Consider the following 115,343-nt stretch of genomic DNA (forward strand, 5'->3'; position numbering starts at 1 on the left):
ATTTGCTATCTTGCCACTTCTGTTTTTGCCGTGTATAATAGTATGGAAAACACAAAATACGAGGAAGTGATCAGATGGCAGAAGCATTTACCGCAGGTGTAAAGCCCGGTGGCCTTACAGATGATACCCAGATTCGCATTTTACTTTGCTATCTTATCAAAACAGCCGGTCCCCTGACGCGGGATACCCTGCAGGGCGCGCTTTTGCAGGAGCAGCTGGTCAATTACTTTGAATTTGCCGACGCTTTGGCCGAGGTGCAGAAGCAGGGCCTTGTCACCTGTACCGACGAGCAGTACAGCATCACTGACAAGGGTGCTTCGGTGGCCAGCACACTGGCCCATGATTTGCCCCGCACTGTGCGGGAGAGCGCCATCCGCGCCGTAATGCAGATCCAGAGCTGGCGGCACAAGGCAGCCTCCAACCGCGCCCATGTGGAAGAAAAAAACGGCAAGTATGTGGTGTGGTGCAATATCGGCGACCTGGGCAGCGATGTGTTTCAGCTGCAGCTGACCATGCCCGACAAGCTGACCGCCGAGATGACGAAGAACATGTTTATTGCACACGGCAGCGATATTTACTCGAAACTCATGGATATGCTGACCCAGCCGGGGACGGATGATGATCGGCCGCCGGAGGCGCTGTTGTGACATGGCGGGCCGATGCAGGCATCGGCCCCTGCAGAGCATTTGCAGCATTACAGGGCTGCGGCATAATAAGCAGCATACAAAAACGGCCTGTCCGCAGGGACAGGTCGTTTTGTTTTGCTTATTCGCAGCCGAGGTAGGCTTTGCGGACCTCGATGTTGTTGGCAAGCTCGTGGGCTTCGCCTTCCATCTTGATCTTGCCGGTCTCCAGCACGTAGGCACGGTTGGCGATCTCCAGGGCCATTTTGGCGTTCTGCTCCACCAGTAGCACGGTCACACCGTTGCGGTTGACCTGGCGGATGATCTTGAAGATTTCCTTGACCAGCAGCGGAGACAGACCCATGGACGGCTCGTCCAGCAGCAGCATCTTGGGCTTGCACATCAGGGCACGGCCCATGGCCAGCATCTGCTGCTCGCCGCCGGAAAGTGTACCGGCGGGCTGGTTACGGCGCTCTTTCAAGCGCGGCAGCAGATCAAAGACCATATCGTAGTCGTTCTGGATGGCCTCTTTGCCGTCGCGGCGGGTGTAGGCACCCATCTGCAGGTTCTGCATAACGGTCAGCCCGCTGAAGACACGGCGGCCTTCCGGCACCTGGGCCAGGCCCAGACGGATGATCTTGTGGGCTTCCATCTTACTGATGTTCTGGCCGCAGTAGTCGATCTCGCCGCTCTGCACTTTCAGCAGGCCGGAGATGGCGTGCATGGTAGTCGTTTTACCGGCACCGTTGGCACCGATCAGCGTGACGATCTCGCCCTCATTGACGTGGAACGAAATGTCACGCAGGGCCTGGATGGACCCGTAAAAAACGTTGATATTTTTAACAGAAAGCATCTCACCCATGATCAGTCACCTCCCAGATAGGCCGCAATGACCTTGGGGTTATTGCGGATTGCTTTGCCGTCGCCGCGGGCGATGACACGGCCGTAGTCCAGCACGGTGATCTCCTCGCAGATGCCCATGACAAAGTTCATATCGTGCTCGATGAGCAGGATGGCGATGCCGAACTGGTCGCGCACACTGCGTACGGTCTGCATCAACTCGTCGGTTTCGTTGGGGTTCATACCGGCGGCAGGCTCGTCCAGCAGCAGCAGTTTCGGGTTGGTGGCCAGGGCACGGGCGATCTCCAGCTTGCGCTGTTCGCCGTAGGGCAGCTGGCTGGCCTTGAGGTCTGCCTTATCTTCCAGTCCAAAGATCTTGAGCAGCTTCTTCGCCTCGCGATTCATCTCGTGCTCTTTCTCTTTGTAGGCGGGCAGGCGCAGGATGCCGGTCCACATGCCGTACTGGATCTGGTTGTGCAGGCCGACCTTGACATTATCCAGCACGCTCATCTCGTTGAACAGGCGGATATTCTGGAAGGTACGGGCCACACCGGCCTTGCTGATCAGTTCGGGGGTCTTGCCGGTGATATCCTTGCCGTCGAGGACGATGTTGCCCTCGGTAGGCTTGTAGACGCCGGTGAGCATGTTAAACACGGTGGTCTTGCCGGCGCCGTTGGGGCCGATCAGACCATAGAGGTGGCCTTTCTCGATGGAAAGGTCCAGCTGAGCAACGGCCTGCAGGCCGCCGAAAGCAATACCCAGGTTGCTTACTTCCAACAGTGCCATGTTAAGCCGCCTCCTTCTTGTTCTTCTTGGGTGCCCTGTCGGCCGCGTCCTTGCGGAAACGGGCAGTCAGGCGCTTGCGCATTGCAATCATCTGCGGGCTCTGGTTGAAGATCATCACAACGATCAGCACGATGGCGTAGATCAGCATGCGGTAATCGTTCATGCTGCGCAGCAACTCGGGCAGGACGGTCAGCACGGTGGCAGCAATGACCGAGCCGCGCAGGTTGCCGATGCCGCCCAGAACAACGAACACCAGGATCAGGATGGAGGTGTTGTAGTCAAACTTCTTAGCGACCAGAGAGGAGTAGTTCAGCGAGTAAAGCACACCGGCCATACCGGCAAACACAGCGGAGGTCACAAAAGCCATCAGCTTGTACTTGGTGATGGGGATACCGACCGAACGAGCGGCGATCTCGTTATCACGGATGGAGGTGATGGCGCGGCCTGCGCGGGAGTTGACCAGGTTAAGGATGACAGCCAGCGTGATGATAACCAGCACGATGCCGATGGTGAAGGTGGAAGCCTTCTTGATTCCGGTGATGCCCATGGCGCCATTGATCAGCACTTTGCCGTCGGCGTCTAGATTCAGGGAGGCAGTGTCCTTCAGGGAGAAGTGCAGGCCCTTGGAATCCACGCCCAGGTTGCAGGCGTTCATGAAGTTCTTGACGATCTCACCGAAAGCCAGTGTGACGATGGCCAGATAATCGCCGGACAGACGCAGAACAGGGATGCCGACCAGGAAGCCGAAGATACCAGCCACAACGCCACCCACCACAAAGGCCAGCAGCAGCGCTGCAGGCTTGGGGAAGGTGGTGTCATACAGGCTGACCCACACCAGCGTACCGGCAAAAGCGCCCACGCTCATAAACCCGGCGTGGCCCAGGCTCAGCTCGCCCAGCATGCCAACGGTCAAGTTCAGGGAGACAGCCATGACAACGTATGCGCAGATAGGCACCAGCTGACCTGCGAAGGAGTTGGTGACCATGCCTGCGGCGGACAAGATCTGGATCAGCAGATAGAAGCCGATGACGATGCCAAAGGTGATGATGTTGCTCTTGGTGGAGCGGTTCAAATTTTTCAAGTTCATCGCGGCCACCTCACACTTTCACGTTGACTTTCTTGCCCAGCAGACCGGTCGGTTTGACGATCAGCACGACGACCAGCACCAGGAAGACGATGGCGTCAGACAGCTGGGTAGAAATGTAAGCTTTGCTGAGGTTCTCGATGATGCCCAGCAGGATGCCGCCGACGAATGCGCCGGGGATCGAGCCGATACCGCCGAAAACAGCCGCCACGAAAGCCTTGATACCAGGCATAGCGCCGGTGGTGGGCTGCAGCGTGGGGTAAGAGGAGCAGAGCAGCGCACCGGCGATAGCCGCCAGGGCGGAGCCGATAGCGAAGGTCAGCGAGATGGTGCCGTTGACGTTGACACCCATCAGCTGGGCAGCGCCGCGGTCCTCAGACACAGCCAGCATGGCGTGACCGGCGGGCGTGTAGTTGACGAACCACATCAGCACCACCATGATGACCACGCAGGCCAAAATGGTAACGATAGTCTCGGCGGAGATGGTCAGCTGACCGCCAAAGAGAGAAACAGGCTTCATGCCGGAAACGACAGAAGTAAAGCTCTTGGGGTTGGAGGACCAGGACAACTGGGCCACCTGTTGCAAGAGATAGCTGACACCGATGGCGGTGATCAGAACCGCCAGGGATGGTGCCTCACGCAGGGGGCGGTAGGCCAGCCGTTCGATCACCACGCCCAAAATCGTGCATACGATCATGGACAGGACGATGGACAGCACCGGGTTAAGCCCCGAAGCGCCAAAGGCGAAGTAAACGACATAACTGCCGATCATGATGACATCGCCGTGGGCGAAGTTCAACATCTTGGCAATGCCGTAGACCATGGTGTAGCCCAGGGCAATCAGTGCATAAACACTGCCCAGGCTGATACCGTTGATCAGGTAAGAAAAGAATTGCATTGCGTACACCTCACTCTATTTTGCCGCTTTGTCCCCTGCCAACAGAGTTTGCCGCAGCTGGCCGTTTGGGGAACATAAAATCATAGTACCACAAACAAAACGGCAAAACAATGGGTTTTGCGTGTATTTGTACGAAAAACTTCTGTTTTTTTCAACAATACAGAAAAACCATAAGAAAAAAGGAGCTGCCTGGACATACTTGTCCGGCAGCCCCCATTGGCAACGGAATCTACCTAGAGATTACATGGCAGCGTAAGCGCCGTCCTTGATGACAACAGCCTTAGGAGCCTTGGAAACAGCGCCGGAAGCATCCCAGGTCATGCCATCGCCGGTCAGGCCGTCGAAAGTCATGGAGCTGAACTGGGTCTTCAGAGCCTCGCAGATGTCGCTGGCATCCATGTCGCCGTTGATGTTGCCAGCCAGGGCAGCCTGGTAGATGGCGTAGACGACATCGTAAGCATCAGCAGCGAACTGGTTCGGGGTGTCGCCGTAAGCCTCCTCGTAAGCGGTAACGAAAGCCTGGGTCTTCTCGTCCTTTGCGTCAGCAGCGAACGGAGTCAGGAGCATCAGGCCCTCAGCCAGAGAGGTGTCGAAGCCTTCGATGGCCAGGATACCGTCCATGCCGTCGCAGCCGAAGAAGGTGGGCTCATAGCCGGTCTTGTTGGCGACGATCAGGATCTGGGAAGCCTCCTGATAGTAGATAGGCAGGAAGACCAGATCAGCACCGGCCTCCTGGCACTTGGCAACCTGGGTGGACAGGTCAGACTTGTTGTCAGAGGTGAAAGCCTCGTCAGCAACGATCTCCAGACCCTTCTCGGCAGCCTCAGCCTGGAACTTGTCGTGGATACCGCGGCTGTAAGCGTCGGAAGAATCATAGATGATGCCGACCTTGGTGCCCAGCTGGTTGTCTGCGATGTAATCAGCAGAAGCAACGCCCTGGTTGGGGTCGGTGAAGCAGATCTGGAAGACATTGTCGCCAGTGGCGATGACGTCAACAGCAGAAGCAGACGGGGTCATCATGAAGATGTTGTCGTTGGCAGTCTCAGCTGCAACGGCCAGGGACGGGGTGGTGGTAACTGGACCAGCCAGGACCTGCAGGCCCCAGTCCTTCAGGGTGTTATAAGCGTTCACGCTCTTCTCAGCGTCATGCTCGTCATCCTCGAACTTCCACTCAAAGACATCGCTGCCGTTGGCGGCGTTGATCTCCTTGACAGCCAGCTCTTCAGCGTTCTTAACAGCCTGGCCATACACAGCGGCAGCGCCGGTGATGGGGCCGATGCCGCCGATCTTGATGGGGGTGCCGGTGTAAGCGCCGGAGCCCTCGCCTGCCTCAGCAGTAGCGGCGGTGGAAGCTGCATCAGAGGATGCAGCGGTGCTCTCAGCAGCAGAAGAAGCCGAGGAGCCGCAGGCAGCCAGGCTCAGCACCATAGAAGCTGCCAGAACAGAACTAACGAGTTTTTTCATTGTGATTTCCCTCCCAAGAAATTTTCGCAGCACCGGCATTTCGCCGCCGGGGTCGCACAACCCCGGATAGGATGCTGGAATATACTAGCCATTATAGACTTTTATCCCCTAAAGTGCAATGGCCCGATTTTACAGAGTTGACAATCAATTTTTCAGGTTTTATGTAGTTTTTACACAAAATTTAGTTACAAAAAAGTTATCAAAACGCCAATACCGCAAAAAGTTCAAGTATTTTTTTGTAAAGTTCTTGCAAACTGCGCCGAAATTTGCCATAATGAGAAGAGTATTACACTTTACCACAAAAACGAACTGTGAAAGGGGCACATTCGCAGATGAAACTTTTGGAAGATCGCATTTTGCAGGATGGGCAGGTCCGTCCCGGCAATGTACTGAAAGTAGACTGTTTTCTGAACCACCAGCTGGACGTGGACCTGCTGGACAAGATCGGCGGGGAGTTCTACCGCATTTTTAAAAATGACGGCGTGAACAAGATCCTGACCATCGAGGCTTCCGGCATTGCCATCGCCTGCATGACCGCCCGGTATTTCAACGTGCCGGTCGTGTTTGCCAAAAAGGCCAAGAGCAAGAACATTGACGGCGAGGTCTATACCTCCAAGGTGCAGTCCTTTACCTATGGCCGCGAGTATGATATCACCCTGGCCAAAAAGTTTCTGAACTCCGGCGACCGTGTGCTGATTTTGGACGACTTTTTGGCAAACGGCAAGGCCATGAAGGGCCTGCTGGATGTCTGCAACCAGGCGGGCTGCTCGGTGGCCGGTATCGGCATCTGCATCGAGAAGGGCTTCCAGCCGGGCGGTGCGGAGCTGCGCGCTGCTGGTTACAAGCTGGCCAGCCTTGCCATCGTCAACGAGATGAGTGATGACCATCTGACTTTCCGCGAGCAGTAAAAAACAGATTTTCGCCTGCCAGGGCCATACCCGGCAGGCTTTTTTTGTTGTCCCGCAGCGGATTTTGTGGTATACTTGCCTGTAGCCTTATTATAAAGGAAAGGGGGCCTTGTTTTGGCGGATCTTGCCAAAGGGCGGCACACGGCGACACGGTTTGCTTTGGGGGCGGCGCTGGGCGTGCTGGTGTTTCTGGCCGTGTACGGCGTTTCGCCGCTGGATGTGGCGAACGATGCCTTTTGCCGCGGCGGCTATATTGAAAAGGACATCCAACAGCACTACGCCGGGTGGCTGTTCTACCGCGAAAACGCAATTGGGTTTCCCTTCTGCGTGACGAAAGCGGTCAACGCACCTGCGGGCGTCAGCGTGGCGTATACCGATTCCATCCCACTGCTGGCGGCGCTGCTGCGGCCTGTGGCCAATGCGCTGGGCGGAACGTTCCAGTATTTTGGTTGGTTTACCCTTACCTCCTTTGCACTGCAGGGCGGGTTCGGTGCGCTGCTATGCGGGCTGTTCTGCGAGAGCGTGCCTGCCTGTGCGGCCGGGAGTTTGCTGTTCAGTGCCAGCCCGATTCTGATCGAGCGGGCATTCCGGCATACCTCGCTGGGGGCACAATGGCTGGTGCTGGCGGCGTTGTACTGCTATTTTTGCGGGCGGCGGCAGGGGCGGTATCGTCTTCCCCTGCTGTTTGCCGTCAACGTGCTGGCGGTGGGCATCCACCCGTATTTTCTGCCCATGACTTACGCGGTCACGCTGGCGCTGCTGCTGGAATATGCGGTGACGCACAAACGCTGGGCCGGGCCTGCGGTGTTTTTGGGCTGTGATTTGGCCTGCACGGCGGTGCTGGGCTGGGCGCTGGGGCTTTTGTACGGCACGGCCACCAGCGGCGGGCAGGCGCTGTACGGGTATTTCTCGATGAATCTGAACGCGCTGTGGAACCCTGCCGGGGTAAACGGCGTGCTCTACAGTCGGTTTTTGCCTGCGCAGAACCAGGTGGGCGGCAACTATGATGCGTTCGCCTACCTGGGATTGGGCATGCTGATCGCCCTGCCCATCGCCGTGGTTGCGGCGCGAAAACGCCTAGCTGCGCTGCTGCGGCGGCACTGGGCGCTGTGCGCGGTGTTTGTGGTGCTGACGGCGTTTGCGGTAAGCCATGTGGTTACGGCCGACGGCGTGACGCTGGTCACGCTGCCGCTGCCGGCGTCGCTGATCAAGCTGTTCTCGGTTTTCCGCTCCGGCGGGCGGCTGTTCTGGCCGGTGTACTACGTGCTGGTGCTGGCGGCCTTTGCCGGACTGGCGAAACTGCCCCGCGGGACCGTGTGGGTCATGGCGGCAGTGGTGGTGCAGCTTTGGGACATCAGCCCGGCACTTATCCAGCGGCATGAGGCCATGGTGCAGGCGCAGCAGAGTGAGGCCTTTCCTACTACACTGGAAAGTAATTTCTGGCAGGCGGTGAGTGGATACGAGAAGCTTTATTCGGTACAGGGGTTGCAGGACGATGCACTGCACCTGGCACTGTTTGCCGCTGACAACGGTATGACCACCAACGACCCCTTTGCCGCACGGTACGATGATGCCGCTTTGGAAAACCAGCGGGCCGCCCTGCTGGCGGCGCTGGCGGAGGGTCAGGCAGAGCCAAACGCGCTGTATTTGTTTGAGGACGAGGGCGAATTTTTGCAGGCGGTGGAGCCGGTGCGAAACGCCGCCTGGTGCGGCAAGGTGACAAGCCGGGACGGCAGCTGCAATTGGTATGTGATTGCCCCCGGCTTGCAGGGGCAGACGTTTGATGCGCTGTGTACGCTCTACGATGACAGCTATCCCCTGCGGCTGGCGGATTATACCGATGCGCTGTGGAACCGCGGCGTGTTGGATTCCACCCGCAAGACCGTCTGCTTTAAGGATTCTCCGTTTACACGGCGGAAATTGGAAAATGCGCAGTATCTATGCGCGGACGGCCAAGCCTACCGCATTACGGAGCTTGATGACCACGACGCCGGTTGGCTGATGGTCACTTTGGATATAAACGACGCCACGATTTTGTGGGATCAGGAGTTGACGACCCAATGAAAGAATTGCATGTAAAAAACCTGCTGCCTGTGCGGCTGGACAAGTATCTGATGGACCAGTACCCCGCCTTAGGCCTGGGTCGGCTGAACAAGGCCCTGCGGGAGAATAAGATCAAGCTGAACGGCAAAAAGCAGCCGCTTTCCACCCGGGTGCAGAACGGCGATACCATCCGCCTGTTTTTGAGTGACGACCAGTTGGAAAGCCGCCCCACCCCCGCCGCCGTGTTTGTGTATGAGGATGACGACATCATCATTGCCAACAAGCCCGCCGGCCTGACGGTGGACGGCGGCGACGCCGACACGCTGGTAAAACGGGTGCAAGCCAAACTGGCCGCCGAGGGCAAGCCCACCCACGCCGTGCTGTGCCACCGGCTGGACACCGGCACCAGCGGCCTGGTACTGCTGGCCAAAAATAACGCCGCTGAGGCATTTTTGACCGAGGCCATCAAGAAGCGGGAGATCGAAAAGCGGTATCTCTGCGTGACCTTTGGCCGCCCCAATCCCCCCGCCGCTCTGCTGCGGGATTACCTGCTGAAGGACGCCGAGCGCGGCATCGTGCGCATTACCGACACGACGGCGGGCGGCGCGAAGGAAGTCATCACCGGCTACGAGACACTAGCCGTCAGCGGACGGCTGGCCCTGCTGGAAGTGGAGCTGGTCACTGGCCGCACCCACCAGATCCGTGCGCATTTGGCGCATATCGGCTGCCCCATTTTGGGCGACAGCAAGTACGGCAACAACGCCGCCAACCGCGAACTGCGGCTGAAGTACCAGGCACTGTGCGCATGGGAATTGAAGTTCCCCGCCAAAATCAGCAACGAGCGTTTTGCCCACCTGACCGGGCGGGTATTCCATGCCGAGAAACCGTGGTATTGCCAGCAGGTTGAGGATGGGATGCTGAAATAAACACGTTCATTACAGAACAAATCCGTCATGCACACGCATGGCGGATTTGTTTTTATTCCATCATTTTAATTTGCGCGTCCAGACTTTCCCATGTGTACAGGGTGTTCAGGACTTGCAGCAGTTCCTTTTTGCTCAGGCGCGGAGGCAGACCCAAGCGGGCCAGCAGGGCGCGGCGGCGGTCGGCGCTGTTGGCCGTGCCGGAGATGCCCCACTCGTATAGATCGGTGTAGGTAATGGCGGTGCGGTCGGTGTCCTGCGCTGTAGTTTGGGGCGCAGGGGCGCTGTCCAGCGCAGTCTGCAGGCCCTGCAAAATCAAGTCATCAGCGATGCCCTCGACGCCCAGCAGACCCTCCTTGCCGGGGGCCTGTTTGCGGGCCTCCTTGCCGTGGACCGCCGGGACGTAGGCCTGCAGGACATGCTCGGCCCCGACTAAGCCGGTGACAAAGTGGCGGATGCGGAAACCCGCATCGTCGGAATCGGTCAAAATGATAAGTCCTTGGGCGGCGGCAATGCGCTTGAGCATGTTTTGCAGCTCTTTATCCCGGAAGACTCGGGAGCCGTCGGTCGTCAAAATCGTCGCATCGACGATGTTTGTCAGCCGCGCGGCGTCGTATTTTCCCTCCACCAGGACGGCTTGTTCCAGTTTCAGCATCAGGACCTCCCTGCCAGTGCCAGTTCGCACAGAGCTTTCTGCATCAGCAGGTCGGCGTCCAACTTGCTGCTTTTTAAATCGGTGTCCAGCTTTTGCAGCACTTCCAGGCATTTTTCCAATTGGCGGCGCTTGAAGCGGGAGGCCGTGCGTTCGGTCTCGCCCAGGCGGTAGCTCCACTTGCCACCGTAGCCAAAATCCTTGGCCACATCGGCCAGGCTGCGGCGGCTGCGCTTGGCCTGCAGGACGCGGTACATATCGATGTAGTTGCCGATGAGGGCGCCGGTGATCATGATCGGCTCGTTTTGCAGGGCCAGCAGCGTTTTCAGCTTTTGCTGGGCCTGGTCGGTGCGGCCGGCGGCCACCAGCTTGACCATATCAAAGGTGTCAGCATCCAGCGTGACAGTGCCCAGCTGGGCCACCATCTCGGCGGTGATGGTACCATAGCCGGAGAGGGCCGCCAGTTTGTCGATCTCATTTTTCAGCAAAAACTGGTCCTCGCCGCAGCGGTCCAGCAGGGCGGCTTCCGCGCCCTTAGCAAACAGAGCGCCGCATTCGTTTGCCCAACTGCGTGCCATCTCCTGCAAGGCGGCGCGGCCGGGTTTATTGAGCTGCACGCAGTAGCCCAGCTTCTCACAGGCCGTGATCAGCTTTTGCTCCCGCTTGCCGGGGCGCAGCTTGCCGAACTTTTCCTCGATGACGCTGGTCATGACGAAGATGGCGTTTTCGGTGTCGGCCAGCGTATCGCAGAGGTCCTGCAGGTCCTTGTCCGAGTAGGTGGACGGGCGGATGAGGGGCATCAGCACCAGCCGCCGCCCACCGAAGAAGGAGATGGTGCCCGCTGCCAGCACGATCTCCTCCACCCGGGGCGCGGGGCCGTCCAGCACGGTGGTCTCGGGGTCATCCTCGTTCAGCACCTTCAGCGCCTTTTGGGCGGCGGTGTGGACGAGGGCCTCGTCGGCAGCGTAAAAGTAGTACAGCCCGCAGCCGGAGCGGAGCCGTTTATTCAGTTCGTTTTCACTGTAAAGCAACGCGTTCTGCCTCCTTGATCTGGAGCGAGCGGCCGGGCCGCAGTTGGATAAAGGGAATGTCCTGCCCATAGTATACCTGCTGGACGCCCGGCTGGTCAAGCCAGCGGGGCGAAGATGCGGTGGTCAGGATGGCGGCAGGCTGTACCGAATCCGACAGCGCCCCCGCCGCGCAGAGGACGTCCACCGCCACCGGCGCAGACAGGGCGGTGCTGCCTGCCATGACGGCAATGTGACTGCGGCCATCCCCTACCACGGCCAGATTGCCGCCGGAGGTGTGGTAGATGTCCAGCGTCAGGCCGTTTAAAATAGGCCGGGTGGTGTAGGCGCCCGTAGTTTGGGCAGTGCATATTTCCTCGGTGTCAAAGGTGATTTCTGTGCCGCTGCGGCGCAGATCCACCGTAAGCACCTGCTCGGCGGCGCCGTGGTCGGCCAGGTAGCTGCGCACGGCGCGCAGGTTGGTTTCCCCGCCACGGAACAGCACCACCGCCTGGCCATCCTGCGCACAGACGACCGCCGGGTTGCCTGCGGTGCCTACAAGTGCCATGGTAACAACGCCTTTCTGCATCTGCACACCCAGCACAATGGCCACTGCCGCGCAAACCACCCCCGCCGGCAGGAACCAGCGGAACCTGCCCGCCGCATAATATACCAGCGCCAGTATGCCCAGCAGGACCAGCACCAGCAGCGTGTACTCCCGCGGGAGGTACAGCCGGGCCAACGGCAGGGCAGCGCACCAGGAGGCCAGCGCGTAAAAAATCCGCAGCCAGACCGCCAGCAGGAAACTAGCCATATGGGCCAGCGGGGCCGCAATGGCAAGCGGGATGGCGACAATTTGCAAAGCCAGCACGACAAGGCCCAGTACCAGCGCGGGCTGGAGCATCCAGACTGTGAGCAAGTTGGCAAGGACACCCACGCCGCTGGTTGTCAGGCCCTGGGCGACCAGCACCGGCAGGGTCGCCAGCGATGCCAGCGCCGCCGTCTGCACAGTGGAAAGCACAGTCAGCCCGGCGCGGCGCAGTTGGGCCTGCCAGCCCTCGGCATCCTGGCCGGGGATATGCGCTTCTTCCCAACGGGTAAGCGCCACGGATGCCTGCACGCCCAGCACGGCGCAGAAGGAAAGCTGAAAGCCGATGTCGCAGGGCGCGTAAGGGTTTTGCAGGCCCAGCAAAACGGCCGCCGCACCCGTGAGGGTGAGCAGGTCGATGGGCTGGTAGAACCAATCTCCCAGCAGCACCAGCAGAAAGACGATGCCAGCCCGCAAAACCGAGATCGGCAGGCCGGTAAGCAGCATGTAAAACACGGCTACCACCGCCCGCACAAGGATCAGCGGCCGATAAAACCGACGGCGACGGCCAAAAGAGAACAGCCCGCACAGCAGCGCCAGATGCAGGCCCGATACGGCCAGCAGGTGCGAGATGCCCGCCGCGCGGAAGGTATCCTGCACGGTGTCCGGCAGGGCGGCTTTATCCCCTAACAGCATGGCAGCTTCGAGGCCGCCTAAATCCCGCGGCAGCCAGCGGCGCAGCAGCGCTGAGGCATTTTTCCGCAGTCGGTAGAGCGCAAAGCGCGGGGCGCAGCTGTCGGCACCCGTTTTATAGCCGCCGGTGTACTCACCTTGCAGCAGGATGCCGCGGCTTAATCGGGATGCCCGGTAGGCATCTTTGGGCAGGTCGGTCATGGTAAAATCGGCGGTGAAGGTCTCCCCTGGCTCCTGGGCGGGGAATCCGTTGCTGCGCATTTTAAAATGGCAGCTTTTGCCGTTGATGCCAGTAACCGTTAATGTGCCCCGCAGCTGGCCGTTCTGGTAGGCGGCTGTGGCATCCGTTTCAACAGTAACCATACAGGTCACCGTCTGGCCTGCCAGCGCCCGCACAGGGCGGAACACCGCAAAGCTGAACGCGCAAAACCAGCAAAGCCCCGCTACGGCACCAAGTACCAGCGGAAGAGCTCTGCTGCGGCGGACTATACTTAAAAATAAAAGCAATAGCAAAAGTGCCGCCGCAGGCACCAGGACCAGCGGCGGCATGTTTGCCGCAAACAGCTCGGCCCCTGCAAAGCAAAGGCCAAAAATGGCAAGTTTGCGTTTCATCTTACTTAATGGGCAAAGAGCGGCAGCGGCTCGAGGAAGAAGATGTCGGTGCGCTTGGCGGCATCCCCCTCGGCCAGGGCGGCACAGCAACCAACAACGGTGCCGGTGCTCTTGGCGGCCAGGGTCTCCAGGGCGTGCAGAGAGCCGCCGGTGGAGATGACGTCATCCACGATCAGGATGCGCTTGCCGTTCATATAATCGATGTCCTTCTTGTCGATGACAAGGGTCTGCTTGCCGGCGGTGGTGATGGACTGGTCCTCGATGATGACAGGCTCTTTCATGTAGAGCTTGGCACCCTTGCGGGCGGGGATCCAGTACTTGCCGCTCTGGCGGGCCATCTCGTAAGCCAGGGGGATGCCCTTGGCCTCAGCGGTCAGGATCACGTCAAACTCGGGGGCTTTCTTCAGCAGCGCAGCGGCGCAGGCCTCGGTCAGCTCCACATCACTGAACATGATGAAGGCGGCAATGTCCAGATGGTCATTGACCTTGCAGATGGGAAGTTCACGGGTCAGACCCGCGATATGCAAAGTATAGGTATCAGCCATGATAGCTACCTCATTTCGTTTTAAAAAGTGATGCTGCGGCTGGCATCAGCCCGGAGGCCATGCCAGGCTGCGGCCTGCCAGCACATGGAAGTGCAGATGCTTGACGCTCTGGCCGCCGTCGGCGCCCACGTTGGTGACAACGCGGTAACCGTTCTCGGCCACGCCCAGCTGGCGGCACAGATCCGCAATAACGGCATAGATGTGGCCCAGCAGGGCGGCGTCGCTCTCGGTCAGGGCGGCAGCAGAGTCAATGTGCTGCTTGGGGATGACCAGGAAGTGGGTCGGGGCCTGGGGGTCAATGTCGTAGAAAGCCAGCAGCTGATCGTCCTCGTACAGTTTGTTTGAGGGGATCTGCCCTGCAGCGATCTTACAGAACAGGCAATCGTCCATCGGATTTTCCCTCCTTTATTCTGGAATCCGAAACAGCTTGCGCTGTGGATTTACTGCATTTCAGCCTTGACGATCTCGGGCACGGCGTTCAGGGCGTCGTCGATCTTGGAGGTATCGCGGATACCGGCCATGGCGAAATCGGGCTTGCCGCCGCCGTTGCCGCCTGCGATGGCAGCGATCTTCTTGACCAGAGCGCCAGCCTTCAGGCCGCGGGCCTGGGCGTTCTTGGAGACGCCAACGGCCATCATAGTCTTGCTGCCGTCGCTGCCGATCAGCACGGTGACAGCGTTGGGGGCCTTATCGCGGACCTTATCGACCATGTCGCGCAGGGTGTCAGCGCCGGTGCCGGTCAGGTAGGCGGAGACGATGCGCACGCCGTCGATGTCGGCAGCATTCTCGAACAGGCCGTCGATCTTGGCGGAGGCCATCTCGGCTTTCAGGATGTCCAGCTGCTTGTTGGTCTCTTTCAGTTCAGCGGTCAAGGCTTCGGCACGGGCCGGGGCATCCTTCAGGTTGTTGGCCTTCAGGGCAACGGCGGTCTTGGCCAGCTGCTCGGTGCGCTCATCCAGCAGGTTCAGCACGCCGTAGGCGGTGGTGGCCTCGATACGGCGGATGCCGGCAGCCACGCTGGACTCGTTGAGGATCTTAAAGCAGCCAATCTGTGCGGTGTTGGTCACATGGGTGCCGCCGCAGAACTCGGTGCTCCAGCCGCCAGCATCGACGACACGGACAACGCTGCCATACTTCTCGCCGAACAGAGCCATGGCCCCCATCTTCTTAGCTTCCTCGATGGGCAGGTTCTGGATGGCGACAGGCAGAGCCTCGAAAATCTTCTCGTTGACGCGGTCCTCGACCTTGCGCAGTTCCTCAGGGGTAACAGCGCTGAAATGGGTGAAGTCGAAGTGGGTCAGCTTATCATCCTGATAGCTGCCGGCCTGATGGACATGCTCACCAAGGACCTCGCGCAGAGCCTTCTGCAGCAGGTGGGTGGCGGTGTGGTTGCGGCAGATGGCCATACGGCGCTGGGTATCAACAGAAGCGGTGACCTCATCGCCCACATGGATGGTGCCGTCCAGCAGCTCGCAGGTATGGACAAAGTAGCCCTTGGGGGTCTTCTTGACCTGGGTGACTTTCAGCTTGGCGTCGCCGTTGGTGATATAGCCGTGGTCAGCGACCTGGCCGCCCATCTCGGCGTAGAACGGGGTGCGGTCCAGCACGACCAGCACGCCGTCCTTGCTCTCGCCTGCCTCGTCGGTGGCGATGGCATCGGCCAACTCTTCGCCGTCAGACAGGGCGATGACCTTGGCGGATTCGCTCAGGGTGTCGTAGCCGTCAAACTGGGTAGCCTCGGCGGTCAGCTCACCGAACAGGTCGGCGCTCCAGCCGGAGATGTCCTTGGCCAGGCGCTCGGCGCGAGCGCGCTCACGCTGCTTGGTCATCTCGACATGGAAAGCGGCCTCGTCGACAGCCAGACCAGCCTCGGCGGCGATCTCACGGGTCAGGTCAAGGGGGAAGCCGAAAGTGTCATTCAGCTTAAAGACTTCCGCGCCGGACAGGACCTTCTCATGGACTTCCTTCAGGTGGCTCATCATGCCGTTCAGGATATTCAGGCCAGCGTCGATGGTGCGGCCGAAGCGCAGCTCCTCGGTGCCGATGACCTTCTTGATATAGGCTTCGTGCTCACGCAGCTCGGGGTAGCCGGCCTCGCTGGACTCGATGACAGTGTCGACCAGCTCGGTCAGGAACGGGCGGTTGATGCCCAGCATGCGACCATGGCGGGCAGCGCGGCGCAGCAGACGGCGCATAACGTAGCCGCGGCCCTCGTTGGAGGGCAGGATGCCGTCGGATGCCATAAAGACGGTGGCACGGATATGGTCGGTGATGACGCGGATGGAGATGTCGTCCTTTTCATTCTCTTCATACTTCTTGCCGGCGATGCGCTCCACATGGTGCAGCACGGCGGCAACGGTGTCGACCTCGAACAGGTTGTTGACATCCTGCATAACGACGGCCAGACGCTCCAGGCCCATGCCGGTATCGATGTTGGGCTTGGCCAGCAGTTCATAGTTGCCCTTGCCGTCAGCATCGTACTGGCTGAAGACCAGGTTCCAGATCTCCATGAAGCGGTCGCAATCACAGCCGACGCCACAGGTGGGTTTGCCGCAGCCGTACTTCAGGCCGCGGTCATAGTAGATCTCAGAGCAGGGGCCGCAGGGACCAGAGCCATGCTCCCAGAAGTTATCCTCTTTGCCCAGGCGGACCATGTGGTCTTCGGGGATGCCGACGGACTTGGTCCAGATGTCGTAGGCCTCATCGTCGTCCTGATAGACGGAGATGTACAGCTTATCGGCGGGGATCTCCAGCTCTTTGGTCAGGAATTCCCAGGCCCAGGGAATGACTTCCTTCTTAAAGTAATCCTGGAAGCTGAAGTTGCCCAGCATCTCAAAGAAGCAGCCATGGCGGGCGGTGATGCCGACGCGCTCAATATCCGGTGTACGGATGCACTTCTGGCAGGTGGTCACGCGATGGCGCGGCGGCTCTTCCTGGCCGAGGAACCATTTCTTCATGGGGGCCATGCCGCTGTTGATCAGCAGCAGGCTGGGGTCGTCTTTCGGCACCAGCGGGAAACTGCCCAGGCGCAGATGGCCTTTGGTCTCAAAATAATGCAGATACTTTTCGCGCAGTTCGTTAAGTCCTGTCCATTGCATGTGTGTGTTCTCCTATCCATTGATTTACGGTGAAAGGCCACAAAAAAGAATACAGCCTTCGCCCCTGTACAGGGACGAAGGCTGTGTAAGCTTCCGTGGTACCACCCGGTTTGCAATGTGCCGCATGGACACACTGCCACTTTACCTGCGTTAACGCCGCAGTTACGCTCGGCTTAAATACCGAAAGCTCCGGGGTGGCTTTGCCGGGGTACAGCCGGATACCTTTCACCTAGTGGTATCCTCTCTATGGACTGGCCTGATCGGCATTGGCCCTTTCATCGCCATTTTCCTTTTAACAAAGCTATTATATGCCCCTTTTTACGGCTTGTCAACTGGTTTTTCCGGGTGTTTAGCGCAATGGGGTCATTCTTATTCAATCGGATGCTGGCTGTTCAATCACTTGCAAGCCTTCGGCAATTTTGGCAAAGAGGGCGGCGCTGGAAGTTTCGGGTTCCAGTACGCCGTCCTGCAAGACCGTGATGGTATATTTCGGCGTTTGCGCCGGGGTGAAGCCGCTGAACCAGTAATTGAGCAGCTCGTCCCCTGCTGCATCAAACTGGCCTGTCTGGGCGGTGCCGGTCTTGCCTGCGGCGGTGCCGCCGGCGGGTTTGGCGGCGTGGCCGATGCCATCCTCGACCACGCTTTGCAGCATGCTGCGCAAGGTTTTGGCGGTGGCGGCATCACAGACGATGCGGGGCGCAGGGAGTTGAAATGGGTCGGTGAGGGTGCCGTCTGCATCGGTGACGCCGTAGCAGAAGCGTGGCGTGTGGTAGGTGCCACCGCCGGCGATGGTGTTCATCATGGCGGTGATTTGCAGGGGCGTGGCGGTGAAGCTGCCCTGCCCGAAGCTGAACACCGCCAGCTGGCCGGTGCTTTGCAGTTCTTTGGCGGTGGGCAGCACCCCGGCGCTGGCGGTCAGGTCCGGAGCGATGGGCACAGCGGTGCCAAAGCCTAATTCGGCAGCCGCCGTGCCCAGGGCCTGCCCGCCCAAGATCTGGCCCAGGGCGACGAAGTAGGTGTTGCAGCTTTGCTCCAGCGCACCGCGCAGGTTGACCGTGTCGTGGGCTTTGCCCAGGGCGCAGCGGTAGGTCTGGCCGTCCACCTCGATGCTGCCGGTGCAATCATGGGTGAACCAATCGAGCCCATTCTCGTAGGCGGCCAGCGCCGCCGCCACCTTGAACACAGAACCCACGCTGAAAGTGGAGAACGCCCGGTTGACCAGTGAAGTATCATCGGCGCGGATGCTGCGGGCCACGTCGTCGGGGTCGTATTCCGGCATGCTGACGCTGGCTAACACCTCGCCGGTGGCGGTGTCCATGACGAGGATGCAGCCGCGGGGCATATACAGCTGGGCCAGGCCTTCGCACAAGCGCTGGATGTCGGCGTCGAGGGTCAGCTGCACCTGGGCGCCTGTGCCCTGCTGCTCGGTGATGATTTCCGGCGTGCCGGTGCCCAGCAGCCGCCCGCGGGCGGTTGTCCGGCAGACGGCTGCGGTCTGGTCGCAGGAGTTTGCCAGCACAGCGTCCCAGGCGCGTTCCAGCCCTGTGACGCCGCGGCCTTCCTGGTCGAGGTAGCCCAGCAGGTGCACAGCAATGGGGCTGGGCAGCGTACGGCGGGGCTGGTCCAGCAGCAGTACATTGGCCGGGGCACCGGTTTGGCCGATTTCGACCAAAAAGGGGCTGGTGGAATTGCGGCGCTCGTACAGCAGGGTCTGCGCCTGGTAGGACACGTAGGGCAGCAGCGCGGAGTAGCTGTTGTCGCCGGGGACGCAGAGGGCGTAGCGGGCGGTATCGGTGCCGGTGAGCGGACGGTCGGTGCGGTCCAGGAAGTTGCCGCGGGCGCGGGGTAATTCTGTGGTTTGGGTGGCCTGCCGCCCGGCGCTGGCCGCGTAGGTGGTATCGGTGCCTACCCAGTACACCCGCGCCAGAATGACCGCCGTCAGCACCATCAGCACACAGCACAATCCCGTAAGCCGCCGCAATGACACAAAATCGCCCCCTTTCCCCGGTTAGTATGGCCGGGTGGAGGGAGCGGCAAACAATTATTGTTTTGCTTTTCTGCGCTGCAGCAGCCAGATAATGATGCAAGTCACCGCGATGCAGGGCAGGAAGCCGAAGGCATCGATGCCTACATCGGTCAGCAGCATGGCGCGGGCGGGGACGAAATATTGGTGAATTTCATCCGACATGGCGTACAGCGTGCAGAGCGCTGCCGCCAGCAGGCCTTGCTGCCATAGGGCGATGCGCCGTGTCCAGAGGTGCACCGTGACCGCCATGCTGACGCCCAGCGCGCAGTAGATATACACGTGCGCCCATTTGCGGATGTTGGCGTTGAAGTTCTGCGCGCTGAACCAGGACGGCGTGATGGCCGAAACTTTGCTGTGCTGCACAGTATCCGCCACTGCCCCGCTGAGCTGGTAGGATGTCTCCCCCGGCTGGGACGAGAAGAAGAAGATCAGCGCCATGATACCCAGCGTAACGGCCAGGACCAGATATTTGGCGTGTTTCTTCATGGCGCTGTCCCCCTTTGCACAAAAATGTAAGATTTATTTAGTATAGCACAGAGCGGGGCAAAATACAAACACAAGCCCGGCATCCGTTTGCGGCGGATGCCGGGCTTATTCGTTATTTATGGGGTCTGTACCGCTTAGTACATACCGCCCATGTCGGGGTTAGGGGCGGCGGGGGCCGGCGGCTCGGGCAGATCTGCGACCAGGCTCTCGGTGGTCAGGACCATGGCTGCAACGCTGGCAGCATTCTCCAGAGCGGAGCGGGTGACCTTGGTCGGATCGACGATGCCGGCCTCAATCATATCTTCAACATACTCTTCCTTCTGGGCATCGAAGCCGTAGTTGGCCTTGTTAGCCTTCAGGATGTTGTCGATGATGACGCTGCCTTCCAGGCCAGCGTTCTTGGCGATCTGGCGCAGAGGAGCCTCCAGAGCCTTGCGGACGATCTTAGCGCCGGTGCGCTCGTCGCCTTCCAGCTCGTTAACGACCTTGTCAACAGCGGGGATAGCGTTGATGGTAGCCGTGCCGCCGCCAGCAACGATGCCCTCTTCAACGGCAGCCTTGGTGGCGTTCAGGGCGTCCTCGATGCGGAGCTTCTTGTCCTTCATCTCAACTTCGGTAGCAGCACCGACCTTGATGACGGCAACACCGCCGGCCATCTTAGCCAGGCGCTCCTGCAGCTTCTCACGGTCGAAGTCAGAGGTAGCGGAAACAATCTGGCTGCGGATCTGAGCCACGCGGTCAGCAATGGCCTGCTTGTCACCGGCACCGCCAACGATGGTGGTGTTCTCCTTGGTGACCTTGACCTGGCGGGCCGTGCCCAGCAGCTGCATGGTTGCATCCTTCAGCTCATAGCCCAGGTCGCTGCTGATGACGGTACCGCCGGTCAGGATAGCGATATCCTGCAGCATCTCCTTACGGCGATCGCCGAAGCCGGGAGCCTTGACGGCAACGACATTCAGGCCGCCGCGCAGACGGTTGATGATCAGGTTGGACAGGGCATCGCCCTCTACATCTTCAGCAATGATCAGCAGCTTACGGCCGGACTGGATGACCTGCTCCAGCAGAGGAACGACGTCCTGGAAGACGCTGATCTTCTTGTCGGTAATCAGGACGGAGCAATCGTCGTAGACGGTCTCCATCTTCTCGGTGTCGGTGACCATGTAGGGGGTCACGTAGCCGCGGTCGAACTGCATACCTTCGACGACCTCGGTGTAGGTCTCGGCAGTGGTCTTGTTCTCCTCGATGGTGATAACGCCATCGGCAGTGACCTTTTCCATTGCGTCAGCGATCAGCTGGCCGATCTCAGCGTCGCCGGCAGAGACAGTGCCAACACGGGCGATGTCCTTGCTGCCGTTGACCTTCTGGCTGTGCTCCTTAACGGAGGCAACAGCGGCGGCGACAGCCTTCTGCATGCCGCGCTTGATGTCCATGGGGTTGGCACCGGCGGTAACGTTCTTCATGCCCTCGGTGACAAGAGCCTGGGCCAGAACGGTGGCGGTGGTGGTGCCGTCACCAGCTGCATCGTTGGTCTTGGTGGCGACTTCGCGAACGAGCTGTGCGCCCATGTTCTCGAACTCATCCTTCAGTTCGATCTCCTTGGCGATGGTAACGCCATCGTTGGTGATGAGCGGGCTGCCGAACTTCTTGCTCAGCACCACGTTGCGGCCCTTGGGACCCAGGGTGACCTTAACGGTATCGGCCAGCTGGTCGATGCCTGCGCAAAGTGCTTTACGGGCGTCCTCGCCCTGTTTGATCTGTTTAGCCATAAAGAATCGCTCCTTTTATATCAAAATGGAAAAGTCTGAAAATTACTCAACCACAGCGAGGATGTCGCTCTGGCGGACGATGGTGCACTCTTCACCGTCGACCTTGACCTCAGTGCCGGAGTACTTGCTGGTCAGGACCTTATCGCCGACCTTGACGATCATCTCGACTTCCTTGCCGTCGACGTTGCCGCCGGGGCCGACTGCGATGACCTCAGCAACCTGGGGCTTCTCTTTGGCGGAGCCGGACAGGATCAAGCCGCCCTTGGTGGTCTCTTCTTCTTCAACCAGTTTGATGACAACACGGTCTGCAAGAGGTTTGATTTTCATAGTGAAATTTCCTCCTAATAAAGATTTCTCTTTGAAGATTTTAGTTTAGCACTCATTCTCTCTGAGTGCTAAATATATAATAACCACTTCGCATACAAAAATCAAGAGGTTTCACTATAAAATTTTTGTGAACAAAAAATACGGTAGGGATGTTTTACCATTCCTACCGTAATTGGGCAACACCGCACAATTCTAAGTGCCGATACGGCGAGCGAGGTATGCCAGCTGCTAAGCAAAAAGCGCAGGTAATACTTTGTGTATTACCGAGCATTTTTGCAACACAGATAGCATGCCGCAGCCGCCGGAGCGGTGCTTTGGAATTGTGTGGTGTTACCCCTTATTGTTTCATTGCGATATTTTTGTACCGCGGGCGCATAATGCCGTGCTCGACATGCGGCTCTCCCCCGTTGACGGTATCCTCGTCGATGGTCACCTTGGTGATGGTGGCATCAGAGGGGATGTCGTACATGATGGGAATAAGCAGATCTTCGACCACGCTGCGCAGACCGCGCGCACCGCTCTTGCGCTCCACCGTCTTGCGGGCGATGGCATGCAGGGCTGCATCGGTAAAGACCAGCTCGGCGTTATCCAGATGCAGCAGTTCTTTGTACTGGCGCACCAGGCTGTTTTTCGGCTCGGTCAGCACGCGGACCAGGGCATCCTCGTCCAGCGGGTCCAGCACGGTGACGACCGGCAGACGGCCGATCAGCTCGGGGATCAGGCCAAACTTGACCAAATCGTCGGGCTCGACCTTCTTCAGCAGCTTCTGGCGGGTCTCATCTTTATCCAACGTTGTACGCAGCTGGCTGCCAAAGCCCAGGGAGGCGTTATCGGTACGCTTCTGGATGAGCTTCTCCAGACCATCGAAGGCGCCACCGCAAATGAAGAGGATGTTCTTGGTGTTGATCTGGATGAACTCCTGCTGCGGGTGCTTACGGCCGCCGTTGGGCGGCACGTTGCTGACAGTCCCCTCAACGATTTTCAGCAATGCCTGCTGAACGCCCTCGCCGCCGACATCGCGGGTGATGGAGGGGTTCTCGCTCTTGCGGGTGATCTTGTCGATCTCGTCCACATAGATGATGCCGATCTCGGCCTTGGGGATGTCGAAATCTGCCGCCTGGATCAGCTTGAGCAGGATATTCTCCACGTCCTCGCCCACGTAGCCAGCCTCAGTCAGGGTGGTGGCGTCGGCAATAGCAAACGGCACGTTGAGCATCTTGGCCAAAGTCTGGGCCAGCAGGGTCTTGCCGGTACCGGAGGGGCCCAGCATCAGCACGTTGGATTTTTGCAGCTCCACGCCAGTCTGCTGGCCGGAGAGGATGCGCTTGTAGTGGTTGTACACGGAGACTGCCAGCACACGCTTGGCATCGTCCTGCCCGATGACGTACTGATCCAGCCCAGCCTTGATCTCAGCGGGAGTAAGGATATTGACGCTTGCGAGCGGGTCGGTATCATAGCGTGACTGGGCTGCACCGGGCTGTGCCTGCTGGCGGCGGGAGGCCCCGGCGCGCGGAGGCGGCGGGTTCTCGCCATCTTTGTACAGCATGTTATGGCACATGTCGATGCACTCGTTGCAGATATTGACGCCGGGGCCGATCAGCAGCTGTTCGACCTCATTTTGGGAGCGGCCGCAGAAACTGCAGCGCATCTCGCGTCCTTTTCCGTCCTTGCCGGACGTTTGATTTGCCATGTTCTTCCCCCGAATCAGTGTTTATAGAGGATCTCGTCGATCAGGCCATAGGCCTTTGCCTGCTCGGGCGTCATATAGTTATCACGCTCGGTGTCCTTCTGGATAGTCTCCAGCGGCTGGCCGGTATACTGGCTGAGCAGGGTGTTCATCTTGTTGCGGATGTGCACCATGTGGTTGGCGTGGATCTGAATGTCCGTGGTCTGGCCGGAGATGCCCTGGCCGCCGATGAGCGGCTGGTGGATCAGGATCTCGGAGTTAGGCAGGGCGAAACGCTTGCCCTTGGTGCCGCTTGCCAGCAGGAAAGCGCCCATCGAGGCAGCCATGCCCACGCAGATGGTGGAGACATCGCACTTGATATAGTTCATGGTATCGTGGATTGCCATACCGTCCGAGATGGAGCCGCCGGGGCTGTTGATGTAGAAGTAAATGTCCTTCTCCGGGTCCTGGCCTTCCAGATACAGCAGCTGGGCAACGATCACACTGGCAGAGGAGGAGTTGACATCCTCGCTCAGCACGATAATACGGTCATTGAGCAGTCGCGAAAAAATATCGTAGCTGCGCTCACCGCGAGCAGTTTGTTCGACAACATAGGGTACAAGGCTCATGGGGTTTTCCCTCCTTAACAGGTAAAATAGGGGTTACCAAAGAACCGATACGGCGGCAGATGCGCACCGTATCGGCCCTTTTACATCTTTAGTTCAGAAAACGCGGGAGATCACTCGCCCTTGTTTTCCTCTTCCTTCGGCTCCTCGTCCTTCTTGGCGGCAGCCTTCTTGGTGGTCTTGCGGGTGGTCTTCTTGGCGGGCTTCTTCTCCTCGGCAGCACCGGCAACGATGTTAGCCTTGGACTTCACGAAGTCGATAGCCTTGTTGACAGCCAGATCCTTCTTGACGGCAGCAGCGTCGACCAGGCTCTTGACCTTGTCAGCCTCCATCTGGTAAGCATCGGCAATGCGCTTGATCTCGGCCTCGAACTCTTCCTCGGTAGCCTCGATGCTCTCCTTGGCAACGACAGCCTCCATGGCGAGACGCATCTTGACCTGCTTGTCGGCCTGCTCACGGAACTGCTCCTTGAACTGTTCCATGGTCATGCCCATGTACTGCAGGTACTGCTCGAGCTTGAGGCCCTGCTGGGAGATGCGGTACTGGAAGTCCTGAACCAGCTCCTCGATGCGGGAGTCGATCATGGCATCGGGGATGTCGGCCTTCATGTTGTTGACGACCTGGTCAATCAGATCGTTCTCGACCTTCTGGTCAGCCTGCTTCTCGTGGTTAGCCTGGATACCCTTGCGGATAGAGTCCTTCAGCTCGTCCAGAGTGTCGTACTCGCTGACGTCCTTGGCGAAATCGTCATCCAGTTCGGGCAGCTCCTTGTACTGGACCTCGTGCAGCTTGATCTTGAAGGTGGCGTCCTTGCCAGCCAGCTCCTCAGCCTGATACTCCTCGGGGAACTTGACGTTGACGTCAAACTCCTCACCGGCCTTGTGGCCAACGACCTGCTCCTCGAATCCGGGGATGAAGGAACCGCTGCCCAGCACCAGAGAATAGTGCTCAGCCTTGCCGCCGTCGAAAGCAACGCCATCGACAAAGCCCTCGAAGTCGATATCCACAGTGTCACCGTTCTCGGCAGCTCCCTCACGGGTCAGCAGACGGCCGTTGCGGTCCTGCATGCGCTTGATCTCAGCGTCAACATCGGCCTCGTCAACAGTCTTGACATCTTTGTTGACAGTTAAACCGGCATACTCGCCCAGCTCAACCTCGGGCTTGACGGCAACCTTGACCTTCAGGGTAGCGCCCTCGTCCTCAGACATGGAAACGACCTCGGCATCGGGACGGCCAACAACTTCGATGTTGGCTTCCTTAACGGCAGCCTCGTAGTTCTCGGGGAACAGGTCGTTGATGGCGTCGTACTGGAACAGGTCCTTGCCGTACATCTTCTCGATCATAGCCTTGGGAGCCTTGCCCTTGCGGAAGCCGGGGATGGCGTACTTCTTGCCCTCGCGCTTGAAAGCGGCGTTGACGGCGGATTTGAAGGTCTCCGCGTCAATAGAGAACTGCAGTTCGACCATGCTCTTTTCGAGCTTTTCACAGGAAATCAGTTTCATTTATAAATTCCTCCAAAAATAAATGTACATAAAAATACAAGTTATTATAGCATGTTCCCGCCAAGAATACCAGCCCTGTTTTGAAAATTTTAACAAATCAGAGCTCATTTTCCGAAGAAAATGACGGTTTTGCCGGGTTTCAGCCGATTTTATAGGGGCAGAACGCCAGACCATCCGCCGAAATCAGGCGGTAGGCGATACCGTCCACCGTTCCCTGCACAGCGTAACGAATCGATTTTCCGTGCAGATGACCATAATAACATTCAGTCACACCGAACTCCTGCAGCACCTCCACCAGTTCCTTCGCGCTGGCACCGGGGTAAACCGGCGGGTAATGCAGAAAGGCGATTTTGCGGGGTGTGTCCCCCGCTGCCTGCAGGCTCATCCGCAGACGGCCGGCCTCCCGCGCCATCAGCTTTTCCCCTTGGGCAGCTGCATCGTCAAAAGGCCAGCCGCGGGTGCCGCAGAGGGCCGTATCGCCTATGATGCAGGCATTGTTATGCAGGATATGCAGCGTATCGAAGCCGGAATCCACCAGAAATTTGTCCATCTTACGGGTGGTGGTCCACCAGTAGTCGTGGTTGCCCTTCAGCAGCCATTTCTGGCCCGGCAGGTTCTGGATAAAGGCAAAGTCGGCTTTGGTATCGTTCAGGTTCATGGCCCAGCTGGTATCCCCCGCCAGCACCACGGTATCCCCGGGGCTGATGAGTTTGCGCCAGTTGGCTTCGAGTCTGGGCAGATACCCCTCCCAGCCGGGAAAGATATCCATGGGTTTATCTGCCCCTAAGGAGAGGTGCAGGTCTCCGATCACAAACAGGGCCATACACGCCCCCCTTTCATAAAATTGCGGTAGCTCAGCGCAGGGCTGCGGCGCGGATCTCTGCAGGCTCGATGACGGTGTTGAAGCGTACCGGCAGTTTATCCAGTTCACGCAGGCTGGCCGGGGCCGCGGCGCCGGTCTTGGCGGTCAGCGCGGCCATAGCGGCAAAGTCACTTTCCCGGGCGGTCTCGCCCAGAGCGGCCAGTACATCACGCGGGAACTTGAACGGGCTGGCGGTGGAGAGCACCACCATCGGCGCGTCGCTGCGGTTGGCTTCGGCCACATGGAACGCCACGGCTGTGTGGGTGTCGCAGAGGTAGCCGTCGCGCTCAAAGCGTGCGCGGATCTCGGCGGCACCGGCAGCGTCATCGGCGTAACCGGCGGCGAAGCTGGCCTGAATTTTCGCCAGCGTCTCGGCATCCACGGTGTACTTGCCGGTGGCGGCCAGTTCCTGCATCCAGCCCTCGACCTTTTCGGCACTGCCGCTGGTGTGCAGCAGCAGGCGCTCGAGGTTGGAGGAGATCAGGATGTCCATGGACGGCGAGGTAGTCTTGTAGAAGGTGCGGCGGGCATCATAGGTGCCGGTCTTGATAAAGTCCGTCAGGACGTTATTCTTGTTGGAGGCACAGATCAGCTTACCCACGGGCAGACCCATCTGTTTGGCGTAGTAACCGGCCAGAATGTCGCCAAAATTGCCAGTGGGCACGCAGAAATCAACAGGCTTGCCCCATGCGACAGCGCCCTGCTCCGCCAGGCGGAAGTAGGCGTAGAAGTAGTAGACGATCTGCGGCACCAGGCGGCCCCAGTTGATGGAGTTGGCGCTGGACAGGCGGATGTGGCGGGCTTCCAGCTCGGCGGCAACGGACTCATCGGCAAAGACGCGCTTTACGCCGGTCTGAGCGTCGTCGAAGTTACCCTCGACGGCGTAGACCTGGACGTTATCGCCCTTCTGGGTAGCCATCTGCAAATGCTGGATCTCGCTAGTGCCGGCGTTGGGATAAAAGACCTCGATCTCAATGCCGTCCAGATCCGCATAACCGGCCAAGGCAGCCTTGCCGGTATCGCCGGAAGTTGCCACCAAAATGCGGGTGGTCTCGGTGCGGCCCAGGTTCTTTTTGGCTTCGACCAGCAGTTTGGGCATCAGCTGCAGGGCGTAATCCTTGAACGCGCAGGTGGGGCCATGCCACAGTTCCAGCGCGTAGACGCCGTCGCCGACCTTGACGGTCTCGCCTGCCTTGCCGCCGAACGCCTCACCGTAGGTGGCTGCAGTGGCACTGTGCAGGAAGTCGGCGCTGTAATCGGTCAGGAAACCTTTGAGTACCTGTTCGGCCAGGGCCGGGTACGGCAGGGACTTCCAGTTTTCCAAATCTGCTTTGGGGAAGGATTCCGGCACAAACAGGCCGCTTTTGGGTGCCAAACCGCGCACGATCGCCTCGGACGAAGAAACACGGAGTGCGGAATCTCTGGTACTCTGAAACTGCATATCGAAAACCCTCCTATTTTTTAGACCTTTATAAAACCTCTATATTCCAGCTTTGGGGCATTGCCGCCTTAGCATTGGAACGCATCCGGGATACAATGGATCTGCCAGGCATCGCCTGCGGGGGTAACTTCCACCACGTCAAAGCGGATGCTGGCGTCTGCATAAGGGCTGTGCTGCAGGTAGTATTGAGCCGCTAAAATCAGGCGGCGCTGTTTGCGGGCATCCACGGCCGCGGCCGGGGCATCCAGCATGCGGCCCGCCCGAGTCTTGACCTCGGCAAAGACGAGCTGGCCGTCTTTATACAAAACAAGGTCCAGTTCCCCCATGCGGGTGCGGTAGTTGTGGTTTAACAGCAGGTAACCGCGGTGCATGTAGTACTTGGCAGCCAGGGCCTCGCCTTTACGGCCGATGTTCTCAGTCATGCCAGTAGCCCTGCTTTTTCAAAAAGCTGCGGCGGTAAAAGGGCTGGATGCCGTACCGGGCGATCAGCTCATAATGCAGCTTGGTGGGATAGCCTTTGTGTTTGGCCAGCTGGTACTGGGGGTACTGCTTGTCCAGTTCCAGCATGTAGCGGTCACGGCTGACCTTGGCCAAGATGGATGCTGCCGCGATGGACGCACTGTTGGCATCGCCCTTGACGACGGATTCTGCCGTCTGGGCAAGGCCGGGCGGGCAGCGATTGCCATCGATGAGCACATGATCCGGCCGGAGGTCCAGCCCTGCTACTGCCTGCGCCATGCCGTCCATAGTAGCCCAGAGGATATTGCGCTCGTCGATCTCCTGTGGCGTGATGAAGACGATCTTATAGGCAAGGGCGCAGCGGGTGATCTCGTCAAACAAAGCCTCGCGGCGCTTCTCGGTCAGCTTTTTGGAGTCGTTGACCCCCTCGATGGGGTTATCCGGGTTCAGGATGACGGCGGCACAGCAGACCGGCCCGCACAAGGGGCCGCGGCCCGCTTCGTCTACGCCGCAGATAACACCATGGGCGGCGCGCTTTTCGGCGTCAAAGGCGTAAAGGGAATCACTGGATGGCTTAGTCTTCGTCGTCCGTGAAGTCCGGGTCGTCTTCGAGGAAGTCGTCTTCGGCATAGTCGTCCACCTCCTCTGCGGTATCGCGGTGGGGCGGGCGCTCCAGCGAGAGACGGCCCCACTTGCTGGCGCGGAACTCCCCCACCAGCATCTTGGCGGCGCGCTCGGTATCCACCTCGCCGCCGGAGATCAGCATGCCGCGCTTAGCGCCGATGGCCTGCAAAAGATCGTAGGGCGGCAGTTCCAGTGCGCTCTCGTCCAGCTTGTAGCGGGCCAACAGCTGCTCCGGGTAGATGCCCCGCACGCTGGAAAGCAAGCCGCAGGCCAGCTCCTCGATGTCAAGGATGTCGTCGCGGATGGAGCCGATGAAGGCGAGGTTGGAGGCTGTTTCCAGCGAGTCAAACTTCTTCCACAGCACACCGGGCATGTCCATCAGGTCGAAGTTATCGACGGAGATCCACTGCTTGCCGCGGGTGACACCGGGCTTGTTGGCAGCTTTGGCGCGGGTGGTGCCTGCGAAGGAGTTGATGAAAGTGGACTTGCCCACGTTGGGGATGCCCACCACCATCACGCGGATGGCGGCACCCACCATGCCGCGGTTGCGGCGGCGGGCCATCAGGGCAGAAAGCTCTTTCTCGATGGGGCCTTTGGCGGCGGTGGCGCGGCCCCGCTGCTTGGAATCCATGGCCAGGCAGCCAGCCCCGGCACTTTTAAAATAGGCCAGCCACTGCTTGGTGATCTCGGGGTCAGCCAGGTCGGCCTTATTGAGGATATACAGGTGGGGCTTGCCCGCCGTGATCCGCTCGATCTCTGGGTTCAGGCTGGAAAGCGGGATACGCGCGTCGAGGATCTGCAAAACGCAGTCCACATTGCGGATCTCTTTTTCCATCAGGCGCAGGGTCTTGGTCATGTGACCGGGGAACCACTGGATCTGACGGCTGTTGATGATGTCACTCTGGCTCATTGCACAGCTCCTATTTTACTGAAAGGCAGGATGCGCCACAGGGCCGTGCCCAGGATGTCCCGCGTGTCGACGCAGCCAATATCGGTGCTGCGGCTGTCTTTGGACCCGTTGCGGTTATCGCCCATCAGGAACAGGCAGTTGTCCGGCACGGTCAGGGGGAAGTCCATCCCCTCATACGTATACGTAGGCTCGGCGGTGTAGGGCTCGTCCAGGGCTTCTCCATTGCGGTAGACGATACCGGCGGTAAAGTCGATGTCGATGGTATCCCCCGCTTTGCCGATGACCCGCTTGACCAGCGGCTTGCCATACGGGATGTAGCTGTCCACGATGACGACGTCGCCATAATCCGGGGTCTTCAGCGGCGTCATCAGCAGGCGCTCGCCATTTAACAGCGTGGGCTGCATCGAGTGGCCATCCACCTGCACGACCCGCAGGCCGAAGGTGAATACCAGCGCAATGACCGCCACGGCCACGGCGAGGGCATCGTACCATTCTAAAATGTCTTTGTTGCGTTTATAGCGGTCTTTAAAGGGCATTGCCATGGGCTGCCACCCTCCTTAGATGCAAAAATACGAAAAAAGGGAGAACGCCAACCGTCCTCCCCTTTTTTTGCAGTATGCTCAGATGCGTGCCTTGACCTTGGCGGCCTTGCCGGTGCGCTCGCGCAGGTAGAAGAGCTTCGCACGACGGACCTTGCCGCGGCGAACGACCTCGACCTTCTCAACGAACGGGCTGTTGACCGGGAACACACGCTCAACGCCGACACCGTAGGAAGTACGGCGGACGGTGAAAGTCTCAGCGATGCCGCCATGCTTCTTAGCAATAACGGTACCCTCGAAAGCCTGGATACGCTCCTTGTCGCCTTCCTTGATACGGACGGAGACGCGAACGGTGTCGCCGACTTCGAACTGGGGCTTGTTCTCTTTGATCATACCCTCGGTAAAATGCTTGATTGCGTCCATGTTATGAATTCCTCCATGTTTTTGCGACGTTCATACACGAATGTTTCGTCAGAGGACCGCCTGTATAATGATTTGTCATTATCCCGCCGATGGCTCGGCGGCACTAACGCTTTAGTATTATAGCATCTTGGCAGTGGTTTGGCAAGTGGGTTTCCACAAATTGCCGGGTAAAAATCCGGCAAAAATGCGGAATCAGCGCCGGTTTTTTCTGTGCAATATCACTTACTCAAAATCCACGCCTGATTCGTTATAAAGATGCGTGCGCAGGACACGGCACTGCCAGATGGGTGCGCCGCCGTGCTGCTGTAAAAAGTCCATCAGCAGCGAGGGATTCAGGTTCAGTGCTTCTCCGCTGCCGCATGGCAGCTTGACCGAGAACGCGATGTTGTCCCCGGCTTCCTCGCAGTCGATATGGCTCAAATACTGCTTGAGGTCCAGCGTTTTCTGGCCGCGCTTGGTCTTTTTGGTGACCTCTGCCTGCTCAGCATTGTTGTAAGCCTCGATGGCAGCCAGGCCGCTTTTTGGCATTGTGACGGCGTAGACAGCCGTTTCGATCTCGGCGACCTTCTCCACAGCCGGGGCCACTTTGGTAATGACGATGCCGCGGGGCATCAACGGCTGCAAAGCGTTTTTCCAAGCCTCACCGTCGATCATCTCCTGCTCGGTCTTGACCTCGCAGCTTTCGCACAGACTCTCCTGTCCTAAAGATAGCGGACAGGAAAAGGACAGGTAGATGTGCGGGTTATAGCCTTGGGTGTAATACACCGGCAGATCGCTCATTTTTAAGATACGGTGGAACACCCGCTGCAGATCCAGCAGCGAGATGTAGGCGGCCTCCCCGCATTTCTCAAAGAAGATTCTTACTGTAGTCAAAGCAGGGACCTCCGATCAGTTTATTGGCACCGCAGGCACTGCACTGGCGGTTGCAGGGCTGGGTCGTCTGGGCAGCCAGCGCCTTGTTGTACTCCCGCACCAGGTGGGCCTTGGTGACGCCTACGTCCAGGTGGTCCCAGGGCGTGACCTCGTCCAGGCCGATGGTGCGGTAGTTGTAGAAGTCCGGGTCGATGCCGCAGGCAGCAAAGGCGTTCATCCAGCGGTCGTAGTCGAAATATTCCTCCCAGGTATCGAAGAAGGCGCCATTCTCAAAGGCGGTCTCGATGACCTTACCAAGGCGGCGGTCGCCCTTGGCGAAGACGCCCTCCAGCACACTGGTGGTGGAATCGTGGTAGTTGACCTTGATCTTGCGGGAATGTACACAGCTAAGCAGATATTTCTGCTTTTCCCGCAGTTCCTCACGTCGATCCTGGGCGCAGAACTGGAACGGGGTGTCCGGCTTGGGCACGAAGCAGGCCACACTGATGGTGACCTGGACGCCCTTGCCTTTCGGACGGTCGGGGATGGTATAGAACAGGTCGACCACCTGCTGGGCGGTGTCAGCGATGCCTTTGATGTCCTCCATCGTCTCGGTGGGCAGGCCCATCATGAAGTAGAGCTTAACTGAGGTGTAGCCCTCGGAGAAAGCGATGCGGCAGCCGCGCTCGATCTGCTCCCAGGTGACGTTTTTGTTGATGACATCCCGCAGGCGCTGGGTGCCGGCTTCGGCCGCAAAGGTCAGGCCGCTCTTGCGCACCTTGGTGGTTTTCTCCACCAGTGATTGGGAGAAGTTGTCCACGCGCAGCGAGGGCAGCGACAGGCTGACGTGGTCGGCCTCAGCCCAGCTGTTCAGTTCATCCAGGATGTCCTCCAGCCGGGAATGGTCGGAGGTGGAAAGGCTCGAAAGGCTCAGCTCGTCATAGCCGGTGTTGCGGCAAAGCTGGCGGGCGCTCTCGCTGATAAGCTTGGGGCTGCGCTCGCGGAAGGGACGGTACAGCTGGCCTGCCTGGCAAAACCGGCAGCCGCGCACACAGCCGCGCAGCACCTCGACGCAGGCGCGGTCCTGCACGGCGCCGACCAGAGGCACCACAAAGTTTTTAGGCGGCTCATAGTCGTCCATATTTTTGACGATGGCCTTGGTGACACGTGCAGGCACGCCGGGGCGGTTGGGCTTGACGGCCTCGATGCGGCCGTCCTCCTTATACGTTACATCGTAGAAAGACGGGATGTAGACGCCGGGAATCTTAGCCATTTCCAGCAGCAGCTGTTCTTTCGTCCACCCCTGTTTTTTGCCCTGCTCCACGGCGGCACAGATGTCCTGCAGCATCTGCTCACCCTCACCCAGCTGCATGACGTCGAAGAAATCCGCCATCGGCTCAGCGTTGCAGACGCAGGGGCCGCCCGCGATAATGAGCGGCCAGCTGCCGTCACGGTCTGCAGCGCGCAGCGGGATGCCTGACAGGCGCAGCATGGCCAGGATGTTGGTATAGCAAAGTTCGTATTCCAACGAGAAGCCGATGATGTCGAAATCCGTCAGCGGGTCTTTACTTTCCAGGCAGTAGAGTGGAATGTCCAGGCGCTCCATCTGCTCCTTCATGTCGGTCCAGGGCATGAAGGCACGCTCGCACCACCAGTTTTCGTGGCGGTTGAGGATGTCGTACAAGATCTTCTCGCCCAAAAAGGACATGCCGATCTCGTAGGTATCCGGGAAGCAGAACGCCATGCGGACATCCACTTTGTCTTTATCTTTATACACGCTGCCCGGCTCGCCGCCGGTATAGCGGCCCGGTTTCTGCACCAGGCTCAGTGCTTCTTTAAATTTGGGAGAAAATTCCGCCATTATGGTGAACCATCCTTATGGGGCTTGGCCCCTGTTTTACCTGTATTGTACCCGATTTGTGCCCGCATTGCAAGGCGGGCGCAAAAAAGGCATGCTGCATTATAAAACGCAGCATGCCTTATTCTGCATGTTAACTCTGAAAAATCAGATTAGCCCTTAATGGCAGCAGCGACTTCAGCAGCGAAGTCCTCGTTGCGCTTCTCCAAACCCTCACCCTTGGTGAAGTGAGTGTAAGAAGCGATGGTGATCTCGCCGCCCAGAGCCTTAGCGGTATCAGCAACGTACTTCTTGACGTCGATGCCGCCGTCCTTGATGAAAGCCTGATCGACCAAGCAGCTCTCCTTGTAGAACTTGCCCAGCTTGCCGATGGCCATCTTCTCTTTGATGGCGTCGGGCTTGTTGGCGGTCTTGGGATCGTTAGCCATCTGGGCCAGAACGATCTCCTTCTCCTTAGCCAGAACGTCGGCCGGAACATCGGACTCGTTCAGGTAGCTGGGGTTAGCAGCAGCGATCTGCATAGCAATGTCCTTGCCGAAAGCAGCGAACTCGGGCTTAGCAGCAACCTCGTCGCTGGTCTCGAACTTGACGATGACACCGTGGGTGCCGCCGCCATGGACGTAAGCAGCGCAATGACCCTCGTAACGGGCAAAGCGGCGAACCTTGATGTTCTCCTTGATGACCAGGATCAGAGCCTTCAGGGCATCGTCAACGGTGCCCTCGCCCATCTTGCAGGCCATCAGGGCCTCAACGTCGGCGGGGTTCTCGTCAGCAACAACCTTAGCCAGGTTCTTGGTGAACTCAACAAACTTATCGTTCTTGGCAACGAAGTCGGTCTCGGCGTTGACCTCAACGACAACAGCGCAGTTGTCGAAAGAAACGGCATAGACCATGCCCTCAGCGGCGATACGGCCGGCCTTCTTGTTGGCAGCAGCCAGGCCCTGCTCACGCAGGATCTCGATTGCCTTCTCGAAGTCGCCGTCAGCCTGGGTCAGAGCCTTTTTGCACTCCATCATGCCGCAGTCGGTCTGCTTACGCAGTTCCATAACGTCTTTTGCAGAAATAGCCATAATCTCTCTTGTCCTTTCTGTCTTATACTAATAGGTGTTCCGGGCACACGGGGATCAGGCCTCGGTCTTCTCCTCAGCGGCGGGAGCCTCCTGGACGCCCTGCTTGCCTTCCAGAACAGCGCTGGCCATGGCACCGGAGATCAGCTTGACAGCGCGGATAGCGTCGTCGTTGCCGGGGATCACGTAATCGATCTCATCGGGATCGCAGTTGGTATCAACGATAGCAACGATGGGGATGTTCAGCTTGCGGGCCTCGGAGACAGCGATGCGCTCCTTGTGGGGGTCAACGATGAACATAGCCTTCGGCAGGGCCTTCATGTTCTTGACGCCGCCCAGGTACTTGTCCAGCTTCTCCATCTCGAGCTCGAGCTTGACAACTTCCTTCTTGGGCAGCAGATCGAAGGTGCCGTCGGCCTGCATGGTCTTCAGCTGCTCCATACGATCGATGCGCTTACGGATGGTGCGGAAGTTGGTCATCATGCCGCCCAGCCAACGAGCGTTGACGTAGTGCATGCCGCAGCGGGTAGCCTCGTCACGGATGGAATCCTGAGCCTGCTTCTTGGTGCCGACGAACAGGATCTCGCCGCCCTGAGCAGCGGTGTCGCGCACGAAGTTGTAAGCCTCATCCAGCTTCTTAACGGTCTTCTGCAGGTCGATGATGTAGATGCCGTTGCGCTCGGTGAAGATGTACTTAGCCATCTTGGGGTTCCAACGACGGGTCTGGTGACCGAAGTGGACACCTGCTTCGAGAAGCTGTTTCATAGATACGACTGCCATAGTAAAAAATCCTCCAATAAATTTAGTTTTACCCTCCGCATGGCGTTTTATGTTTTCTAACGCTTTAACGAAAAAAGCGCACAAAAAAACAACGCAATGCGTGTGTATTGCCGTAGTATAATACCACAAGCCCGCGCAAATTGCAAGTGTTTTTTGCAATTTTGTGCGGGCTTGTGCGAATTATTTGAATTGGGATGCTCAGATGGAGATGGCGTTTGCGATCTCGATCATGTCGCGGTCGATGGTCTTGTGCATCGAGAGGGCCACATTGACATCGTAGTCGACGATCTTATCGCCGGAGACGGCGACAACGCGGTTGTAGATGCCCTTATCGAGCAGGTCGATGGCGTGGTAGCCCATCAGAGAAGCGTTGACGCGGTCACGCACCGTGGGAGAACCGCCGCGCTGAATGTGGCCCAGAACGGTTGCGCGGGAGTCGACACCGGTAGCAGCCTGGATCTGATTGGCCAGCTCCTGGGCACCGATGACGCCCTCGGACACGATGATGATGAAGTGCTTCTTGCCAGTGACCTGGGTCTGGCGCATGCGCTGCAGGATGTCGCGCTCGAAGTCGAAGGGGATCTCCGGCAGCAGGACAGCGACAGCGCCGGTAGCGATGCCGACATTCAGGGCAATATAACCGGCGTGGTGGCCCATAACCTCAACGACGCTGCAACGGTCGTGGCTCTGGGTAGTGTCGCGCAGTTTATCGATAGCCTCGACAGCAGTGTTCATGGCCGTGTCGTAACCGATGGTGTATTCACTGCAGGCAATGTCGTTATCGATGGTGCCGGGCAGGCCGATGCAGGGGATGCCCTGGTTGGCCAGCGCACGGGCACCCATGAAGGAGCCGTCGCCTCCAATGACGACCAGTGCGTCGATGCCCAGTTCTTTGCAGCGGGCAAGGCCCTTAGCCTGGCCTTCCTGGGTCTTGAACTCCAAGCAGCGTGCCGTATAGAGGATCGTGCCGCCGCGGTGGATGATCTCCGATACGCTGCGGACGTTCATTTCGTAAACTTCGCCATTGATCAGACCGTTGTAGCCACGCTGGATACCCATCATGCGGTAACCTTTGCTGATGCCAGCGCGAACGATTGCGCGAACGGCGGCATTCATGCCGGGGGCGTCACCGCCGCTGGTCAGAACACCGATGGTTTTAATTTCCTTAGCCATAAAACAAGCCCCTCCTATTTTGGGCACATTGCGCCACATTGCCAGAAGCTAGAATAAATTTTTAACAATCTCTGTGACGTATCCATTATAGCACAACTCCAGCGTCTAGATTATGGATAATTCTTGCAAAGTGCATGGATTTATTTTGCATTTTGTTCAGCCGTCTGAACTTTTACATGATCTTTACCCAAAATGCGTTCCAATTCGGCGCGCAACAGCGGGTCATCCTTGATGGCCATATGGCGGGCCAGCACCTTTTGACCGGTGTCCGCAAAGCGGAAATAGACCTTGGTAGCGCCGCCGTCAAAGATGTTGCACAGCAGGTTTTCCACCTTGTGCATCTCCGGGCCCTGGCGGCTGGGCACCGTCAGGAAATAGCCGGCGGTCTCTCCCCCGCCGGTCTCGCGGCGGACTTTTTCTACCCGGTTTTTACCGAAAGATTGGCTCGGGTCGTAGTGCTCGGTGGGCTGCACCCCCTCGACGATTAGGCGGGCGGCTTCTTCCTCTTTTACAGAGACGCGGCCGTTGGCCACGACGACGGCGTTTTCCTGCAGGGCAGCGCGGCACTCGGCCAGCACCCGCGGAAAGATCAGCAGTTCCATCGTACCGGTCAGATCCTCGACGGTGGTAAAGGCCATCAGCGTGTTGGACTTAGTGGTCATGATCTTATTTTTGACGACCGTACAAAGAATCGTGACGTTCTGGTTGTCAAAACGTTTGGCGTCCTCGCCCTGCAGGTCGGCGATGGTGCAGGTGGAGATCTGGCTGATCTGGGCGCGGTAGGCGTCCAGCGGGTGGCCGGACAGGTAGAGGCCAGAGACCTCTTTTTCCATTTTGAGCAGATCGCCGGCGGGATATTCCGGCGTGTTGGGGATCTTGTAATCGCTGGCGGCCCGCTCCTGTTCCCCGCCCATCATGCCGAAAAGGTCCATCTGGCCTTCCAGGTTTTGGCGGGCGTCGGTCTCGACGCTTTTCAGGATGCCCTCGGCGCTGTCGATCATAGCGCGGCGGCTGGGCTCCAGCGCATCGAAGGAGCCTGCCTTGATGAGGTTTTCCAGCGCGCGGCGATTCAGTTCGTTGCCGTGCAGCCGCTTGCAGAAATCGTACAGGCTGCGGTAGGGGCGGTTTTTGCGCTCCTTTACCACCGAATCGATCAGGTTGCGGCCCACGCTTTTGACGGCGTTGAGACCGAAGCGGATGCTGTCGCCATCTACGGTGAAGCCTCCGCGGGAGACGTTGATGTCCGGCGGCAGGACCTTGATGCCCAAGCGCTGGCACTCGGAAGTATATTCGATAACTTTCGACGTATTATCGAGCACACTGGTCAGCAGGGCGGCCATGAACTCGTGGGGGTAATGGCACTTGAGGTAGGCTGTCTGGAAGGCCACGTAGGCGTAGCAGGCCGCGTGGGACTTGTTGAAGGCGTAGGAGGCAAAACTGATCATATCATCGTAGATCTGGTTTGCCACTGCCTCTGGGATGCCGTTTTTGACGCAGCCAGCGCACTCCTTGCCCGGCTCGGTGCATCCATGGACAAAATGTTCGCGCTCGGCCTCCATGACCTTGAGCTTTTTCTTGCTCATAGCGCGGCGCACATTGTCGGCCTGGCCGAAGCTGAAGCCTGCCAGCTCACGGCAGATCTGCATGACCTGCTCCTGATAAATGACGACACCGTTGGTCACATCCACGATGTGGGCCATCTGCGGGGTCTGGTAAACGACCTTGGACGGGTCCTTTCTGTTGCGCAAATACGTTGGGATGGAATCCATCGGGCCGGGGCGATACAGCGAGATCAGGGCGATGACATCTTCCAGGTTTTTCGGGCGCATGCTCATCAGCACCTGGGTCATGCCGGTAGATTCAAGCTGGAAGATGCCCATCGTCTCGCCGCGGGTCAGCATCTCGTAGGTGGCGGGGTCGTCGTAGTCAATGTTGGCCACCCGGAAATCCGGGTCCTTGGTGTGGCGGACGGCCATCTCGGTATCGTGGATGACGGTGAGGGTGCGCAGGCCCAGGAAGTCCATCTTCAGCAGGCCCAGGCGCTCGATCTCCACCATGTTGAACTGGGTGACCGGCAGGCCGTCGTTGGTGGACAGGGGCACGTACTCGGTGGCCGGTTCACGGGTAATGACGACGCCTGCGGCGTGGGTGGAGGCATGGCGGGGCATGCCCTCGACTTTTAACGAAGTGTCGATGAGTTCATGCACCTGATTGTCACCGTCATAAAGGGCTTTCAGGTCGGGGCTGACCTCCAGCGCCTTTTTCAGCGTCATCTTCAGCTCCATGGGGATGAGCTTGGCCACGCGGTCCACGTCCTGGTAGGTCATGCCCATCACGCGGCCCACATCGCGCACGGCGGCGCGGGCGGCCATCGTACCAAAGGTGACGATCTGGGCCACATGGTCGCGGCCATACTTTTCGTTGACGTAGTCGATGACCTCCTGGCGGCGCTCATAGCAGAAGTCGACGTCGAAGTCGGGCATTGAAACACGCTCCGGGTTCAGGAAGCGTTCAAAGATGAGGTTGTAGCGGATGGGGTCGATGTCGGTAATGCCGACACAGTAAGCCGCCAGGCTGCCCGCGCCGGAACCACGGCCGGGACCGACGGGAATATCTCGGCTTTTGGCGTAGTTGATGAAGTCGTAGACGATGAGGTAGTAGTTGGTGTAGCCCATCGTTTTGACGACGTTGATCTCATAAGAAAGGCGCTCTTTCAGCGCGTCGGTGACTTCGCCGGGGTAGCGGCGCTCGAGTCCCTCCCAGCAAAGCTTCTCGAAGTATTCCTGGTTCTCCATGCCATCGGGGGCTTTGAAGTACGGCAGTTTCGTCTCGCCGAAGGTGAACTCAAAATTGCACTGTTCCGCAATTTTGTTGGTGTTTTCGCAGGCTTCCGGCACCATCGCGAAGAGGTCGTACATCTCGTCGGTGCTTTTGAGGTAAAACTCATCGGTCTGGAATTCCATGCGGTCGGCGTCGGCGATGGTCTTACCGGTCTGAATGCAGAGCAGGATGCTTTGCATCTTGGCGTCCTCTTTGGTAATGTAGTGGGCGTCGTTGGTAGCGACCATGGGGATGCCAGTCTCCCGGGCCAATCGGATGAGCTGGGGCAGGACGACCTGGTCTTCCTCCAGGCCGTGGTCCTGCAGTTCGATATAATAGTTGCCCTCGCCGAAAAGGTCGCGGTAGTAAAGCGCGGCCTGTTTTGCACGCTCATAGTCCCCTGCCAGGATGGCCTGGGGGATCTCGCCCGCCAGGCAGGCGGACAGACAGATCAATCCCTCGTGGTGCTGTTCCAGCAGGTCCTTATCGATGCGGGGCTTGGAGTAAAAACCCTCAGTAAAGCCGGCGGAGACCATCTTGATAAGGTTTTTGTAGCCCATCTCGTTTTTGCACAGCAGGATCAGGTGGTTGTTGCCGTCGATGCGGTTGACCTTATCAAAGCGGGTGCGGGTGGCTACATAGACCTCACAGCCGATGATAGGCTTGATGCCTGCGGCCTTGGCTGCATCAAAAAACGCCACACAGCCGTACATAACGCCGTGATCGGTGATGGCGCAGGCCGTCTGCCCCATGGCTTTGAGGTGGTCAAACAGGCGGTCAATACGGCAGGCGCCGTCCAGCAGACTGTACTCGGTATGCACATGCAGGTGGGTAAATTGTCTTTGGGTGGTTTCAGGCATGGTCAAGTTTCCTTAGTGCTTTCGGCTCGTGTGGGCTTTTCGGATTCAGCGGTTTCGTCCAGGCGGCGGGCGGCCTCTTGGATGCGTTTTAAGCGGTGGGACAGCCCCGCCTTGCTAACAGGAGGGTCAAACTTTTGGGCCAGCTTGGCCAGCGGCAGGTCGGGGTACTGCATCCGCAGTTTGGCGGTCAGGCGCAGATTTTCCGGCAGGGTGCTCATGGCACCGGCGGCCTGCAGCTTTTCAATGGCCAGCTGCACCTGCACGGCGGCTTGGACACTTTTGCCCAGGTTAGCGGTCTCACAGTTGGAAAGGCGGTTGGTCTTATTGCGCATATCGTTGTACATGCGCTGGTCCATGATACGCATGGCGGCGTTGCCCGCCCCCATGAAGGTGAGCAGATCCTCGATATGGTCGGCCGATTTGATATAGACCGTGTTGGCTCCCTTGCGCAGGGCGCGATGGGGGTTGAAGTCGTGCTCGGCCAGCATGGCCTCCAACTGTTGGGAGAGATAGTGCCGAGTGGAGAGGAACTCCAAATTGTAGCTCTTCTCCGGGTCGGTCATCGTACCACAGCAAAGAAACGCTGCAGCGATGAAGGATTGCACGCAGTGCTGGCACTTGAAGTTCTCCGGCCGGATGCGCAGGGTCGGTTCCTTGCCGGTGTGGCCGAAAAGCTCCAGCAGGCGCTCGACCTCCACCACATCCTTGACGCTGAACTCAAACACCGGGCCGGTGGGGCGCTCCTTGCGCAGCACATCCCCCCGGATGCCGCAGCGGCGGTACAGCTTTTGGGCAAAGGCAGCCACGCCTTCGTTCTCGGTTTGCAGAACGATGCCGCGGTCATCGAAGTATTTACCAAAACAGGCCACCGCATAGGCGGCGGCCACAGAGCAGCATGGTTTGGAGATCCTATGGCGCAGGATCTCGTTTTTTACATCTTGTGAGAAGCTCATAAAACTCCCGATAAAGCGTAAATTTTATTTTTTACAGGGTGCGCTTGGCGTCGCGGTGCTGTACGCTGGGCTCGTAGCCCAGTTTTTCACAGAACTCGCCGATCTTGCGTGCAAAGGTGATGGAGCGGTGCTTGCCGCCGGTGCAGCCCACCGCGATCATCAGCTGGCTTTTGCCCTCCTTGACGTAGAGCGGCAGGGCGTATTCCAGCATGCTCTCATAGCGGCGCAGCAGCTCCTGAGATTCGGGGGCAGCCATGACGTAGTCCACCACTTCCTGATCCAGACCGGTGAGATTTTTCAGCTCCGGCACGTAGAACGGGTTGGGCAGGCATCGGACATCCAGCACAAGGTCTGCCTCCTGGGGCAGTCCGTACTTGAAACCGAAGGACACCACCGTGAGGGCCATCGGGCTTTCGCCGTGGTCCAGAAACAGGCTGCACACCCGCTCCTTGTTCTGGGCGGTGCTGAGCAGCGAGGTATCGATGACATACTGCGCCCGTGCCCGCAGCGGCTGCAGCAGGCGGCGCTCCCGGGCGATGGCCTCGGTGATGGGCAGCTTTTCGCTGATGGTGATGGGGTGCTGGCGGCGGGTCTCCTTATAGCGGCGCTGGATGACCGCGTCGTTGGCGTCGAGGAAGAGGATCTCATACTCGAACTTACGGGCGTCCAGGTCGGAGAGCGCCTGTTCCAGCTGCTCGCTGCTGCGCACGCCGCGCACGTCCATCACGACAGCCACGCGGTTCAGCTGGTTTTCGCCTTGCAGGGCAAAGTCCACGATACGGGGCAGCAGTGCCACCGGGATGTTATCGATGCAGAAAAAACCAATATCTTCCAGCGCGTTGACGGCCATTGATTTGCCCGCGCCGGACAGGCCCGTTACGATCACAAATTTCATGCGTACTCCCCCCTTTATTTTACTACGCGAATTTCCCGCTCCAGCGTATAGCCGGTCTTTTGCAGCACGATGGCCTTGACCTGATCGGTCAGGCTGACGACATCGGCGCAGGTCGCGCCGCCGCGGTTGATGACAAAGCCGCAGTGCTTCTCGCTGATCTGGGCACCGCCCACGGTAAATCCCCGCAGACCACAATCCTCGATCAGTTTGCCTGCAAAGGCGCCCTGGGGGCGCTTGAAGGTGCTGCCCGCACTGGGCCATTCTATCGGCTGCTTGTCTTTGCGGCGCTGCAGATAGTCCTGCATCTCCGCCAGAATGGCGGCGCTGTCGCCGGGCTGCAGGCGCACCGTGGCCGAAAGCACGCACCAATCGGGGTGCTGCTCAAACAGGCTGGTGCGGTAGCCCAGGGCCAATTCTGCGGCAGGCAGCGTGCGCTCGGTAAGGTCGCTGTCCAAAAAGGTCACGTTTTCCAGCACGTCCTTCATCTCGCCGCCATAGGCACCGGCATTCATATACACGGCCCCGCCGATGGTGCCGGGGATGCCGCAGGCAAAGGCAATGCCTGCAAGGCTCTGCTGCTGGGCAACGGCGCAAAGCCGCCCCAGCGTGAGGCCAGCGCCCGCAGTAAGGCGGGTGGAGCCGTCAGGCCGTGGTTCCGCTGTAGGGCCGAAGTTCAGCCCGCGCAGATCGATGACTGCGCCGTCGTAGCCCTCATCGGCAAACAGCGTGTTGGAGCCGTTGCCCAAAAGGTAGGTGCGCACACCGTTTTCCCGGCAAAGCGCCAGCGTGCGGCGCAGCTGGTCCACGGTTTTGGGCGTGCACCAGAACACCGCCGGGCCGCCGATTTGGAAAGTGGTATGGGATGCCAAAGGCTCCTGCTGGGCAAACGGCAGGGCGCTTTCCTGCAAGGCCTGACGCAAGGTTTCGATCGTTTGCTGCTGCATGGTTCCTCCCGGTGAATACGAAAATTAAAATCAGATAGAGTTTTCAAGGGCCGCGGCACCGATGACGCCCGCATCGTTATGCAGCGTGCAGGCGACGATCTTGGGGAAGCGGCCGGTGGTGATGTTCTTGGTCTCGTTTTCGGCATAGGCGCGGACGGGGGCCAGCAGGGTCTCTCCCTGGTTGGAAACACCGCCGCCGATGCAGATGATCTCCGGCTCAAAGGTGTTGATGACGTTGGCGATGCCGACACCGACATACTCGATCCAGCTGTCCACAACGCTCTTGGCCACGGCGTCACCCTTGGCAGCGGCGTCGAAGGAGAGCTTGGCGTTGACATGATCGAGGTCGGGGGTCATCTTCCACATGATGGTCTCTTTATGGGCCTGCATAGCGACCTTGGTCTCGCGGGTCAGGGCGCTGGCAGAGGCGTAACGCTCCCAGCAGCCTTTGCGGCCGCAGGTGCACTGGATGCCGTCCTTCACGATGACGTTGTGGCCCATCTCACCGGCGGCAAAGTTGAAGCCGCGCAGGATCTTGCCGCCCAGGATGATACCGCTGCCGATGCCGGTGCCCAGCGTGATGACGACGGCATCCTTGTAGCCCTTGGCGCCGCCTGCGATGTACTCGCCGTAGGCGGCAGCGTTGGCGTCGTTCTCGACATAGACCTTGCAGCCCAGCATGGCTTCCAGGTCGGGGCCGAGGTTCCAGTCATAGTAGCCGAAGTTAGTGTTGAAGCCCACAAAGCCAGTGGTGAAATTGACGCTGCCGGGGGTACCGATACCCACGTATTTTACGTCGGTGAAATCGACCTTATTCTCTTTGGCAACGGTGCGGCACAGGTCAGCCAAGGCCTTTTCCAGGTCCTCGGCCGGGCGCGGCAGACGGGTGGCCCAGGTGGTTTTGCCGATGATCTTATAGTTTTCGTCCACCAGACCGGCGGTCATGGTGGTGCCGCCCAGGTCGATACCAATTGTGTACTTGCTCATACTAATATTCCTCCAACTTCTTCCGCACAGGCTTTGCCGTGCAATTTTAATTCTGCTGTGAGATTTGCAGTGGTAGCGTTTATGATCAGCTCCTCGGGGAAGTTCATCTCCTCCAGCATGCCGTAGAGAGCCGTCAGGCCGTGGCGCAGCTGCCAGGTGCTGTGGGCATCACTGTCCACGGCGATATGGCAGCCGTTTTGCAGGCAGGCGGCCAGCAGGGCTTTCATGTTGGGGATGCCGTCCTTGCGGACGTTGAACGAGTTGCCGTTGAGCTCCACGACCTTGTGGTTGGCGGCGAACGCCTTGGTCACCAGGTCGTAATCATAGCGGTAGTTTTCCTGCTCGGAATGGCCGATGCAGTCCACGTAGGGGTTCTCGGCCACGGCCAGCCAGATGCGGTTGGCCTCCTTGCGGGTCAGCAGGCCCGGCACGCAGGGGCTGTGGATGGATGCGACCACCCAATCCTGATATTCCAGGATGCGCGGCGGCAGGTCCAGATGGCCTTTGGCGTCCACCACGTTGGCCTCGGCCCCATAGAGCATGACCACGCCGTCGATGGTGCGGGGCAAGGCGGTGGGGTTCTCGAAATGCCAGCGGTGCGGCGCATCGGGCATGGCGGGCGCGTGGTCGGTGATGGCGAGGGCTTTGTAGCCGCAGTCTTTGGCGGCAGCCGCCATCTCGTTTAGGGTCTGGAATGCGTGGGTAGCGCACAGTGTATGGGTGTGCAGGTCTGCAATCATCTGCATGAAATGGTGTTCCTTCTTTGCTGTTGACGCGGTTACTGGAGGTTGGCGTCGTCGTTCAGGCCCAGCTGCTTCAGCAGTTCCTTGGCGGCGTTGTAGCCCATCTCCTTCTGGCGGTTGTTGATGGCCGCGGTCTCGATGATGACGGCCAGGTTACGGCCTGGCATGACGGGGATCAGCATCTTGGGCACCTTGACGCCGAGGATGTCGGTGTACTCGGTCTCCAGGCCGGTGCGGTCGTAGTTTTTGGTGCGGTCCCAGGGTTCAAGCTGGATGACCATCTCGACCTCGACGCTGGAACGCACCGAGCCGATGCCGAACACGCGGGCCACGTTGACGATACCGATGCCGCGCAGTTCAATAAAATGGCGGATGTTTTCCGGCGCGGTGCCGAGGATCTGCTTGTAGGAGATGCGGCGCAGCTCGACAGCATCGTCGGCGATGAGACGGTGGCCGCGCTTGACCAGCTCGATGGCGGTCTCACTTTTGCCGACGCCGGAATCGCCCAAAATAAGGATGCCTTCGCCGTAGACTTCCACCAGCACGCCGTGGCGGGTGATGCGGGGAGCCAGCTCTTTATTCAACGTGGTGATGAGCATGCCCATCAGGGCGGAGGTCATCTCGGTAGACATAAGCAGTGGCACGCCGTACTGCTTGGCGAACTGCATCATCTCAGAAAGCGGCTGCATGCCGCGGGTCAGGATGACAGCAGGCGGCTGGAAAGAGAACAGCTTTTCCAGATGGGTGTTGCGCAGCGAAGTGGACAGTTCTTCCAGATAGGACATCTCGGTCAGGCCGATGATCTGGACGCGCTTGTTATCAAAATTTTCGTAGTAACCGGCCAGCAGGATGCCCGGACGGTACACTTCGGTCGCGGTGACCATGACCTTTTCCAGTTCGCAGGGGGTATAGGCGACGGTCAGATTGGCTTCTTCCGCCAGTTTTGCCAGAGAAACAGAGAACTCAGACATGCAGGGACTCCCCTTTCCATACTTCCTTTTTGCCGGGCGCGTTTGCGGCAGTCCGGCACACATACTTACTTTGTATTATACCGTACCAGCCGATTTTTGTACAGAGGTTTGTGCCGAGTACTATGACAAAAAAATATCCGCTGTTTTGGGCAAACAGCGGATAGGGATTTTTACGGGAAGAGTTTTTGCCGTTCTTCCCGCAGGCGGCACTGGAGCCAGAGCAGGGCTTCGGACGCGGCGTAGGTTGCCAGCAGGTAGACACAGAACAAAATCGCCGTATCGCGGCGGGAAAGTGCGGCCAGATCAAACCCACGCACCAGGCGCTGGATGATGACATGATGGGTCAAAAATACTGCATAGGAGAGCTTGGCCGCCTTGGCGCAGACCGCACGGGGCAGCGGCTTATCCAGCAGTGGGGCTGCCGCAGCCGCTAGGCCGATAAAAATCAGCGCACTGAACATGGAGCAGAGCAGCTTTTCATCCACGGGCAGATTTATCAGCCCCAAGACAAGCACCGGTGCCAGGATGGCCTTTATCTGATCTTTCAGCGTCAAGAAGGTCATGCCAAAGAGGAATTCCGGGATATGTACAGCTACCAGGCCGTTATCCCAGCCCTGCATATGGAGGGGGATGCAAACGAGCAGCGTTACCGCCCAGGTCAGCACCGGGGCCTTGCGCAGAGCCCGCTGCAAAAGCGGGAACAGCAGGTACAAAAACAGGATGCTGCCGAGGAACCACTCGCCTACACAGGCGAAATCCATACCCACCCAGCCGGCGGCCACGGCGAAGTTATCTAACCCCAAAAAAGTCAGCACCAGCGTAATGGTCTTAGCCCCGGTGTAGCAGCCGGGCTGGCTGAGGAAGCGGATGGAAAAGCAGACCACCCATGCCAGCCAGAACAGTGGGAACACCGCCTTGGCCCGCTTCTTGTAAAACTGCCACGGGCTTTGTTCCGGCGGGACAGTGAGCGCCAGCGATGCGCCCGACACGATAAAAAACAGCGACGAGCCGAAATCACCAAGGTAAATGCCCTGCACCAGCGTGCTGGTGAACAGCTTGTGCGGCAGGGTGAAATACCCGGTAACGGTGGCGTTGAAGTGGACAATTAAGATACTGGCGAGCGCCACGGCTCGGATCAGGTCCAGATAAAACAGGCGTTGTTTTTTGATAAGGCTCTCCCCCTTTTTATTTTTTGAGTTTGTGCTTGACTAAACGGCCAAACTGCTTCGCCACGGCCTTCGGATCGGCAGCCTGCTGGTAATGCAGGGCCAGCTGGTCAGCCGCAGCGGCGCTTTGCGCGGCGGTGGTAAAGCTGGCACTGAAGAAACCGTTTTGCTGGGCTTTCAGCGGCAGCAGCCAGGCATCCTCCGGGGCGGTGATGGCGGGCAGAGTGTCGCTGCCCGCCACAGCGGCCAGCCGCACCAGTGCCCAGCCACAGGCCGGAGCCGGGGGCGGGTTTTGGCCCAACGGCACGTTGACTTTGCCTTGCAGGGCCGGGCGCGCCGCCTGCCAATCGGCATCGCGGCTTTGCCGGGCGGCAGACCAAAGAGGCACTGCCGGGCTTAGCACACCCAGCATCGGCTCTTTAGCAAAAAGGGCGGCGGCCTGAGCCAGCGCTTCATCGGCTCGGCGGGCAGCTTCGCGGGTGTACCAGGCGGTAACGGGGTCGGCCTTTTCAACTTCCGAAATCGGCAGGTGCAGCAGGGCCAAGCCTTGGGCAGCCAACTCGGGCGCAGGCTCAACGGGGGCGGCATCGGGCAACACGTACTGCCAGTGCAGTTCCCGGGCCAGCGCCTCCAGCGGCTGGCGCTGCAAAAGCGCGGCCAGCAGCAGGTCCACGGGGTAGTTGGTCTCCTGTTTTACGTAATCGTACAGGGTGCGGGCGGCGGTACCGTCGGTGCGGCGCAGTTCATCCGCATAGGGGGTAAAAAAGCTGCGGCGCTTGAAAAACGGGCAGCCCCGGTTTTCCAGCAGTTCCCGCGGGCAGGCCATGATGGGATTGACGAAAACGTCCTGCAAATCTTTCGTATCCACGTAGGAATCCCAGCGGCAGCCGAGGTTTGCAAAATGCGCGGTGAATCGTGTCTCGTGGTTAGCAATGGATTCCTCATAGCTTTTGGGCAGCGGCATTTTCTGCCAATACTGCCAGAAATCCTCGCTGTGCAAAAGCGGTGCGCGGACGGCCAAAAAGTGGGATTGCAGATGTTCCGGCACTTCCCCGCTTCGGCCGCCAAAGCGTCGGCTCTTCATGGCGTAGTGGCGGGTCAAGCCCCAAAAGGCCAGCTCCGGGCGGGCCTCCATGGCAGCGAACATCGAAGCCAGCGAGCAGACGGGGCCTGCCAGCGTGAAGTTCATCAGCACCAGTTCGTCGTAGCGGGCCAGGCGGCCCCGGCCGATGACAGCCAGCGCTTCTTTATAGGCACCCACGTCAAGGCCCTTATTTTCCCGTTCGCGGCAGGTCAATGTCACCGACGCCGCCCAGGCACGGTCCGCCGGGCGCAGCGTGCTGTTGGAGATAAAGAACACCTCGCCATAATGGGCCATGGCTTCCACGGCCACACGGCAGGCGGTGTCGATCTGGCCCAGCGGGTCATAATGGAAATAAACGATCAGCCGTTTCATGGGGCTTAATCCTCATACGGGCCGTGGTGGGGGCCGAAGATGGCACGCTTGGTGTTGATGATGCCCTTGTAGGCGGACTCCGGCAGGTTATCCCGTAGCCAGTTGCGGGCGTGACGGCGGCGGCTGTTGGCGTAGGGGCCGTAGATGCCAAACAAATGACGCTTGGCCGCAAAGCCGGCAGCCGCGCTGGAAGCCCCCCAGAAGGTGGTACAGTCAAACACGCGGGCCAGCGGGCGGATCATGCCAGTGGCATAGGCCTGCATGGTGTCATTGCGGATCACAGCATAGTCGCGGCTCATGACGACGGCCGGGTAATAACCGGCAGCCTGGGCAACAAACGGGTAGACACGCTCAATGGCATGGCTGATGGTACCGTCCTGGGGCAGCGGCTCGGGCGGGAAATCCGTATGCTGCCAGCCGTAGTCGAACAGCGGGGCCAGCGCCTTGGGGCGGAACCAGAACACACTGCCGTAGGGCGCAATGGGCGATTCCTCGCCCGCAATGGGCACATCCAACTTGAGTGTCTCTTTCAGCAGCTTTTTGGTGTTCTCGAAGTTGGGACCCCAGCCGCCGGAACACATATTCATGAAGTAGAGGCCATGGGCCGGGAACGGCGGGCAGAGGATGCCAAGGTACGGGTCATTCTCGAACTCGCAGAGTATGTTCAGCACATGGGCGGCATTTTTGCAGACGTTCTCGTTGCAGACATAGCCGAAGCTGGCACCTACGCTGCCTGGCTTGGTCTGGATGGCCTTTTTATCGTGCATGAAGCAGGCGTAATCATAACCGCGCAGCTGCGGGGCCAGGTCGCAGAGGAACGCACCCACATCGCGGCCGCGATTTTCCACCACCTGCACGGTGACGCTGTGCAGAGGCAGGGCAGCGAAGGCCTTTTCGATCTTCTCTTTTTTGCCGGGTTCGTTGGTGGAGATGAACACGTCCGTCTCCGGCGGGAACTTGGCGGCAAAGGCCATACTCTGGTCCAGCATATCCATAAAATAAAGGTGCATGGCCAGGGCGATCCTGCGGTTGGCGCGGATCTCCTCGACCTGGGCCTTGTTCTGCACCGTAGGCTGGATGATGCGGGTCAAACCGAGGTTACGGGTAAACTCATGCGGGTGCATGGTGCGGATCATGTTTTTCCAGATGAGGTCCAGCGGATAATCCGTTTCATCCCGCAGGTAAGCGTACAACTCCTGCACCGGCTCACCGGCCGTATCGTTCAAGTAGGCTTCCAGCGTGTGCATAAAGCTGCGGCGCTTGAACAGCGGGCACTTTTTCTCCCGCAACAGCTTGGTCGGGCAGACCAGCAGCGGATAGTCAGTGAAATCTTTCAGGTCATCGGTCTTGACATAGACATCCCACTTAAAGCCGCGTTCCTCGAACTGCTTGGTAAAGACAGCCTCGTACCGCTGGACGGAATCGTTGTAGTCGGCGATCATGGGCATGTTGTCCCAGTACTGCTGCAGTTCCGGGCTTTTTACAAAACGCTGGCGGTAAACGATGAAGTGGGACTGGATATGCACCGGCAGATAGCTATAGATGTGCTTGCCCTTGAAAGGATTGGACTTGGCGCCGTGGTGGATGGACAGGCCCCAGAAGTCGAGATCCTGATTCTCGGCCATGGCGTCAAACATCTCTTTCAGCGGGCGCACGGGGCCCATCAGGGTAGAGTTGGTCATGACGATCTCGTCAAACTCCGACAGCTTATCCCAGCCGTAGGAATCCAGCGCCGTTTTGTAGGCCCAGACATCCAGGCCCTTGTTCTCGCGCACGATGATGTTATCCGTAAACTGCGAGAAGGCCGCGCGGCCCTGGGCGCTGAGTTTGCCGTTGCAGACCACGACCAGGTCGGTCAGGTTTTTTGCAAGATCTGCGAGGTAGTAGGTAATAAAGTCATCTACATCGCCGTTTTTCTCGTAGAAAAAGAAAATGCCCAATCGTTTCATAGCTGATCCTTTGCAAGAATTTGTTTGATTTTGGTTGCGTCGCCCCAGGTGCCGGGGCTGTCATACGGGCGGTCCGGGAAGGCACCGTAGTCCAGCTTGATCTTGTAGTTCTTATCCCGCAGGAATTGCTCGACCCGGTCGGCCAGGCTGCGGGGCTCGCCGGTGCAGACGTTGATGATGCCGTTGATCTCCTCCTGCACGCTGGCAGCGACGATCATGTTGGCAAGCTCGTCCACATCGATGAAGTCATAGAGGTTTTTGCCGCTGGTGAACGGGAAGGTCTTTTTGCCGTCCAGTTCAGCCTGAGCCAGTTTGGCAAAGATGGAACTGCCGTGGGCTTCGTCGCCGGTGATGTAGTAGGCGCGCAGCCAGTGCAGCTTGCAGGGGCTGCCGTCCAGCGAGAGCATCAGGCTTTGGCGCAGGGCGTTTTTGGCGATGCCGTACTGGCTTTGGGGCTTGCAGGGGGTGCTTTCGTTGATGGCACCCTCCCAGTAGCCCACTTCGTGCATAGTGCCCATGACGCTTAAATCTTTCAGGCCGCCTGCCACCAGGTCGTTCAGGAATGTGACGTGGGCGGACAGGTCCTTCATATGGGCCGGAGAGTTGTGGCGAAAACCGTCCCGCCAGGCCAGGTGGATACAGATGTCCGGGCTGCCCACCTTGCGGTAGATTTCTTTGTCACCGCTGAAGATGGGCACATCGCAAAACTCCGCCCGCTCATCCACGCCTTTAAAAGAGAAGTCAGACGCGATGACCTTGCAGCCGCGATCCAGCGCATTTTTGACAACGTGGCGGCCGATATATCCGGCGGCGCCGGTAACCAGAATCGTTTTCATGGCAGTTTCCTCCTGCGGTTTTTCGGGCGGTTGGCCCACAGTTCATACAGGCGTTGCAGCCGCAGGTTGTACAGCAGCAGTGCGCCGGTCTGCTTTTTATGGTGCTTGGCTTCGTGCCAAAGATCCAGCGGCGGGGCCGGGTAACGGGCCAGCACACCGCGTAAAGTGCGCCAGCCGTGGCGGCGCAGCGCACCGGGGGCTTTGGCATCTGCCAGCTGGTGCATCAAAAAGGTGATAGCCTGGGCGCGGCGGTCGTTCCAGACGGCCGCGCGGGCAGCTTCGGGGCAGCGGGCCTGAATGGCCTTATACTCGGCTGCCATCCAGCGGTCCAGCACGCCGATGCGCCCCTGCAAAGCCTGTACGGTCTGGCACTGGGAGGTGCTTTGCCCACTCTCGAAATGGCGGTAGACAGGCTGCGGCAGGTAGTGTACTTTGTCGGTGCGGGCATAAAGTCCGGCGTTGAAGATGAAATCCTCAAGGCCATAGCGGCAATGCTCGTCAAAGCGCAGATTGCCGATGGCCGAGCGGCGGTAGAGGGCATTCCAGACGAATTGCGGGCCGCTGTTTTGCAGGAACTTGCGGTAGTCGCCGTCGGCGGCCAGGTCACAGGCCGTGCCCGCCGGGTGGGGCTGCGGGGTCTCGGTGCCGTCGGGGCTGATGTGGATCAGCTCGTAATCGGCACGGACGATGTCAGCGCCGGTGTCCTCCGCCTTTTGCAGCAGCAGGGCCAGCGCACCGGGCAGCAGCAGATCGTCGTCGTCGCAGAAGGTCACATACATGCCCTCAGCGACGGAAAGCCCCCGGTTGCGGGCGGCGCAGATACCGGCGTTTTTCTGGGTGATGACCTGGATGCGGTCGTCCCGCAGGGCCAGATCGTGGCAAAGGCCGGGGGTGACATCGGTGGAGCCGTCATCGACCAGCAGCACCTCCAGCCCGGCAATATCTTGGGTAAGGATGGACTGCACGGCAGCCCGCAGGGTGGATGCCGCATTGTAGATGGGCACGATCACACTGATACGCGGCGGCATAACGTCCTGCACTCCTTTCAAAATTCATCTTTTCATTTTGGCGTAAAGCCGGTCATAGGGCAAGGGCAGCGGGGCCAGGCGCTTTAGAAAGCCGATCTTCCACCGGGCAGCGGAGAGGTCCTGCTTGGCCTGGTTTGCGTGGGTGAGATAATAACCGACCTTGCGCGGCGCGGCCAGCGGGTAGACGCCGCCGTCCTCGACGGTCAGGTCGCCCAGCAGGGCGGTCTCCCCTGCCGTAGGCTGGCCGACCAGCCGCAGAAAAGGCGAGATGGCAGTCTGCGGCGGGATAGCGAGGGTTTGCAGAAACGACTTTTGCCAATCCTGCGCAAAGCGCAGGATTCCCTTTTGCAGCGCGTCCAGCAGCGGCGTGGGCGGCTGGGAAACCCGCTGGACGGTGATGGTTTTGTCGGTTTGGGTGTAACCAAGGGTCGCGCCCACATCCTCGGAAATCAGGCGTTCCAGCATGGGCTGGCCTGCCCAGTAGAGCAGCGGCGCGGGTCGGCCGTCGAATAGAAAAACGGCGGTCTCATCTTCGCGCAAGCGCCCGCGCAGTCGGTCGTCACAAGAGAGCTGACAGCCATGCAATTTTATATTGCACACAGCCTGTAACAGCATCTGGGTTGTGCCGCCGCTGCCGATGTCCACAAGGATGTCCCCTGCCTGCAGGTTTTGCCGGGTGAGGTAGGCGGACACGGCGGCGGCACTTTGGGGCGTGGCCAGCGCTTGCAGCAGCGGGCGGGCGGTATCGGGTCCATGCTTTAAATCATAGGATTTTTCTTGCAGGTCCATCGGGCAGGCGGTACCGCAATAGGCGGCGATCTGCGCACCGGTAAGGGATTGGCGCGGCAGAGCGGCCAGCAGCAGATCCCACCGGTGCTGCGCCAATAGAAGCGGGCACAGGCTGCGGCGGGAGACCTGCAAGTAGGCGGTCTGCTCCTGCGGGTACAAAAGCGCGTAGACCTGGCGCATCAGGTACATATCCCGCGCCAGAAAGTAGATTTTTGCATTGGGGTGCTGCTGTTCCCGGGCATGCAGCCATTGGCAGTAAGCTACAGCCAGCGGACCGAGAGTGGCAAAGCCAAGGCGCTCTGCCTCGGATTCGATGCCCGGCAGACGGTTTGCGGTGAAAGCCGCCACCGCACCGGCAGGCAGGCTTTCCCGCGGGACCTCCTGCGTGGGAAGGTGCCAACTGCGGATGCCGGCCAGCGCCGAACCGGCAACATCCGCCCGCCAGTTGTCGCCAATAAAAAGGGCCTCTTTTGCCTGCGTCTGCGTTTTTTGCAGAAACAGGCGGAACAGCTTGCCGCTGCGCTTCTGCACGCCGTAATCGGCCGAGACGAAGCCGCCATCGAAAAAGTCGTAGCCGCACTTGGCCAGCATGGCGTCCAGCTGGACCTTGGGCAGGTACATGTCGGAAATATAGTAAAGCCGTTTACCCTGGGCATGCAGGGCGCGGGCGGCTTTCAGCACCGGCAGGTTGGGCACAGCGCAGGCGATCTCAGCGGCGCATTCTGCCGCCGGGTCGTATCCGGCCAGGCAGGGGCGGGCATAAATTTCCGCCAGAGTCACTTCCCCGCTTTTGGCGGCACGGGCTTCGGCTTCGGCCTGGATGCGGGCTTTGGCGAAGTCCGCGCCCAACAGGGCGAACAGGTCGGTGGGGCGGGCCACATCGCGCTTAATGAGCGTATCAAACACATCAAAGGCCACCACCGGGTGCGGCGCAGCCTTGTGCAGGATCGTTTCAGTCAGTTTCATGGCAGGTAGGGTGTTGCGGGGCGGAAACGCACCCCCGCGAAGAATCCTTTCCAAATAATGCCGATGCGCCAGGCTTTGCAGCCCTGGGGGCTGCAAAGCACCTGCGCAGTGTGCCAGGCGTCTTTGGCCAGCAGCCACAGCCAGCCGCGCAGGCCTTCGCGCCGGTACAGTACCACGTCATTACGGTAAAAATAGCGGTAGCGCTCCCACCGGGCGGGAACGTCGGCGGCAATGTTCACGATGCCGGGGTTCTGCATGGCATGCACGACCCGGCTGGCCGGGACCACGTAGCACGGCTGTGCCCGGGAAATACGGCGGGTGTACTCCCAATCGTCGGACCAGATGAAGAACTCGGCGATGGGCAGGCCGTATCGGCGCACGGTCTCGGTACGCAGAAACAGCGAAACAAAACTGGCCATGACCGCCGGGATGCGCTCGCCGTCAAAACCGGGCAGGTCTTTGTAGGGTGTCACTCGCTGCAGGTTCATGGGCTGGTCAGTGCCGTCTGGCGCTAAAGCACGGCTGGAAAGCCAGCCGTATTGGCCTTGCAAGTTGCGGTCGGTCTGTAAAAAGGCTTCCAGCGCCGTGGGGGTGGGCAGGGTGTCGTCGTCCATGAGCCAGAGGGCGTCGTACCCGGCAAGGGCAGCCTCCCGCACGCCGTAAGCGAAGCCCCCTGCCCCACCCAGGTTTTTGCCGGTGTTGCGGTAAACAAGGTTGGGCAGGGCCATTTCGGCCACAGCTTCGGCGGTGCCGTCGGTGCTGGCGTTATCGACCAGAAAGATGGTCAAATCCTGCGCGGTCTGGGCGGCAAGGGCCGCCAGGCATTGGCGCAACAGCGGCAGGCGGTTGTAGGTCACCACCACCGCCGCAACAGAAAATCGTTCAGTCATCTTTTTTCGGGAAAAATTTACGTTTTAAGAACTGGGTGCCCTTGTGCAGCCAGTTCTGGTGCTCCATATACACGATGTCCAGCTCTTCGTAGCTGATGTTGTTGGTGATGAGCCAGGCGTCAAGCAAACGCTCACTAACGAAGCCGAAGACGCGGCGGTCGTTGGTGGAGTAGCCGGTCATGTCCAGTTCCCGCTCCAGCTCAAACAGGATGTCGAACAGCCAGGTGCAGTAATGCTGCAGCAGTTCCCGCTTCATCACAAACATATTAAAGTGGTGGCCGTGGGTCTTGGACATATACATGTCGTAGGCCGGCAGATACTCCGGGCATTTGCGCTCGATGATCGCCCGGGTGACGGTCAAGTCCTGCTTGTGGTGGGCGTGGATGTACTGGGTGTAGTTCGTCTCGATGAAATAGTGGCGTTCCTTGGGCAGCACCACGTTGGTGGTAGCCAGGATGGCGCACAGTTCCTCGTGGCTGATGACCCGGCGCTTTTTGGCATCGAAGATGCTTTTTTTGCGGCTGGCAAAATAGCGGCGGTAATGCACGATGCCGATATAATCGGAATCGATGTTGTGCGCCGCCCAGTACAGGCCGGTCAGCTCACAGAAATTGGCGTTGCGCTCCGAGATATTTTCGCCCGTATCATCGCCGATATAACCGCAGGCCGGGTGGATGGCATGGCCCATCTGCACCGGCAGATACATAGGATCGTCCGGCACCCAGTAAGGCTTATGTGTTGCTACAATGATCGTTGTCTGCAAAGTGGTCTCCCCGCTTCGTTGCAATACGGCCGGGCGTTCGTGCACGCGGCCTTTCCCTATCTCTATACTTTCTTTTTTTAACTTTTCTATTATACTAAAAACATAGTATAGCGCATTTTTGGCGGAATACAAGTTACAGAACGGTTAAGTTTTTGTATAAGGACGGCTGTACGCCCTGCGCGCGTTATGCGTCCTCGGCCTCGAAGGCTTCCTGCTCCTCGGCGAGCTTTTCCCACTCGTCGTATAGTTCCTGCTGGTGGAAGCGGGTGTCGTCCAGTTCGTCGCACTTATCCCGCAGCAGCAGGTGGTCGCGCAGGACCTCGGGGTCGTTGATCTCGTTTTCCAGTTCCACGATGTGCGCGCCCAGTTCCTCGATCTGGTTCTCCACGGCTTTGATGCGGGCGCGGACCTCGGCCCGGCGCTTGCGCTGCTCTTTGCCGTAGGCCTGCTTTTTGACTGTGTCCTCGGCTTTCTGCTGTTCCTGGGTCTTGCCGTTATCGCGGTTTTGCAGGGCAGCAAAGTTCGGGTAGAAGGTTGCCTTGCCGTCTTCAAGGTACAGGATCGGACAGCCCAGGGTCTGCATCAGGTAGCGGTCATGAGTGACCAGCAGCAGCGTGCCGGTGTAGGCCGCCAACGCCTGGGTCAGGCTTTCGCGCATATAAATGTCCAAGTGGTTGGTAGGCTCGTCCAGGAACATCAGGTTGGGTCGTTCGAGGGCCAGCTCGGCAAAGCGCAGGCGGGCCAGTTCGCCGCCGGAGAGGGCGGCGCAATCCTTGAACACTTCCTCGCCCCGGTAGCCGAAACGAGCCAGGTGGCTGCGGACTTCCAGTTCGGTAAAGCGGGGGTACTGGTTCCAGATGGCATCGATGACCCTGCCGGCGCGCTTGGCCTGCTGCTGAGTGAAGACACCAGGCTTGGCGCCGCTGCCTAGGCGAACCATGCCGCCGGAGGGGCGGCGCTTGCCGTCCAGCACTTGCAGCAGTGTGGACTTGCCGGTGCCGTTGGGGCCGGCGATGACCAGCTTGTCCCCGCGGTGGACCGTGTAGTCCAGCGCATCGATGAGGGTGCGTTCCCCGATGCGGACGGTGAGGTTTTTCATGATAACCAGCTCGTCATAGGGCTCGATGTCGTACTCAAAGCGAAAGTTCAACTCGTAGGCTTCGGCGGTCGGTGCTTCCACGATCTCCAGCTTTTCCAGCTGCTTGCGGCGGCTCTGGGCCATCTTGGTGGTGGAGGCGCGCACAAGGTTGCGGTCGACGTAGTCCTGCAGTTTGGCGGCCTTTTCCACAGCGGCATCATGCAGTTTTTGCTGGCGCTCGTCGGCGGCTTCGCGCTGGGGCAGATAGGCCGAGTAGTTGCCGCGGTAGGTCTTGATGGTCTTGCCGCGCAGCTCCCAGATGCGGGTGCAGACGGCGTCCAAAAAATAGCGGTCATGGCTGACGACCAGCACCGCGCCGCGGTAGGTCTTGAGGTAATTTTCCAGCCATTCCATGGTTTCCAGGTCCAGGTGGTTGGTAGGCTCGTCCAGGATCAGCAGGTCAGGACGCTCCAGCAGCAGACGGGCCAGGCGCAGACGAGTCTGCTCACCGCCGGAAAGGACGCCCGCCAGTTTGACCCAGGTATCCGCCGGGAAGCCCATACCGTTGAGCACCTTTTTGATCTGGGTGTCCATATTATAAGCGTCCATGGCATCCACGATGGCGGTGCAGTGGGCGATTTCCTCGGTCAGGGCTGTGTTATGCGGGTCCGCAGCCAGGCGGCGCTGCAGGTCGTCCATCTTCTGCATGGCGTCCAGAGCCGGGGCGAAGGCCAGTTTCATCGTGGCGTAAATGTCCAGCGTGGGGGCCAGGCGGGCGTTCTGCTCCAGATAACCGCAGGTCACGCCGGTGCCAAAGGCAGCATCGCCTGCATCGGGCAGGCTCTCGCCGCACAGGATGCGCAGCAGCGTGGTTTTGCCGGTGCCGTTTGCGCCAATGATGCCGATGCGGTCGCCGCGCTCGACCCCGGCGTTGACGTCCTTCAGAACTTCATGTTCGCCAAAGCTTTTGCCCAGGTTTTGCAGTTCCAACAGCATGGGGGTGTTTCCTCTCCTCTATTGTGTCCTCTTTTGCGGTATTTCGCGTTTTTTCACAACGCTGCCGCTGCCCTTGGGGAAAGGCAGCGGCATACTGCATAAGCCGCCGGGCAGTTTATGCTTCATTGCTGTGGCGGCGGTTGCGCACGCCGATGTTTTCCAGTTCCTCCGGCTCCATCACGATCTTGTACAGATCCTCATAGGAGCCGATCTCAAATTTGGGGTGGATGTTCGACTTGTTTTCCTCGTTTTTCAGGTTGAACCAGCAGGTGTCGAGGCCTGCGTTCTGGCCGCCCTTGATGTCAGCCAGCAGATCGTCGCCCACCATCAGCACACGGCTGCGGTTGGTGATGCCCAGGTCCTTGAGGACATGCTCAAACAGTTTGGCCGAAGGTTTGGCCGCACCGACTTTCTCGGAGATATAGACACCGTCCATGTAGCGCTCAATGCCGGAATCCCGGATGCGGGCCTCCTGCACCATGACCGCGCCATTGGAGACGATGGCCAGAGTGGCGACCTCGCTCAGTTCCTCCAGTGCGGTCAGCGCACCGGGAAGCAGGTCGGCATGGGTGGAAAGCAGTTCCTCGTAGCGGTCATTCATCTGGACAGCCTTGCCGTTATCGGGCAGGTCCATCGCTTTCATGAAGCGGCCGAACCGCTGCTGGAACAGCTTGGGTTTGGTCAGCTGGCCTTTGGCGAGCGCATCCCACAGCTCGCGGTTGACGGCGTGGTAGATCTCACAAGCGCGGGCGTCATGGGGCAGCTCGTACTCGGCCAGCATATCGGTCAGGGCCTGGCGCTCAGCCGCATCAAAGTCCAGCAAAGTGTTGTCAACGTCCAGAAGGACGCAAGTGTAAATGGCCATTTTAAAATGACTCTCCTGTTTCTGGTTTATTAGTCGTCCGAGTCGGAGTCGGGGTTCGTGGTCGGCGTCGGCGTCGGCGTGGGGGCGGCGTTGACGTGCAGCGTAAAGACGGCATCGGCGCCATTGTTGACGGCGTGGATATGGTAGGTGCCGGCCTCGTTGGCGGTAAACTCCACCTGATTGCCGGTAGCTTTCCAGCTGGTCTCCTCACAGCTCCACTGCACATCGCCGTTGGCGTTCTGCACATTGGCGGTAAAGGTCACCTTGTTGCCTACCGTGGCCGTGTCAGGTCCACTGACGGTGACGGAGGTCGGGTCAGCCTGCACGGTGACTTTGATCTGCGCGGTGGAGAAGGTACCGTTGATCTCGATGCCCGCCTTGATGGTGTACTCGCCCGCGTTGGAGCCGGTGAAGGTGAAGGTGCCGCCGTTCTGTTCCAGTTCGTCGTTGACCGACCACTGGACGTTGGAGTTACTGTAATCCTTGCCGCCCAGCTTGACCGTGGCGGTGATGGAGATGCTCTCGCCCTTCTTGATGGTGCTGTCGCCCTTGTCCAGCGTCAGCTCGACGCGGGAATCATTGAACATAGCCGTGACTGAAACGTCCTTGTTGATGACGTCGTAACGGGTGGCATCGGTGACGCCGTCGCTCCACTTATAGAAGGTGTAGCCATCGGCAGGCACGGCGGTCACGCTGACCTGGGTGCCGCTGGCAACCTCAAGATCCAGACTGGAAACACCGGTCTGGTTATTGCCGGTCAGGGTGCCCTTGCCGTTCTCGACACGGTAGCTGGCGGTCAGTTTATTGGGGGTAGCGGTCGGGGCCGGGGTGGCGCTGCTGCCGTTGCCTGCTGCCGAGGCCGCACGCTGCGGGATCTCTCCGCGATCGCCGCGGGTATCCTCCACATTGTGGGCGTGGTTCTTGATGTAATCCAGCACGACGTTGACGCCGGAGCCGGAGAAGCCGCCGGTGGAGGCATCCACGTAGCTGTCCACAGCGTAGCCCTTGTCGTTCTTCATGACTTCCGGCAGGTTCAGGTACTTGAAGCCCATATCGTTGCAGGCGACAGCCAGCTGCTGGTTGTACTGGTCAATGTAGGTCTGCTTCTGGGCGGCGTCGGCGGCGTCTTTGGAGACGGGCGCAATGGCGCAGGCCACCACGTCGCAGGCGGAGTAGGCCGACTTGATGCTTTGCAAGATCTGCTTGTAGTCGTTGACGAACTCGTCCACGCTGACAGAACCGTCCAGATCATCGCTGCCCACCATGACGTAGACGTGCAGGGGCTTCATCTTGGCGATGGCCTGTGGGATGGTGTAGCTGTTGGCGTCGTCGGCGAAGTTGACGCAGGTCTCACGCAGCACCTGGGAGACTTTCAGCCCATCCTTGCCGGCGTACTGGTTTAAGGTGATGCTGCTGTCTTTGGACATGGACACCGCCTGGGTGCCGCCCACAAAGACGGTATCGTTGATGTAGTTGCCCTGGGCACTCTCCTGCCCCAGGATGGAGCCGAGGCTGGTATCCAGCGGGTACTGGGTGGGATCATACAGATCAGACTCGCCAAACAGGCCCAGCTTTGCCGGCAGTATCCACGATACCAAAAAGCTAAGCACCACGGCCAGCACGCAGAACGCCATGACCACGCAGGCCTTGCGCTGGATGGGGCTGAGACCGGTTTTTTCCTCAGATCGTTTACGGCTCATCGGTTATGGTGACCTCCTTATAAAACGCGGCCCGGTTTGCGGCAGGCCGCCCATTTTTAAATGTACAAAGGCGCACAGCACCAGTATTAGATAGTAGCATTATAGCATACTTTTTTGCGTTTGAGTATCCCTTTTATAAAATTGTTACACTTTGGGCAGCATCGCATAACTCTAAGTGCCGATACGGCGAGCGAGCCATACCAACCGCCAAGCAAAAGCGCAGGTAATACTTTGTGTATTACCGAGCCTTTTTGCAGCGCAGATGGTGTGGCGCAGCCGATGGAGCGGCGCTTGGGAGTTGTGCAGTGTTGCCCTGCACAAACAAAAAACCGCGTACCTTTCGATACGCGGTTTTTGGCAGGGGTAGAAGGATTCGAACCCTCGGCACGCGGTTTTGGAGACCGCTGCTCTACCAACTGAGCTATGCCCCTATGTAAAACGCCCGCAGTGCGAAATGGCATTGCGGGCGTTAAGCTGGAGCTGCTAAGCAGATTTGAACTGCTGACCTCATCCTTACCAAGGATGCGCTCTACCAACTGAGCTATAGCAGCAAATGGCGACCCGAATCAGGCTCGAACTGACGACCTCTAGCGTGACAGGCTAGCGTTCTAACCAACTGAACTACCGGGCCATACCCAGCTTGTTGAACCCCGTGGCGCTTGCCGTGGCGGCTGCAACGTCAATTATTATAGCGGGCAAATGCCTAAATGTCAACACTTTTTTTGAATTTTTTTCGGATTTTTTCAATCTTTTTATTTTTTGCCGTTTCTCCGTTTGTTTTTCTGCGCAGAATTGCTTTTTTTGCCCTGCCGTGGTATGATATTCTCAGCTTTTGGGGCGGAAAAATTGTTTTTCCTGCCCTAAAAAAATTCTGTGCAATCCATTTTTGTGCCGCCAAAACATCATAGCCGCGGCCAACAGCAGGATGATGCCGCTCTCGGGCCCATACTGCACCCAGGCGATGGGCACTGCCAGCGTGGGGATGAGCACCGCCCCCAGCGGCAGGTAGCCCAGTCCCAGCACAGCCAGCCCCCCTGCCAGGCAGCACAATGCCCCGGTGACGGGCAGGTATAAGATCAGCCAGGTACAGGTAACGGCCACGCCCTTGCCGCCCCATCCCTTATGCCACAGGCTGCAGTTGTGGCCTGAGATGGCCCCCGCCCCGGCGTACAGCAGCGCTGTATGCCCCAGCACAGGGCCTGCCAGCAGCCAGCACAGCCCGCAGGCCAGCACGGTTTTGGCTACGTCGCCAGCCAATACGGCAAAGCCAGGGCCTTTGCCCAAGGTCGCCATGATGTTGGCCATGCCGGGGTTGCCGCTGCCCAGATCACGGGCGCTGCGGCCAGTTAGGCGGCGGGCGATACATTCTGCCGTGAGGAAACTGCCCAGCAGGTAACCCACCAGCAGGCAGAGGATGCGCAGTGTGATTTCCATGGTATTTTATCCCCTTTTCTTTATACATAAGTATGGGCGGCTTTGGGGGCGTGCCATACAGATTGAGGTGTTTTTTATGGATCTGCAAACTTTGCAGCAGGAATGTCTCGCCTGCCAGCGCTGCGGCCTGTGCCAGACGCGCACCAACGTGGTGTTCGGCCAGGGCGTGCCCAATGCCGAGGTGCTGTTTGTAGGCGAAGGTCCCGGCGCCAGCGAGGACGAGCAGGGCCTGCCCTTTGTGGGCCGCAGCGGCCAGCTGCTGGACCATTATCTTGAGGCCATTGATTTAAGCCGTGAGAAGAACGTGTACATTGCCAACATTGTAAAGTGCCGCCCGCCGCAAAACCGCGACCCGCTGCCGGAAGAGTCCAAGGCGTGCATCCCCTGGCTGCGCCAGCAGTTCCAGATCTTGCAGCCGCGCATCGTGGTCTGTCTGGGGCGCATCGCCGCACAGCAGATGATCGGGCCGGAGTTTTTGATCACCCGGGAACACGGCAAGTTTTTTGACAAGCAGGGCACCTTATTTATGGGCACCTACCACCCCGCCGCCCTGCTGCGCTACCCCGTAAACAAGCCCGCGGTGTTTGGCGATTTCGTAGCCCTGCGGGAGAAAATCACCCAGGTGTGTGACCACACCTACTAACTTATAAAGGAGATGCCACCCATGCCGGAGACAGAATCCCTAGCGCTTACCCTGCCCATCCGGCGGCTGGTGGAGTTTCTTTTGCGCAGCGGCAGCATCGACAGCCGCTTTACCGGCTTTGACCGCGCCAACGAGGGCGCACGCCTGCACCGCAAATTGCAGCGCGCCGCCGTAAAGGAATACCCGGATTACGAGGCCGAAGCGGCCCTGCGGCAGGAGTTTGGCTGCGAGGGCATCACCTACACTTTAGAGGGCCGCGCCGACGGCCTGTTTACCGACCGCGACGGCATGCGGACCATCGACGAGATCAAGACCACCACCCTGCCGCCGGAGTTCATCACCGGCGAGCAGAGTCCCGAGCACTGGGCCCAGGCGCAGTGCTATGCGGCCATATACGCCCTGCAAAACGATCTGCCTGCCATGCGGGTGCGGCTGACCTACTACCAGGTGGACGAGGAGTTGGAGTTCAACTTTACCCACGATTATACTGCTGAAGCCTTGCAGGACATCGTGCAGGGGCTGCTGACCCAGTACGCCCCCTGGGCGCGGCGGGCAGCAGCCTGGCAGCGGGACAGACGCGCCAGTTTGCAGGCGCTGACATTTCCCTTTGCGGGCTACCGGCCCGGCCAGCGGGCGATGATCGGGGCCGTATACAAGACCTGCTGCGAGGGCGGGCAGCTGCTGTGCCAGGCCCCCACCGGCATTGGCAAGACAATGAGCGTGCTGTTCCCTGCCCTGAAAGCGCTGGAAGACGGCGGGCCGGTGTTTTACCTGACGGCCCGCGGCACCACCCGCGCTGCCGCCGAAAACGCTGTGGCTGTGCTGCATGGCCACGATGCCAGCTTAAAGCTGCGCAGCGTGACGCTGACCGCGAAAGATAAGATCTGTTTGCAGGACCGCCGCGAGTGTACGCCCGAAGCCTGCCCCTACGCCAACGGCTACTTCGACCGGGTGAAAACGGCGCTGTGGGATGGGCTGGACACGCCCACCCTGACCGCCGACGCCCTGCGGGAACTGGCACGCAGGCATAGGGTGTGCCCCTTTGAGCTGGGACTGGATTTGAGTTTGTGGTGCGATGTGGTCATCGGCGATTACAACTACCTGTTTGACCCGGTGGTGCATCTGGCGCGCTTTTTTGAGAGCCGGGGCGACTACCTGTTTTTGGTGGACGAGGCCCACAACCTGCCCGGCCGTGCCCGGGACATGCACAGTGCCAGCCTTTGCAAAAGCGCCTTTTTTGACGCCCGCAAGCGGCTGGGCAAGGGCAAAAGCAGCCTGAAAAATGCGCTGACCAAGATCAACAATCTGTTTATCGAGTGGCGGCATCGCTGTGAGGAAGCCGAGGGCCGCACCTTTTTTGTGCGGGAACGCGCTGATGCTTTTGACCGCGCCTTACAGAAACTTTGTGAGCCTTTGGAAATTTGGCTGGACGAACACCGCGACCCCGACGAAACCCACGAAGCCCTGCTGCAGTTATTTTTTGATGTGCGCGGCTGGCTGCGAGTGGCCGATACCTTTGACGAGCATTTTGTTTTACAGGTATCTGCCTACGGCAGCGAAGTGCGTGTGAGCATGCTTTGCCTGGACCCGCATGAATTTTTGCAGGCGGATTTTGCCAAGGGCCGCGCGGCGGTGCTGTTCAGCGCCACGTTAAGCCCTGCCGGGTACTACAAGGACCTGTGTGGTGTGCCTAAGGCGCGGGCCGTGGCCCTGCGCAGCCCCTTTCCTGCGGAAAATTTAGGGCTGTGGTGTGCGCGGAACATCAGCACCCGGTACAAGGACCGGGCGGACAGCGTGGAAAAGATCGCCGCGCTGCTGTACGAGATGGTGTGTGCCCGCGCCGGGAATTACCTGGCGTTCTTCCCCAGTTACAGCTATCTGGAGCAGGTGCGGGAGGTGTTCTGCACTGCTCACCCGGAGGTGGAGACCCTGCGGCAGGATACCGCCATGGATGAAGCCAGCCGCGCGGACTTTTTAGCGCAATTTACCGCCGCACCCGGGCGTACCCTGCTGGGCTTTGCAGTGCTGGGCGGCGTGTTTGGCGAGGGCGTAGACCTGGCCGGAGAGCGGCTGATCGGCGCAGCCATCGTAAGCCCCGGTCTGCCCCAGGTCGGTCCCCGGCAGGAGCAGCTGCGCGCCCACTTTGAGGAGACGCGCGGCTCCGGGTTTGACTATGCTTACCGTTTCCCCGGCATGAACAAGGTCTTGCAGGCCGCCGGGCGGGTCATCCGCACGCCGGAGGATAAGGGTGTGGTACTGCTGATCGACGACCGCTTTTTAGCGCCTGATACCCGGCGTTTGATGCCGCCCCATTGGGATGGGCTAAGGGCCGTGGGCAGTGCCGAGGAATTGCGGGCGGAGTTGGAATGGTTTTGGAATAACAAATAAAATAGCAGAAAAGCACCGCAGACGGAGCGCTTCCGTAGGCGGTGCCTTTTTATGGGTACACGGTTTGGTGTAGGGGCGGATGACAAGCATCGACCCCTACATACAGGGCCGCCCTTTTTATTCCGGCTTGCGCATGCGCAGCAGGCTGTAGGGCATCAGCGGGGTGGCGCAGGGGATGGTATACTGCATCATCGGGTGCGGGGTGGCGTCGACGCGCTCGCCCTCGGCGTTCTTGATCCACTCCGGGGTCAGGGTGACGACACTGCCGTCAGGCTGCAACACCTCGATGGAATCCCCCAGGTTGAACTTGCCGCGCTGGGTGCAGTGGGCTACGCCCTTGTCCCAGCCGTCCACCGTGCCGATGAAGTCCCAGTCCCGCACATAGGTGTGGCTGGGGGTCTGCTGGGCCTGCTCCTTGCCGAAGTAGAAGCCCGGCGAATAGTGGCGGTGGCTGGTACGGTTCAGCTCCTCGATGACATCATCGGGCAGCTCAAAGTCATCATTGTAGGGGTCGCGCAGGTAGGCATCCAGTGCGCGGCGGTAGGCGCTGGTGACAGACGCAACATAGTAAAACGTCTTGGCGCGTCCCTCGATCTTCAGGCTGTCCACGCCTGCCTTGCAGATCAGGTCGATGAACGGCGCGGTGCAAAGGTCGTTGGCGTTCAGGATATAGCTGCCGTTGTCCTCGCTCTCACCGATCTCCATATACTGGCCGGGGCGGTGCTCCTCGACCAGGTTATACTTCCAGCGGCAGGGCTGGGCGCACTCACCCCGGTTGCCGCTGCGGCCTGCCATATAGCTGGACAGCAGGCACCGGCCGGAGACGCTCATGCACATGGCACCGTGAACGAAAGCTTCCAGTTCCAGGTCAGCAGGGCAGTTATCGCGGATGAGAGCGATCTCGGTCAGGGGCAGTTCACGGGCCAGCACCACGCGCTTGGCGCCCAGTTCGTAGCATACCTTGGCGGCCTCGTAGTTGGTGATGCCCGCCTGGGTGGAGACATGGCGCTCCACCTGGGGAGCGTATTTTTTGGCCAGCGCCAGCACACCCAGGTCGGCAATGATAAAGGCATCGACGCCGGCCTCGGCGGCATTCTGGATATACTGGGGCAGCTTGTTCAGCTCCTCGTTGGTGGGCAGGGTGTTCAGCGTCAGATAGACCTTTTTGCCGCGGGCGTGGGCGAAGATGCAGCCCTCGTGCAGCTCGCCCACCGTCAGGTTGACCGGGGCGGCCCGCATGCCGAATTCCGGCAGAGCGCAGTAGACAGCGTCCGCGCCGTACATGACGGCGTATTTCAAAGTTTCCAGGCTGCCGGCTGGGGCCAGCAGTTCAGGCTGTTGCAGCATGGGTATTCCTCCGTTTACAAACTGGATCAGGCCCAACCGGCCTTAACGCAGTTCTGGTAGTGCTCGTCGGCCGTCTTGGCGTAGAAGTACTGGCCGGCAACATCAGTGCCGGGGTGGCCGGTGACGAAGAAGTAGTAGCCCTCGTCGATATACTCCTGGTCAGGATTCAGCGCAGCCTCGATGGCAGCGTAACCGGGGTTGGAGATGGGGCCGGCGGGCAGGCCGCTGATGGAATAGGTGTCGTACAGGGCCAGCACATCGTCGGGGATGGCGCCCTGATCCGGCCAGCCGTAGTACTGGGCCGTGGGAGAGTTCCAGAGGTAGTTGTTCTCGCTGTCCCGCATGATATAGCTGCAGGCGTTGGATTCCAGCTTATGCTCGGCCCACTGCGGGTCGTCGGACTCAAGACGGTTGTGGAAGCAGGCGCTGACCTTGGCATCCTCACTCTCGAGACCGGCCTCCTCCTGAATGAAGCTGGCCAACTTGACCACGTCGTCGAGCGTGGTGCCCTTGGCGGCGATGGTATCGGCCAGGGCGGCGGTCTTGCTGGCGAACTCGCTGTACATGGTATCGACGTAGTAGTAGACGTCTTCGTCCGTGTAGACGTTGTAAGTTTCGGGGTAGAGATAACCTTCGCACTTCATCAGGCGGCCGTTATCGGGGATCTGGTTCCAGAAATCATACTGGCTGAAATCGGAGCCGTCGGTGCCGTTGGCGCAGTTGAGGAAGGTGTCCACATCGTCCACCAGCCCGGCATCCACAAAGATCTGGGCCACGCCGACAGCGGTAGTACCCTCGGGGATGGTGACGTTGGTGGTGGCGCGGCGCACGACCTCGGAGAGAGTCTTGATAATGTCGTTGTAGCTCATGCCAGAGCGCAGCGTAAAGTCGCCGTACTGGATGCCGTCGGCCTTGCCGCTGTATTTGGCGTATTGTTTAAAGAGCCAATCATACTGGATGATGCCCGCATCCTTCAGCTGGGTGGCAATGCTGCTGACGGAAGAGCCCTGTTCGATGGAGACGGTCTGCTCGGCACCCAGGTCGGTGCCGCCGTCGATCTCGCTGTAGAACTGCATGCCTTTATAGGCACCAAAGCCCACCAGCGCCAGGATGATGATAACGATCAGGCAGCCCACGGGGAAATGGCGGCGATGTTCCTCTTCTTCCTCGTCGTCATCTTCCTCATATTCCGGCTCGGGTTTCGGCTTGCGGCGGGGCTTGGGGGCCGGGGCCGGAGTAGGCTGAGTCTTGGGCTGCGGCGCGGGGGCGTTCTGCGGGGTCTCCCCGCTGGTACGGCTGATTTTCATAAGCTTTCTCTTTTCTGTTTTGTAATCCTGTTATAGGCGGTCAGCGTTTATCTGCCGTTACAGCAGCATGCGGAAATACACATCGGTCACCGGGAATTCTCCGTGCAAAAAGGCGATCATGCCATACCCGCAGCGCCGCCCGGCCCCCAGGTAGAGCGTCTGGTTTTCGGCCAGCAGCACGCGGGCGTTTTCGGCGCCGGTCTTTTCCCGGGCAGCCTGCAGCAGTTGGTCAGCGCAGTGGTCGTTATCGGCCTGCAATTCAATAAACTGCAAAGTATCGCCTTTGGTGTAATAGAGACCGTAGCCGCGCCGGTCGGACACAACGGTCAGGCCGCGGCGGTACAGCTGAGTCATCATCTCGTTCATGGCAGTCTCCGGCAGAGTGATGCAGCCGGGCTGGCAGCGCAGGCGGCGCTCCATCAGGTGGCGCACGGTCAGGCTGTCGAACTGGGCCTGGGCCAGCAGGTTGCGGCGGATGGGTTTGCTCACCACCCGCAGCGGCAGCAGGTTTTTAAAGCCGAGGTCCGCCAGGTGGGAGGCATCAGCGGCGGTGTCCGGCGTCATCACGGCGAAATCGCAGCCGTTCTCGGCAAAGGCGCGCAGGGCGCCCTCCAACAGTTTGGGCAGCAGTTTGTCCGCCGGGACGCCTTTGTCCGCCGCCAGGCCGGTGAACCAGATGCCCTTGCGGTGGGCGTAATGCACCGGCACAGCGGCCAGCATCAGGGCGGGCGGCGCACCGGGCTTTTCCAGCAGCAGGATGTTTTCCAGCCCTGCCACCCGCTGCAGCCAGCCGGCGGCGTCCTCGGCGGAATCACCGGTGGCGGCGCGGCGCAGCCGGGTCAATGCGGTAAGATCTTCTGCGGCGGCGATCCGCAGCATAGGCTTCTCCCCTTTCCGCGCAGTTCCTTTGCGCGCAATTTAAAGGACCTTTTCCAGTTCCTTGAGGATCTCATCATTGATGCTTTCAATCGTGCGCATCCGACGCTCTTCACTGTCCGGGGCCACCGGCTCGGTGCACTCGATGCGTTTCCAGCCCAAAGTGCGGGCGCAGTACTCGGCGGCGGCACGGCTGCGGGCGATATACTCCCGGTCCTTCTCCTGGATGTCCTTTTTCTCCTCGTGGCCCTGGTAGCGTTCGGTCAGCAGCCGCTGGGAGACCTCGGGGTCGACAGCCAGATAGATGACCTCATCCGGGGTCGGGATGCCGATCTTCTTGTACTCGAAATCGAACAGCCAGTTCAAAAATCCGTCCCAGTGCATCGGCGGCAGTTTGGAGCACTGGTGTACCGCGTTGGAGGTGGTGTACCGGTCGGACAGGACTAAACCGCCCTCGCGGTAGAACTCGCCCCAGTCGGTCTTGTAGCTGGCAAAGCGATCGACGGCGTAAAAGCTGGAGGCCGCGTAGGCGTTGACATCGTCGGGATGCTCGCCAAACTCCCCTGCCAGGTACATTTTGACGAGGGCCGAGGAATTGCTCTCGTAATTCGGGAAGGTGATCTGGCGCAGGTCCGCGCCGCGCTGGCGCAGGTGGTCCGCGGTCAACTTGGTCTGGGTGCCCTTGCCGGAGCCGTCCAGACCTTCAAAAATGATGAGTTTACCCATTCGGGAGTGCCTCCTTTTTGAGTGCAGCATATTTTTCCCGTACTTCGGCCTGTTTGCCGCAGCACATGCGGCCCTCCGGGCAGGGGCCGGTCAGGCAGCGTGGGCCTGCCGCGGCAAAGATATGCGGGGCCAGCGGCAGCACGAGTTTGAGCATTTCGTCGGCCACAGCGCGGATCTCCCACTGGGCGCGGTTGCAGCAGCGCAGGTTGAAGAAGTTTTGCAGGCTGCGGCAGTTCATCGTCATGACCATCTTGGTCTCGCAGGCGTTGGGCAGCACAAAGCGGGCGTCCTCGTTGGCCTGCTTGGAGGCCTTGGCCCGTGCGGCCTTTTCATCCATGCCCTGGGCCACGAACTTGGCGGTGTGGGCGTCCTCCAGCGTGTGGACGAGCTCGAGGTATTTTTTTGCGTCGTCGTTCATCGAAGCGATGAACTGGGCCTTGGCTTCGGGGATGGCCTCGATCTCCGGCGGGATGACATAGCGGAAATCTTCGAGCCGGACATAGCGCTGGCTCTGCACGCTGAAGCTGCCGATGCGGTGGCGGGTGACCTGCGCCAGGAAGGTGCGGGACACGCCCTCGATGCCGAAGGTGAAGCTGGCGTGCTCAATGGGGCTGGCATGGCCGACATCGGAAAGTTTCTGCAAAAAGGCGGCGGTCTTCTCGGGGGTCAGGCCCTCCAGCAAAGTATCGATATGCGCGTCAGAGTAGCAGAGCTTGGCTGCGGCTGCTATGGTGCGCTCGGGGTCGTTGGTATGGGCGATCAGTTCAACCAGCATGATTTCTTCTTCCTTTTATGATAGTCCTTATTCCTCGGTCAGTTTTTTCAGCGGAGCGTAGTTGGCCATCGTCTTTTTTACACCCACGCGGTCGAACTGGATCTCAACGATGCAGTCGCCTGCGATGGGGGTAGCCTTGATGACCTTGCCCTTGCCAAACACGCGGTGCTCAACAAGGTCACCGGGGGCGTAGCTGACGGCCTCTTTCTTTTTGGGCGTGGCGGACGGCGTGCCTGCCAGCGTGGAGGTGCCAGCCCCCGCCGGGGTGGCGTGGTGGGGGTTATTGCTGCGACCATAGCCGGTGCCAAAGCCGGTGGATTGCACATTGTGGCGGCCGCCGGAATAGTTGGGGCTTTCGTGTCCGCCGCTGGCAAAGCCGCTGCTGTAACCGCCGCCAAAACCGCCGCGGGGGCGGGCGTTATACTCGCTGTTGAGGTAGCCGCGGGATGCGCCGGAGTAGCCGCTGCGCCCGCCGGGCACGTTGGTGCTGTAACTGCCGTAACCGGCGCCGAACCCACCGCCGCTGTAGGCCAGCTCGGGGCTTTGGGTCTCATCCAGCAGGTCGGAGTCGATTTCAGACAGGAAGGTGGACGGCGGGTTGCGGCGGGTCTGGCCGAAGATCAGGCGGCTGCGGGAGGAGGAAAGGTACAGTTCCTTTTTGGCGCGGGTGATAGCCACGTAGCAAAGGCGGCGCTCCTCTTCCATGTCCTCTTCATTATAGCGGGCCATGTCGCCGGGAAAAACACCGTCTTCCATACCCACAACAAAGACGTAGGGGAACTCCAGGCCCTTGGCGGAGTGGATGGTCATCATCGTGACGCTGTCGGCGTCCTGGTCATAGCTGTCCAGGTCGGAGATCAGGGCGACTTCCTCGAGGAAACCTGCCAGGGTCGCGTCCTCGCCGTTCTGGTCGACGTAGGTCTTGACCGAGCTGATGAGCTGGCCCAGGTTCTCAAGGCGGGTCTGGCCTTCCTCTTTCTGGGCTTTCAGCATAGCCTCGTAGCCGGATTTTTTCACGACCTCGCCGGCGAATTCATCCAGCGGCAGCGTGACCGAGAGGTCGCACAGCTCGCGGTATATCTCATAGAATTTTTCCAGCGGGGCGGCGGCACGCTGCAGTTCGGGGTATTCCCGCACATGGCCGATGATCTCCAGCATGGGCACACCGTTTTTGGCGGCCAGGTCGCCGATCTTTTCTATGGTGGTGGCACCGATCTTACGGGCGGGTTCATTGATGATGCGGCGCAGGCGCACATCGTCCCGCGGGTTGACGATGACGGCCAGGTAGGAGTTGATGTCCTTGACTTCCTTGCGGTCAAAGAAGCGCTGGCCGCCCACGATGCGGTACGGGATGCCCGCGCGGGCGAAGTAGGTTTCGATGGGGTTGGACTGGGCATTCATGCGGTAGAGCACGGCGTGGTCCCGCAGGTGGGCACCCTCCCGCAGATGCTCGCCGATGATGTCGGCCAGATGGCTGGCTTCGTCCTGCTCGTTGGAGGCGGTGTAGTGGTGGACCTTTTCGCCGTTGCCGTTCTGGGTCCACAGAGTCTTGCCCTTGCGGCCTGCGTTGTTTTTGATGACGCTGTTGGCGGCATTGAGGATGTTGGAAGTGGAACGGTAGTTCTGTTCCAGGCGGATGGTCTTGGCCCCCTTGAAAACCTGCTCAAAGTTGAGGATGTTCTCGATGGTGGCGCCGCGGAACTTGTAGATGGACTGGTCGTCATCACCGACAACGCAGACATTGTTGGAGCCGCCCGCCAGCAGGCGCACAAGGTTAAACTGGGCAATGCTGGTGTCCTGATACTCGTCCACAACTACGTACTTGAACTTATCCTGATAGTAGCGGCGGGCTTCCTCATCGTTTTGCAGCAGCTTGACGGTGTGGTAGATCAGGTCGTCGAAGTCCATCGCGCCCGCCTTTTTCAGCCGGGCGGCGTAGGTGGTGTAGATTTTGGAGATGAGCGCCGCCTTGGTGTCGCGGGGGGCCTCCGAGGCAATATCCTCGGCCGAGAGCAGCTTATCTTTAAAGGAGCTGATCTGGCTGACAGCTGACTTAACCGGCAGGAATTTGTCGTCGATCATCAGATCCTTGTAGATCTGCTTGATGACGCGCTGCTGGTCATCGGAATCGTAGATGGTGAAGCTTTTGGGGAAGCCGATGCGCTCGGCATCCCGGCGCAGGAAACGTACGCAGGCCGAGTGGAAGGTGGACGCAAAGACGTCGCCGCCGAGGGTCGCGCCCAGCATGGCGCGCAGACGTTCTTTCAACTCCCCTGCCGCCTTGTTGGTAAAGGTGATGGCCAGCACGTTCCAGGGGCGGGCCGGGCGCACGGCGAGATAGGCCGTTTCGCGCGGCAGGTCGCGGCCGGTGGCCACGGCAGTGCGCAGGTCGTTGAGATCCTGCTCGGTGACGGGGCGGGCCAGCTCTTTGCTGCCGTGGGCCGAGCCAAAGCGGATGATGTTGGCGATGCGGTTGACCAGCACGGTGGTCTTGCCGGAACCGGCACCCGCCAAAATCAGCAGTGGGCCTTCGGTGGTAAAGACGGCCTGGCGCTGCATGGGGTTCAGTTTGGTAAAGCGGGCTTCGATATATTGATCGCGCAGGGCGAGATATTCACTGGTAAGATCGGGCATGGAGTTTTTCCCTTTCTGGTCATTCCCCGGCAAAGGGGTCGTGGTTATTTTGCAGGCGCTTGTGCCAGGCTTTGGGGGTGGCATCGCGGAATCCGGCGGTAAGGTAGCAGCCCTCGCTCAAACTGATGGCCGTACCGCGGGCTACGCAGTTGAGCGGGTCTGGGGCGATGGCCACATCCACATGCAGTTCCCCAGCGATATAGCTGGCTAAACCCCGCAGCAGCGAACCGCCGCCGGTGAGCAGCACGCCCGACGAGGAGACGTCCGCCGCCAGTTCCGGCGGGGTGCTTTCCAGCACGGCGCGGGCCGCGGCGGCAATGCGGGAGGCAAGCTCCTGCACCGGCTCGTACAGGTCGCGGGTGTAGATGACGTGGCGGGCGGGCAAGTTCGTCTCCCAGGAGTGGCCGCGCACTTCCATCACGCCCTCAAACTCGCTTTTGGTGCAGCAGGCCACCTGCTTTTTCAGGGCTTCTGCCGTCAGCGGACCGATGGCGATCTGGAATTTTTCCTGCACATACTGGGCAATGCAGCGGTCAAAGGCGTTGCCTGCCACCGGCACGCTGGCGGCTTTTACACGGCCACCCATGCTGATGACGGCAATGTCGGTGGAGCCGCCGCCGATGTCCACGACCATGCAGCCGTGGGGTTCGCGAATCTGCAAACCGGCCCCCAGGGCAGCGGCTACCGGCTCGTCCACCAGAAAGACCTGCTTGGCCCCGGCCCCCATGACCGACTCGACCACGGCGTCAGCCTCGACGCCGGTAATCTGCGCGGGCACGCAGACCGCGATGCGGGGTTTGAAGATGCGGGAACGGCAGACCTCGTTGACAAAGCGGACGATGAGCTCATTGGTCATGCGATGGTCCTGGATGACGCCGTCCCGCAGGGGGCGCACAAGGTCGATGTAGGCGGGCGCACGGCCCACCATCTGCAGGGCTTCGTCCCCCACCGCAATGATGGTATTGGTGCGGGTATCCACCGCGCCGATGGTCGGCTGGCGGAAGACGACGCCCTGTTCTTCGGTAGCTATGATAATGGAAGTAGTTCCCAAATCAATACCGATGTCATATTGCTTCATTTGCGTTTCTCCGTAGATTTCTGCAGGGATTTCGGCAGTTCTTCGGTGGCAGCCACGGCGGCTGCGGTGATTTCGTAGGCTCCGGCCTGCTGTAAGGCCAGCGCACAGGCCGAGACCGTTGCGCCGGTGGTGATGATGTCGTCCACCAGCAGCACCCGCTTGCCGCTCAGGTCGGTGCCGGGGCGGCAGGCGTAGGCATCCTTTTTGTTGGCCAGGCGCTCCGCGCGGGTCAGCTCCTTTTGAGGCTGTAAAGGCTTTGTACTGTACAGCGGCGCAAGCACCGGGGTCTGCATTAGTATGCCCAGCCGCCGGGCCAGCAAAAGCGGCATACCGGCGGTGCCGGGCAGCGGCTCCCGCGGCGGGACCGGCACAATGTAGTGGTAACGGGGCATTCCCACCGGAGCCAGAGCTGCCGGGCGGCGGCCCGGTGTGTGGGACGGCATGGCGCCCCAGATCAGTACGGCCATGCGGTCGGCCAACTCCCGGGCACGCCACAGTTCCCCGCCGCGCTTGCAGGCCAAAATCGCATGGCGGACCTCGCCGCTGTAATAGTAGGCTGCGACGGCGCTGTTCAGGGCGTAAAAGGCATGTTCGGTCTCCGGCAGGCGGGGCGGCAGATGCACAAGGCGTTTGTCGGCAGCCTCAAAGCAGGCCGGGCAGACCGTGCCCTGCACAGCATCGCAGCCCAGCACTGCACCGCAGAACGGGCAGCGGCGCGGGTAGAGATACAGCGCGGCCTTTTCGGCCAGCAGCCTCCAATCCGGGTGGTTCATGCCTGGTCATCCCCTGCTTTGTACTTTTCGGCGGTGGGTGCAGCGGCGTCGGCCAGCAAAAAGCGCAGGCCGCTGTAGCGCATGTTCTGGCGCACATTGCGCACCATGGCTTCCTCGGTGCGGGCGGTGCCGGTCAGCACGCACAACTTGCGGGCGCGGGTGACGCCGGTATATAAAAGGTTGCGGTAGCAAAGGCGGGCGGGCACATCGGCCACCGGCAGGATGACCGCCGGGAACTCCGAGCCCTGGCTTTTGTGGACCGTAACGGCGTAGGCGGGTTCCAGCTCGGCCAATTGGTCAGCCGAGTAGACGTACTTGCGGTCGTCCATCATGACGGTGACGGCGCGGGCGTCCGGGTCAACAGCGGTGATGATACCCAGGTCGCCGTTGTAGGCGCCTACCCCGGCCTCGGCGCCGTCGCGCTCATAGGTGATGTCGTAGTCGTTTTTGATCTGCATAACCTTATCGCCCAGACGCAGAATTTTTGCGTTTTTCTCGGTGCCGATCTGCGGTTTGCCGCGCATGGGCGGGTTGAGGATCTCCTGCAAGCGTCGGTTCAGCTCCACACTGCCGGTGGGGCCGACTTTGGTCGGGCAAAGCACCTGAATATCCTTGACCGGGTCGAACCCGTAGGCCTTGGGCAGGCGGCTGCTGACCAGGTCACAGACCAGCTTCTGGCAGGCAAGGCCGGTGGACTCGATCATAAAAAAGTCGTCCTTCGGCCCGCCTTTTTGGGGCATCTGCCCTTCGACAATGCGGTGGGCGTTCTGCACGATCAGACTTTGCTGCGCCTGACGGAAGATGTCGGTCAGGCGAACAGTGGGCACGACGCCCGTGCGCAAGATCTCGCCTAGAATGTTGCCGGGACCGACGCTGGGCAGCTGGTCGGCATCGCCTACCATAATGATACGGCAGTGATACCGCGCCGCCGCCAGCAATGCCTGAAACAGCTTGACGTCCACCATGCTCATCTCGTCGAGGATGATGACATCGTATTTTAACAGGTTTTTCTCGTTATGGATGAACCGCACGCTGCCGGTGGTGTAGTCCACTTCCAGCAGGCGATGGATGGTGGAAGCGCTGTGGTGGGTCAGCTCGCTCAGCCGCTTGGCGGCGCGGCCCGTGGGGGCGCAGAGGGCGACACGGTCATACAGGGCCTCGTACAAACTCAAAATGGCGTTGACCGTGGTGGTCTTGCCGGTACCGGGGCCGCCGGTGAGCACCATGACCCGGCTGGAAAGGGCTAAGCGGATGGCCTCTTTCTGCAAAGGTGCGTACTCGAAGCCCTGGGTCATTTCCAACACACGGATGTCGGTCTCCAGCGTTTTGGGCGGCTCGGTCGGGAAGGTGGAGAGCTGGCCCAGGCGGGCGGCGATGTCTTCTTCGGCCGAAAGCAGATCCGGCAGGTAGATGTATTCGATGTTTTGGTAGGTGCGGGTGCGCAGGTCCTCGGTGGAGAGGAGTTCGTCCAGCCCTGCCTCAATGCTGGCAGGTTCCACCCGCAGGAACTTGGCGGTGGAGTCTAAGAGTTTGGCCCGCGGCAAACAGGTGTGGCCGTTGTTGGCGTTGTGGCGCAGGGCGTACAACAGCCCCGCCGCCACCCGCAGTCGGCTACCGGAATCAAACTGTAAGGCGGCGGCGATACCGTCCACCTGGGCAAACTTTAATTGCAGCGGGTCACCACAAAGCAGGTAGGGGTTCTGGGTCAGCGCCTCCACCGTGTGGGGGCCGAAGGCGCGGTACGCCGTGACCGCCTGCTGGGCAGAAAGACCGTATTTGGTGAACCAGGCCACCACCTCCCGCACACCGTACATGCGGCGGAACTCGTTGGAGATGGCGGCGGCCTTTTCCGGCGTGATGCCCTTGATGCGGCAGAGACTCTGCGGTGTCTCGGAGATGACGTTTAACGTATCCTCACCAAACATAGACACGATCTTTTTGGCTGTGGAGGGGCCGATATAGGGCAGTACGCCGCTGGAAAGGTAGCTTAACAGCGCGGTGGTATCCTGGGGCAGGCTGGCCTCGCAGGTCTCGGCCTTGAACTGCTCCCCATAGCTGGGGTGGTTGACCATGCGGCCGTAGACGGTGACACTCATGCCGTTATCCACACTGCCCACATTGCCGGCCACGATGACGTCGGTGCCGCCGGCGTCCACTTCAAACACGGCGTAGCCGGTTTCGGTGTTTTCGTAGATCATGTGTTCCACAACGCCTTCCAGCTTCATCAGCCGGTCCTGCGGTTGGTTTTCCACGCGGCGGTCACCTCCCCTTTTGGTGTTGGCAGCGGGCTGCATTTCGGCACACTACCACAATATTTTTATTATACCCCAACAAGCCCCTTTTGGCAAACAGAAAAAGCACGGGACAAGCCCGTGCTTTTTGTCGTATTTGATGGTTGAAATTTTGCAGATAAGATGCTTAGGCCAAAGCGGCTTTCAGGGCATCCACGCGGTCGGTGTTTTCCCACTTCACGCCCAGGTCCTCGCGGCCCATGTGGCCGTAGGCAGCCAGCTGGCGGTAGATGGGCTTGCGCAGGTCCAGATCGCGGATGATGGCGGCGGGGGTCAGATCAAAGACCTTCTCCACAGCGGCCTCGATCTTCTCGTCGGCTACAACGCCGGTACCGAAAGTATCCACCATGATGGAGACCGGCTTGGCAACGCCGATGGCGTAGGCCAGCTCGACTTCGCACTTCTTGGCAAGGCCGGCAGCAACAACGTTTTTGGCGACCCAGCGTGCAGCGTAGGCGGCTGAACGGTCGACCTTGCTGGGGTCCTTGCCGCTGAAAGCACCGCCGCCGTGGCGGGAGTAGCCGCCGTAGGTATCGACGATGATCTTGCGGCCGGTCAGGCCGGTATCACCCTGCGGGCCGCCCACAACAAAGCGGCCGGTGGGGTTGATGTAGTACTTGGTGTTCTCGTCAAGCAGCTCGGCGGGGATGACCTTTTTGATGACCTCGTTGAGGATGTCCTCGTGCAGCTGTTCCTGGCTGACCTTGGGGCTGTGCTGGCTGGAGATGACCACAGCGTCGATGCGCACAGGCTTGCCGTCGTTATACTCAACGGTGACCTGGCTCTTGCCGTCCGGGCGCAGGTAGTCGAGGGTACCGTTCTTGCGGACCTCGGTCAGTCGCTTGGCCAGCTTGTGGGCCAGGCTGATGGGCAGGGGCATCAGTTCGGGGGTCTCATCGCAGGCATAGCCGAACATCATGCCCTGGTCGCCTGCACCGGCAACATCATCGTTGGTGCCCAGGGCGATGTCGGGGCTCTGGCCATCGATGTTGGTGATGACGCCGCAGGTGTCGCAGTCGAAGCCGTACTTGGCGCGGTCATAGCCGATGGAACGGATGACGTCGCGGGCCACACCGGGGATGTCAACATAGCAATCGGTGGTGATCTCGCCCATGATGTGGACAAGGCCGGTGGAGCAGGTGGTCTCACAGGCTACGCGGGCACCGGGGTCTTTCTCGAGAATGGCGTCCAGGATGGCATCAGAGATCTGATCGCAGATCTTGTCGGGATGCCCCTCGGTTACAGACTCGGACGTGAAGAGAAATTTGGACATTGGGGAAAAGCCTCCTTATAAAATTCGGCAGAAACGCAACCGTGAGAAACAAAAAAGGCGCACAGCCAAAAGACCGCGCGCCAAACGCTTATCTTTCGGTTTCCCGCAGGACTTGGCACCTTGCATTTGCATGCAGGTTGCCGGGCTTCATCGGGCCTGTTCCCTCAGCCGCTCTTGATAAGTTGCTATTCTGTTGTTATGTGGATAGTTTACCATAGCTTTTGGGCAAAGTCAACGATAAAGCGTGGTACACACCAGCCAATTTGCGCAAAAGTAGGACATTTTGCGGCCTGTGTACTTATTTGCGGCCGTGCAGGATGGGCGAAAGCGGCTTATAGACCAAGAAGCAGAGCACCGCATCCAGTGCACCTTTCACGAAGGTAAAGGGCAGGTTAAACACCAGCAGGCAGGCAAGCAGGCCATTGACATTGGGGTTGATGGCCTGGTACATGCCGATGATGGCATCCAGCGGCAGATGATACATGACCACATAAGCCGGGTAAACGATGAAGTAGTTGTACGGCACCGAGACGACCGCCATAACCAGCGCGCCCAGCAGTGCGCCGACGATGGCGCCCTTGCGGGTCTTGTTGCGCTTGTAGATAAGGCCCGCCACACCGACGAAGAGTGCGCCCATCACGAAGTTGAACAGCTCGCCTACCGCGGCGGTGCTGGTGCTGGGCAGCTTGATGAGGTTTTTGATGAGGCAGACGAGGATGCCCGAGACCGGCCCATAGGCGAAGCTGGCGATCAGCGCGGGCAGCTCCGACACATCCAGCTTGACGAAAGCGGGCATGATGGGGATGGGAAATTCCAGGTACATGAGCACGGCGGCCACAGCGCCAAGCATAGCGGTACCCGTAAGAACGCGGACTTTGCTGGTAGAGTTTTGCATAATAAAATGCCTCCCGTAAAAAAGTAGTTATGAAAGCTGTTTTTTCGATAAATTCTGCGGGAGGCTTTTGCTAAAGTAAAACGCCCTGCTGCGGAAAATGGCAGCAGGGCGTTGGAAAAGGCATAGCAAACAGCTTTCCGTTTCTTTCATCCGGACTATACCGTCGGCCCCGGAATCACACCGGGTCAGCGGCTGCTACGCAGCCGGTCGCGGGCTTGCAGGATACTGCTTACCGCCGGTGGGGAATTGCACCCCGCCCTGAAACAGACTTTCTGGGCATTATTATAGCACAGGTTTTACAAATTGCAAGGGGGTGTGGTATAATACTTTTACCTTATGGCAATACCGCATAATTCTAAGTGCCGATACGGCGAGCGAGGTGCGGCAGCTGCTAAGCCAAAAGCGCAGATAATACTTTGTGTATTATCGAGCATTTTGGCAACGCAGTTGCCGTGCCGCAGCCGCCGGAGCGGTGCTTAAGCCGTTAGGCGGGAATTGTGCGGTGTTGCCTTATGAAAAAAACACAGGAGGTGCCGCGTATGCCTGCATCTGCTTTTGCCATTGAAATCGGAGAACTTATCCCCAGCGGGATCTTTTTGCTGCTGGCCCTGGTACTGCCCTTTGTGTTTTACCATGTGGGCGGCGGCTTTTTGCACCGGCTGCAAAAACATCTGCCCGAGTGGCTTTGCATTTTGACAGAGAGTTACTTAAAGCCGCTGGCCTGGGCACTGCGCCAGACGCTGCTTTTTGCGGCGGTGGGGCTGCTGCCCCTTGTGCAGAAGCATGCGACGGTGGCAGACTTTTTGGGTACGCTCTCTACCCTGCTGAACATTTATTTTCTTGCGCTGGGCGCGTGGCGGTCGGCCCCCATGTGCCGTTTGCTGCTGCGCAGTGCCCAGAACCATCTGGACCTTGCCACCAACCAGACGATGGCCCGCTTTTTTGAGAATATCTTCCGCGCGCTGGTGTTGCTGTTTGCGGGCATCGCCATGCTGGACACCATGGGCGTGCCGGTCACCGGTCTGCTGACCGGCGCCGGCGTTGCCGGCATCGCCATCTCGCTTGCGGCGCAGTCCACCCTATCGAACCTCATTGCCGGTGTGGCGCTGGTGCTGGAGCATCCCTTTGGAATTGGGGATTACATCGTGCTGGGCAGTCTGGAGGGCACGGTGGAGGATATTTCCTTCCGCTCCACCAAGTTCCGCACGCTGGATAACGTGGTGGTGTCGATCGAAAATTCGAAAGTCGCCTCGGAGTACATCTGCAACTGCGACCAGCGCAAAAGCCGCCTATGGGATTTTACCGTAGGCGTGACCTACGATACCCCGCGGGAAACGCTGGAAGTGCTGTGCCGTGACCTGACGGCGGTTTTGCAGAACGACCCGGCGGTGCTGGCTGATAAAGTGACCGTGACGGTGGATACGTTTAATGCCTATAGCATCGACCTGCGCTGCCGTATGTATGTCACCACCACCCGCCTGGCCGACTTTTTGCAGGCCAAGAACCGGCTGAACCTGCAAATTATGGATGTGGTGCACAAAGACGGATGTGACTTTGCCTTCCCGACCACGACCATTGAGATGGCGGAGAAAAAGTGACAACGGATTTTGCGCAGTTCCCCATCGTATAAACAAAGCCTCCCTTTATGTAAGGGAGGCCTTGTGCTTTGTAAACTGGAAGTTGTCAGATACTTATATAAAACTCCCGCAATAAGGATGCTAATTTTTCTGGGGACTCCAAATTTACTTCATGACCTGTTTCCGAAATTTCCTTGAATTGGGAACACTTCAGAATATCTGCAAGTTCGATTGACGCTTTTTTGTTAGCTTTGTCTTTTTCTCCACAAACGACCAATGCGGGGCAGGAGATTTGGTTCAACGAATCGCTAAAATCAAGTTCTGCCATGGTACTACACAGACTTATAAAATCGAGTTTTCCAAATCCGGTTTGTTGAAACATTGACTGCGGCATAAAATGAAACAGCGCATTTTGCAGCTTTAATAATCTCGCAGGCATCTTATACTGCGCTGCAATCAAAACCAGTGCCTTTACTTTTTGGGGATAGTCTATCGCATAGTTTAGTGCCAATACACTGCCCAAAGAGAGACCACATAATATGATATCTTCATTTTCCGCGTTACACATTTCTGAAAAAGCAGAGTAGAGAGCGGAATATGTTGCTACTTTTCCTTTGATCATTTCTGCTAAATCCAAGCATGCGCTATTTTCCGACACTTCTGTTGCGCTTGTCACCTTGTTCCAACTGTCGGCATTTTGCCCCAATCCATGCAAATATAAGTATTTCATACGTTTCCTCCACAAATTACGATTTCATTGCTTGCCGCTCTGCTATTTCAGCAATAACATGATTCCCAACACTACCGCAAGGATCGCGCCTTACTTCTTCTGCGGTCCATTCCCGCTTACCGGATGGGTTTGTCACGGCGTTTAGCCCCTTTACAGTGTATATCTACCGTTCGTTTTTTCATCATCCGGGCTTATTCCTGCTCACAAATCACCAAAAAATCATCAGTGCCGGTCTCGGTAGTGATGATGAACTCGTAATTGTACACGGTGTCCAGCTGGTATTGCAGGGCGCCGTCGGCGGTCTCGGTAAAAATGTAGTCCAGCTTGGGCTGGGGCATCACGCGGTCGTAGCCTAAGTATAGGTCAGCGATCTCCTCAGAGAAGCGCAGCTCTATCTGGTCGGCGGTCACGCCGGTCAGCGTCAGCACCGGGCTGGCGGTAGTGAAAAGCGCCGGGCGGGTCTTCCAATCCTGATCCCCGCGGCTATAGATATAGTCTACTTCCCTTTCGTCCTGCAAGGTGCAGTTGGACAGCGTGGCTTTGGCGCCGCTGCCGGGCAGTGTTTCTTGCCACACAGGGGTCATATCCGGCGTGCGGGCGCAGCCGGTCAGCAGGGCCAGCGGCAAAAGCAGCGCAGCCGGGTGCAAAATGGCGTATTTCATAAGGGGTCCTTTCCGGGATTTTCTAAATCAGGGCGCACGGTAGGGGTCGTAGGGCGGCTGTGGGAACGGCTCCCCCACTTCCAGCGTGCGGGGGCACAGGCCGGTCTCGGCCACGATGAAGCCCATCAGCATCCCCAGATGGGTGTGCAGATGGCGATACTGCGATAGAATCAGTGTAAACCGCGTCCATTCGCAGTTTTCGGGCCGCTGCAGCAGATCCTCGTCGTGCAGCGAGGTCAGATACATGGACAGCTTGGCCTTGATCGTGTAAAAATACTCGTCCATCTGGGCGCGGTCCACGCAGGCCGAGGGGTAGATCGCCAGGTCCTGCAAATGGGGCGTGTGGATGGGCGGCTCCACAAAATCGGTGGCTTTGGGGTTGATGAACCACTGGTCAAGGCTGTGCAACGCGTGGTACAAATGCTGCCACAACGGCGCACCGCCGTACAGCCGCTGCCACAGCTCGTCCGGGATGCAGTCCATCACGTTCTGTGTTTCCCACAGCGAGCGGACCGTCATCTCGGCAATTACGGCATGGTAGGATGTTTCCCGCACGCAGCATACCCCCTTTCGGGTCAGTATGCGCGGCGAAGCCGGGTTTATTCGTAGTCCGCTTCTTCCTCGCGGACCGACTTTTTCTGGGCGATCAACCGGCTGATGGGGTCCAGCAGGGCGCGCTCCTCCTGCGAGGGCGTGCGGCTGCGGGCCTGCATCAGCAGCCAGGCCAGCTCGCCGCCGATGGGCTTGCCGTAGACCCAGGCGTTGAAACCATCCTTGCAGACGGCCAGCTTGGCGTTGGCAATGTCCACCGTGGTAACGCCCGGATAATGGCGCAGCACATTTTGCAGTGCCGCTTGGCTGCCGAAGATAGACCGCACCAACTGGGCGTAAGCCAAAATAAACTTAGGCGGCATGCAGTCTGCGCCGCGGATCTCGATGCCGCCGTTGGCGCGGGCATCGAAGAAGAACATCGAGAGGATGTGCTCGATCTCGCAGCGGTCCAGCCGTGCGCCATAGATCTCCTGGGCGGTCTTACGGCCCACGCCCTTGCAGTGGCCGCCTTTGCAGGACACCACCAGCGGGCGGGTCAGTACCGTGTCGGCGTAGGCGTCAAAGCCGAAATCCGGGTCCATCAGCCGGGGCGGCACACCGCAGCGGTCGGTGTCCACATCCTGCCAGATACGGGTGCGCACACTGCAGGCGTTGTTGCGGTTTCCCTGGTAGATGGGCGCGTTGTCACTGAGCAGCCCGAAGAACGGCGTGAGCAGACAGGCCGCCCGCATTTTTTGTACAAAATCGCGTTCGCTATAATAATCAATGATCAGCTGGGTGGAGGCCGTGGCCCGCATCATCTGCACGCCGCAGGCACCTGTCTGCCGGAAGTAGCGGTCCATGGCCTCATTGCGGGGCGTGGGCACCAGAGGCAGTTCCTCGGCGCGGCGGGTGGGATGGTAGCTGACCGTCCAGGCGCGCAGACCGTGGGTGGCCAGCGTCATGCTCAGCTGCAGGTAAAAGGCGTTGTAGATGTCTACCAAGTGGATCATATCCAGCTGCGGGGCGATGCGGATCTCCATCTGGCAGGCAGATTCCAGCGTTACGCCGTACTGTTTTGTGGTAAAACCCAGGTATTGGCCATCCTGCAGAATGGGCATGTCCCCCGCCGCCTGCATCTGGCGCATGACGTTCTGCACCTGGGTAAAGGTGACGGGCTCGCCGCCCGCGTGGGTGATGAAATGCTCCACCGCCAGCCCGACGGCCAGCTTGCCCTCCGGCTTGCAGCCCGCCTGCAGGTAGGCGGCCAGGTCTTTTTTCTGTTCCTCTGCTTTTGCCATCTGCGTTCTCCCCGCGTGGTTTTGCGTGTTGATTCTTGCTTTTATTATACCCCAAAAAACTCCGCCTGGCAACGGTTTGGCAACAGTTGTCCAGACGGAGTTTTTAAGATTTTGTACTGTTATGATTCGGTGTCACCGTTTGAGATCTTTGGCTGCGGGGAAGCCGTAGGCACTGTCTGCCGCCTGCACGGCGCGCAGGATGGCATCGGCCATAACGCGGGCGGCAAGAGCGCCGACCACGTCCTGGTCGGCAGCCAAATCGCCCAGCGAGACCGCGTAGATGCTGTCGCCGTCGTTGGCCGTGTGCACCGGGCGAATGGCACGGGCGTAACCGTCGTGGGTCATGGCCGCGATCTTGCACAGGTGAGCCTTGTCAAACTTGGCGTTGGTGAACACCGCGCCGATGGTGGTGTTGCCGACGAACTTTTCCCCTGCGGCATCCAACTGCTGTAGGATGACGTCCTCGGAGTCGAGGAAGGTCTTACCGTCGTCGGCCAGCAGGCCTGCGGCCTTGCGGCCGGTGCGCCAATCGTAGATGTCCCCCAACGCGTTGACGGCCACCACCGCGCCGACCTGCAGCGGCCCCACCTGCACGGCGTAACTGCCGATGCCGCTCTTCATGCAATGGGGCATGCCCAGCAGCTTGCCGACCGTTGCGCCGGTGCCTGCACCGTAGTTGCCGTCGCGGTAGTTGCCGGTTTCGGCGTTGACACAGGCCTGATACGCCATCGCTGCATCCGGGCGGGTGTGGGCATCCCCCACCGTCAGGTCGAACAGATCGGACTGGCAAACCAGCGGGACCTTCGTAACGCCCACATCAAAGCCGATGCCGCGTTCCTCCAAGTAGCGCATCACGCCGCCTGCGGCGTCCAGCCCAAAGGCGCTGCCGCCGCCCAACAGAATGGCGTGGATGACCTGTGCTGCGGCCGTGGGCTTGAGCAGTTCACTCTCCCGCGAAGCAGGCCCGCCGCCGCGCACATCAAGGCCCACGGGGGCACCGGTTTCGCCCAGCAGAAACACCGTACAGCCGGTGCCCGCCTGGGCGTTTTCGGCCTGGCCGATCTTTAAGTTTTGTAATTCAGTGATGGAAATTTCATGCATAGAGCAGCCTTCTTTGTTGTTTATTTTTAACGTTCCACCGATATTGCCATGCGGTGGTAGGTGTGACGGATGCCGCGGACGGCGATGGAGTAGGCCATGATGTTTTCGGCCAGCGCCATGCCTGTGTAGCCGGTGTCACCGATGTGGTGGATGTCGGTGCCCGCCATTTTGCACATCAGGGCGATGCGTCGGATGGTATCGGTGTCGGCGCCCTCCTGCGAGGTGCCGATGGCCGTGATGGTCAGTGCGCCGTGACGGTGTGCGCAGCTGATGAGGGTGCGGGCGTACTCCATCGTGATGCCCGGCACCGTGCCGGGGGCTGGCAGCAGAATGATGTCCGCACCGGCGGCGGTAAAGTCGGCAATGTCGGCCTCGGTCAGGATGCTCTCGGCGGCCTCGGTCAACACGCCGGCGGCGTGCATTTTGCCTGCCGCCAGCACGATGCTGTCCCCCACCGCTGCCTTGAATTTGCGCAGTGTTTCGATGATGGCCGGGTTGGACACGCCCATGCCGGGGTTGCCGGTGAGGAGGATGAAATCCACCCCCAGTTCCTTGGCGCGCAGGGCGTTTTCCACCGTGGCGCGGCGCCCGGCAGACATTTTCCAGATGGGGTCTGTCTCGCCCTCCTCGCCTTCGGCCACCGGCTCCAGATTGATGCCGATGGGGCGGCCCGTCAGTTTTTTCAGCATACGGACGGTGTTTTCCGGCTCCGTTTCCGGCAGGCCGTTGATGACCGGGTGCTGCACATCGAACATGTTCAGCAGCAGGATGTCCGCACCCATCGAGGCCGCGAACTCGGCGTTGGTCACATTGCCCAGCAGCGGCTGCACCGTACCGATGGTCTCGCAGGCAATCACGCGCCCCTCGCTTTTCTGGATGGATTCCAGCAGGTCAGCTTTAGAAAACCCACGAAAATCCGACGCGCAGCAATCAAGTAAACGTTTAGGCATTGTTTTTCTCCTTGTAGGATCTTTATAGAGGTGTCAGTTCTTTTTGCATGGGGATATAAGCGGAAAAATCGTTAGGGATTTCGGGGCCGCAAACAGCATAACCGTTTTTTGTCCAGAACGAGTAGCTTTGCGGGTTGCCTTTATCGACTGCCAGACGGCTATGGCACATACCATTGTTGCGCATAGTATTTTCTATATCGGCTACGATACGGCTGCCGATCCCCTGGCCTTGGCGAGACTTATCCACCATGAAAAAGCCAATGTAACCTGTGGTTTCATTTGGATAGGCCAGAATCATATCAACTACTGCAGCCAGCGCTGCGCCATCAAAAAAGCCAATATAAAATTTGTCTGCCATCGTTTTGCCCGGCGGCAATGCGGACATATCGTCCAAAATGCTCTGCCAGGTAACAAAGGGTGGATGATACTGGTAAAACAGCGTGTTTTGGGATGCCATTGCGTAGATTTTTTCTATATCGGCATTGACCGGCTGCAGTTTGCGAACTGAACAATCAGGTAATAAAGTTTGCATTTGTACGCATGGCACCTCCCGTTCCATTTCTTTGATTATAGCAAATGACACCGTCCCTTTCAACACAAAAAGCCCTGCATAAAACAGTACAGTGACATTTACTTCGTTGTACCATTATAACTTTTATCTCTGATTTCTATAAATTCTTTATTAAGTCATGCCGGAATTCGCTGACATATGATCCCATTTCTTTTGGCGGTTCCTTCATACCATTTTTAAACCAGTAATCAAACATTCCCGTATAACCATGCAAAAGAAAGCAATAACAATTGGAAAACCGCATTACCGCCCTCAAATTTGTAAATTGGAGTCAACGCGGAGTCAGCAAAAAGAAAAAGCCTGTATATTGAACGATAGAACGTTCAATATACAGGCTCTATTTAGGTTTTGCGATTATTCAAACTCGATGGTTGCCGGGGGTTTGGTGGTGTAGTCGAACATGACGCGGTTGATGTTCTTGACTTCGTTGACGATGCGGTTGGCGGCGTTGGTGATGGTCTCGGTGGGCAGGATGGTGACCTCAGCCGTCATAAAGTCGGTGGTGGTCACGGCGCGCAGGGCGATGGCGTAGTCGTAGGTGCGCTCGTCACCCATGACGCCGACGCTCCGCATGTTGGTCAGCGCGGCAAAGTACTGGCTGGGGCGCTGGGCCATGGGCAGCTTGTCCACTTCCTCGCGCCAGATGGCGTCGGCATCCTGGACGATAGCGACCTTTTCGGGGGTCACATCGCCGATGATGCGGATGGCCAGGCCCGGGCCGGGAAATGGCTGACGGGCGACCAAGTACTCGGGCAGACCCAGTTCGCGGCCGGCCTGGCGGACTTCGTCCTTGAACAGGTCGCGCAGCGGCTCAACGATCTCCTTAAAGTCGACGTAGTCGGGCAGGCCGCCAACATTGTGGTGGCTCTTGATGGTAGCGCTCTCACCGCCGAGGCCGCTCTCGACCACGTCGGGATAGATGGTGCCCTGGGCCAGGAAGTCCACGGCGCCGATCTTCTTGGCTTCATCCTCGAACACGCGGATGAACTCCTCGCCGATAATCTTGCGCTTGCGCTCCGGGGCGCTCTCCCCTGCCAGCTTCTTATAGAAGCGATCACGGGCATCGACGCAGACAAAGTTGATGTCAAACTGGCCGCCTTCACCGAACACCTCGCAGACCTGTTCGCGCTCGTTCTTGCGCAGCAGGCCGTGGTCAACGAACACGCAGGTCAGCTGCTTACCGATAGCCTTGGCCAGCATGGCAGCGCAAACACTGGAATCCACACCACCGGACAGGGCGCAGAGCACCTTGCCATCGCCGATCTTCTCGCGCAGGGCCTTGACGCTGTTCTCCACGAAGGAGTCCATCTTCCAGGTACCGGCACAGCCGCAGACGTTGTACACAAAGTTGTGCAGGATCTGGGTGCCGTTCTCGGTGTGCAGAACCTCCGGGTGGAACTGCACGCAGTACAGGCCGCGGGGCTTATCCTGGGCAGCGGCCACCGGGCAGTTGGGGGTGTGAGCCACAATTTCAAAGCCGGGGGCGGCCGTCTCGATATAGTCGTTATGGCTCATCCAGCAGACGTTTTTGTCTGGCAGGCCGGCGAACAACGGGCTGGTGGTGTCCAGGTCGACCACGGTCTTGCCGTACTCGCGCTCAGGGGCTTTGCAGACCTTGCCGCCCAGCATGTGCATCATCAACTGGCTGCCGTAGCAGATACCCAGGATCGGCACGCCCCAGGTGTAGATCTCGGGGTCGATGGTCGGCGAATCCGGCAGGTAGGCGCTGTTGGGGCCGCCGGTAAAGATAATGCCCTTGGGGTTCTTGGCCTTGATCTTGGCCAGATCGGTGCGGTACGAATAGATCTCGCAATAAACGTTACATTCACGGACGCGGCGGGCAATCAGCTGGTTATACTGGCCGCCAAAATCCAATACGATAACGGTTTCCTGCTGCATGGATGTACTCCCTTCTCTATGTATGTCATATTTGTGGTATGCCATATGTCTATTAGTATACCACACTGTACACCAAAAAACAACATAAAAACAGGCGCTCACCTTACAGTGAGCGCCTGAATTATGCTGTTTTAGAGCGGGAAATTACTTCTCGATCTTGGAAACAACGCCGGAACCAACGGTGTGGCCGCCCTCGCGGATAGCGAAACGCAGGCCCTCTTCCATGGCGACGGGGGTGATCAGCTCAACATGCATATCGACGTTGTCGCCGGGCATGCACATCTCGGTGCCCTCGGGCAGGGTGATGATGCCGGTAACGTCGGTGGTGCGGAAGTAGAACTGAGGACGATAGTTGTTGAAGAACGGGGTATGACGGCCGCCCTCTTCCTTCTTCAGGACGTAAACGTGGCCATCGAAGGTGGTGTGGGGATGAACAGAACCGGGCTGGCACAGGCACTGGCCACGCTCGATCTGGTCACGGTCAACGCCACGCAGCAGGGCGCCGATGTTATCGCCAGCCTGAGCAAACTCCAGGCTCTTGCGGAACATCTCCAGGCCGGTGATGGTGGTGGTCATCTTCTCTTCCTTGATACCGACGATTTCCATCTGATCGCCAACGTGAGCAGTGCCACGCTCGACACGACCGGTAGCAACGGTGCCACGGCCGGAGATGGTCATAACGTCCTCAACGGGCATCAGGAAGGGCTTGTCAGCAGCACGGTCAGGAGTGGGGATGTAGCTATCAACAGCGTCCATCAGCTCCCAAATGCACTTGTACTCAGGGGCGTTGGGGTCGGTAGAAGTGGACTCCAGAGCCTTCAGAGCGGAACCACGGATGATGGGGGTGTTGTCGCCATCGAAGTCGTACTCGTTCAGCAGCTCACGGATTTCCATCTCGACCAGATCCAGCAGCTCGTCGTCGTCGACCATGTCGCACTTGTTCATGAAGACAACGATCTTGGGCACGCCAACCTGACGGGCGAGCAGGATGTGCTCACGGGTCTGAGGCATGGGACCATCGGTAGCAGCAACGACCAGAATAGCGCCGTCCATCTGAGCAGCACCGGTGATCATGTTCTTGATGTAGTCAGCATGGCCCGGGCAGTCAACGTGGGCGTAGTGACGCTTCTCGGTGTGGTACTCAACGTGAGCGGTGTTGATCGTGATGCCACGAGCCTTCTCCTCGGGAGCCTTGTCGATGCTGGAGTAATCCATGAAGTCGGCGTCGCCCTTCAGAGCCAGAGTCTTGGTGATGGCAGCGGTCAGGGTAGTCTTACCATGGTCAACGTGACCGATGGTGCCAATGTTGACGTGCTCCAAAGAGCGGTCAAATTTTTCCTTTTCAGCCATTGGAAGTGTCCTCCTTTAATTAAAACAATTTAATTGCCTTGCGTAAGGCTATAATACAAGATTTTACGAGAAAAATCAAGTAAAATTTATGAAATAGTTACGCTTTAGCGCGGTCGCTCATGATCTTGTCGGCGACACTCTTGGGAACCTGCTGATATTCATCAGGCTCCATGGAGTACTGGCCACGGCCCTGGGTCTTAGAACGCAGGTCGGTAGCATAGCCGAACATCTCAGACAGAGGAACCAAAGCGGTAACACGAGCGGTGCCACCCTCAGACTCCTGGTTGTTGATCTGACCACGGCGGCTGTTCAGGTCGCCGATAACGTTGCCCATGTACTCATCAGGCACGATAACGTTGACCTTCATGATGGGCTCCATGATGACGGGATCGCACTTCTTCATGGCCTCCTTGAAAGCCATAGAACCGGCGATGGAGAACGCCATTTCAGAGGAGTCGACCTCATGGTAAGAACCATCCCACAGGGTGACCTTGACATCGACGACGGGATAGCCAGCGAGAACGCCGGACTTCATAGCGCCCTGAATGCCCTGATCGACAGCGGGGATATATTCCTTCGGGATAGCGCCGCCAACGACACCGTTGACGAACTCGTAACCCTTGCCGGGGTTGGGCTCAACCTTGATCTTAACGTGACCGTACTGGCCCTTACCACCAGACTGGCGGGCGTACTTGGTCTCCTGGTTGGCTTCCTTGCGAATGGTCTCGCGGTAAGCAACCTGGGGAGCGCCAACATTAGCCTCGACCTTGAACTCGCGGAGCAGACGGTCGACGATGATCTCCAGATGGAGCTCGCCCATGCCGGCGATGATGGTCTGACCGGTCTCTTCATCGGTCCAAGTACGGAAGGTCGGGTCTTCTTCAGCGAGCTTTGCCAGAGCAATGCCCATCTTCTCGGAGCCGGCCTTGGTCTTGGGCTCGATAGCAACACGGATAACGGGCTCGGGGAAGTTCATCGACTCGAGGATGATGGGATGCTTCTCGTCGCACAGGGTGTCACCGGTGGTAGTATTCTTCAGGCCGACAGCAGCCGCGATATCGCCAGCGTAAACGGTGTCGATATCCTTACGGTTGTTGGCGTGCATCTGCAGGATACGGCCGATACGCTCGTTGTTATCCTTGACAGAGTTGTAAACGGTGGTGCCTGCATCCAGGGTACCGGAGTACACACGGAAGAAGCAGAGCTTACCAACGTAGGGGTCAGTCATGATCTTGAAAGCCAGAGCTGCGAAAGGCTGGTCGTCGGAAGAGATACGATCCTCTTCCTCGCCGGTCTCGGGGTTGGTGCCCTTGATGGCTGCAACGTCGGTAGGAGCCGGCATGTAGTCAACAATAGCATCCAGCAGCTTCTGAACGCCGCGGTTCTTGTAGGAGGAACCACAGACAACAGGAACGATCTCGTTGGAGATGGTAGCCTTACGCAGAGCAGCCTTGATCTCTTCCTTGGTCAGCTCTTCGCCTTCCAGGTACTTCATCATCAGCTCTTCGTCGGTCTCGGCAACAGCCTCGATCAGCTTGTCATGGTACTCCTGGGCCTTCTCCTGCATATCCTCAGGAATCGGCTCAACGCGGACATCATTGCCCATGTCATCATAGTAGATGTCAGCCTGCATATCAATCAGGTCGATAATACCCTTGAAGGTATCCTCCTGACCAACGGGCAGCTGGATGGGCACACCGTTGGCGTGCAGACGATCATGGAGCATCTGAACGCAGCGGTAGAAATCGGCACCCATGGTATCCATCTTGTTGACGTACACCATACGGGGAACCTTATACTCGTCAGCCTGACGCCAGACGGTCTCAGACTGCGGCTCAACACCGCCCTTAGCGGCCAGAACGGTAACGGAACCGTCCAGAACACGCAGGGAACGCTGAACCTCAACAGTGAAGTCAACGTGGCCCGGGGTGTCGATGATATTGATACGATGACGGTTCTTCTTGAAGAGAGCCGGATCGTGCTGGGTCTCGGTATGGCTCCAGTAGCAGGTGGTAGCAGCAGAAGTGATGGTGATACCACGCTCCTGTTCCTGCTCCATCCAGTCCATCGTAGCAGCGCCGTCATGAACTTCACCGATCTTATGGTTGATACCGGTGTAGTACAGGATACGCTCGGTGGTGGTGGTCTTACCTGCGTCGATGTGGGCCATGATACCGATATTACGGGTCATTTGCAGAGATACATCTCTCGGCGTTGCCATGGCTTATACCTCCTCGACAGCGAATCAATAACGATAGTGGGCAAAAGCCTTGTTGGCCTCGGCCATCTTGTGCGTATCCTCGCGCTTCTTGACAGAACCGCCGACACCGTTGGTGGCGTCGATGATCTCAGCGGCCAGACGAGCAGACATGGTCTTCTCGCCACGGGCACGGCTGTAAGCGGTGAGCCAACGCAGACCCAGGGTCTCACGGCGGGCCGGGCTGACCTCCAGGGGAACCTGGTAGTTAGCACCGCCGACGCGGCGGGTCTTGCACTCGAGGTTAGGCATGATGTTCTCCATAGCCTTCTCGAACATCTCGAGCGGGTCGTTGCCGGTCTTTTCCTTCACGATGTCAAATGCATCGTAAACGATCTCCTGAGCAACACCTTTCTTGCCATCCAGCATGATGTAGTTGACCAGACGGGTGACAACCTTGGAATTGTAGATAGGATCAGCCAGAACTTCGCGCTTAGCGACATTACCTCTTCTGGGCATCTTTCTTCCCTCCTTCACATAAATGATATCATCGGTACTCGAAAGTTTAGAAACTCCCGTTGTGCCACAAAAAAGGCTTGGCCTATTTTATGGCGAAAAGATGTTTCCTTACTTCTTGGCACCGGCCTTGGGGCGCTTAGCACCGTATTTGCTGCGGGCCTGGTTACGGTTCGCAACACCCTGGGTATCCAGAGTACCACGGATGATGTGGTAACGGACACCGGGCAGATCCTTGACACGACCGCCACGGATCAGAACAACGCTGTGCTCCTGCAGGTTATGGCCGATACCGGGAATGTAAGAGGTGACCTCGATACCATTCGTGAGGCGGACACGGGCAACTTTACGCAGAGCAGAGTTAGGCTTCTTGGGGGTCATGGTACGGACGGCAGTGCAGACACCGCGCTTCTGCGGGCTGTTCATGGTGGTGTACTGCTTCTTCTGGGAGTTGTAGCACTTCTGCAGAGCAGGGGCAGTGCTCTTCTTGACCAAGACCTCACGACCTTTGCGCACGAGCTGGTTAAAAGTAGGCATTTCTTTTCTCCTTTCTTCACATATTCACGTTCGTTTTACCGGAGCCGCGGCATTTTTGCCGCACTACTCCCTGGAACTCACGCAATGTTTAGTTTACAGGATTCGCGGCCCGTTGTCAAGAGTATTGCCAAAAAAACTTTGAAAAAATCGTGCAATACGGAGAATTTTTGTTTTCGCAGGCTAAAATGTGGATTTCGGGCCTATGGGCCAGGGCCTGACGCCTTTTTATAAGGCGGTGCATAAGATGAACAGGGTGCCTACTCCCCTGCCCAAGGTTTGTGTAAGCGCTTTTTGTCCATGCTTCAACAACATTTGTCTAGTTTGCACAATTTACAATGTCAGAATTCATGATTTTGTCGAGTCATTTTTTGTTGCAGCTTTATGCGCCATCTGGTATAATAAGGCTGTAGATAACTCCCGGGCGTTCCGGGGGACCAAATCACCCTTGGTTTTATTTTTAAGGAGGTATTGACAATGAAAAAACTTCTCTCCGCCCTGCTCGCCATCTGCATGGTCTGCATGTTCGCCGTTCCCGTTTTTGCAGACGCCAACGATGATTACATCGCCGCTGTAAAAGCCTATCAGCAGGAGATCGCCGCCAAAGAAGCCGCCTACACGGCCGCTGTCAATGCCTACTCCAAGCAGGCTAAGGCAAAGGCCGACGCCGACAGTGCCGCGATCCTGAAGGCTGCTAAAGCTGCCCAGGCCAAGGCCGATGCAGAGTGCCTGGCCGTGATCGCCGCCGGCAAGGCCGCTCAGTCTGAGGCGGACGCCAAAGTGGCCGCTGTGATTGCCGCCGGTAAGGCTACCCAGGCCGCAGCCGACAAGCGCGAAGCCGCTTATGCCGATGCCGTGAAGGCATTCCAGGCACAGGTAGCCGCCCGCGAAGCCGCCTATTTGAAGGCAGTTCTTGGCAAGTAACACCTTATATAACAGCAAAAGGGGCACCCTCGCGGGTGCCCCCTCCTTTTTATTGTTACTGCAGCTTTGCCAGGGTAGCTTCGGCGTCATCGAGGATGCGCTCGAACTTTTCGAGGGCAGCGTCGACTGGGGCCGGGGTGGCCAGGTCAACACCGGCGTGGCGCAGCTCATCCAGCGGGTAGGCGCTGCCGCCCATGGAGAGGAACTCCTTGTAGCGCTTGACGGCAGGCTCGCCCTCTTTGAGGATGCCCTCGGACAGGGCCACGGCGGTGGAGTAGCCGGTGGCGTACTTGTAGACGTAGAACGGACGGTAGAAGTGCGGGATGCGTGCCCACTCGTACTGGATCTCGTCATCGATGACCATGTCGTCGCCGAAGTAGTCGATGACCAGGCGCTTATACAGGGCGTTGAGAGCGGAGGCGTTCAGGGCCTCGCCGCGCTCCACCATGGCGTGGGCCTCGCGCTCAAACTCAGCAAACATCGTCTGGCGGTAGACGGTGCCCTTGAAGTTCTCCAGGTACTGGTTCAGCAGATAGAGGCGGGTCTGGGGGTCGTTCTCGTTCTGGAGCAGCTGCTCGATGAGCAGGTTCTCGTTGACAGTGGACGCGACCTCGGCCACGAACAGCGTGTAGTCAGCATACTGCGGCGGCTGATGCTTGCGGGAGCGCCAGCTGTGCATGGTATGGCCCATCTCGTGGGCCAGGGTGGAAACGCTGTCCAGCGTGCCGCTGAAGTTCAGCAGGATATAGGGGTTGGAGTCATAGCAGCCGCCGGAGTAAGCGCCGCCGCGCTTGCCGCGGTTGGGATAAACGTCGATCCAGCCCTCGTTGTAGGCTTTCTGCACGTCCTTCTGGTAGTCCTCGCCCAGGGGGGCAACGGCTTTCAGCACCATCTGCTGGGCGGTCTCGTAGGTGTAGGACTTCTTCAGGTCACCGACCAGCGGGGCATAGACATCATAGAAATGCAGCTCGTCGACGCCCAGCATCTTTTTGCGCAGGCGGACGTAGCGGTGCATGGCGGGCATGTGCTTGCGGACGGTGGCGACCAGGTTGTCGTAGACCTCCACGGGCACATTCTCCCCTGCCATGGACATGGCACGGGAGGACTCATAGTGGCGGGCGCGAGCCTCGGCGGTGGCAGCCTTGACAGCACCGGCGTAGGTGGCGGCCATGGTGTTGATGTGCTGGCGGTAGCCCTTGTAGAAGCTGCGAAAAGCATTCTCGCGCAGGACACGGTCGGTGCCCATCTCGATGGGCACGAAGTTGGAGCCGGTGACCTCAACTTCTTCACCCTCGGTGTTCTTGGCGGGGTCAAAGACGAGGTCGGCGTCCTCGAGGTTGTGGTAAGCCTCGGAGGGAGCCTGCATTACCTCGCCAAAGCTGGCCAGCAGCTTTTCCTCGGCCTTGGAGAGGGTGTGGGGCTTGCTGCGCAGCAGGTCCTCCAGATTGAACTTGTAGTCGGCCACGGCGGGATCGTTGACGATGGCGGTCAGGGTCTCCTCGGGCAGGGCCAGGATCTCCGGCCGGGCGAAGGACAGCGCGGTGATAAGCTTGACATACTTGCTGTTGATGCGGGCGTACATACTCTGGGCAGCCTCGCCGCGGGTGTCCTCATCGTGGCGCATGCTGGCGTAGCAGTAGAGCTGCTCGACCTTGCGGTTCAGCTCGGTGGTGGCGTCCAGATAAGCGCCGATGGTGATGGCGTCGGACAGCTTGCCCGCAAAGGCGGCTACGCTGTCGATCTCGGCATCGAGGTTTTCGAGGGCGGTCTCCCAGGCAGCGTCGCTTTCAAACATCGGCGTCAGGTCCCACTGGAACTTCGGATCCAGTTCGCTGCGTTCTTTTAAAATTTCAGCCATGGTTTTCTCCTTATCCTATCCTTATTATAGAAGCGCTTTTTCCCAATCGGCGGGCTTGAAGCCGGGCAGGACGAAGTCCTCCCCTACCAGCAGCGGGCGCTTGACCAGCATGCCGTCGGTGGCCAGCAGAGCAATCTGCTCCTCCTCGGTCATGGCATCCAACTTATCTTTCAGCCCCAGGGACCGGTAAACCAGGCCACTGGTATTGAAGAATTTGCGGGCCGGCAGGCCGCTGCGGGCAATCCACTGCCGCAGTTCTTCGACCGTAGGTTTTTCCTCTTTGATATGGCGCGGGGTGTAGGCGATGCCATGGTCGTCCAGCCATCTTTTGGCCTTCTGGCAGGTGGAGCACGGCGGATACTGCAAAAACAGCATAACGGTCACTTCCCTTTCCGGTTGGGTGGTTTGCGGTTAATTTATTATAACCCGCCGCCGTGTGTGTGTCAATGTAAGAGAAAGTGCTCCCCTGCTTTTTTTCGTATGTACGTTTGTAAACGAAGCGTCGGTTTACAATTCGGCCTCCGTGTGCTACGCTTGTTGCAGATTATATACGGAGGGATTAAACATGGACGCTAAAAGTTTCGGAGCCTTTATTGCCGACCAGCGCAGGACGCTGGGACTGACACAGGCAGAGGTTGCTGCACGCCTCCATGTGACAGACAAAGCGGTAAGCCGCTGGGAGCGCGGCGTTGGATTACCCGATATAAACACGCTGGAGCCGCTGGCCCAAGTACTGCACCTGACATTAGACGAATTAATTCACACAGGGACCTCCGGCACGGGCAGCGGTGCGGATTCTGTTAAGACTTTTGTCGATCTGTTTTCTCCGCAGAGCCGGTATGCCGGTCAACTTCTCCGTGCCATATGTCTGCTGTTATCCATCCTGTTTTGTCTGGCAGGGCTTTTGCTATGTCCGGACAGCCTTGCAATTTTGTGGGATGTCGGCGCACAGATCGTCCCTGCTTCCTACGCCGCAAAGTTCTTTATCTTTCCTACTGCGGCATTGCTGCAATGTCTGGCATTATTTTTCTGGCACTTTTGTGATGCCCATATATCACTTTGGGAAACGCAATTTTTGGCATGGCTCAGTGCTTTTCAGCCCCGGTTTTCGCAATTTGTCCGGCTTCTGCGCGAAACCGTATTCTTCTTCCTTTTTGGCTTTGCGATTCCCTTTTGTGAGTTATTAACGATTTTGCTGAATCTTTCTCGATTTTGACTTTTTGCAAACACCGCACATAAAAAATCCCGCCACCAAACGGTGACGGGATTTTTATTTACAGATTAGTGGTCGTAAGCGGCTTCGGCGGCGTCGCGGGCGATCTCAGCCTGGACGAGCTCTTCCTCGACCTCCGGCAGACCAGTGCCGGCGGGGATGAGCTTACCGATGATGACGTTCTCCTTCAGACCGGCCAGCGGGTCGACCTTACCCTTGATGGCGGCTTCGGTCAGGACACGGGTGGTCTCCTGGAAGGAAGCAGCGGACAGGAAGGAGTCGGTGGCCAAGCTGGACTTGGTGATACCAAGCAGGACCTGGCTGGCCTGGACCAGCTTCAGATCGGTCTCGCCGGCATCGATGCGGGCCTGGATCTCCTCGTTCTTGATCATGACATCGCGGCGGTTCACGATGCTGCCCATGATAAAGTCGCTGGAGCCGGAATCCTCGATGCGGACCTTACGCATCATCTGGCGGACGATGACTTCGATATGCTTATCGTTGATGTCAACGCCCTGCAGACGGTAGACCTTCTGAACTTCGCTGATCAGGTAGTTCTGGGTGGCGATGGGACCCTGGACGGCCAGAATATCCTGGGGATAAGCGTGGCCTTCGGTCAGCAGAGCACCCTTGGCGACGACGTCGCCCTCCATGACCTTGAGGCGCTGACCGAACGGGATCAGGTAGCTCTTGGTGATGGGTGCGCCGTTCTCGTCCACGCCGTTGATCTCGGCATGGCGGGTCTTCTTGGTATCGTCGATGTGGACGGTACCGCCGATCTCGGACATGATAGCCATGGCCTTCGGGCGGCGGCTCTCGAACAGTTCCTCAACACGAGGAAGACCCTGCGTGATATCTTCGGCAGATGCGATACCGCCGGTATGGAAGGTACGCATGGTCAGCTGGGTACCGGGTTCGCCGATGGACTCGGCAGCGATGATACCGACAGACTCGCCGACCTTGACACACTCGCCGTTGGACATGTTGGAGCCGTAGCAGCGGGCGCAGACGCCGACGTGGGCACGGCAGGTCATGACGGAGCGGATCTCCAGCTCGGTGATACCGGCGTTGGCGATCTTCTCGGCGTCGAACATATCCATCATCTTGTCCTTGCTGACCAGGAGCTCACCGGTGGTGGGGTCCATAACGTCATGCAGGGCGTAGCGGCCGTTCAAGCGCTCCTTGAAGCTCTCGACAACGGAGTTACCTTCGCTGATCTCGCGGACCCAGATACCCTCGGTAGCGTGGCAGTCTTCCTCACGGATGATAACTTCCTGGGAGACATCGACCAGACGACGGGTCAGGTAGCCAGAGTCAGCGGTACGCAGAGCGGTATCAGCCAGACCCTTACGGGCGCCTCGAGAAGAAATGAAGTATTCCAGGATATTCAGGCCTTCACGGTAGTTAGCACGAATGGGCATTTCCAGGGTCTTACCGGCCGTGTTAGCCAACAGACCGCGCATGCCGGCCAGCTGCTTGATCTGGTCCATAGAACCACGAGCACCAGAGTCGGACATCATATAGATGGGGTTGCGCTGGTGGTGGGCCTTCAGGTTGTTGCTCAGAGCATCGGAAACTTCCTCGGTAGCAGCCTGCCAGATAGCAACGGTGCTGCGGTAGCGCTCCTCGTCCGAAATAAGACCGCGGTTGAAGTTCTTCATGACCTTCTCGATCTTCTTATCGGCGGCGGCCAGGATCGCGGGCTTCTCATCGGGGATGATGGCATCGGGAACGGCGACCGTGATAGCGGACAGCGTGGAGTACTTATAACCCTGTGCCTTGATCTGATCCAGCATCATGGCGCAGACTTTGGTGCCATGCTTGGTCAGGCAGCGGCTGATGATGTCAGGCAGACCTTTCTTGGTCAGCTTGTCGCTCTTACCGCCGGAAGCGATCTTCAGGGTACGGGGGTTCATCTCGTAGTCGAACTTGGTAGCCGGGTCGGTACGATCGACATAGCCCAGGTCCTGCGGGATGGGGTTGTTGAAGATGATCTGACCCATGGTGGTGTCGACCAGAGCGGTCTCCTCCACACCGTCGAAAGTCAAGGTGCGGCGCACCTTGATGGGTGCCTGCAGCGTGATCAGGCCGGAAGAGTAAGCCATCATAGCCTCGCTCTCATCGCGGAAGATCTTGCCGTGGCCCTTATCATCGGGGTTGACCAGGGTCAGGTAGTAGCTGCCCAGGATCATATCCTGCGTGGGCACGGTGACGGGCTCGCCGTCAGAGGGCTTCAGCAGGTTGCCGGAGGCCAGCATCAGCATCTTGGCTTCACGCTGGGCCTCGGTGGACAGCGGCAGATGGACAGCCATCTGGTCGCCGTCGAAGTCGGCGTTGAAGGGGGTGCAGACCAGGGGGTGCAGCTTGATGGCACGGCCCTCGACCAGGACAGGTTCGAAAGCCTGGATGCCCAGACGGTGCAGCGTAGGTGCACGGTTCAGCAGGACGGGGTGGCCCTTGATGACGGTCTCCAGAGAGTCCCAAACCTCGGGGCGGGCACGCTCGACCATCTTGCGGGCGGACTTGATATTGTTGGCCTTCTCCTTCTCGACCAGGTCCTTCATGACGAAGGGCTTGAACAGCTCGAGGGCCATCTCCTTGGGCAGACCGCACTGATACATCTTCAGCTCGGGGCCGACGACGATAACGGAACGGCCGGAGTAGTCAACACGCTTGCCCAGCAGGTTCTGGCGGAAGCGGCCCTGCTTGCCTTTCAGCATATCGGACAGGGACTTCAGCGCACGGTTGTTGGCGCCGGTGACCGGGCGGCCGCGGCGGCCGTTATCGATCAGGGCATCGACAGCTTCCTGCAGCATACGCTTCTCGTTGCGCACGATGATGTCGGGCGCCCCCAACTCCAGCAGGCGGCGCAGACGGTTGTTGCGGTTGATGACACGGCGATACAGATCGTTCAGGTCGGAGGTGGCGAAACGGCCGCCATCCAGCTGCAGCAACGGGCGCAGATCCGGCGGGATCACGGGGATGACCGTCATGATCATCCACTCGGGGCGCTGGTTGCTCTCCAGGAAGCTCTCGACGCACTCGAGACGCTTCAGCAGGCGGACGCGCTTCTGGCCGTTGGCATGCTCCAGTTCCTCGCGCAGCTCGGCAGAGAGCTTTTCGAGGTCGATCTCAGCCAGCAGCTTCTGGATGGCTTCAGCACCCATGCCGGCTTCAAACGTATCCTCGTACTTTTCGCGCATCTCCTTGTACTCGCGCTCGGTCAGCAGCTGTTTTTTCTCCAGCGGGGTGAAACCGGGGTCGGTAACGATGTAGTTGGCGAAGTAGAGGACTTTATCCAGCTGACGGGGGCTGATGTCCAGCATCAGGCCGATACGGCTGGGGATACCCTTGAAATACCAGATGTGCGAAACGGGTGCAGCCAGCTCGATGTGGCCCATGCGCTCACGGCGGACCTTGGCGCGGGTGACTTCAACACCGCACTTATCGCAGATCTTACCCTTGTAGCGGATGCGCTTGTACTTACCGCAGTGGCACTCCCAGTCCTTAGTAGGTCCAAAAATGCGCTCGCAGTACAGGCCGTCGCGCTCCGGCTTCAGGGTACGGTAGTTGATGGTTTCGGGCTTGGTGACCTCACCATAGCTCCAGGCACGGATCTGGTCCGGGGAGGCAAGGCCGATCTTAATAGAATCGAATTCTTTATTTTCCATTCAGCGAACCCTCTCAAATTCAATATGACACACGATTCAGCGATCAATCGTCGAAGGAATCAGACTCGATCGCAGCGAGATCCTCAGCGCTGGGGCCGGCATCCTCGTCCAGATCATCATCAAAGCCTTCATCGGCATCCTTGACGCTGTACTCATCCTGCAGCTCGCTTTCGACCATGACATTATCGCCCAGGTCGTAATCGCTGTTTTCAAAGCTGCTGTCATCGTCGTCAAATTCCTGACGCATGTCAACGGCGTTGCCTTCCTTATCCTGCACAACGATATCCAGGCCAAGGCTCTGCAGCTCTTTGAGCATAACGCGGAAGCTCTCGGGGATGCCGGGACGCGGGATGGGATCGCCCTTGACGATGGCCTCGTAGGTCTTGACACGGCCCACGACATCGTCGGATTTGATGGTCAGGATCTCCTGCAGGGTGTAAGCGGCGCCGTAAGCTTCCAGCGCCCAGACTTCCATCTCGCCGAAGCGTTGGCCGCCGAACTGGGCCTTGCCGCCCAGAGGCTGCTGGGTGACCATGGAGTACGGACCGGTGGAACGGGCATGGATCTTATCATCGACCAGGTGATGCAGCTTGAGGTAGTACATATAGCCGACCGTGACCTTGCTGGGGAACTTCTCGCCGGTACGGCCATCGTAAACGGTGGTCTTGCCGTCGTCGGTCAAATCGATCTTGGAGAAATCAATGATGTGGCCGTTCTCACCCATCAGGCGGGGCAGCTTGGTCGGATACTCGGGGGCGTTCTCGCCGTGCCACTTCTCGCGGGCCTCGGCGAAGCAGTCACGCAGGTCGGCTTCGTGGGCGCCGTCGAAGACGGGGGTCTGGACCTTCCAGCCCAGAGCCTTGGCAACATAGCCCAGGTTGACTTCCAGCACCTGACCGATGTTCATACGGGAAGGAACGCCCAGGGGGTTCAGCACGATGTCCAGCGGGGTGCCGTCGGGCAGGAAGGGCATGTCCTCCTGCGGCAGGATGCGGGAAACGACACCCTTGTTGCCATGACGGCCAGCCATCTTATCGCCAACGCTGATCTTACGCTTCTGGGCGATGTAGCAGCGCACGCACATACGCACGCCGGGCTGCAGCTCATCGCTGTTCTCGGGGGTAAAGACCTTAACGTCGACCACGATACCGTAAGCACCGTGGGGCACGCGCAGAGAAGTATCGCGGACTTCGCGGGCCTTCTCACCGAAGATGGCGCGCAGCAGGCGCTCCTCGGCGGTCAGCTCGGTCTCGCCCTTCGGGGTGACCTTGCCGACCAGGATGTCGCCGGTCTTGACCTCGGCACCGATGCGGATGATGCCGCGGTCGTCCAGGTCTTTCAGGGCGTCGTCACCGACGTTGGGGATGTCACGAGTGATTTCCTCGGGTCCCAGCTTGGTGTCGCGGGCTTCGGTCTCGTACTCCTCGATGTGGATGGAGGTGTAGACGTCCTCGCGGACCAGCTTCTCGTTCAGCAGAACGGCGTCCTCGTAGTTGTAGCCTTCCCAGGTCATGAAGCCGATCAGGGCGTTCTTGCCCAGGCTGATCTCGCCGTTTTTGGTGGCGGGACCGTCAGCCAGCACGTCGCCTGCCTTGACGACATCGCCAACATTGACGATGGGGCGCTGGTTGTTGCAGTTGCCCTGGTTGGAGCGCATGAACTTGATCAGCTCATAGGTGTCGGCAGAACCGTCCGGGCAGCGCACGACGATCTTCTCGGCGTCGACAAACTCAACGGTGCCTTCGCGGGCAGCCAGGATGCAGACGCCGGAGTCGGTAGCAGCCTTGTACTCCATACCGGTAGCAACGATGGGCTGCTGGGTGACCATCAGAGGCACGGCCTGACGCTGCATGTTAGAGCCCATCAGGGCACGGTTACAGTCGTCGTTCTCCAGGAACGGGATGCAGGCCGTAGCGACGGAAACCATCATACGGGGAGAAACGTCCATGAAGTCGACCTGAGAAGCGTCGAACTCCTGGATGTCGTTGCGGTGACGGCCAGAAACGCGGGGACGGACGAAGTGGTTGTTCTCGTCCAGCGGCTCGTTGGCCTGGGCAACGATATATTCGTCCTCGACGTCGGCGGTCATGTAGACGACCTCGTCGGTGACGGTTCCGGTAGCCTTATCGACCTTGCGGTACGGGGCCTCGACAAAGCCGTACTTGTTGATCTTGGCGTAGGTAGCCAGGTAGGAGATCAGACCGATGTTGGGACCTTCAGGGGTCTCGATCGGGCACAGACGGCCGTAGTGGGTGTAATGAACGTCACGGACCTCGAAACCTGCGCGGTCACGGGACAGACCACCGGGGCCCAGGGCAGACAGACGACGCTTGTGGGTCAGCTCGGCCAGGGGGTTGTTCTGGTCCATGAACTGAGACAGCGGGCTGGAGCCGATGAACTCTTTGATAGCGGCCACGACGGGGCGGATGTTGACCAGGCTCTGCGGGGTGATCTCGCCGTTCTCCTGGTTCTGCAGGGTCATACGCTCACGGATGACGCGCTCCATGCGGGAGAAGCCGATGCGGAACTGGTTCTGCAGCAGCTCGCCGACGCTGCGGACACGACGGTTGCCCAAGTGGTCGATCTCGTCGGTCACGCCGATACCGTGGTCAAGGCCCAGCAGGTAGTTGATGGAAGCGAAGATGTCATCGACGGTGACAGTGCGGCTGATCAGAATATCGTGATTCTGGCGCAGCAGCTCTTTCTGCTCCTCGGGGTCAGAGGTGGCCTCAAGGATCTTGCGAATCTCGGCGAAGTTGGCGCGCTCGTTGATGCCGGCCTCAGCATCGACATCGAAGCTGAAGAAGGGCTGGGCGTCCACACAGCCGTTGGAGATGACGATGACAGGGTAAGCCTCCTGGCCCTTCTTCTCCACCAGAACGGTGACGCGGGTAACACCGGCGGCATCGATCTCGTTGGCCTTGGCCAGGTTGATCTTCTCGCCCTTGGCGGCCAGCAGTTCGCCGGTCAGGGGAGCGATGATGTCCTCGGCGGCCTTGTAACCGGCAATGCGGCGGGCCAGCGCGAGCTTGTTGTTCATCTTATAACGGCCGAAACGAGCCAAGTCGTAGCGGCGCGGGTCGAAGAACAGGGCGTCCAGGTGGGAGCGGGAGCTCTCGACCGTCGGGGGCTCGCCGGGGCGCAGCTTGCGGTAGACTTCCAGCAGGCCTTCCTCGGTGTTATGGGTGATGTCCTTTTCGAGAGAAGCGTTGATCTTCGGCTCGGAATCGCCGAAGAACTGCTTGATCTGCTCATCGGTGGACAGGCCCAAGGCACGGATCAGGGTCGTGACAGGCAGCTTGCGGTTCTTATCGATGCGGACATAGAAAACGTCCTGGGAGTCGGTCTCGTACTCCAGCCAGGCACCGCGGTTGGGGTTCATGGTGGCGGTGAACAGGTCCTTGCCGGTACGGTCCTTGCTGGAGCCGTAGAACACGCCGGGAGAACGAACCAACTGGGAAACGATTGCACGCTCGGCACCATTGGAGATAAAGGTGCCGGAATCGGTCATGAGCGGGAAGTCGCCCATGAAGATCTCCTGCTCCTTGACCTCGCCGGTCTGCTTATTGAACAGACGGGCAGTGACGTACAGGGGCGCTGCATACGTAGCGTCCCGTTCCTTACATTCTTTAATGGTATACTTGGGGGTTTTGTCCAGGCGGTAGTCCACAAACTCCAGCACGAGATTGCCGGTATAGTCCTCGATAGCGGCAATATCGTGGAAGACTTCGTGCAGACCTTCCTCCAGGAACCAGTTGTAAGAGTTTTTCTGGATCTCGATCAGATTGGGCATGCCAATCACTTCGTTGATGCGGGAAAAGCTCATGCGGGTCGTTCTGCCGTTTTGTACGGGCTTGACCTTTACCATAAAACGCGACCACTCCTATTCCGTAGATTGACAAAGTCGGTAAAAGCCGACCTAAAGGAGCTGTGCGAAAGCGATGTATATTCGTCGTTTTTCACAAACTTTTGAATTTTGTCGTTTTCGCAAAATCCCTTTAGGGCGCTCTATTCCATTTTTGTGATACTGTTTCAGTATACATGGTAAAAGGCTTGCTGTCAAGGCTTTTTCGGCTTTTTTGCGAAGTTTTTCTTGGCTGTCGAACGCCCGGACAAGTGTAACAAAATTTCGGCACATTGACGATTTTGCACTGTCTTGCAGGGGTTGACAAATTCGTAACGGGTGCTATATTCCCCGCTTTTGGGCAGTTTTCACAAGGATGTGGACACCTTTTTGCGCAGGATTGCTCTTGACAATCGCGCTCTGAAAGAAAAGCGCCCCCTCAAAAGAGGAGGCGCAAGATGTTGTGTTGGATAGAACACGGGGAGCCTGTCCCCTGTTTTACATAGCAATGATCCCAAACGCATTGGCCACGGAACTGGCCAGAATGATCGCCGCGAACACCGGGCAGAGCCAGCGGATCATAAAGTTGAAGACCTTCTTCCGGCGGAAACTCCCGCCCTCGAGGGTGACCTCGTGTTCGATGCGCTCAACGCCTACCACGCGGGACACCAGCAGGCAGGTGGCGATGGCCGCGATCGGCATCATCACCGAGTTGGTAAGGAAGTCGAAGAAATCGAGGAACTGCATGCCCAGCACCGTCACCCCGGCCAGCGGGCCGTAGCCCAGGCTGGACAGCGTGCCCAGCCCTACCATGATAACACCCACCAGCACTGTGGCCTTGCGGCGGCTCCAGCCCAGCTCATCCTGGAAGGTGGAGACCGCGCTTTCGGTCAGCGCGATGGAGCTGGTGACCGCTGCAAACAGCACCAGCACAAAGAACAGCACGCCCACTGCCCTGCCCAGGTCCATGCTGGCAAAAACTTTGGGGAGCGTAATGAACATCAACGCGGGCCCCGCCTGCAGGGTGTCCGGCTCGCCAGCGGAGAAGGCAAACACTGCCGGAATGATCATCAGGCCCGCCATGACGGCGATGATCGTGTCGAACACCTCGACGTTCTGGGTCGCGTCCTCGATGGAGACGTCCTTTTTCATATAGGAACCGAAAGTGACCAGGATGCCCATGGCGATGGACAGCGAGTAGAACATCTGCCCCATCGCCGTGACCACCGTCATCCAGCTGAAGTTAGCGGGGTTCGGCACCAGGAAATACTTGACGCCCGCCAGCGCTCCCGGCCGCGTGACCGAGTAGGCAGTGATAATGACCGACAGCACCACCAGCACCGGCATCATTACTTTGGAGACACGCTCGACGCCGTTGCGCACACCCGCAAAGATGATGCCCAGCGTGAACAGCGCAAAGGCCAGGAAGCAGATCTCTGTTACAGCACCGTTGGAAATGAAATCTGAGAAGAAGCCGTCCGCCGCCAGCGCCTGGCTTTGGCCGGCGAGATACCCCACCAGATACCGAATGACCCAGCCGCCGATGACCGAGTAATACGGTACGATCAGCACCGGGATGATGGCGTTGATCCAGCCGCCGAAGCCTAAGAACCCGCCGCGCTTGCCCGGCTTGGCAAAGCTGGCGTAAGCGCCCACCGGGCTTTTGCCGGTCATGCGGCCCAGGGCCGTTTCGGCCATGATCATCGTGTAGCCAAAGGTAAGCGCCAGCACGATATAAATCAAAAGGAAGATTCCGCCGCCATATTTGGCCGCCAGGTACGGGAACCGCCAGATATTGCCCAGTCCCACCGACGCCCCGGCTGCCGAGAGCACAAAGCCAAGCCTGCCGGAAAAGCTGCTTCTTTTTTCGTTTTTCATTTTTCCTACGTCCCTCCAGGTTGTTTCTCACACGACCACAAGTGTAGCATAAATGAGGTAAAACTTCAAGATGAATTTTTTTCACGTACCCTCCCCTATTTTCCGCCTTGACCCTTACGCCGCGTCATAGTGTATGCTATACTTACTGCAAGGGAAAGTGAGGTGTCCCCCCCATGATGACCGTAAACGAAGTCAGCCGCCTGACCGGCGTGAGTATACGCGCGCTGCACTATTACGACCAGATCGGCCTGCTGCCCGCTGCCGGGCATACCGACAGCGGCTACCGCCTGTATGACGATGCAGCGCTGGAACGTTTGCAGCAAATCCTGTTGTTCCGGGAATTGGAATTTTCGCTGAAAGACATTCAGCGGATCCTGTCTAATTCCGCCTTCGACCGAGAAAAGGCGCTGGAGCAGCAGATCGAACTGCTGAAGCTGAAGCGACAGCATATCGAGGATCTCATCGCCCTTGCGGAAAAGACACAAACCACAGGAGGAACCATTATGGATTTTACCGCATTTGATACACAGAAGATCAAGGACTACGCCGCCCAGGCCAAGCAGCAGTGGGGCGCCACGCCGGAGTACAAAGAGTTTGAGCAAAAGACCGCCCCCAAGACGGAAAAAGAGGTTTCCGCTATGGGCGGCCAGCTGATGGAAATCATTGCAGCTTTCGGTAAGATTCAAAGCATGGACCCTGCTGCCCCCGTCGTGCAGGCCCAGGTGAAGAAGCTGCAAGATTTTATCAGCGAGCATTACTACACCTGCTCCAAAACCATTTTGGGCCAGCTCGGCCAGCTGTACACCGCAGGCGGTGCGTTTACCCAAAACATCAACGCCGCAGGTGGCCCCGGTACCGCCGAGTTTGCCAGCAAGGCGATCGAGGTGTATTGCCGGACGGCAAAATAAGGCTGTCCAAATCACGCAATAGCAATATGCACAAGAATACGTTCATTTTTTTGTGCGAGTTCGCCGATTGACTTTTTTGGGGGGACATCGTAGAATATTAAAGAAAAATGAACATACGTTAACGGATTGTTACTCTTCGGGAGGCATGACCATTGACAGATGCAGAAAATGCACCTGTATGGTCGTGTCTTATTTTTTTGCCCGCATGTTCATTTTATCCCGTATAAGGAAGGTGAGCCCATGAAAGTCATCAAAAAGATCAACAATAACGTGGCGCTGTGCCTGGATGGCAACCAGCGTGAGCTCATCGCCTTTGGCAAGGGCATCGGCTTCAAGCCCATCCCATACGAGCTGACGGACCTCTCGGTCATTGAGCGCACCTACTACGGCATCAGCCCCGAATACCAGGGCCTGCTGAAAGAGATCCCCAAGGAGATCTTCGATGTCTCTGGTATGCTCGTTGATCTGGCCGCCAACAGCATCGATGCCGATTTCAACCGCAACCTGGTCATCACCCTGGCGGACCACATCAACTTTGCCATCGACCGCTACAAGAAAAACATCCACATCAAGCCGCCCTACGTCGGCAACCTGGCTTACCTGCACGAAGCAGAGTACAAGGTTGCCACTCAGGCTGTGGCGTGCATCAACCAGCGCTTCGGTGTGCGCCTACCCAAAGAAGAAGCCGCCGCCATTGCGCTGCATCTCATCAACGCCGAGAACTCCGTGGCCCCGAAGGCCGATTTTCTCGACGCCAGCACGATGATCAGCGATGTCATCGGCCTGATCGAAAAGCGGGAGAACATCACCATTGACCGTTCTGGCTTCAACGCCAGCCGCTTTATCACCCACATGGAATACCTGCTGGCCCGCATCCGCAACAACGAGACACTGGAAAACAACAACGACAAACTCTTCAACAATCTGAAACAGGAGTATAGAGAGACTTACCTGTGTGCGGAGGATGTCCGCACCTACCTGCAGCAAAAGACCGGCAAGAACCTGGGAAGCGAGGAAATGTCCTATCTCATGCTTCATATCGAACGGTTCTGCTCCCGCGAGCAGGCTTAACCTCGCATGTAATAAAGGGAAGCGCGCACCCTTTGTACAGATATACCAAACACACTGAAAATCAAGAAAGAGGAACCAATAATGGCACAGAAATATCAGGAGCTTTCTGACAAGATCGTTGGTCTTGTCGGCGGCAAAGCCAATGTCCAGTTCTTTACCCACTGCGTGACCCGCCTGCGTTTTAACGTGAAGGACGAGTCCGCCGTTAAAAAAGACGAAATCGAAAAACTGCCCGGTGTTCTCGGCTCCCAGTGGCAGAACGGCCAGTACCAGATCATCATCGGCCAGGCTGTCAACGATGCCTACCGCCTGATTTGCGAGAAGAACGGCTTCGCCGTGGAGAAATCCGTGGACGAGAAGCTGGACGATGAAAAGCCCGCCCAGAAGAAGGGTGCCAAGGCTGTCATCGACAAAATCTTCGACGGCATCTCCGGCTCGCTGACCCCGCTTATCCCCGCTCTGATTGGCTGCGGCATGATCAAGGTCATCCTGATCCTGATGGACATGGCCGGCGTGCCCGCCGACAGCGGTACATACCAGCTGCTCACCTTTGCCGGTGACGCTGGCTTCTACTTCCTGCCCATCATGATCGGCGCATTCGCCGCCAAGAAGTTTGGTGCCAACCCCGCCTTGGGCATGGTCATCGGCGGCCTGCTGATCTACCCGTCCTTTGCCAGCGGCGTCAGCGACGGCACCGCCTTCAACTTCCTGGGCATCCCCGTGTACGGCGTGAGCTACTCCAGCACCATCTTCCCCATCATCCTGTGCTGCGCCGTCATGGCCCCCATCGAGAAGTTCTTTGCCAAGCACGCCCCTGACATCCTGCGTTCCGTGCTGGAGCCGCTGCTGACCATCATCGTCATGATCCCCCTGGCCTACTGCGTCCTCGGCCCCATCGGTTCTTTCCTGGGCACCTACCTGAGCACCTTCGTCCTGTGGCTGTACAACACCCTGGGCTTCATCGGTGTGGCCGCCTTTGCCGCTGTGATGCCGTTCGTTATCATGACCGGTATGCACGGTGCCTTTGTTCCCTACCTGATGCAGATGCTGACCGTTGACCCCCTGTACGAGCCCATCTTCTTCCCCGCCCTGATCATCTCCAACATCGATCAGGGTATTGCTGCACTGGCTGTCGCTCTCAAAACCAGGGACACCAACCTGAAGTCCACCGGCTTCTCCACCGCTGTCACCGCTGTTGTGGCCGGTGTTACCGAGCCTGCCATGTACGCCATCAACCTGAAGTACAAGACCCCCATGTACGGCGCCATGATCGGTTCTGCCATCGGCGGTTGCGTGGCAGGTCTGCTCAAGACCGCTATCTATGCCTTTGCGGGTGCTTCCTCTGTCATCGCCCTGCCGCTGTTCGTCAGCGCTGACAAGCCCAACAACCTGCTGTTCATGGTCATCTCCGTGCTGGTGGGCGCTGTGGCCACCTTCGCAGCCACCTGGGTCCTGTACAAGCCCGAAGCTGCCAATAAGTAATTTTCTCCCGAAAGGATGCTTTTTATGCCGTTTTGCAAAGACTTTCTCTGGGGCGGTGCCACCGCCGCCAACCAGATCGAGGGCGGCTGGCAGGAGGGCGGAAAGGGCCCCAGCGAGGCGGATATGCTTTCTGCCGGGACGCATACCTCTCCCCGTCAGATCACACCTGACACCGAGCCGGGCCTGACCTACCCCAACCGCACCGCCAGCGACTTTTACCACCATTATAAAGAGGACATCGCCCTGATGGGCGAGATGGGCTTTAAAGCCTACCGCATGTCCATCGCGTGGAGCCGCATCTTCCCCACCGGCGAGGAGACCGAGCCGAACCCGGCCGGCCTGCAGTTCTACGATGACGTCTTTAACGAGCTGAAAGCCCACGGCATTGAGCCGATCGTGACCCTGTCCCACTACGAGATGCCGCTGCACCTGGTCAACAAGTACAACGGCTGGGCCTCCCGCGAGGTGATCGCGCTGTTTGAGCGTTACGCCCGTACGGTGATTGCCCACTTCAAGGGCAAGGTGCGGTACTACCTGACCTTCAACGAGATCAACTGCGGCACCCTGCCCCTGGGCAACTACATGTCCCTGGGCATCCGCAACGAGGGCACACGGGATTTCCTGCATCAGGTGGATGATGTGCAGGTGCGGTATCAGGCGCTGCATCACCAGCTTGTGGCCAGCGCCCGCACCGTGCTGGCCGGGCATGAGCTGGATCCAGAGGCGAAGATCGGCAACATGATCGCCATGATGCCCGTCTACCCCTTGACCTGCAACCCTAAGGACATGCTGGAATTCCAGCAGAACTGGCGGCAGTTCAACTGGTACTGTGCCGATGTGCAGTGCCGCGGTGCCTACCCCTACTACGCCCAGAGCTTCTGGGAGAAAAACGGCATCCATCTGGAGATCACCGATGAGGACTGCGAGGCCCTGCGCCGCGGCACGGTGGATTTCTTCTCCCTCTCCTACTATCAGACCAACTGCGTGACGGTCGACCCCAATGCGGCTCAGGCCTCCGGCAACCTGCTGGGCGGCGCGAAGAACCCGTACCTGGAGTCCAGCCAGTGGGGCTGGCAGGTCGACCCGGACGGCCTGCGCTACACCCTCAACGAGATCGAGAGCCGGTATGATCTGCCCATCATCATCGTGGAGAACGGCCTGGGTGCCCGGGACGCGCTGGAAGCTGACGGCAGCATCCACGACCCCTACCGCACCGACTACCTGCAGCGGCACATCCGCGCCATGAAGCAGGCTGTCGAGGAGGACGGCGTGGACCTGTTCGGCTACACCATGTGGGGCTGCATCGACCTGGTCTCCGCCTCCACCGGCGAGATGGCCAAGCGCTACGGCTTCATCTACGTCGATTGTGACGACCAGGGCCACGGCAGCTTCAAGCGGTATAAAAAAGACAGCTTCGATTGGTACCGTAAAGTGATCGAGACCAACGGCGAGGAACTGTAAGTTCCAAAACATCTACACAAAAGAGCCGCTCCCTTCCAATGGAAGGGAGCGGTTCTTGCTATATTATGCTGTCAAATCAATCCAGGAAGTCGCGCAGCTTTTTGCTGCGGCTGGGGTGGCGGAGCTTGCGCAGGGCCTTGGCTTCGATCTGGCGGATGCGTTCACGGGTGACGTTGAACTCCTTGCCGACTTCTTCCAGCGTGCGGGGGCGGCCATCCTCCAGGCCGAAGCGCAGGCGCAGGACCTTCTCCTCACGGGGGGTCAGGGTCTTCAGCACGTCGGCCAGCTGCTCTTTCAGCAGGGTCTGGCTGGCGGCCTCGGCGGGCACGGGGGCGTCATCGTCAGGGATGAAGTCACCCAGATGGCTGTCCTCCTCCTCACCGATGGGGGTCTCCAGGCTGACAGGCTCCTGGGCCACACGCATGATCTCGCGCACCTTATCTACAGGCATCTCCAGGCGCTCGGCAATTTCCTCAGCGCTGGGGTCATGGCCGTACTCATGCAGCAGCTGGCTGGAGACCTTCTTGACTTTGTTGATGGTCTCGACCATATGCACCGGGATGCGGATGGTGCGGGCCTGGTCGGCAATGGCGCGGGTGATGGCCTGACGGATCCACCACGTTGCGTAGGTAGAGAACTTGAAGCCCTTGGTGTGGTCGAACTTTTCCACCGCCTTGATCAGGCCCAGGTTGCCCTCCTGGATCAGGTCCAGGAACTGCATGCCGCGGCCGACGTAACGCTTGGCGATGGAAACGACCAGACGCAGGTTGGCTTCGCTCAGGCGCTTTTTGGCTTTCTCGCCCTCGGGGCCGCCGGCCTGAATTTTCAGGGCCAGGTCGATCTCCTCCTCGGGGGTCAGCAAGGGCACGCGGCCGATCTCTTTCAGGTAGACCTTGACGGGGTCGTCGATGGTAATGCCGTCGGTATTCAGGGCGTCGTCGAAGTCGTCGGCGCCTTCCTCGGTGGTGCCGCTCAGCAGGCTGGCGTCCACATCGCTGACGGGGTCATCATCGATGACCTCGATACCGTTGCTCTCCAGTTCCTCGTAAAGCTTTTCCATCTGCTCCACGTCCAGGACGTGACCGCTCTCCTCCATCGCGTCGCTGATCTCGCTGTTGGTCAGCTTGCCGGCACGGCGGCCGGTCTCGATCAAGCTGCGGATAGAATCTTTCTTTTCTGCCATAAGTACGTTCTCCTTTGGTTTTTTATATGAACACGGATGTTTGAGAGAAATTCTTCAATCAGATTGGGGCGGGTCGGCCGCGCCCTTTTCCTTGCGGAGTTTCGAGAAGGCGCTTAAAAACTGGTCGTCGGTAGTGCCTTTGACGGTCTGACTGATGGGCTTGGCGTTGTCCAGCCGTTCCAGGTACATGTCAATGTCCTCCTGCTGGAGGGGGTGCCCGGCGTTGACGGCCTGGGCGCGGTTGACTTCGGCCATCGGCTTATCGTCCAGCATCTGCTGCAAGCTGGTGATGTTCACCGGCAGCTGCTCGTCCGCACAGCGGAAAATAGCCCGCAGGGCCTCCTGCATTTCGGGCAGGACCACGGCGTCCATGTTCAAACGCTGGCGCACATAGGGGATCTTTTCGGGGCTTTGCAGCAGCGCGGCGATGAGTTGCCGCCCGGCACTGGCGGCACCCAAAGCGGCATCTCCCCCGGCGCTGTAGGGTACCCGGATGTCGGCGGCATTGCCCTGCCCGGCCAGGTCGCGCTGCTCTTTGCGGCGGTCGCGGCGCTGGGTGCTGCGCAGCACATCGTTCATCTGCTCCAAGATTGCCTTTTTACCCACGCCGGTCTCCTCGGCCAGGCGGCCTGCGTAGACGTCCCGCGCTGTGGGGGTAACGCCCTTGCGGGCCAGGATGTCGATGGCGTCCTTGAGGTAGTTCAGCCGCCCGGCCGAATCCCGCAGGTCATAGTTGGCGGCAGCCTTTTTCAGCTGGAACTCCGTCGGGTCAGCGCTGCCGTCCAGCAGCATGGCGAACCGCTCCTTGCCGTATTTTTTAATGAACTCGTCCGGGTCTTTAGCGCCCTGGTAGCTCAGCACCCGCACCTTGATGTCGGCGTCGGTGAACATGGCCAGGCTGCGGGCGGTGGCCTTCTGGCCCGCCTCGTCGGAGTCATAACTCAGCACCACTTCGTCGGCGTATTCAGTCAGCAGCTTGACCTGTTCGGGCGTCAAGGCGGTACCGCAGGCGCAGACGGCGGTGTCAAACCCAGCCTCGTGCATCGAGATGACGTCCATGTAGCCCTCGCACAAAATATAACGTTTATTTGGCGATTTTTTGGCTACATTCAGGGCAAACAGCGTGCGGGACTTTTTGTACACCATCGTCTCGGGGCTGTTGATGTACTTGGGTTTGGAGTCGTCCAGCACACGGCCGCCGAAGGCGATGATGGCCCCGCGCACATCGATGATGGGCACCATGACGCGGTGGCGGAAGATGTCGTAGAGATTGCCCTTGGCGCTGCGCTTGACGAGGCCGGAGTGTTCCAGCTCTTCCTCGGAGAAGCCGAGGCGGCGCAGGTAATGCAGCAGGCCTGTGAAATCCTCGGGCGCGTAGCCCAGACCGAAGCGGCGGATGGCGGCGTCGGACAGGCCGCGCTTTTCCCGCCAGTAGCGGCGGGCCAGGGCGGCTTCGGGCGTGCGGGCGTTGAGCTGCTCGTAAAAGTAGCGGGCGGCGCAGCGATTGATCTCTAAGAGGCGCTGCCGGGCGCGGGATTCCTTATCGTCCTCCTCGGGCAGGGGCATGCCTGCACGGCTGGCCAGCTGTTTGACGGTCTCGACATAGCCGAGGTTATTGTACTTGCGCACAAAGCTGATAACGTCCCCTGCCGCACCGCAGCCGAAGCAGTAAAAGCTCTGGGTGTCCGGGTAAACCACGAAGGAAGGCGTTTTTTCGTTATGGAACGGGCAAAGGCCGGTGAGGGTGCGCCCGCGGCGGCGGAGCTGGACGTATTGGCCTACGATGTCCTCAATATCGTTGCGGCGAACGACTTCCTGGATGTATTCCTGGGGGATCATACCTGCGTGGGGCACCTCCTTTTTGCTTTATTTTTTGTTAGCAGTTGACGGATGCCGCCCACTTAAAACAAAATCATAAAACCGTCCACTTTTGGGGGACAAACAGATCCTCAAAAAGCCGGGTGGCGAATTCATCGCTCATGCCGCTGATGTAATCGGTCACGGCGCGGTCGACACCCTCGTTGTAAGCGATCTGCAGGTAGAAGTTGGGCATCAGGGTCGGCTCCTCACACAGGCGCTCGTATAACTCGGCCACGAGCTTGTCCACCTTTTTTTCCTCGCGCTTGGCTTCCTTGTCCACGTAGACCGTACTGTACATGAAGTCCTTCAGCACGGCGTAGGCGGCGTCGACTTCGGGCGAAAAGTTGATGCGGCCGTTCTGGCTGTGCTCGATCAAATCCGTTATCATCGTGGTGATACGCTGGGACTTGGTGGTGCCCAGCACGGCCACGGCTTCTGGCGGGAGCTGGCGGGGGTCCAGCACACCGGCGGTGACGGCATCCTCGATGTCGTGGTTCAAAAAGGCAATGTGGTCCGCGCGGCGCACCACGCAGCCCTCAGGCGTGCGGGCCCAGGCGCCGGTGGTGTGGGTAACGATGCCGTTGCGCACCTCCCAGGTCAGGTTGAGGCCCCTGCCGTCTTTTTCCAGGAAATCCACCACCCGCAGGCTTTGGCGGTAGTGGGTAAAGCCGCCGGGGCACAGGCGGTTCAGCGCGCGCTCCCCCGCGTGGCCAAAGGGGGTATGGCCCAGGTCGTGGCCCAGGGCGATGGCCTCGGTTAGATCCTCATTCAGCCGCAGGGCGCGGGCGATGGTGCGGGCAATTTGCGCGACCTCCAGCGTGTGGGTCAGCCGGGTGCGGTAATGGTCCCCCTCGGGCGAAAGAAAGACTTGGGTCTTCTGCTTCAGGCGGCGGAATGCCTTGCAGTGGATAATGCGGTCGCGGTCCCGCTGGTAGCACGGGCGGATGGGGTCCTCGTCCTCCGGGCGGCAGCGGCCCCGGGTGGATTGGCTCAGGGTGGCGTAGCGGCTCAGGGTCTGGCGCTCGATCGCCTGGGTCTCTTCGCGGATGGTCATAGTCAGCAGCCCCCTTTCCGGCTTATGGCAGCCCTGCTTTTGCGCCGTTCTGCAGCTGCGGCGCACGGGGGGCAGTTCTGCCTTATTTTTCCCTCTATATATAAATACGATAAAACTTGGCGAAATACTCTTTTTTTATGCGGAATTTTTTGAAAAAATTCAAAGTCGGTTCTGCGGAAGGGGGCAAGCCCCTCTCCCTACAATACCACCTTGCATGAGGCTGTAGGGGCCGATGACGAGCATCGGCCCCTACAAAAAGGCGTAGAGGAATCCAGGCCCTGAAAAGCCGCAGCAAAAATCAAAACGGTGCGTACATCGCTGCCGAAACGGTGACTTCGGCGCTGCCGCGGGTCAGTTCGGTCAGCTTGGCACACAGGGGGCCTTCCTCCCCGGCAGGCATCCGCCAAAGCAGGGTAACGGCATCGTCAAACACGGGCTCCTCCGGCTTGGCCCCGGCCGCAGCGATAATGCGCTGGGCCTGCTCGAACTGGGCGTAGGGCACCCGCAGGCGGCAGTCCACCACCAGCCGCATGCTGACAAGTTCTGCATTT

94 protein-coding genes, 3 tRNA genes and 2 riboswitches (1 of these 99 cut by a window edge) are annotated in these 115,343 nt (G+C 59.0%); of the genes, 13 read left to right on the forward strand and 84 right to left on the reverse strand.

Annotated features, from left to right (window positions below):
• Window positions 1-74 precede the first annotated feature (74 nt).
• Window positions 75-647 carry a DUF4364 family protein gene (locus OGM81_13565; GenBank protein UYJ43330.1) on the forward strand — a complete coding sequence of 191 codons (573 nt, stop codon included), beginning with the start codon at window positions 75-77 and terminating at the stop codon, window positions 645-647.
• A gap of 118 nt (window positions 648-765) precedes the next feature.
• Here the strand turns inward: OGM81_13565 and OGM81_13570 are convergent, their stop codons facing one another.
• The 5 genes from OGM81_13570 to OGM81_13590 all read right to left on the reverse strand — a co-directional run bounded on the left by OGM81_13570 (window position 766) and on the right by OGM81_13590 (window position 5,695).
• Window positions 766-1,485, reverse strand: a complete 720-nt coding sequence (locus OGM81_13570; GenBank protein ID UYJ43331.1) for an ABC transporter ATP-binding protein — start codon at window positions 1,483-1,485, stop codon at window positions 766-768.
• A 2-nt stretch (window positions 1,486-1,487) separates the two neighbouring features.
• Window positions 1,488-2,249: an ABC transporter ATP-binding protein gene (locus tag OGM81_13575; protein ID UYJ43332.1), complete on the reverse strand. Its 762-nt coding sequence runs from the start codon at window positions 2,247-2,249 to the stop codon at window positions 1,488-1,490.
• A gap of 1 nt (window position 2,250) precedes the next feature.
• Complete coding sequence (locus tag OGM81_13580; GenBank protein ID UYJ43333.1) at window positions 2,251-3,336, reverse strand: branched-chain amino acid ABC transporter permease; 1,086 nt, start codon at window positions 3,334-3,336, stop codon at window positions 2,251-2,253.
• A gap of 10 nt (window positions 3,337-3,346) precedes the next feature.
• Window positions 3,347-4,231, reverse strand: a complete 885-nt coding sequence (locus tag OGM81_13585; GenBank protein ID UYJ43334.1) for a branched-chain amino acid ABC transporter permease — start codon at window positions 4,229-4,231, stop codon at window positions 3,347-3,349.
• 240 nt (window positions 4,232-4,471) lie between these two features.
• Entirely contained in the window at window positions 4,472-5,695 is a 1,224-nt protein-coding gene (locus OGM81_13590) for an ABC transporter substrate-binding protein (protein ID UYJ43335.1), read from the reverse strand.
• 332 nt (window positions 5,696-6,027) lie between these two features.
• Between OGM81_13590 and OGM81_13595 the strand changes: the two genes are divergently transcribed.
• The 3 genes from OGM81_13595 to OGM81_13605 all read left to right on the forward strand — a co-directional run bounded on the left by OGM81_13595 (window position 6,028) and on the right by OGM81_13605 (window position 9,572).
• Window positions 6,028-6,603: a xanthine phosphoribosyltransferase gene (locus OGM81_13595; protein ID UYJ43336.1), complete on the forward strand. Its 576-nt coding sequence runs from the start codon at window positions 6,028-6,030 to the stop codon at window positions 6,601-6,603.
• 114 nt (window positions 6,604-6,717) lie between these two features.
• Complete coding sequence (locus OGM81_13600) at window positions 6,718-8,667, forward strand: DUF6311 domain-containing protein (GenBank protein ID UYJ43337.1); 1,950 nt, start codon at window positions 6,718-6,720, stop codon at window positions 8,665-8,667.
• Window positions 8,664-9,572, forward strand: a complete 909-nt coding sequence (locus OGM81_13605) for an RluA family pseudouridine synthase (GenBank protein UYJ43338.1) — start codon at window positions 8,664-8,666, stop codon at window positions 9,570-9,572. The genes OGM81_13600 and OGM81_13605 overlap by 4 nt, the downstream gene beginning before the upstream one ends.
• Window positions 9,573-9,624: 52 nt before the next feature.
• Here the strand turns inward: OGM81_13605 and OGM81_13610 are convergent, their stop codons facing one another.
• From OGM81_13610 to OGM81_13840, 47 genes are all read right to left on the reverse strand, one after another.
• Complete coding sequence (locus OGM81_13610; protein UYJ43339.1) at window positions 9,625-10,224, reverse strand: DUF4093 domain-containing protein; 600 nt, start codon at window positions 10,222-10,224, stop codon at window positions 9,625-9,627.
• Window positions 10,224-11,252, reverse strand: a complete 1,029-nt coding sequence (holA, locus tag OGM81_13615; GenBank protein ID UYJ43340.1) for a DNA polymerase III subunit delta — start codon at window positions 11,250-11,252, stop codon at window positions 10,224-10,226. Before holA ends, OGM81_13610 begins: the two co-directional genes overlap by 1 nt.
• Window positions 11,239-13,341, reverse strand: coding sequence for a ComEC/Rec2 family competence protein (locus OGM81_13620; protein ID UYJ43341.1), 2,103 nt, complete (start codon window positions 13,339-13,341; stop codon window positions 11,239-11,241). Before OGM81_13620 ends, holA begins: the two co-directional genes overlap by 14 nt.
• Before the next feature lie 5 nt (window positions 13,342-13,346).
• Window positions 13,347-13,886, reverse strand: coding sequence for a phosphoribosyltransferase family protein (locus tag OGM81_13625; protein UYJ43342.1), 540 nt, complete (start codon window positions 13,884-13,886; stop codon window positions 13,347-13,349).
• 45 nt (window positions 13,887-13,931) lie between these two features.
• Window positions 13,932-14,276, reverse strand: a complete 345-nt coding sequence (locus OGM81_13630; GenBank protein ID UYJ43343.1) for a histidine triad nucleotide-binding protein — start codon at window positions 14,274-14,276, stop codon at window positions 13,932-13,934.
• A 50-nt stretch (window positions 14,277-14,326) separates the two neighbouring features.
• The gene (gene alaS / locus OGM81_13635) at window positions 14,327-16,984 is read right to left on the reverse strand and encodes an alanine--tRNA ligase (GenBank protein ID UYJ43344.1); all 2,658 of its coding nucleotides are present in this window, start codon (window positions 16,982-16,984) and stop codon (window positions 14,327-14,329) included.
• 373 nt (window positions 16,985-17,357) lie between these two features.
• A complete protein-coding gene (locus OGM81_13640) occupies window positions 17,358-18,971 on the reverse strand; it encodes a penicillin-binding protein 2 (GenBank protein UYJ43345.1) in 1,614 nt (537 codons plus the stop codon).
• Between the two features lie 54 nt (window positions 18,972-19,025).
• On the reverse strand, window positions 19,026-19,496 hold the full coding sequence (locus OGM81_13645; protein ID UYJ43346.1) for a VanZ family protein: 471 nt from the start codon (window positions 19,494-19,496) through the stop codon (window positions 19,026-19,028).
• A gap of 134 nt (window positions 19,497-19,630) precedes the next feature.
• The gene (gene groL / locus OGM81_13650) at window positions 19,631-21,262 is read right to left on the reverse strand and encodes a chaperonin GroEL (protein UYJ43347.1); all 1,632 of its coding nucleotides are present in this window, start codon (window positions 21,260-21,262) and stop codon (window positions 19,631-19,633) included.
• 42 nt (window positions 21,263-21,304) lie between these two features.
• Complete coding sequence (locus OGM81_13655; GenBank protein UYJ43348.1) at window positions 21,305-21,589, reverse strand: co-chaperone GroES; 285 nt, start codon at window positions 21,587-21,589, stop codon at window positions 21,305-21,307.
• 337 nt (window positions 21,590-21,926) lie between these two features.
• Entirely contained in the window at window positions 21,927-23,279 is a 1,353-nt protein-coding gene (gene clpX / locus OGM81_13660) for an ATP-dependent Clp protease ATP-binding subunit ClpX (GenBank protein UYJ43349.1), read from the reverse strand.
• 14 nt (window positions 23,280-23,293) lie between these two features.
• The gene (locus tag OGM81_13665) at window positions 23,294-23,884 is read right to left on the reverse strand and encodes an ATP-dependent Clp protease proteolytic subunit (GenBank protein ID UYJ43350.1); all 591 of its coding nucleotides are present in this window, start codon (window positions 23,882-23,884) and stop codon (window positions 23,294-23,296) included.
• Window positions 23,885-23,994: 110 nt separating this feature from the next.
• Window positions 23,995-25,383 carry a trigger factor gene (gene tig, locus OGM81_13670; GenBank protein UYJ43351.1) on the reverse strand — a complete coding sequence of 463 codons (1,389 nt, stop codon included), beginning with the start codon at window positions 25,381-25,383 and terminating at the stop codon, window positions 23,995-23,997.
• Window positions 25,384-25,522: 139 nt separating this feature from the next.
• On the reverse strand, window positions 25,523-26,206 hold the full coding sequence (locus tag OGM81_13675; protein ID UYJ43352.1) for a metallophosphoesterase: 684 nt from the start codon (window positions 26,204-26,206) through the stop codon (window positions 25,523-25,525).
• A gap of 31 nt (window positions 26,207-26,237) precedes the next feature.
• Window positions 26,238-27,686: a threonine synthase gene (gene thrC / locus OGM81_13680; protein ID UYJ43353.1), complete on the reverse strand. Its 1,449-nt coding sequence runs from the start codon at window positions 27,684-27,686 to the stop codon at window positions 26,238-26,240.
• A gap of 68 nt (window positions 27,687-27,754) precedes the next feature.
• The gene (locus tag OGM81_13685; GenBank protein ID UYJ43354.1) at window positions 27,755-28,108 is read right to left on the reverse strand and encodes a YraN family protein; all 354 of its coding nucleotides are present in this window, start codon (window positions 28,106-28,108) and stop codon (window positions 27,755-27,757) included.
• Entirely contained in the window at window positions 28,101-28,775 is a 675-nt protein-coding gene (gene rnhB / locus OGM81_13690; protein UYJ43355.1) for a ribonuclease HII, read from the reverse strand. Before rnhB ends, OGM81_13685 begins: the two co-directional genes overlap by 8 nt.
• Window positions 28,720-29,679 (reverse strand): ribosome biogenesis GTPase YlqF, encoded by a 960-nt coding sequence (gene ylqF, locus OGM81_13695; GenBank protein ID UYJ43356.1) that lies wholly within the window; start codon window positions 29,677-29,679, stop codon window positions 28,720-28,722. The genes rnhB and ylqF overlap by 56 nt, the downstream gene beginning before the upstream one ends.
• Window positions 29,676-30,215 (reverse strand): signal peptidase I, encoded by a 540-nt coding sequence (lepB, locus tag OGM81_13700; protein UYJ45013.1) that lies wholly within the window; start codon window positions 30,213-30,215, stop codon window positions 29,676-29,678. The genes ylqF and lepB overlap by 4 nt, the downstream gene beginning before the upstream one ends.
• 84 nt (window positions 30,216-30,299) lie before the next feature.
• The gene (gene rplS, locus OGM81_13705; protein ID UYJ43357.1) at window positions 30,300-30,641 is read right to left on the reverse strand and encodes a 50S ribosomal protein L19; all 342 of its coding nucleotides are present in this window, start codon (window positions 30,639-30,641) and stop codon (window positions 30,300-30,302) included.
• Window positions 30,642-30,863: 222 nt separating this feature from the next.
• The gene (locus OGM81_13710) at window positions 30,864-31,514 is read right to left on the reverse strand and encodes a TIGR03936 family radical SAM-associated protein (GenBank protein UYJ43358.1); all 651 of its coding nucleotides are present in this window, start codon (window positions 31,512-31,514) and stop codon (window positions 30,864-30,866) included.
• Window positions 31,489-33,354 (reverse strand): TIGR03960 family B12-binding radical SAM protein, encoded by a 1,866-nt coding sequence (locus OGM81_13715; GenBank protein UYJ43359.1) that lies wholly within the window; start codon window positions 33,352-33,354, stop codon window positions 31,489-31,491. The genes OGM81_13710 and OGM81_13715 overlap by 26 nt, the downstream gene beginning before the upstream one ends.
• A 149-nt stretch (window positions 33,355-33,503) precedes the next feature.
• On the reverse strand, window positions 33,504-34,421 hold the full coding sequence (gene tsf / locus OGM81_13720; GenBank protein UYJ43360.1) for a translation elongation factor Ts: 918 nt from the start codon (window positions 34,419-34,421) through the stop codon (window positions 33,504-33,506).
• A 54-nt stretch (window positions 34,422-34,475) separates the two neighbouring features.
• Entirely contained in the window at window positions 34,476-35,198 is a 723-nt protein-coding gene (rpsB, locus tag OGM81_13725) for a 30S ribosomal protein S2 (GenBank protein ID UYJ43361.1), read from the reverse strand.
• A gap of 198 nt (window positions 35,199-35,396) precedes the next feature.
• The gene (gene pfkA / locus OGM81_13730; GenBank protein UYJ43362.1) at window positions 35,397-36,371 is read right to left on the reverse strand and encodes a 6-phosphofructokinase; all 975 of its coding nucleotides are present in this window, start codon (window positions 36,369-36,371) and stop codon (window positions 35,397-35,399) included.
• Between the two features lie 140 nt (window positions 36,372-36,511).
• Window positions 36,512-40,051 carry a DNA polymerase III subunit alpha gene (locus OGM81_13735; GenBank protein ID UYJ43363.1) on the reverse strand — a complete coding sequence of 1,180 codons (3,540 nt, stop codon included), beginning with the start codon at window positions 40,049-40,051 and terminating at the stop codon, window positions 36,512-36,514.
• A gap of 2 nt (window positions 40,052-40,053) precedes the next feature.
• Entirely contained in the window at window positions 40,054-41,004 is a 951-nt protein-coding gene (gene whiA, locus OGM81_13740; GenBank protein ID UYJ43364.1) for a DNA-binding protein WhiA, read from the reverse strand.
• A 31-nt stretch (window positions 41,005-41,035) separates the two neighbouring features.
• Window positions 41,036-41,899 carry an RNase adapter RapZ gene (gene rapZ / locus OGM81_13745; GenBank protein UYJ43365.1) on the reverse strand — a complete coding sequence of 288 codons (864 nt, stop codon included), beginning with the start codon at window positions 41,897-41,899 and terminating at the stop codon, window positions 41,036-41,038.
• A gap of 14 nt (window positions 41,900-41,913) precedes the next feature.
• On the reverse strand, window positions 41,914-42,843 hold the full coding sequence (gene murB / locus OGM81_13750) for a UDP-N-acetylmuramate dehydrogenase (protein UYJ43366.1): 930 nt from the start codon (window positions 42,841-42,843) through the stop codon (window positions 41,914-41,916).
• Window positions 42,844-42,873: 30 nt separating this feature from the next.
• The gene (locus tag OGM81_13755) at window positions 42,874-43,830 is read right to left on the reverse strand and encodes an ROK family protein (protein ID UYJ43367.1); all 957 of its coding nucleotides are present in this window, start codon (window positions 43,828-43,830) and stop codon (window positions 42,874-42,876) included.
• The gene (locus OGM81_13760) at window positions 43,827-44,576 is read right to left on the reverse strand and encodes a phosphatase (protein UYJ43368.1); all 750 of its coding nucleotides are present in this window, start codon (window positions 44,574-44,576) and stop codon (window positions 43,827-43,829) included. The genes OGM81_13755 and OGM81_13760 overlap by 4 nt, the downstream gene beginning before the upstream one ends.
• Window positions 44,577-44,608: 32 nt before the next feature.
• Window positions 44,609-45,544, reverse strand: coding sequence for an HPr(Ser) kinase/phosphatase (gene hprK / locus OGM81_13765; GenBank protein ID UYJ43369.1), 936 nt, complete (start codon window positions 45,542-45,544; stop codon window positions 44,609-44,611).
• 170 nt (window positions 45,545-45,714) lie between these two features.
• Complete coding sequence (locus OGM81_13770) at window positions 45,715-46,671, reverse strand: acyltransferase (protein UYJ43370.1); 957 nt, start codon at window positions 46,669-46,671, stop codon at window positions 45,715-45,717.
• 58 nt (window positions 46,672-46,729) lie between these two features.
• Window positions 46,730-48,166, reverse strand: a complete 1,437-nt coding sequence (locus OGM81_13775) for a rhamnan synthesis F family protein (GenBank protein ID UYJ43371.1) — start codon at window positions 48,164-48,166, stop codon at window positions 46,730-46,732.
• 5 nt (window positions 48,167-48,171) lie between these two features.
• On the reverse strand, window positions 48,172-50,115 hold the full coding sequence (locus tag OGM81_13780; protein UYJ43372.1) for a rhamnan synthesis F family protein: 1,944 nt from the start codon (window positions 50,113-50,115) through the stop codon (window positions 48,172-48,174).
• The gene (locus OGM81_13785; protein UYJ43373.1) at window positions 50,112-50,951 is read right to left on the reverse strand and encodes an NAD(P)-dependent oxidoreductase; all 840 of its coding nucleotides are present in this window, start codon (window positions 50,949-50,951) and stop codon (window positions 50,112-50,114) included. The genes OGM81_13780 and OGM81_13785 overlap by 4 nt, the downstream gene beginning before the upstream one ends.
• A complete protein-coding gene (locus tag OGM81_13790) occupies window positions 50,948-51,979 on the reverse strand; it encodes a glycosyltransferase (GenBank protein ID UYJ43374.1) in 1,032 nt (343 codons plus the stop codon). Before OGM81_13790 ends, OGM81_13785 begins: the two co-directional genes overlap by 4 nt.
• 24 nt (window positions 51,980-52,003) lie before the next feature.
• Window positions 52,004-53,734, reverse strand: coding sequence for a hypothetical protein (locus tag OGM81_13795; GenBank protein UYJ43375.1), 1,731 nt, complete (start codon window positions 53,732-53,734; stop codon window positions 52,004-52,006).
• Entirely contained in the window at window positions 53,731-54,624 is an 894-nt protein-coding gene (locus tag OGM81_13800) for a glycosyltransferase (GenBank protein ID UYJ43376.1), read from the reverse strand. The genes OGM81_13795 and OGM81_13800 overlap by 4 nt, the downstream gene beginning before the upstream one ends.
• Window positions 54,617-55,387 (reverse strand): DUF4422 domain-containing protein, encoded by a 771-nt coding sequence (locus OGM81_13805; GenBank protein ID UYJ43377.1) that lies wholly within the window; start codon window positions 55,385-55,387, stop codon window positions 54,617-54,619. The genes OGM81_13800 and OGM81_13805 overlap by 8 nt, the downstream gene beginning before the upstream one ends.
• A gap of 184 nt (window positions 55,388-55,571) precedes the next feature.
• On the reverse strand, window positions 55,572-57,461 hold the full coding sequence (locus tag OGM81_13810) for an ABC-F family ATP-binding cassette domain-containing protein (GenBank protein ID UYJ43378.1): 1,890 nt from the start codon (window positions 57,459-57,461) through the stop codon (window positions 55,572-55,574).
• A 115-nt stretch (window positions 57,462-57,576) separates the two neighbouring features.
• Complete coding sequence (locus OGM81_13815) at window positions 57,577-58,326, reverse strand: YjjG family noncanonical pyrimidine nucleotidase (protein ID UYJ43379.1); 750 nt, start codon at window positions 58,324-58,326, stop codon at window positions 57,577-57,579.
• A gap of 29 nt (window positions 58,327-58,355) precedes the next feature.
• A complete protein-coding gene (locus tag OGM81_13820; protein UYJ43380.1) occupies window positions 58,356-60,026 on the reverse strand; it encodes a GDSL-type esterase/lipase family protein in 1,671 nt (556 codons plus the stop codon).
• A gap of 355 nt (window positions 60,027-60,381) precedes the next feature.
• Window positions 60,382-60,457 (reverse strand) — tRNA-Trp (locus tag OGM81_13825).
• Between the two features lie 44 nt (window positions 60,458-60,501).
• Window positions 60,502-60,577 (reverse strand) — tRNA-Thr (locus OGM81_13830).
• 3 nt (window positions 60,578-60,580) lie between these two features.
• Window positions 60,581-60,657 (reverse strand) — tRNA-Asp (locus tag OGM81_13835).
• Between the two features lie 194 nt (window positions 60,658-60,851).
• A complete protein-coding gene (locus OGM81_13840) occupies window positions 60,852-61,460 on the reverse strand; it encodes a glycerol-3-phosphate acyltransferase (GenBank protein UYJ43381.1) in 609 nt (202 codons plus the stop codon).
• Between the two features lie 76 nt (window positions 61,461-61,536).
• Here OGM81_13840 and OGM81_13845 point away from each other — a divergent pair, with 76 nt between their 5' ends.
• A complete protein-coding gene (locus tag OGM81_13845) occupies window positions 61,537-62,103 on the forward strand; it encodes a uracil-DNA glycosylase (GenBank protein UYJ43382.1) in 567 nt (188 codons plus the stop codon).
• A 21-nt stretch (window positions 62,104-62,124) separates the two neighbouring features.
• Window positions 62,125-64,491: a PD-(D/E)XK nuclease family protein gene (locus tag OGM81_13850; protein UYJ43383.1), complete on the forward strand. Its 2,367-nt coding sequence runs from the start codon at window positions 62,125-62,127 to the stop codon at window positions 64,489-64,491.
• A 117-nt stretch (window positions 64,492-64,608) separates the two neighbouring features.
• Here the strand turns inward: OGM81_13850 and OGM81_13855 are convergent, their stop codons facing one another.
• From OGM81_13855 to OGM81_13905, 11 genes are all read right to left on the reverse strand, one after another.
• Window positions 64,609-65,838 (reverse strand): U32 family peptidase, encoded by a 1,230-nt coding sequence (locus tag OGM81_13855; GenBank protein UYJ43384.1) that lies wholly within the window; start codon window positions 65,836-65,838, stop codon window positions 64,609-64,611.
• A gap of 26 nt (window positions 65,839-65,864) precedes the next feature.
• A complete protein-coding gene (gene mltG / locus OGM81_13860) occupies window positions 65,865-67,145 on the reverse strand; it encodes an endolytic transglycosylase MltG (GenBank protein ID UYJ43385.1) in 1,281 nt (426 codons plus the stop codon).
• Between the two features lie 57 nt (window positions 67,146-67,202).
• Window positions 67,203-68,024, reverse strand: coding sequence for a hypothetical protein (locus tag OGM81_13865; GenBank protein UYJ43386.1), 822 nt, complete (start codon window positions 68,022-68,024; stop codon window positions 67,203-67,205).
• A 39-nt stretch (window positions 68,025-68,063) separates the two neighbouring features.
• Complete coding sequence (locus OGM81_13870; protein UYJ43387.1) at window positions 68,064-68,747, reverse strand: thymidylate kinase; 684 nt, start codon at window positions 68,745-68,747, stop codon at window positions 68,064-68,066.
• Window positions 68,740-69,525: an FAD-dependent thymidylate synthase gene (thyX, locus tag OGM81_13875; protein ID UYJ45014.1), complete on the reverse strand. Its 786-nt coding sequence runs from the start codon at window positions 69,523-69,525 to the stop codon at window positions 68,740-68,742. Before thyX ends, OGM81_13870 begins: the two co-directional genes overlap by 8 nt.
• A gap of 24 nt (window positions 69,526-69,549) precedes the next feature.
• Window positions 69,550-72,156, reverse strand: a complete 2,607-nt coding sequence (locus tag OGM81_13880; protein UYJ43388.1) for a UvrD-helicase domain-containing protein — start codon at window positions 72,154-72,156, stop codon at window positions 69,550-69,552.
• 19 nt (window positions 72,157-72,175) lie between these two features.
• Window positions 72,176-73,234: a rod shape-determining protein gene (locus OGM81_13885; protein UYJ43389.1), complete on the reverse strand. Its 1,059-nt coding sequence runs from the start codon at window positions 73,232-73,234 to the stop codon at window positions 72,176-72,178.
• Window positions 73,231-74,007 carry a phosphoribosyltransferase family protein gene (locus OGM81_13890; protein ID UYJ43390.1) on the reverse strand — a complete coding sequence of 259 codons (777 nt, stop codon included), beginning with the start codon at window positions 74,005-74,007 and terminating at the stop codon, window positions 73,231-73,233. The genes OGM81_13885 and OGM81_13890 overlap by 4 nt, the downstream gene beginning before the upstream one ends.
• Window positions 74,004-76,259, reverse strand: coding sequence for an ATP-dependent RecD-like DNA helicase (locus OGM81_13895; GenBank protein UYJ43391.1), 2,256 nt, complete (start codon window positions 76,257-76,259; stop codon window positions 74,004-74,006). Before OGM81_13895 ends, OGM81_13890 begins: the two co-directional genes overlap by 4 nt.
• A 166-nt stretch (window positions 76,260-76,425) precedes the next feature.
• Window positions 76,426-77,571, reverse strand: a complete 1,146-nt coding sequence (gene metK / locus OGM81_13900; GenBank protein ID UYJ43392.1) for a methionine adenosyltransferase — start codon at window positions 77,569-77,571, stop codon at window positions 76,426-76,428.
• Window positions 77,572-77,656: 85 nt separating this feature from the next.
• A riboswitch (SAM riboswitch) is annotated at window positions 77,657-77,755 on the reverse strand.
• 114 nt (window positions 77,756-77,869) lie between these two features.
• On the reverse strand, window positions 77,870-78,466 hold the full coding sequence (locus OGM81_13905) for an ECF transporter S component (GenBank protein UYJ43393.1): 597 nt from the start codon (window positions 78,464-78,466) through the stop codon (window positions 77,870-77,872).
• 134 nt (window positions 78,467-78,600) lie between these two features.
• Window positions 78,601-78,736: riboswitch (FMN riboswitch) on the reverse strand.
• A gap of 269 nt (window positions 78,737-79,005) precedes the next feature.
• Between OGM81_13905 and OGM81_13910 the strand changes: the two genes are divergently transcribed.
• A complete protein-coding gene (locus tag OGM81_13910) occupies window positions 79,006-80,064 on the forward strand; it encodes a mechanosensitive ion channel family protein (protein UYJ43394.1) in 1,059 nt (352 codons plus the stop codon).
• A gap of 85 nt (window positions 80,065-80,149) precedes the next feature.
• On the opposite strand, the gene OGM81_13915 is transcribed toward OGM81_13910, so the two are convergent.
• The 12 genes from OGM81_13915 to rpsL all read right to left on the reverse strand — a co-directional run bounded on the left by OGM81_13915 (window position 80,150) and on the right by rpsL (window position 92,388).
• Window positions 80,150-80,773 carry an alpha/beta hydrolase gene (locus OGM81_13915; GenBank protein UYJ43395.1) on the reverse strand — a complete coding sequence of 208 codons (624 nt, stop codon included), beginning with the start codon at window positions 80,771-80,773 and terminating at the stop codon, window positions 80,150-80,152.
• 191 nt (window positions 80,774-80,964) lie between these two features.
• The gene (locus OGM81_13920) at window positions 80,965-81,435 is read right to left on the reverse strand and encodes a hypothetical protein (protein UYJ43396.1); all 471 of its coding nucleotides are present in this window, start codon (window positions 81,433-81,435) and stop codon (window positions 80,965-80,967) included.
• Between the two features lie 27 nt (window positions 81,436-81,462).
• Window positions 81,463-81,990 (reverse strand): hypothetical protein, encoded by a 528-nt coding sequence (locus OGM81_13925; protein UYJ43397.1) that lies wholly within the window; start codon window positions 81,988-81,990, stop codon window positions 81,463-81,465.
• Between the two features lie 44 nt (window positions 81,991-82,034).
• Window positions 82,035-83,267: a glutamate-cysteine ligase family protein gene (locus OGM81_13930; GenBank protein ID UYJ43398.1), complete on the reverse strand. Its 1,233-nt coding sequence runs from the start codon at window positions 83,265-83,267 to the stop codon at window positions 82,035-82,037.
• A gap of 132 nt (window positions 83,268-83,399) precedes the next feature.
• Complete coding sequence (locus OGM81_13935) at window positions 83,400-84,368, reverse strand: P1 family peptidase (GenBank protein ID UYJ43399.1); 969 nt, start codon at window positions 84,366-84,368, stop codon at window positions 83,400-83,402.
• Window positions 84,369-84,394: 26 nt separating this feature from the next.
• A complete protein-coding gene (locus OGM81_13940; GenBank protein UYJ43400.1) occupies window positions 84,395-85,318 on the reverse strand; it encodes a haloacid dehalogenase-like hydrolase in 924 nt (307 codons plus the stop codon).
• Window positions 85,319-85,340: 22 nt separating this feature from the next.
• On the reverse strand, window positions 85,341-85,850 hold the full coding sequence (locus tag OGM81_13945; GenBank protein UYJ43401.1) for a GNAT family N-acetyltransferase: 510 nt from the start codon (window positions 85,848-85,850) through the stop codon (window positions 85,341-85,343).
• A 393-nt stretch (window positions 85,851-86,243) separates the two neighbouring features.
• Complete coding sequence (gene guaA, locus OGM81_13950; protein ID UYJ43402.1) at window positions 86,244-87,788, reverse strand: glutamine-hydrolyzing GMP synthase; 1,545 nt, start codon at window positions 87,786-87,788, stop codon at window positions 86,244-86,246.
• Between the two features lie 144 nt (window positions 87,789-87,932).
• Complete coding sequence (gene tuf, locus OGM81_13955) at window positions 87,933-89,138, reverse strand: elongation factor Tu (GenBank protein ID UYJ43403.1); 1,206 nt, start codon at window positions 89,136-89,138, stop codon at window positions 87,933-87,935.
• Window positions 89,139-89,235: 97 nt separating this feature from the next.
• On the reverse strand, window positions 89,236-91,329 hold the full coding sequence (gene fusA / locus OGM81_13960; GenBank protein UYJ45015.1) for an elongation factor G: 2,094 nt from the start codon (window positions 91,327-91,329) through the stop codon (window positions 89,236-89,238).
• A 54-nt stretch (window positions 91,330-91,383) separates the two neighbouring features.
• The gene (gene rpsG, locus OGM81_13965; GenBank protein ID UYJ43404.1) at window positions 91,384-91,854 is read right to left on the reverse strand and encodes a 30S ribosomal protein S7; all 471 of its coding nucleotides are present in this window, start codon (window positions 91,852-91,854) and stop codon (window positions 91,384-91,386) included.
• Between the two features lie 108 nt (window positions 91,855-91,962).
• Window positions 91,963-92,388, reverse strand: coding sequence for a 30S ribosomal protein S12 (rpsL, locus tag OGM81_13970; GenBank protein ID UYJ43405.1), 426 nt, complete (start codon window positions 92,386-92,388; stop codon window positions 91,963-91,965).
• A gap of 474 nt (window positions 92,389-92,862) precedes the next feature.
• On the opposite strand from rpsL, the gene OGM81_13975 reads away from it, so the two are divergent.
• Entirely contained in the window at window positions 92,863-93,309 is a 447-nt protein-coding gene (locus OGM81_13975) for a hypothetical protein (protein UYJ43406.1), read from the forward strand.
• 55 nt (window positions 93,310-93,364) lie between these two features.
• On the opposite strand, the gene pepF is transcribed toward OGM81_13975, so the two are convergent.
• Together pepF and OGM81_13985 are read right to left on the reverse strand one after the other, a co-directional pair.
• The gene (gene pepF / locus OGM81_13980; protein ID UYJ43407.1) at window positions 93,365-95,167 is read right to left on the reverse strand and encodes an oligoendopeptidase F; all 1,803 of its coding nucleotides are present in this window, start codon (window positions 95,165-95,167) and stop codon (window positions 93,365-93,367) included.
• A gap of 24 nt (window positions 95,168-95,191) precedes the next feature.
• Window positions 95,192-95,542, reverse strand: coding sequence for an arsenate reductase family protein (locus OGM81_13985; protein ID UYJ43408.1), 351 nt, complete (start codon window positions 95,540-95,542; stop codon window positions 95,192-95,194).
• Between the two features lie 190 nt (window positions 95,543-95,732).
• Between OGM81_13985 and OGM81_13990 the strand changes: the two genes are divergently transcribed.
• The gene (locus OGM81_13990) at window positions 95,733-96,383 is read left to right on the forward strand and encodes a helix-turn-helix domain-containing protein (GenBank protein UYJ43409.1); all 651 of its coding nucleotides are present in this window, start codon (window positions 95,733-95,735) and stop codon (window positions 96,381-96,383) included.
• A gap of 65 nt (window positions 96,384-96,448) precedes the next feature.
• On the opposite strand, the gene rpoC is transcribed toward OGM81_13990, so the two are convergent.
• From rpoC to OGM81_14005, 3 genes are all read right to left on the reverse strand, one after another.
• The gene (gene rpoC, locus OGM81_13995) at window positions 96,449-100,051 is read right to left on the reverse strand and encodes a DNA-directed RNA polymerase subunit beta' (protein ID UYJ43410.1); all 3,603 of its coding nucleotides are present in this window, start codon (window positions 100,049-100,051) and stop codon (window positions 96,449-96,451) included.
• 43 nt (window positions 100,052-100,094) lie between these two features.
• Complete coding sequence (locus OGM81_14000) at window positions 100,095-103,919, reverse strand: DNA-directed RNA polymerase subunit beta (GenBank protein ID UYJ43411.1); 3,825 nt, start codon at window positions 103,917-103,919, stop codon at window positions 100,095-100,097.
• A 474-nt stretch (window positions 103,920-104,393) separates the two neighbouring features.
• A complete protein-coding gene (locus OGM81_14005) occupies window positions 104,394-105,773 on the reverse strand; it encodes a sodium-dependent transporter (GenBank protein UYJ43412.1) in 1,380 nt (459 codons plus the stop codon).
• 173 nt (window positions 105,774-105,946) lie between these two features.
• Between OGM81_14005 and OGM81_14010 the strand changes: the two genes are divergently transcribed.
• The 4 genes from OGM81_14010 (at window position 105,947) to OGM81_14025 (ending at window position 110,695) form a co-directional block, all read left to right on the forward strand.
• Window positions 105,947-106,681, forward strand: a complete 735-nt coding sequence (locus tag OGM81_14010; GenBank protein ID UYJ43413.1) for a MerR family transcriptional regulator — start codon at window positions 105,947-105,949, stop codon at window positions 106,679-106,681.
• A gap of 240 nt (window positions 106,682-106,921) precedes the next feature.
• Window positions 106,922-107,752, forward strand: coding sequence for a PRD domain-containing protein (locus OGM81_14015; protein ID UYJ43414.1), 831 nt, complete (start codon window positions 106,922-106,924; stop codon window positions 107,750-107,752).
• Between the two features lie 81 nt (window positions 107,753-107,833).
• Complete coding sequence (locus OGM81_14020) at window positions 107,834-109,234, forward strand: PTS transporter subunit EIIC (protein UYJ43415.1); 1,401 nt, start codon at window positions 107,834-107,836, stop codon at window positions 109,232-109,234.
• 15 nt (window positions 109,235-109,249) lie between these two features.
• Complete coding sequence (locus tag OGM81_14025; protein ID UYJ43416.1) at window positions 109,250-110,695, forward strand: family 1 glycosylhydrolase; 1,446 nt, start codon at window positions 109,250-109,252, stop codon at window positions 110,693-110,695.
• Between the two features lie 76 nt (window positions 110,696-110,771).
• On the opposite strand, the gene rpoD is transcribed toward OGM81_14025, so the two are convergent.
• The 4 genes from rpoD to OGM81_14045 all read right to left on the reverse strand — a co-directional run.
• On the reverse strand, window positions 110,772-111,878 hold the full coding sequence (gene rpoD / locus OGM81_14030; GenBank protein UYJ43417.1) for an RNA polymerase sigma factor RpoD: 1,107 nt from the start codon (window positions 111,876-111,878) through the stop codon (window positions 110,772-110,774).
• A 54-nt stretch (window positions 111,879-111,932) separates the two neighbouring features.
• Complete coding sequence (gene dnaG, locus OGM81_14035) at window positions 111,933-113,717, reverse strand: DNA primase (GenBank protein ID UYJ43418.1); 1,785 nt, start codon at window positions 113,715-113,717, stop codon at window positions 111,933-111,935.
• Between the two features lie 73 nt (window positions 113,718-113,790).
• Complete coding sequence (locus tag OGM81_14040) at window positions 113,791-114,792, reverse strand: deoxyguanosinetriphosphate triphosphohydrolase (GenBank protein UYJ43419.1); 1,002 nt, start codon at window positions 114,790-114,792, stop codon at window positions 113,791-113,793.
• Between the two features lie 298 nt (window positions 114,793-115,090).
• Window positions 115,091-115,343, reverse strand: partial view of a YigZ family protein gene (locus OGM81_14045; GenBank protein UYJ43420.1) — the 3' portion only. 365 nt of this gene lie beyond the right edge of the window; only the last 253 of its 618 coding nucleotides appear in the window; its start codon lies off the right edge, out of view; the stop codon is at window positions 115,091-115,093.

The organism is Oscillospiraceae bacterium (assembly GCA_025758045.1).
GTDB lineage: Bacteria > Bacillota > Clostridia > Oscillospirales > Ruminococcaceae > Gemmiger.

Excerpts from the sequence above, each read along its gene's own strand:
- OGM81_13565 (UYJ43330.1), top strand. The coding sequence starts at position 75 with ATGGCAGAAGCATTTACCGCAGGTGTAAAGCCCGGTGGCCTTACAGAT.
- OGM81_13570 (UYJ43331.1), bottom strand. The coding sequence starts at position 1,485 with ATGGGTGAGATGCTTTCTGTTAAAAATATCAACGTTTTTTACGGGTCC.
- OGM81_13575 (UYJ43332.1), bottom strand. The coding sequence starts at position 2,249 with ATGGCACTGTTGGAAGTAAGCAACCTGGGTATTGCTTTCGGCGGCCTG.
- OGM81_13580 (UYJ43333.1), bottom strand. The coding sequence starts at position 3,336 with ATGAACTTGAAAAATTTGAACCGCTCCACCAAGAGCAACATCATCACC.
- OGM81_13585 (UYJ43334.1), bottom strand. The coding sequence starts at position 4,231 with ATGCAATTCTTTTCTTACCTGATCAACGGTATCAGCCTGGGCAGTGTT.
- OGM81_13590 (UYJ43335.1), bottom strand. The coding sequence starts at position 5,695 with ATGAAAAAACTCGTTAGTTCTGTTCTGGCAGCTTCTATGGTGCTGAGC.
- OGM81_13595 (UYJ43336.1), top strand. The coding sequence starts at position 6,028 with ATGAAACTTTTGGAAGATCGCATTTTGCAGGATGGGCAGGTCCGTCCC.
- OGM81_13605 (UYJ43338.1), top strand. The coding sequence starts at position 8,664 with ATGAAAGAATTGCATGTAAAAAACCTGCTGCCTGTGCGGCTGGACAAG.
- OGM81_13610 (UYJ43339.1), bottom strand. The coding sequence starts at position 10,224 with ATGCTGAAACTGGAACAAGCCGTCCTGGTGGAGGGAAAATACGACGCC.
- OGM81_13620 (UYJ43341.1), bottom strand. The coding sequence starts at position 13,341 with ATGAAACGCAAACTTGCCATTTTTGGCCTTTGCTTTGCAGGGGCCGAG.
- OGM81_13625 (UYJ43342.1), bottom strand. The coding sequence starts at position 13,886 with ATGGCTGATACCTATACTTTGCATATCGCGGGTCTGACCCGTGAACTT.
- OGM81_13630 (UYJ43343.1), bottom strand. The coding sequence starts at position 14,276 with ATGGACGATTGCCTGTTCTGTAAGATCGCTGCAGGGCAGATCCCCTCA.
- alaS (UYJ43344.1), bottom strand. The coding sequence starts at position 16,984 with ATGCAATGGACAGGACTTAACGAACTGCGCGAAAAGTATCTGCATTAT.
- OGM81_13645 (UYJ43346.1), bottom strand. The coding sequence starts at position 19,496 with ATGAAGAAACACGCCAAATATCTGGTCCTGGCCGTTACGCTGGGTATC.
- groL (UYJ43347.1), bottom strand. The coding sequence starts at position 21,262 with ATGGCTAAACAGATCAAACAGGGCGAGGACGCCCGTAAAGCACTTTGC.
- OGM81_13655 (UYJ43348.1), bottom strand. The coding sequence starts at position 21,589 with ATGAAAATCAAACCTCTTGCAGACCGTGTTGTCATCAAACTGGTTGAA.
- clpX (UYJ43349.1), bottom strand. The coding sequence starts at position 23,279 with ATGGCAAATCAAACGTCCGGCAAGGACGGAAAAGGACGCGAGATGCGC.
- OGM81_13665 (UYJ43350.1), bottom strand. The coding sequence starts at position 23,884 with ATGAGCCTTGTACCCTATGTTGTCGAACAAACTGCTCGCGGTGAGCGC.
- tig (UYJ43351.1), bottom strand. The coding sequence starts at position 25,383 with ATGAAACTGATTTCCTGTGAAAAGCTCGAAAAGAGCATGGTCGAACTG.
- OGM81_13675 (UYJ43352.1), bottom strand. The coding sequence starts at position 26,206 with ATGGCCCTGTTTGTGATCGGAGACCTGCACCTCTCCTTAGGGGCAGAT.
- thrC (UYJ43353.1), bottom strand. The coding sequence starts at position 27,686 with ATGCAGTTTCAGAGTACCAGAGATTCCGCACTCCGTGTTTCTTCGTCC.
- OGM81_13685 (UYJ43354.1), bottom strand. The coding sequence starts at position 28,108 with ATGACTGAGAACATCGGCCGTAAAGGCGAGGCCCTGGCTGCCAAGTAC.
- rnhB (UYJ43355.1), bottom strand. The coding sequence starts at position 28,775 with ATGCCGAAGACGACTTCCTCGAAGACGACCCGGACTTCACGGACGACG.
- ylqF (UYJ43356.1), bottom strand. The coding sequence starts at position 29,679 with ATGAGCCAGAGTGACATCATCAACAGCCGTCAGATCCAGTGGTTCCCC.
- lepB (UYJ45013.1), bottom strand. The coding sequence starts at position 30,215 with ATGCCCTTTAAAGACCGCTATAAACGCAACAAAGACATTTTAGAATGG.
- rplS (UYJ43357.1), bottom strand. The coding sequence starts at position 30,641 with ATGGACGCAATCAAGCATTTTACCGAGGGTATGATCAAAGAGAACAAG.
- OGM81_13715 (UYJ43359.1), bottom strand. The coding sequence starts at position 33,354 with ATGGCGGAATTTTCTCCCAAATTTAAAGAAGCACTGAGCCTGGTGCAG.
- tsf (UYJ43360.1), bottom strand. The coding sequence starts at position 34,421 with ATGGCTATTTCTGCAAAAGACGTTATGGAACTGCGTAAGCAGACCGAC.
- rpsB (UYJ43361.1), bottom strand. The coding sequence starts at position 35,198 with ATGGCAGTCGTATCTATGAAACAGCTTCTCGAAGCAGGTGTCCACTTC.
- pfkA (UYJ43362.1), bottom strand. The coding sequence starts at position 36,371 with ATGGCTAAGGAAATTAAAACCATCGGTGTTCTGACCAGCGGCGGTGAC.
- OGM81_13735 (UYJ43363.1), bottom strand. The coding sequence starts at position 40,051 with ATGCCTGAAACCACCCAAAGACAATTTACCCACCTGCATGTGCATACC.
- whiA (UYJ43364.1), bottom strand. The coding sequence starts at position 41,004 with ATGAGCTTCTCACAAGATGTAAAAAACGAGATCCTGCGCCATAGGATC.
- rapZ (UYJ43365.1), bottom strand. The coding sequence starts at position 41,899 with ATGAAATTTGTGATCGTAACGGGCCTGTCCGGCGCGGGCAAATCAATG.
- murB (UYJ43366.1), bottom strand. The coding sequence starts at position 42,843 with ATGCAGCAGCAAACGATCGAAACCTTGCGTCAGGCCTTGCAGGAAAGC.
- OGM81_13755 (UYJ43367.1), bottom strand. The coding sequence starts at position 43,830 with ATGAGCAAGTACACAATTGGTATCGACCTGGGCGGCACCACCATGACC.
- OGM81_13760 (UYJ43368.1), bottom strand. The coding sequence starts at position 44,576 with ATGCAGATGATTGCAGACCTGCACACCCATACACTGTGCGCTACCCAC.
- hprK (UYJ43369.1), bottom strand. The coding sequence starts at position 45,544 with ATGTCTGAGTTCTCTGTTTCTCTGGCAAAACTGGCGGAAGAAGCCAAT.
- OGM81_13775 (UYJ43371.1), bottom strand. The coding sequence starts at position 48,166 with ATGAAACGGCTGATCGTTTATTTCCATTATGACCCGCTGGGCCAGATC.
- OGM81_13780 (UYJ43372.1), bottom strand. The coding sequence starts at position 50,115 with ATGAAACGATTGGGCATTTTCTTTTTCTACGAGAAAAACGGCGATGTA.
- OGM81_13785 (UYJ43373.1), bottom strand. The coding sequence starts at position 50,951 with ATGAAAACGATTCTGGTTACCGGCGCCGCCGGATATATCGGCCGCCAC.
- OGM81_13790 (UYJ43374.1), bottom strand. The coding sequence starts at position 51,979 with ATGCCGCCGCGTATCAGTGTGATCGTGCCCATCTACAATGCGGCATCC.
- OGM81_13795 (UYJ43375.1), bottom strand. The coding sequence starts at position 53,734 with ATGAAACTGACTGAAACGATCCTGCACAAGGCTGCGCCGCACCCGGTG.
- OGM81_13800 (UYJ43376.1), bottom strand. The coding sequence starts at position 54,624 with ATGACTGAACGATTTTCTGTTGCGGCGGTGGTGGTGACCTACAACCGC.
- OGM81_13810 (UYJ43378.1), bottom strand. The coding sequence starts at position 57,461 with ATGCTGTTGGAACTGCAAAACCTGGGCAAAAGCTTTGGCGAACATGAA.
- OGM81_13815 (UYJ43379.1), bottom strand. The coding sequence starts at position 58,326 with ATGGCCATTTACACTTGCGTCCTTCTGGACGTTGACAACACTTTGCTG.
- OGM81_13820 (UYJ43380.1), bottom strand. The coding sequence starts at position 60,026 with ATGAGCCGTAAACGATCTGAGGAAAAAACCGGTCTCAGCCCCATCCAG.
- OGM81_13840 (UYJ43381.1), bottom strand. The coding sequence starts at position 61,460 with ATGGAAATCACACTGCGCATCCTCTGCCTGCTGGTGGGTTACCTGCTG.
- OGM81_13845 (UYJ43382.1), top strand. The coding sequence starts at position 61,537 with ATGGATCTGCAAACTTTGCAGCAGGAATGTCTCGCCTGCCAGCGCTGC.
- OGM81_13850 (UYJ43383.1), top strand. The coding sequence starts at position 62,125 with ATGCCGGAGACAGAATCCCTAGCGCTTACCCTGCCCATCCGGCGGCTG.
- OGM81_13855 (UYJ43384.1), bottom strand. The coding sequence starts at position 65,838 with ATGCTGCAACAGCCTGAACTGCTGGCCCCAGCCGGCAGCCTGGAAACT.
- mltG (UYJ43385.1), bottom strand. The coding sequence starts at position 67,145 with ATGAAAATCAGCCGTACCAGCGGGGAGACCCCGCAGAACGCCCCCGCG.
- OGM81_13865 (UYJ43386.1), bottom strand. The coding sequence starts at position 68,024 with ATGCTGCGGATCGCCGCCGCAGAAGATCTTACCGCATTGACCCGGCTG.
- OGM81_13870 (UYJ43387.1), bottom strand. The coding sequence starts at position 68,747 with ATGGGTAAACTCATCATTTTTGAAGGTCTGGACGGCTCCGGCAAGGGC.
- OGM81_13880 (UYJ43388.1), bottom strand. The coding sequence starts at position 72,156 with ATGCCCGATCTTACCAGTGAATATCTCGCCCTGCGCGATCAATATATC.
- OGM81_13885 (UYJ43389.1), bottom strand. The coding sequence starts at position 73,234 with ATGAAGCAATATGACATCGGTATTGATTTGGGAACTACTTCCATTATC.
- OGM81_13890 (UYJ43390.1), bottom strand. The coding sequence starts at position 74,007 with ATGAACCACCCGGATTGGAGGCTGCTGGCCGAAAAGGCCGCGCTGTAT.
- metK (UYJ43392.1), bottom strand. The coding sequence starts at position 77,571 with ATGTCCAAATTTCTCTTCACGTCCGAGTCTGTAACCGAGGGGCATCCC.
- OGM81_13905 (UYJ43393.1), bottom strand. The coding sequence starts at position 78,466 with ATGCAAAACTCTACCAGCAAAGTCCGCGTTCTTACGGGTACCGCTATG.
- OGM81_13910 (UYJ43394.1), top strand. The coding sequence starts at position 79,006 with ATGCCTGCATCTGCTTTTGCCATTGAAATCGGAGAACTTATCCCCAGC.
- OGM81_13915 (UYJ43395.1), bottom strand. The coding sequence starts at position 80,773 with ATGAAATACTTATATTTGCATGGATTGGGGCAAAATGCCGACAGTTGG.
- OGM81_13920 (UYJ43396.1), bottom strand. The coding sequence starts at position 81,435 with ATGAAATACGCCATTTTGCACCCGGCTGCGCTGCTTTTGCCGCTGGCC.
- OGM81_13930 (UYJ43398.1), bottom strand. The coding sequence starts at position 83,267 with ATGGCAAAAGCAGAGGAACAGAAAAAAGACCTGGCCGCCTACCTGCAG.
- OGM81_13935 (UYJ43399.1), bottom strand. The coding sequence starts at position 84,368 with ATGCATGAAATTTCCATCACTGAATTACAAAACTTAAAGATCGGCCAG.
- OGM81_13940 (UYJ43400.1), bottom strand. The coding sequence starts at position 85,318 with ATGCCTAAACGTTTACTTGATTGCTGCGCGTCGGATTTTCGTGGGTTT.
- OGM81_13945 (UYJ43401.1), bottom strand. The coding sequence starts at position 85,850 with ATGCAAACTTTATTACCTGATTGTTCAGTTCGCAAACTGCAGCCGGTC.
- guaA (UYJ43402.1), bottom strand. The coding sequence starts at position 87,788 with ATGCAGCAGGAAACCGTTATCGTATTGGATTTTGGCGGCCAGTATAAC.
- tuf (UYJ43403.1), bottom strand. The coding sequence starts at position 89,138 with ATGGCTGAAAAGGAAAAATTTGACCGCTCTTTGGAGCACGTCAACATT.
- fusA (UYJ45015.1), bottom strand. The coding sequence starts at position 91,329 with ATGACCCGTAATATCGGTATCATGGCCCACATCGACGCAGGTAAGACC.
- rpsG (UYJ43404.1), bottom strand. The coding sequence starts at position 91,854 with ATGCCCAGAAGAGGTAATGTCGCTAAGCGCGAAGTTCTGGCTGATCCT.
- rpsL (UYJ43405.1), bottom strand. The coding sequence starts at position 92,388 with ATGCCTACTTTTAACCAGCTCGTGCGCAAAGGTCGTGAGGTCTTGGTC.
- OGM81_13975 (UYJ43406.1), top strand. The coding sequence starts at position 92,863 with ATGAAAAAACTTCTCTCCGCCCTGCTCGCCATCTGCATGGTCTGCATG.
- pepF (UYJ43407.1), bottom strand. The coding sequence starts at position 95,167 with ATGGCTGAAATTTTAAAAGAACGCAGCGAACTGGATCCGAAGTTCCAG.
- OGM81_13985 (UYJ43408.1), bottom strand. The coding sequence starts at position 95,542 with ATGCTGTTTTTGCAGTATCCGCCGTGCTCCACCTGCCAGAAGGCCAAA.
- OGM81_13990 (UYJ43409.1), top strand. The coding sequence starts at position 95,733 with ATGGACGCTAAAAGTTTCGGAGCCTTTATTGCCGACCAGCGCAGGACG.
- rpoC (UYJ43410.1), bottom strand. The coding sequence starts at position 100,051 with ATGGAAAATAAAGAATTCGATTCTATTAAGATCGGCCTTGCCTCCCCG.
- OGM81_14000 (UYJ43411.1), bottom strand. The coding sequence starts at position 103,919 with ATGGTAAAGGTCAAGCCCGTACAAAACGGCAGAACGACCCGCATGAGC.
- OGM81_14005 (UYJ43412.1), bottom strand. The coding sequence starts at position 105,773 with ATGAAAAACGAAAAAAGAAGCAGCTTTTCCGGCAGGCTTGGCTTTGTG.
- OGM81_14010 (UYJ43413.1), top strand. The coding sequence starts at position 105,947 with ATGATGACCGTAAACGAAGTCAGCCGCCTGACCGGCGTGAGTATACGC.
- OGM81_14015 (UYJ43414.1), top strand. The coding sequence starts at position 106,922 with ATGAAAGTCATCAAAAAGATCAACAATAACGTGGCGCTGTGCCTGGAT.
- OGM81_14020 (UYJ43415.1), top strand. The coding sequence starts at position 107,834 with ATGGCACAGAAATATCAGGAGCTTTCTGACAAGATCGTTGGTCTTGTC.
- OGM81_14025 (UYJ43416.1), top strand. The coding sequence starts at position 109,250 with ATGCTTTTTATGCCGTTTTGCAAAGACTTTCTCTGGGGCGGTGCCACC.
- rpoD (UYJ43417.1), bottom strand. The coding sequence starts at position 111,878 with ATGGCAGAAAAGAAAGATTCTATCCGCAGCTTGATCGAGACCGGCCGC.
- dnaG (UYJ43418.1), bottom strand. The coding sequence starts at position 113,717 with ATGATCCCCCAGGAATACATCCAGGAAGTCGTTCGCCGCAACGATATT.
- OGM81_14040 (UYJ43419.1), bottom strand. The coding sequence starts at position 114,792 with ATGACCATCCGCGAAGAGACCCAGGCGATCGAGCGCCAGACCCTGAGC.